At 55.9% G+C, this 115,343-nt stretch carries 97 protein-coding genes, 1 riboswitch and 1 other annotated feature (2 of these 99 only partly in view); of the genes, 37 read left to right on the top strand and 60 right to left on the bottom strand.

Annotation, left to right across the window (positions count from 1 at the left end; genetic code table 11):
- Both secA and secM read right to left on the bottom strand, forming a co-directional pair.
- Nucleotides 1-2,110 carry the 5' portion of a preprotein translocase subunit SecA gene (secA, locus tag M2406_RS12500; protein ID WP_259190226.1) on the bottom strand. The gene continues 602 nt to the left of window position 1, outside the view, so the window shows 2,110 of its 2,712 coding nt (coding positions 1-2,110); its start codon is at nt 2,108-2,110; the stop codon falls past the left edge of the window.
- Between the two features lie 87 nt (nt 2,111-2,197).
- Nucleotides 2,198-2,731, bottom strand: coding sequence for a secA translation cis-regulator SecM (gene secM, locus M2406_RS12495; protein WP_259190225.1), 534 nt, complete (start codon nt 2,729-2,731; stop codon nt 2,198-2,200).
- Nucleotides 2,732-2,757: 26 nt separating this feature from the next.
- Between secM and M2406_RS12490 the strand changes: the two genes are divergently transcribed.
- Entirely contained in the window at nt 2,758-3,282 is a 525-nt protein-coding gene (locus tag M2406_RS12490; RefSeq protein ID WP_012005216.1) for a DUF721 domain-containing protein, read from the top strand.
- Between the two features lie 14 nt (nt 3,283-3,296).
- Here the strand turns inward: M2406_RS12490 and lpxC are convergent, their stop codons facing one another.
- The 16 genes from lpxC to mraZ form a co-directional block, all read right to left on the bottom strand.
- Nucleotides 3,297-4,214, bottom strand: a complete 918-nt coding sequence (lpxC, locus tag M2406_RS12485) for a UDP-3-O-acyl-N-acetylglucosamine deacetylase (protein WP_017891607.1) — start codon at nt 4,212-4,214, stop codon at nt 3,297-3,299.
- A gap of 103 nt (nt 4,215-4,317) precedes the next feature.
- Nucleotides 4,318-5,472, bottom strand: coding sequence for a cell division protein FtsZ (ftsZ, locus tag M2406_RS12480; RefSeq protein WP_004950150.1), 1,155 nt, complete (start codon nt 5,470-5,472; stop codon nt 4,318-4,320).
- 74 nt (nt 5,473-5,546) lie between these two features.
- The gene (gene ftsA, locus M2406_RS12475; protein ID WP_004950148.1) at nt 5,547-6,803 is read right to left on the bottom strand and encodes a cell division protein FtsA; all 1,257 of its coding nucleotides are present in this window, start codon (nt 6,801-6,803) and stop codon (nt 5,547-5,549) included.
- A complete protein-coding gene (gene ftsQ, locus M2406_RS12470) occupies nt 6,800-7,651 on the bottom strand; it encodes a cell division protein FtsQ (protein ID WP_259190223.1) in 852 nt (283 codons plus the stop codon). Before ftsQ ends, ftsA begins: the two co-directional genes overlap by 4 nt.
- A 1-nt stretch (nt 7,652) precedes the next feature.
- Nucleotides 7,653-8,573: a D-alanine--D-alanine ligase gene (locus M2406_RS12465; protein ID WP_012005213.1), complete on the bottom strand. Its 921-nt coding sequence runs from the start codon at nt 8,571-8,573 to the stop codon at nt 7,653-7,655.
- Entirely contained in the window at nt 8,563-10,041 is a 1,479-nt protein-coding gene (gene murC / locus M2406_RS12460; RefSeq protein WP_012005212.1) for a UDP-N-acetylmuramate--L-alanine ligase, read from the bottom strand. Before murC ends, M2406_RS12465 begins: the two co-directional genes overlap by 11 nt.
- 83 nt (nt 10,042-10,124) lie before the next feature.
- Nucleotides 10,125-11,189, bottom strand: coding sequence for an undecaprenyldiphospho-muramoylpentapeptide beta-N-acetylglucosaminyltransferase (gene murG, locus M2406_RS12455; protein ID WP_012005211.1), 1,065 nt, complete (start codon nt 11,187-11,189; stop codon nt 10,125-10,127).
- A gap of 3 nt (nt 11,190-11,192) precedes the next feature.
- Entirely contained in the window at nt 11,193-12,395 is a 1,203-nt protein-coding gene (ftsW, locus tag M2406_RS12450; protein ID WP_012005210.1) for a cell division protein FtsW, read from the bottom strand.
- Nucleotides 12,392-13,711 carry a UDP-N-acetylmuramoyl-L-alanine--D-glutamate ligase gene (gene murD / locus M2406_RS12445; RefSeq protein ID WP_259190222.1) on the bottom strand — a complete coding sequence of 440 codons (1,320 nt, stop codon included), beginning with the start codon at nt 13,709-13,711 and terminating at the stop codon, nt 12,392-12,394. Before murD ends, ftsW begins: the two co-directional genes overlap by 4 nt.
- A gap of 2 nt (nt 13,712-13,713) precedes the next feature.
- Nucleotides 13,714-14,796, bottom strand: coding sequence for a phospho-N-acetylmuramoyl-pentapeptide-transferase (gene mraY / locus M2406_RS12440; protein ID WP_012005208.1), 1,083 nt, complete (start codon nt 14,794-14,796; stop codon nt 13,714-13,716).
- Nucleotides 14,790-16,151 (bottom strand): UDP-N-acetylmuramoyl-tripeptide--D-alanyl-D-alanine ligase, encoded by a 1,362-nt coding sequence (murF, locus tag M2406_RS12435; protein ID WP_259190220.1) that lies wholly within the window; start codon nt 16,149-16,151, stop codon nt 14,790-14,792. The genes mraY and murF overlap by 7 nt, the downstream gene beginning before the upstream one ends.
- Nucleotides 16,148-17,635: a UDP-N-acetylmuramoyl-L-alanyl-D-glutamate--2,6-diaminopimelate ligase gene (gene murE / locus M2406_RS12430; protein ID WP_012005206.1), complete on the bottom strand. Its 1,488-nt coding sequence runs from the start codon at nt 17,633-17,635 to the stop codon at nt 16,148-16,150. The genes murF and murE overlap by 4 nt, the downstream gene beginning before the upstream one ends.
- Nucleotides 17,622-19,385: a peptidoglycan glycosyltransferase FtsI gene (locus M2406_RS12425; RefSeq protein WP_012005205.1), complete on the bottom strand. Its 1,764-nt coding sequence runs from the start codon at nt 19,383-19,385 to the stop codon at nt 17,622-17,624. The genes murE and M2406_RS12425 overlap by 14 nt, the downstream gene beginning before the upstream one ends.
- Nucleotides 19,386-19,427: 42 nt before the next feature.
- Nucleotides 19,428-19,748 carry a cell division protein FtsL gene (ftsL, locus tag M2406_RS12420; RefSeq protein WP_012005204.1) on the bottom strand — a complete coding sequence of 107 codons (321 nt, stop codon included), beginning with the start codon at nt 19,746-19,748 and terminating at the stop codon, nt 19,428-19,430.
- The gene (gene rsmH, locus M2406_RS12415; protein ID WP_218217820.1) at nt 19,745-20,686 is read right to left on the bottom strand and encodes a 16S rRNA (cytosine(1402)-N(4))-methyltransferase RsmH; all 942 of its coding nucleotides are present in this window, start codon (nt 20,684-20,686) and stop codon (nt 19,745-19,747) included. Before rsmH ends, ftsL begins: the two co-directional genes overlap by 4 nt.
- Nucleotides 20,687-20,688: 2 nt before the next feature.
- Nucleotides 20,689-21,147: a division/cell wall cluster transcriptional repressor MraZ gene (mraZ, locus tag M2406_RS12410; RefSeq protein ID WP_012005202.1), complete on the bottom strand. Its 459-nt coding sequence runs from the start codon at nt 21,145-21,147 to the stop codon at nt 20,689-20,691.
- Nucleotides 21,148-22,018: 871 nt separating this feature from the next.
- On the opposite strand from mraZ, the gene M2406_RS12405 reads away from it, so the two are divergent.
- Complete coding sequence (locus tag M2406_RS12405) at nt 22,019-22,459, top strand: L-alanine exporter AlaE (protein WP_012005201.1); 441 nt, start codon at nt 22,019-22,021, stop codon at nt 22,457-22,459.
- A gap of 33 nt (nt 22,460-22,492) precedes the next feature.
- On the opposite strand, the gene cra is transcribed toward M2406_RS12405, so the two are convergent.
- The 5 genes from cra to leuO all read right to left on the bottom strand — a co-directional run bounded on the left by cra (nt 22,493) and on the right by leuO (nt 29,463).
- A complete protein-coding gene (gene cra / locus M2406_RS12400; RefSeq protein WP_012005200.1) occupies nt 22,493-23,497 on the bottom strand; it encodes a catabolite repressor/activator in 1,005 nt (334 codons plus the stop codon).
- Between the two features lie 216 nt (nt 23,498-23,713).
- Complete coding sequence (gene ilvN, locus M2406_RS12395) at nt 23,714-24,205, bottom strand: acetolactate synthase small subunit (protein WP_004932806.1); 492 nt, start codon at nt 24,203-24,205, stop codon at nt 23,714-23,716.
- A gap of 2 nt (nt 24,206-24,207) precedes the next feature.
- The gene (gene ilvI / locus M2406_RS12390; protein ID WP_012005199.1) at nt 24,208-25,926 is read right to left on the bottom strand and encodes an acetolactate synthase 3 large subunit; all 1,719 of its coding nucleotides are present in this window, start codon (nt 25,924-25,926) and stop codon (nt 24,208-24,210) included.
- Between the two features lie 317 nt (nt 25,927-26,243).
- The gene (locus M2406_RS12385; protein ID WP_012005198.1) at nt 26,244-28,052 is read right to left on the bottom strand and encodes a long-chain fatty acid--CoA ligase; all 1,809 of its coding nucleotides are present in this window, start codon (nt 28,050-28,052) and stop codon (nt 26,244-26,246) included.
- Nucleotides 28,053-28,515: 463 nt separating this feature from the next.
- Complete coding sequence (leuO, locus tag M2406_RS12380; RefSeq protein WP_259190213.1) at nt 28,516-29,463, bottom strand: transcriptional regulator LeuO; 948 nt, start codon at nt 29,461-29,463, stop codon at nt 28,516-28,518.
- An 878-nt stretch (nt 29,464-30,341) separates the two neighbouring features.
- Between leuO and leuA the strand changes: the two genes are divergently transcribed.
- Genes leuA through leuD form a run of 4 tightly spaced genes read left to right on the top strand, consistent with a single transcriptional unit; the run spans nt 30,342 to nt 35,026 of the window.
- Nucleotides 30,342-31,916 (top strand): 2-isopropylmalate synthase, encoded by a 1,575-nt coding sequence (leuA, locus tag M2406_RS12375; protein WP_012005196.1) that lies wholly within the window; start codon nt 30,342-30,344, stop codon nt 31,914-31,916.
- A gap of 2 nt (nt 31,917-31,918) precedes the next feature.
- Nucleotides 31,919-33,010: a 3-isopropylmalate dehydrogenase gene (gene leuB / locus M2406_RS12370; RefSeq protein ID WP_012005195.1), complete on the top strand. Its 1,092-nt coding sequence runs from the start codon at nt 31,919-31,921 to the stop codon at nt 33,008-33,010.
- Between the two features lies 1 nt (nt 33,011).
- Nucleotides 33,012-34,412 carry a 3-isopropylmalate dehydratase large subunit gene (gene leuC, locus M2406_RS12365; protein WP_259190211.1) on the top strand — a complete coding sequence of 467 codons (1,401 nt, stop codon included), beginning with the start codon at nt 33,012-33,014 and terminating at the stop codon, nt 34,410-34,412.
- 11 nt (nt 34,413-34,423) lie between these two features.
- Nucleotides 34,424-35,026 carry a 3-isopropylmalate dehydratase small subunit gene (leuD, locus tag M2406_RS12360; protein WP_259190209.1) on the top strand — a complete coding sequence of 201 codons (603 nt, stop codon included), beginning with the start codon at nt 34,424-34,426 and terminating at the stop codon, nt 35,024-35,026.
- A 49-nt stretch (nt 35,027-35,075) separates the two neighbouring features.
- Here the strand turns inward: leuD and M2406_RS12355 are convergent, their stop codons facing one another.
- From M2406_RS12355 to sgrT, 3 genes are all read right to left on the bottom strand, one after another.
- On the bottom strand, nt 35,076-36,548 hold the full coding sequence (locus M2406_RS12355; RefSeq protein WP_259190208.1) for an anion permease: 1,473 nt from the start codon (nt 36,546-36,548) through the stop codon (nt 35,076-35,078).
- A 141-nt stretch (nt 36,549-36,689) separates the two neighbouring features.
- Nucleotides 36,690-37,889, bottom strand: coding sequence for a sugar efflux transporter (locus tag M2406_RS12350; protein ID WP_135344678.1), 1,200 nt, complete (start codon nt 37,887-37,889; stop codon nt 36,690-36,692).
- Nucleotides 37,890-38,045: 156 nt separating this feature from the next.
- Nucleotides 38,046-38,219 (bottom strand): glucose uptake inhibitor SgrT, encoded by a 174-nt coding sequence (sgrT, locus tag M2406_RS12345; protein ID WP_012005190.1) that lies wholly within the window; start codon nt 38,217-38,219, stop codon nt 38,046-38,048.
- Nucleotides 38,220-38,309: 90 nt separating this feature from the next.
- Here sgrT and sgrR point away from each other — a divergent pair, with 90 nt between their 5' ends.
- From sgrR to ilvN (M2406_RS12310), 7 genes are all read left to right on the top strand, one after another.
- Nucleotides 38,310-39,971, top strand: coding sequence for an HTH-type transcriptional regulator SgrR (sgrR, locus tag M2406_RS12340; protein WP_115183299.1), 1,662 nt, complete (start codon nt 38,310-38,312; stop codon nt 39,969-39,971).
- Nucleotides 39,972-40,008: 37 nt separating this feature from the next.
- Nucleotides 40,009-40,114, top strand: a riboswitch (TPP riboswitch).
- Nucleotides 40,115-40,172: 58 nt separating this feature from the next.
- Entirely contained in the window at nt 40,173-41,159 is a 987-nt protein-coding gene (gene thiB, locus M2406_RS12335) for a thiamine ABC transporter substrate binding subunit (RefSeq protein ID WP_012005188.1), read from the top strand.
- The gene (gene thiP, locus M2406_RS12330) at nt 41,135-42,742 is read left to right on the top strand and encodes a thiamine/thiamine pyrophosphate ABC transporter permease ThiP (RefSeq protein ID WP_012005187.1); all 1,608 of its coding nucleotides are present in this window, start codon (nt 41,135-41,137) and stop codon (nt 42,740-42,742) included. The genes thiB and thiP overlap by 25 nt, the downstream gene beginning before the upstream one ends.
- A complete protein-coding gene (gene thiQ / locus M2406_RS12325) occupies nt 42,729-43,433 on the top strand; it encodes a thiamine ABC transporter ATP-binding protein ThiQ (RefSeq protein ID WP_017891586.1) in 705 nt (234 codons plus the stop codon). Before thiP ends, thiQ begins: the two co-directional genes overlap by 14 nt.
- Before the next feature lie 88 nt (nt 43,434-43,521).
- The gene (ivbL, locus tag M2406_RS12320) at nt 43,522-43,638 is read left to right on the top strand and encodes an ilvB operon leader peptide IvbL (protein WP_208295193.1); all 117 of its coding nucleotides are present in this window, start codon (nt 43,522-43,524) and stop codon (nt 43,636-43,638) included.
- A 111-nt stretch (nt 43,639-43,749) separates the two neighbouring features.
- On the top strand, nt 43,750-45,444 hold the full coding sequence (gene ilvB, locus M2406_RS12315) for an acetolactate synthase large subunit (RefSeq protein WP_259190205.1): 1,695 nt from the start codon (nt 43,750-43,752) through the stop codon (nt 45,442-45,444).
- A gap of 3 nt (nt 45,445-45,447) precedes the next feature.
- The gene (gene ilvN / locus M2406_RS12310; protein WP_012005184.1) at nt 45,448-45,741 is read left to right on the top strand and encodes an acetolactate synthase small subunit; all 294 of its coding nucleotides are present in this window, start codon (nt 45,448-45,450) and stop codon (nt 45,739-45,741) included.
- A gap of 27 nt (nt 45,742-45,768) precedes the next feature.
- Here the strand turns inward: ilvN (M2406_RS12310) and M2406_RS12305 are convergent, their stop codons facing one another.
- Entirely contained in the window at nt 45,769-46,539 is a 771-nt protein-coding gene (locus M2406_RS12305; RefSeq protein ID WP_259190200.1) for a DedA family protein, read from the bottom strand.
- 183 nt (nt 46,540-46,722) lie between these two features.
- On the opposite strand from M2406_RS12305, the gene M2406_RS12300 reads away from it, so the two are divergent.
- The 3 genes from M2406_RS12300 (at nt 46,723) to rluA (ending at nt 53,085) form a co-directional block, all read left to right on the top strand.
- A complete protein-coding gene (locus M2406_RS12300; protein ID WP_259190199.1) occupies nt 46,723-49,086 on the top strand; it encodes a DNA polymerase II in 2,364 nt (787 codons plus the stop codon).
- Nucleotides 49,087-49,471: 385 nt separating this feature from the next.
- On the top strand, nt 49,472-52,378 hold the full coding sequence (rapA, locus tag M2406_RS12295) for an RNA polymerase-associated protein RapA (protein ID WP_259190198.1): 2,907 nt from the start codon (nt 49,472-49,474) through the stop codon (nt 52,376-52,378).
- 56 nt (nt 52,379-52,434) lie between these two features.
- The gene (gene rluA / locus M2406_RS12290; protein ID WP_259190196.1) at nt 52,435-53,085 is read left to right on the top strand and encodes a bifunctional tRNA pseudouridine(32) synthase/23S rRNA pseudouridine(746) synthase RluA; all 651 of its coding nucleotides are present in this window, start codon (nt 52,435-52,437) and stop codon (nt 53,083-53,085) included.
- 48 nt (nt 53,086-53,133) lie between these two features.
- Here rluA and djlA read toward each other — a convergent pair whose 3' ends face one another.
- On the bottom strand, nt 53,134-53,955 hold the full coding sequence (gene djlA, locus M2406_RS12285; RefSeq protein WP_012005179.1) for a co-chaperone DjlA: 822 nt from the start codon (nt 53,953-53,955) through the stop codon (nt 53,134-53,136).
- A gap of 228 nt (nt 53,956-54,183) precedes the next feature.
- Between djlA and lptD the strand changes: the two genes are divergently transcribed.
- The 6 genes from lptD to apaH all read left to right on the top strand — a co-directional run bounded on the left by lptD (nt 54,184) and on the right by apaH (nt 60,945).
- Entirely contained in the window at nt 54,184-56,547 is a 2,364-nt protein-coding gene (gene lptD, locus M2406_RS12280; RefSeq protein ID WP_012005178.1) for an LPS assembly protein LptD, read from the top strand.
- A 65-nt stretch (nt 56,548-56,612) separates the two neighbouring features.
- Entirely contained in the window at nt 56,613-57,911 is a 1,299-nt protein-coding gene (surA, locus tag M2406_RS12275) for a peptidylprolyl isomerase SurA (protein ID WP_012005177.1), read from the top strand.
- Complete coding sequence (pdxA, locus tag M2406_RS12270; RefSeq protein WP_017891579.1) at nt 57,898-58,890, top strand: 4-hydroxythreonine-4-phosphate dehydrogenase PdxA; 993 nt, start codon at nt 57,898-57,900, stop codon at nt 58,888-58,890. Before surA ends, pdxA begins: the two co-directional genes overlap by 14 nt.
- Entirely contained in the window at nt 58,883-59,701 is an 819-nt protein-coding gene (rsmA, locus tag M2406_RS12265) for a 16S rRNA (adenine(1518)-N(6)/adenine(1519)-N(6))-dimethyltransferase RsmA (RefSeq protein WP_012005175.1), read from the top strand. The genes pdxA and rsmA overlap by 8 nt, the downstream gene beginning before the upstream one ends.
- A gap of 12 nt (nt 59,702-59,713) precedes the next feature.
- Nucleotides 59,714-60,091 (top strand): Co2+/Mg2+ efflux protein ApaG, encoded by a 378-nt coding sequence (gene apaG, locus M2406_RS12260; RefSeq protein WP_012005174.1) that lies wholly within the window; start codon nt 59,714-59,716, stop codon nt 60,089-60,091.
- A gap of 2 nt (nt 60,092-60,093) precedes the next feature.
- Nucleotides 60,094-60,945 (top strand): bis(5'-nucleosyl)-tetraphosphatase (symmetrical) ApaH, encoded by an 852-nt coding sequence (gene apaH, locus M2406_RS12255; protein WP_012005173.1) that lies wholly within the window; start codon nt 60,094-60,096, stop codon nt 60,943-60,945.
- 39 nt (nt 60,946-60,984) lie between these two features.
- Here apaH and M2406_RS12250 read toward each other — a convergent pair whose 3' ends face one another.
- The 4 genes from M2406_RS12250 to M2406_RS12235 all read right to left on the bottom strand — a co-directional run bounded on the left by M2406_RS12250 (nt 60,985) and on the right by M2406_RS12235 (nt 64,955).
- Entirely contained in the window at nt 60,985-62,874 is a 1,890-nt protein-coding gene (locus M2406_RS12250; protein ID WP_012005172.1) for a PhoX family phosphatase, read from the bottom strand.
- 193 nt (nt 62,875-63,067) lie between these two features.
- On the bottom strand, nt 63,068-63,550 hold the full coding sequence (gene folA / locus M2406_RS12245) for a type 3 dihydrofolate reductase (RefSeq protein ID WP_012005171.1): 483 nt from the start codon (nt 63,548-63,550) through the stop codon (nt 63,068-63,070).
- A gap of 143 nt (nt 63,551-63,693) precedes the next feature.
- Complete coding sequence (locus M2406_RS12240) at nt 63,694-64,158, bottom strand: threonine/serine exporter (protein ID WP_017891577.1); 465 nt, start codon at nt 64,156-64,158, stop codon at nt 63,694-63,696.
- The gene (locus M2406_RS12235; RefSeq protein ID WP_012005169.1) at nt 64,155-64,955 is read right to left on the bottom strand and encodes a threonine/serine exporter ThrE family protein; all 801 of its coding nucleotides are present in this window, start codon (nt 64,953-64,955) and stop codon (nt 64,155-64,157) included. Before M2406_RS12235 ends, M2406_RS12240 begins: the two co-directional genes overlap by 4 nt.
- 128 nt (nt 64,956-65,083) lie before the next feature.
- Between M2406_RS12235 and M2406_RS12230 the strand changes: the two genes are divergently transcribed.
- On the top strand, nt 65,084-65,698 hold the full coding sequence (locus M2406_RS12230; RefSeq protein ID WP_012005168.1) for a LysE family translocator: 615 nt from the start codon (nt 65,084-65,086) through the stop codon (nt 65,696-65,698).
- Between the two features lie 43 nt (nt 65,699-65,741).
- Here the strand turns inward: M2406_RS12230 and kefC are convergent, their stop codons facing one another.
- The 5 genes from kefC to dapB all read right to left on the bottom strand — a co-directional run bounded on the left by kefC (nt 65,742) and on the right by dapB (nt 74,006).
- Nucleotides 65,742-67,595: a glutathione-regulated potassium-efflux system protein KefC gene (gene kefC, locus M2406_RS12225; protein ID WP_012005167.1), complete on the bottom strand. Its 1,854-nt coding sequence runs from the start codon at nt 67,593-67,595 to the stop codon at nt 65,742-65,744.
- Nucleotides 67,588-68,145, bottom strand: coding sequence for a glutathione-regulated potassium-efflux system oxidoreductase KefF (gene kefF, locus M2406_RS12220; RefSeq protein ID WP_259190193.1), 558 nt, complete (start codon nt 68,143-68,145; stop codon nt 67,588-67,590). Before kefF ends, kefC begins: the two co-directional genes overlap by 8 nt.
- A gap of 180 nt (nt 68,146-68,325) precedes the next feature.
- Nucleotides 68,326-71,550 carry a carbamoyl-phosphate synthase large subunit gene (carB, locus tag M2406_RS12215; protein WP_012005165.1) on the bottom strand — a complete coding sequence of 1,075 codons (3,225 nt, stop codon included), beginning with the start codon at nt 71,548-71,550 and terminating at the stop codon, nt 68,326-68,328.
- Between the two features lie 15 nt (nt 71,551-71,565).
- Nucleotides 71,566-72,714: a glutamine-hydrolyzing carbamoyl-phosphate synthase small subunit gene (gene carA, locus M2406_RS12210; protein WP_026142192.1), complete on the bottom strand. Its 1,149-nt coding sequence runs from the start codon at nt 72,712-72,714 to the stop codon at nt 71,566-71,568.
- Between the two features lie 470 nt (nt 72,715-73,184).
- The gene (dapB, locus tag M2406_RS12205; RefSeq protein WP_115183307.1) at nt 73,185-74,006 is read right to left on the bottom strand and encodes a 4-hydroxy-tetrahydrodipicolinate reductase; all 822 of its coding nucleotides are present in this window, start codon (nt 74,004-74,006) and stop codon (nt 73,185-73,187) included.
- 320 nt (nt 74,007-74,326) lie between these two features.
- On the opposite strand from dapB, the gene M2406_RS12200 reads away from it, so the two are divergent.
- From M2406_RS12200 to M2406_RS12175, 6 genes are all read left to right on the top strand, one after another.
- Complete coding sequence (locus M2406_RS12200; RefSeq protein WP_012005162.1) at nt 74,327-75,058, top strand: FadR/GntR family transcriptional regulator; 732 nt, start codon at nt 74,327-74,329, stop codon at nt 75,056-75,058.
- A 205-nt stretch (nt 75,059-75,263) separates the two neighbouring features.
- Entirely contained in the window at nt 75,264-76,694 is a 1,431-nt protein-coding gene (locus tag M2406_RS12195) for a sugar porter family MFS transporter (RefSeq protein WP_017891571.1), read from the top strand.
- Nucleotides 76,695-76,722: 28 nt separating this feature from the next.
- Entirely contained in the window at nt 76,723-78,111 is a 1,389-nt protein-coding gene (locus M2406_RS12190) for an MFS transporter (RefSeq protein WP_259190191.1), read from the top strand.
- Between the two features lie 2 nt (nt 78,112-78,113).
- Entirely contained in the window at nt 78,114-79,826 is a 1,713-nt protein-coding gene (ilvD, locus tag M2406_RS12185) for a dihydroxy-acid dehydratase (RefSeq protein WP_259190190.1), read from the top strand.
- A complete protein-coding gene (locus M2406_RS12180) occupies nt 79,826-80,728 on the top strand; it encodes a dihydrodipicolinate synthase family protein (protein WP_259190188.1) in 903 nt (300 codons plus the stop codon). The genes ilvD and M2406_RS12180 overlap by 1 nt, the downstream gene beginning before the upstream one ends.
- A gap of 25 nt (nt 80,729-80,753) precedes the next feature.
- Nucleotides 80,754-81,536, top strand: coding sequence for an SDR family NAD(P)-dependent oxidoreductase (locus M2406_RS12175; RefSeq protein ID WP_012005157.1), 783 nt, complete (start codon nt 80,754-80,756; stop codon nt 81,534-81,536).
- A 53-nt stretch (nt 81,537-81,589) separates the two neighbouring features.
- On the opposite strand, the gene M2406_RS12170 is transcribed toward M2406_RS12175, so the two are convergent.
- The 3 genes from M2406_RS12170 to pvcA form a co-directional block, all read right to left on the bottom strand.
- Nucleotides 81,590-82,846, bottom strand: coding sequence for a glycosyltransferase (locus M2406_RS12170; protein WP_259190290.1), 1,257 nt, complete (start codon nt 82,844-82,846; stop codon nt 81,590-81,592).
- A gap of 20 nt (nt 82,847-82,866) precedes the next feature.
- A complete protein-coding gene (locus tag M2406_RS12165) occupies nt 82,867-83,730 on the bottom strand; it encodes a TauD/TfdA family dioxygenase (protein ID WP_012005155.1) in 864 nt (287 codons plus the stop codon).
- Between the two features lie 90 nt (nt 83,731-83,820).
- A complete protein-coding gene (gene pvcA / locus M2406_RS12160; RefSeq protein WP_259190186.1) occupies nt 83,821-84,786 on the bottom strand; it encodes an L-tyrosine isonitrile synthase in 966 nt (321 codons plus the stop codon).
- A gap of 191 nt (nt 84,787-84,977) precedes the next feature.
- On the opposite strand from pvcA, the gene M2406_RS12155 reads away from it, so the two are divergent.
- A complete protein-coding gene (locus M2406_RS12155; protein WP_259190185.1) occupies nt 84,978-85,901 on the top strand; it encodes a LysR family transcriptional regulator in 924 nt (307 codons plus the stop codon).
- Nucleotides 85,902-86,208: 307 nt separating this feature from the next.
- Here the strand turns inward: M2406_RS12155 and ispH are convergent, their stop codons facing one another.
- Genes ispH through ribF form a run of 5 tightly spaced genes read right to left on the bottom strand, consistent with a single transcriptional unit; the run spans nt 86,209 to nt 91,911 of the window.
- A complete protein-coding gene (ispH, locus tag M2406_RS12150; protein WP_259190184.1) occupies nt 86,209-87,162 on the bottom strand; it encodes a 4-hydroxy-3-methylbut-2-enyl diphosphate reductase in 954 nt (317 codons plus the stop codon).
- Nucleotides 87,143-87,613 (bottom strand): FKBP-type peptidyl-prolyl cis-trans isomerase, encoded by a 471-nt coding sequence (gene fkpB / locus M2406_RS12145; protein WP_012005151.1) that lies wholly within the window; start codon nt 87,611-87,613, stop codon nt 87,143-87,145. Before fkpB ends, ispH begins: the two co-directional genes overlap by 20 nt.
- Before the next feature lies 1 nt (nt 87,614).
- On the bottom strand, nt 87,615-88,124 hold the full coding sequence (gene lspA, locus M2406_RS12140; protein WP_012005150.1) for a signal peptidase II: 510 nt from the start codon (nt 88,122-88,124) through the stop codon (nt 87,615-87,617).
- Entirely contained in the window at nt 88,124-90,940 is a 2,817-nt protein-coding gene (gene ileS / locus M2406_RS12135; protein ID WP_259190182.1) for an isoleucine--tRNA ligase, read from the bottom strand. Before ileS ends, lspA begins: the two co-directional genes overlap by 1 nt.
- Before the next feature lie 32 nt (nt 90,941-90,972).
- A complete protein-coding gene (gene ribF / locus M2406_RS12130; RefSeq protein ID WP_012005148.1) occupies nt 90,973-91,911 on the bottom strand; it encodes a bifunctional riboflavin kinase/FAD synthetase in 939 nt (312 codons plus the stop codon).
- Between the two features lie 390 nt (nt 91,912-92,301).
- Here ribF and rpsT point away from each other — a divergent pair, with 390 nt between their 5' ends.
- Nucleotides 92,302-92,562 carry a 30S ribosomal protein S20 gene (rpsT, locus tag M2406_RS12125; RefSeq protein ID WP_012005147.1) on the top strand — a complete coding sequence of 87 codons (261 nt, stop codon included), beginning with the start codon at nt 92,302-92,304 and terminating at the stop codon, nt 92,560-92,562.
- Nucleotides 92,563-92,631: 69 nt separating this feature from the next.
- Here the strand turns inward: rpsT and nhaR are convergent, their stop codons facing one another.
- From nhaR to dnaK, 4 genes are all read right to left on the bottom strand, one after another.
- Nucleotides 92,632-93,531 carry a transcriptional activator NhaR gene (gene nhaR / locus M2406_RS12120; protein ID WP_004950031.1) on the bottom strand — a complete coding sequence of 300 codons (900 nt, stop codon included), beginning with the start codon at nt 93,529-93,531 and terminating at the stop codon, nt 92,632-92,634.
- Nucleotides 93,532-93,730: 199 nt separating this feature from the next.
- The gene (gene nhaA / locus M2406_RS12115; protein WP_041418458.1) at nt 93,731-94,897 is read right to left on the bottom strand and encodes a Na+/H+ antiporter NhaA; all 1,167 of its coding nucleotides are present in this window, start codon (nt 94,895-94,897) and stop codon (nt 93,731-93,733) included.
- 236 nt (nt 94,898-95,133) lie between these two features.
- A complete protein-coding gene (gene dnaJ, locus M2406_RS12110; protein ID WP_259190180.1) occupies nt 95,134-96,258 on the bottom strand; it encodes a molecular chaperone DnaJ in 1,125 nt (374 codons plus the stop codon).
- 106 nt (nt 96,259-96,364) lie between these two features.
- Entirely contained in the window at nt 96,365-98,278 is a 1,914-nt protein-coding gene (gene dnaK / locus M2406_RS12105; RefSeq protein ID WP_259190179.1) for a molecular chaperone DnaK, read from the bottom strand.
- Between the two features lie 324 nt (nt 98,279-98,602).
- Here dnaK and satP point away from each other — a divergent pair, with 324 nt between their 5' ends.
- Nucleotides 98,603-99,202, top strand: coding sequence for an acetate uptake transporter (gene satP, locus M2406_RS12100; protein WP_012005143.1), 600 nt, complete (start codon nt 98,603-98,605; stop codon nt 99,200-99,202).
- 52 nt (nt 99,203-99,254) lie between these two features.
- Here the strand turns inward: satP and M2406_RS12095 are convergent, their stop codons facing one another.
- From M2406_RS12095 to tal, 3 genes are all read right to left on the bottom strand, one after another.
- Entirely contained in the window at nt 99,255-100,562 is a 1,308-nt protein-coding gene (locus tag M2406_RS12095) for an MFS transporter (RefSeq protein WP_259190178.1), read from the bottom strand.
- A 124-nt stretch (nt 100,563-100,686) separates the two neighbouring features.
- Nucleotides 100,687-101,274 (bottom strand): molybdopterin adenylyltransferase, encoded by a 588-nt coding sequence (gene mog, locus M2406_RS12090; RefSeq protein ID WP_017891557.1) that lies wholly within the window; start codon nt 101,272-101,274, stop codon nt 100,687-100,689.
- A 150-nt stretch (nt 101,275-101,424) separates the two neighbouring features.
- A complete protein-coding gene (gene tal, locus M2406_RS12085; protein ID WP_012005140.1) occupies nt 101,425-102,378 on the bottom strand; it encodes a transaldolase in 954 nt (317 codons plus the stop codon).
- 381 nt (nt 102,379-102,759) lie between these two features.
- Between tal and M2406_RS12080 the strand changes: the two genes are divergently transcribed.
- Nucleotides 102,760-104,184 (top strand): sodium:alanine symporter family protein, encoded by a 1,425-nt coding sequence (locus tag M2406_RS12080; RefSeq protein ID WP_012005139.1) that lies wholly within the window; start codon nt 102,760-102,762, stop codon nt 104,182-104,184.
- Nucleotides 104,185-104,288: 104 nt separating this feature from the next.
- On the top strand, nt 104,289-105,062 hold the full coding sequence (gene yaaA / locus M2406_RS12075) for a peroxide stress protein YaaA (RefSeq protein WP_017891555.1): 774 nt from the start codon (nt 104,289-104,291) through the stop codon (nt 105,060-105,062).
- 63 nt (nt 105,063-105,125) lie between these two features.
- On the opposite strand, the gene thrC is transcribed toward yaaA, so the two are convergent.
- From thrC to M2406_RS12050, 5 genes are all read right to left on the bottom strand, one after another.
- Nucleotides 105,126-106,415, bottom strand: a complete 1,290-nt coding sequence (gene thrC / locus M2406_RS12070) for a threonine synthase (RefSeq protein WP_012005137.1) — start codon at nt 106,413-106,415, stop codon at nt 105,126-105,128.
- 3 nt (nt 106,416-106,418) lie between these two features.
- Nucleotides 106,419-107,348: a homoserine kinase gene (gene thrB, locus M2406_RS12065; protein WP_012005136.1), complete on the bottom strand. Its 930-nt coding sequence runs from the start codon at nt 107,346-107,348 to the stop codon at nt 106,419-106,421.
- A 1-nt stretch (nt 107,349) separates the two neighbouring features.
- Complete coding sequence (thrA, locus tag M2406_RS12060; protein WP_259190176.1) at nt 107,350-109,809, bottom strand: bifunctional aspartate kinase/homoserine dehydrogenase I; 2,460 nt, start codon at nt 109,807-109,809, stop codon at nt 107,350-107,352.
- A gap of 26 nt (nt 109,810-109,835) precedes the next feature.
- Nucleotides 109,836-109,954 (bottom strand) — a sequence feature (Thr leader region).
- Nucleotides 109,893-109,961 (bottom strand): thr operon leader peptide, encoded by a 69-nt coding sequence (gene thrL / locus M2406_RS12055; protein WP_071998276.1) that lies wholly within the window; start codon nt 109,959-109,961, stop codon nt 109,893-109,895. It overlaps the preceding feature by 62 nt.
- A 212-nt stretch (nt 109,962-110,173) precedes the next feature.
- Nucleotides 110,174-110,860 carry a tRNA/rRNA methyltransferase gene (locus tag M2406_RS12050; RefSeq protein ID WP_012005134.1) on the bottom strand — a complete coding sequence of 229 codons (687 nt, stop codon included), beginning with the start codon at nt 110,858-110,860 and terminating at the stop codon, nt 110,174-110,176.
- Nucleotides 110,861-111,493: 633 nt separating this feature from the next.
- Between M2406_RS12050 and arcA the strand changes: the two genes are divergently transcribed.
- On the top strand, nt 111,494-112,210 hold the full coding sequence (gene arcA, locus M2406_RS12045; RefSeq protein WP_004949989.1) for a two-component system response regulator ArcA: 717 nt from the start codon (nt 111,494-111,496) through the stop codon (nt 112,208-112,210).
- Between the two features lie 48 nt (nt 112,211-112,258).
- Here arcA and creA read toward each other — a convergent pair whose 3' ends face one another.
- Complete coding sequence (gene creA / locus M2406_RS12040; protein WP_012005133.1) at nt 112,259-112,738, bottom strand: protein CreA; 480 nt, start codon at nt 112,736-112,738, stop codon at nt 112,259-112,261.
- A 341-nt stretch (nt 112,739-113,079) separates the two neighbouring features.
- Here creA and robA point away from each other — a divergent pair, with 341 nt between their 5' ends.
- A complete protein-coding gene (robA, locus tag M2406_RS12035; RefSeq protein WP_012005132.1) occupies nt 113,080-113,949 on the top strand; it encodes an MDR efflux pump AcrAB transcriptional activator RobA in 870 nt (289 codons plus the stop codon).
- Here robA and gpmB read toward each other — a convergent pair.
- On the bottom strand, nt 113,946-114,593 hold the full coding sequence (gpmB, locus tag M2406_RS12030) for a 2,3-diphosphoglycerate-dependent phosphoglycerate mutase GpmB (protein ID WP_012005131.1): 648 nt from the start codon (nt 114,591-114,593) through the stop codon (nt 113,946-113,948). The genes robA and gpmB overlap by 4 nt on opposite strands.
- A gap of 111 nt (nt 114,594-114,704) precedes the next feature.
- Between gpmB and yjjX the strand changes: the two genes are divergently transcribed.
- A complete protein-coding gene (yjjX, locus tag M2406_RS12025) occupies nt 114,705-115,244 on the top strand; it encodes an inosine/xanthosine triphosphatase (RefSeq protein ID WP_012005130.1) in 540 nt (179 codons plus the stop codon).
- 18 nt (nt 115,245-115,262) lie between these two features.
- Here yjjX and trpR read toward each other — a convergent pair whose 3' ends face one another.
- Nucleotides 115,263-115,343 carry the end of a trp operon repressor gene (gene trpR, locus M2406_RS12020; protein ID WP_012005129.1) on the bottom strand. 249 nt of this gene lie beyond the right edge of the window, so 81 of the gene's 330 nt are visible here — the last part of the coding sequence; its start codon lies beyond the right edge, outside the window; its stop codon occupies nt 115,263-115,265.

Below are 115,343 nucleotides of genomic sequence, written 5' to 3'. Positions count from 1 at the left end.
CAATGTCCCACTCTTCTTCCAGCGATTCTGGCTGAATGTAGCCGTCGATAGTGGTCTTGAACACGTCTTCACGGATGCTGGTGATGGTTTCGCTAACGTCAGACACGTCCAACAGTTCGTTACGCTGGCTGTAGATAGCGCGACGCTGGTCGTTGGCCACGTCATCGTATTCCAGCAGTTGCTTACGAATGTCAAAGTTGCGGCTTTCCACTTTGCGCTGTGCATTGGCAATCGCCTTGGTGACCCATGGGTGCTCAATGGCCTCACCTTCTTTCATACCCAGTTTACGCATCATGCTGGAAACGCGATCCGAGGCGAAAATACGCATCAGAGCATCTTCCATCGACAGGTAGAAGCGGGATGAACCGGCATCACCCTGACGACCTGAACGGCCGCGCAACTGGTTATCGATACGGCGTGATTCATGACGCTCGGTACCAATGATGTGCAGGCCGCCTGCGGCCAGTACCGCATCATGGCGAATTTTCCAGGCTGCCTTAATTTCGGCAATTTGCTCTTCAGTTGGGTCTTCCAACTGTTCAATCTCGGCCTGCCAGCTGCCGCCCAGCACGATATCGGTACCACGACCCGCCATGTTGGTGGCGATAGTGACCGCACTGCTTTGGCCGGCCTGGGCCACGATGTCGGCTTCCATGGCGTGGAATTTGGCGTTCAGAACCTTGTGTTCGATACCGGCTTTGGTCAGTTCGCGGGAAACCACTTCGGATTTTTCAATCGAGATGGTCCCCACCAGCACAGGCTGTCCGTTGACGGTACGTTCACGGATATCTTCAATGATGGCGCCAATCTTCTCCAGCTCGGTCATGTAGACCAGATCCGGCATGTCCTTACGGATCATCGGACGGTTTGTCGGCACCACTATGGTATCGAGCTTGTAGATAGAGCTGAATTCAAAGGCTTCGGTGTCGGCGGTACCGGTCATCCCGGCCAGCTTCTCGTACAGACGGAAGTAGTTCTGGAAGGTGATGGATGCCAGCGTCTGGTTCTCGTTCTGGATTTCCACGCCTTCTTTTGCTTCCACCGCCTGATGCAGACCATCAGACCAGCGACGCCCCTGCATGGTACGGCCGGTGTGTTCGTCAACGATAATGACTTCACCGTCTTTTACGATGTAGTCAACGTCACGGGTAAACAACACGTGGGCACGCAGCGCAGCGGTCACGTGGTGCATCAGCATGATGTTGGTCGGTGAGTACAGTGACTCGCCTTCATCCATGATGCCGGCTTCCATCAGCATTTCTTCGATCAGGATCAGACCGCGTTCGGTCAGGTGCACCTGGCGCGCTTTCTCGTCAACCGAGAAGTGGCCTTCGCCCTGGAAGGAATCGGAATCTTCTTTTTCCTGACGGATCAACTGAGGGATCAGCTTGTTAACTCTGATGTACATCTCGGAGCTGTCTTCAGCCGGACCGGAGATGATCAACGGAGTACGCGCTTCATCGATCAGGATGGAGTCAACCTCATCCACCAACGCATAGTGCAGCTTGCGCTGAACTCGCTCTTCCGGACTGAACGCCATGTTGTCGCGCAGGTAGTCAAAGCCGTATTCGTTGTTGGTACCGTAGGTAATGTCGGCGGCATAAGCTTCACGCTTGGCCGGTGCCGGCATACCTGGCAGGTTGATACCGATGCTCAGGCCGAGGAACTCGAACAGTGGGCGGTTATTTTCGGCGTCACGCTGTGCCAAATAGTCGTTCACTGTAACCACGTGCACGCCACGGCCGCTCAGGGCGTTCAGATAGGCCGGCAGGGTTGCAGTCAGGGTTTTACCTTCACCGGTACGCATCTCTGCGATACAGCGATCGTTCAGTACCATACCGCCCAGCAGCTGCACGTCGAAGTGACGCATGCCGAACACGCGCTTGCTTGATTCGCGCACTACGGCGAAGGCTTCCGGCAGCAGGTTTTCCAGCACTTCACCATTTTCCAGGCGTGCGCGGAACTCGTTGGTCTTGGCTTTCAGTTCGTCATCGGACAGTTTTTCCATGTCCGGTTCCATCTGATTGATCAGTTCAACCGCTTTACGCATGCGACGCAGTGTACGATCGTTACGGCTACCAAAAACTTTGGTCAATAATTTCACTAACATGATGTTTGATATCTCTGTCATGACAGCCAACACAGGCCGTCAATTTGCTGTTATTTTTAGGTTTTTTGTCGCCCGACGGGCAAGAAATCAGCTTAAGGCTGCGGGTCCGGCGCGAATGCCCTGCACCTGTGCCAGCCATAACCCTGTCTGATGCTGCGCAAAGGCAGGTAGCACGGCATGGTGGGTATCACGAATGATGGTCGGCGGCTTTTGCTCATGCGTCAGCAGCGCGTTGAGAGTAGAAAGCAGCGCCAGTTGCGCTACCTGTAATGGGGGTTCGGTCGCTTCCGCTTCTCTTTCCTGCCCTCGCGCGAAAACCGCCTGCGGTGCAAGAGCAAAAGAAAGGTGACGAATGACGGTGCGAAGCGCATGCTGGTGCCAATAATCGACACTGAAGGTCGGGCGGCAATGCGCTTCCTGCAGTAATGCCAGGCTATTAAAGGCACCGCTGGCGGAATTTTGCCGGTTCAGGCTGGACGATGTGCTCGGCAGAGCGGCTTGATCGGGCGTGCCGGACAGATTTGTAGGTACGCCAAGCGTGGCCGCGACCATCCCTAACAGGAGATGGGGCCAGAAATAACGTCTGCCAAATTGTCGCCAACGATTTAGAATACCGATCACGAGTTTATTATCCGCCGGAGCCCATTATGCGCGATAGCCGTCCACAATTATTAGATTCCCTGTTTGACGACGCTAACACAGAAGACAAAGGCCCGCTGCATAACGTCCAGCAACGCGCAGTGGCGCTGCTGAAGCTTAACCGTGCAGTGAAAGGCGTATTGCCGGTTCAACTGCATCCCTGGTGCCGCGTCGCAAATTTCCGACAGGGTATTTTAGTGCTAGAAACGGCAAATGCCAGCTGGATGATGCGTCTACGCTACGAACAACCGGCTTTGTTATCTGCACTACGAGCGCAAATTCTACCATCATTGTCGTCGATCGACATCAGGATTAATCCGGCCTTGATGGCAAAAGGGAGCAACCTTGTGCAAAACGCCGCAAAAACGGCAGGAAATACGCAGGAGAAGGTGCCTATGCGTCATCTGAGCCAGGAAAGTGCTGAGGAATTAAGGGGATTGGCGAGCCGGAGCCCAGAAAAACTGCGCAAGATATTGGAACGACTGGCATCGCTGGCCGGAGAAGGTGCCAACGCTACCAGTCGTGATAAATAATCAGTGGTATCAGCTTATGCCAATACGGTGGACGGGGCTTTGAATGCCAAAGGCATTTCGGCTTCGTCCTGGAAGGTGACAAATTCCCACGCTTCCTGTTTCGCCAGAACCGCTTGCAGCAGTTTGTTATTCAGCGCATGACCAGACTTGTACGCGGTGAACGCGCCAATGATGTTATGGCCGCACATGAACAGGTCGCCGATGGCGTCCAGCATTTTGTGGCGTACGAATTCGTCTTCAAAGCGCAGGCCGTCTTCGTTCAGAACGCGGTAATCATCCACCACGATAGCGCAGTCAAAGCTGCCACCCAGGGCCAGGCCACGTGACTGTAAATACTCGATGTCACGCATAAAACCGAAGGTGCGCGCACGGCTGATTTGACGCACGAACGAGTCGGCAGAAAAATCAAGGCGGTAGCGTTGCGTACTGGCATCGATAGCCGGGTGGTTGAAGTCGATGGTGAAGTCCAGGCGGAACCCGTTATGCGGGGACAGCTCGGCCCACTTGTCGCCATCTTCAACACGCACGGTGTCTTTCAGACGCAGGAATTTCTTCGCAGAGTTCAGTTCTTCAATGCCGGCATCCAGCAACAGGAAGACGAACGGGCTGGCACTGCCGTCCATGATAGGAATTTCGGCGGCGTCAACTTCGATAACGATGTTGTCGATACCCAAACCAGCCAGCGCGGCATTAAGATGCTCAACGGTAGAAATACGCACGTCATGCTCGTTCACCAGGCAGGTGCACAGCATGGTATCACGCACGGATTTTGCATCAGCCGGAAAATCAACCGGGGGATTCAAGTCAGTGCGACGATAGATGACCCCGGTATTAGCCGCTGCGGGGCGCATTGTCAGCGTGACTTTCTTGCCGGTATGTAAACCGACACCAGTCGCCTGAACAATACGTTTTAATGTCCGTTGTTTGATCATCGTTTTATCTCGCAATGTTATCAATCCTACCGACCAAGCATACAGCATGGCCGGCGGGACAGTTTAGCACAAAGAGCGGAGATTCCAAATTCTCAGGATATTCTTAGTCTGCCTGCTTGCGCAGGAAGGCAGGAATATCGAGATAATCGGGCTCTTTATTAGGCTGCGCAGTCGGATCGTTTACTACCTTGGCGGCAGGTTTCACTTCCTGCGGCAACGGCGACATGCCGTGCTGCTGGTAGCGATGATCCATCACTGGCTGGCTGGCCTGTTTGTTGGTCACCAGAGTGATTTCCGGACGTTTGTCCATGCCGATACCGGTCGCAACCACGGTCACGCGCAGTTCGTCGTTCATTTCCGGGTCCAGCGAGGTACCGATAACTACGGTCGCATTGTCGGAAGCGAAAGCACGAATGGTGTTACCCACGGTTTCGAACTCATCCAAACGCAGGTCGAAACCGGCGGTGATGTTGACCAGAACGCCGCGAGCGCCGGACAGGTCGATGTCTTCCAGCAGTGGGCTGGAGATCGCCATTTCCGCTGCTTCTTCAGCACGGTCTTCACCACAGGCAACGCCGGAACCCATCATCGCGTAGCCCATTTCGGACATTACGGTGCGCACGTCGGCGAAGTCGACGTTCATCAGGCCCGGACGGGTGATCAGTTCGGCAATACCCTGCACCGCGCCTTTGAGCACGTCGTTAGCCGCGCCGAACGCGTCCAGCAGAGAAATACCGCGACCCAGAACTTTCAACAGCTTGTCGTTCGGGATAGTGATCAGTGAGTCCACATGTTTGGACAACTCTGCAATACCCTGCTCAGCGAACGCCATGCGTTTCTTGCCTTCGAAATTGAAAGGCTTGGTAACCACGGCCACTGTCAGAATACCCAGATCTTTAGCAACTTCTGCGACGACTGGCGCTGCACCGGTACCGGTACCGCCGCCCATGCCGGCTGCAATGAAGACCATGTCTGCACCATCGAGTGCGGCACGCAAGGCTTCACGGTCTTCTTCCGCTGAATTGCGACCCACTTCAGGGTTCGCGCCCGCACCCAGACCTTTGGTAATACCGCTACCGATCTGGATGGTTTGGCCAACTGCCGTTTTACGAAGCGCCTGAGCGTCTGTATTAACGGCGAAGAATTCAACACCTTCGATGCGCTCGCGCACCATGTGCTCAACGGCGTTGCCACCGCCACCGCCGACGCCGATGACTTTAATCACCGCGTCATTGGTTAGTTCCATTGGTTCAAACATAGTTTCTCTCCGTTTTGTGCCTGTCGCTGCGAGATCATAAAAAGATTACTCAGCATGATCTCTTTGTTGAAACATTAAAACTCTTTTCTCAGCCAGCTATTGATACGTTTAAACCAATTGCCCACCGAGGCGCGTTTTTCTACTTCTGCCTCACCACTCAGGTGAGACTCTTTTCCATAGTGCAGCAGACCTACCGCCGTAGAGTAGTAAGGCTCCTGCGCATAATCCGTCAGACCCGTGATGTTCAAGGGTTGGCCGATGCGTACCTGGGTATGGAACACCCGTTGCGCACAAGCTGCCAGGCCATCAATCTGGGCGGCGCCACCGGTCAGCACAATACCCGCTGCCAGATGATGCTTCACCCCTTGCTGACGCAGTTGCTCCTGCAATTGCAAAATCTCATCGTTAACCAGATTCAACAGTTCGGTGTAGCGTGGCTCGATAACTTCAGCCAGTGTCTGTCTTTGCAGACTACGAGGAGGACGCCCCCCAACGCTTGGCACCTCTACACTTTCATCCTTGCTAACAATCGACCCAAGCGCACAGCCGTGTCGAACTTTGATCGCTTCCGCATCTGTCGGCGGTGTGCCGAAGGCGTAGGCGATATCGCTGGTGACCACGTTCCCGGCGTAAGGGATTACTTTGGTGTGGCGCAGCGCACCGCCGGTGTACACCGCCATATCCATGGTGCCGCCGCCGATATCCACCACACAAACGCCGAGTTCGCGCTCATCTTCGGTCAGTACCGCATAGCTGGCGGCCAGACCGGCGAAAATAAGTTGGTCTACTTTCAGACCGCAACGTTCTACTGCCTTGACGATGTTTTTTGCCATATCGTTATGGCAGGTAATCAGGTGCACCTTGGCCTGCATACGCACGCCGGACAACCCAACCGGGTTTTTGATGCCTTCCTGATAATCGATGGCGTATTCCTGAGGGATGACGTGCAGGATGCGGTGTTCATCACGGACGCGTACCGATTTAGCGGTATGCACTACGTTCTCCACATCTTCCTGTGTCACTTCCTCTTCGGAAATAGGAACCATCCCTATTTCGTTCTGGCAGCTGATGTGTTTACCCGATAATGCGAGGTAAACCGAAGAAATCTGACAATCAGCCATCAGTTCGGCCTGATCGATAGCGCGCTGTACGCACTTCACTACCGACTCCAGGTCGTTAACGCCACCCTTATCCATGCCGCGAGACGGGCAGCTGCCCACCCCGATAATGTTGACCATGCCATCGGGCAGAACTTCCCCTACCAATGCGGAGACTTTTGCAGTACCGATCTCCAGTCCAACTACCAGTTTTCTGTCCGTCGACTTGATCATTGTTGTTTTGCCTGTGCCTGATTCTGTTGCTGATTACTGTTTTGCTGATCGCCTGCTGCCTGCGGGTCGATAAACACTGGGGCCCAACCTACCGATGCACCGGCCTCATAGCGTAAGTCGACGTAGCTGACTCGCTTGCTTTCTGCCTGCCCCTGCTGCTGCAATATCGGATAAAGCTCGATAAAGCGCTGCAGGCGTCCGGTGCGATCGTCGCGTCCCAGCTCCAGCCGAACATCATTATCCAAAGCCAGCTGCCAGGAATGGCGAGCACTCATGGCCGCCATTTTCAGCGTATATTTGCTGGCCGCTAACATGTTGCTCATGGTCCGATATCCGTCCAGAACATCCTGTTCGCTCCCTTCCGGGCCATAAAGCAACGGCAACTTCTGTTTGCCAATTCGTTCTGCCGGCACGCTGAAGGATTTGCCTTCGGCGTCCACCATGTGCAAATCATTCCAGCGCGCCACCGGGACATATTCCACCAGGTGGATTTTCAGTTCGTCCGGCCACTGCTTGCGTACGCTGGCCTGCTTGATCCACGGCAGGCGTTCAATCTGCTGCTGGATGATATCCACATCCTGCGTCATGAAAGTACCCGGCGATCCCAGTGCCAGGATCGCCTGGCGAATATCGTCGTTGGTGGTGTAGTGGCGCTCACCGGTTACCACCAGTCGTGACAGCGGCAGGCGGCTGGCATCTTTCATCCAGCCAATCACCGCCCAGCCACTCCACAGGACCGTTCCCAATACCATCAGCAGGAAAACCATTCCCGCCAACTGGGTTCCATTGCTGCGGCGCGGGTTGTTATCCACCTCGCGTTCACGCGCATTCAGGGCAGCTTGCGACATATCAGTCGGCCAATTCCAAAATTCTCGCTACCAGCTGCGAGAAGCTTAAACCAGACTGGCGCGCTGCCATCGGCACCAGGCTATGACTGGTCATGCCCGGCGAGGTATTCACCTCAAGCAGATAGAAGCTGCCATCGCTATCCTGCATCACATCCACGCGGCCCCAGCCGCTGCAGTCCAGCCCACGGTAGGCGCGTAACGCCAGGGCAGCCATTTCGGCTTCCTGCTGCGCACCCAGGCCACTCGGACAGAAATACTGGGTATCGTCCGAAATGTACTTGGCCTGATAGTCGTAAAACACGCCGGCCGGTTGAATGCGGATCGAAGGCAATACCTGGTCACCCAACATCGCTACCGTGTATTCCGGGCCGCTCAGCCACTTTTCGACCAGCACGTCGTCGTCATGGCGGAAACCTTCTTCCAACGCCGCTTCGAGCGCGTCACGCTCGGTGACTTTGCTCATGCCGACGCTGGAACCTTCACGGCTCGGCTTGACGATCAGCGGCAGGCCCAGGGCCTCCACGCGGGCAATCAGCGTCGCTTTCTCTGCACCGGCATACTGCTTGCGGTTCAGCGCGACATAAGGCGCCACCGGCAAGCCCATCGACTGCCACACCATTTTGGTGCGCCATTTGTCCATGGTCAGCGCCGAAGCCATCACACCGCTGCCGGTATAAGGCAGCTCGAGGAACTCCAGCATCCCTTGCAGGGTGCCGTCTTCGCCGCCGCGACCGTGCAGCGCGATAAAGACTTTGGTAAACCCGTGTTCTTTCAGTTGGGTTACCGGGAAATCACGGATATCAATGCCGTGGGCATCGATACCGGCTTCACGCAGCCCGGCCAGCACGGCAGCGCCGGATTGCAATGACACTTCACGTTCAGCAGAGGTGCCACCCAGCAGTACGGCAACTTTATCGGCCATGGTGTTCCTCCTCTTTTTTCTGTGGCTGCAGCTTCAGCTCAGCCAGTTTACGGGCAACTTTGCCCACGTTGCCGGCGCCCTGCACCAGCACTAAATCATCGGCCTGCAGCAACTGCGCCAGGGTTTCCGGCACGGTGTCCGCATCGGAAACCAGAATCGGATCCAGCTTGCCGCGGCTGCGGATAGTCCGGCACAGTGAGCGGCTGTCCGCCCCTGGGATCGCCGTTTCACCCGCCGAATACACGTCCAGCATCAGCAGCACGTCCACCTGCGACAGCACGTTGGCGAAGTCGTCATACAGATCGCGCGTACGGGTGTAACGGTGCGGCTGGAAAACCATCACCAGACGCTTGTCCGGCCAACCGGCACGCGCGGCTTTCAGCGTTGCGTCAACCTCGGTCGGATGGTGACCATAGTCGTCGACCAGCATCGCGCTGCCACTTTTGCCGTTGACCGGCTCCAGCGGGAATTCGCCGAGGAAATCAAAGCGGCGACCGGTACCCTGGAAGCCGGCCAGCGCACGCAGGATATCTGCGTCGTCAATGCCTTCTTCTGTTGCCACTGCCACTGCCGCCGCGGCGTTTAACGCGTTGTGACGGCCCGGTGCGTTCAGGGTGACCGTCATTAACGGTTTGTCCTGACGGCTCAGCGTAAAGTGGCCCTGCGGCCCAACCTGGCGATAGCTCTCGATGCGTACGTCGGCATCATCACTGAAACCGTAGGTGGTGATATGGCGGCCCACGCGTGGCAGCAGTTCGCGCACCACCGGGTCATCAACACACATCACCGCACGACCGTAGAACGGTAGGTTGTGCAAAAAGTTAATAAACGTCTGCTTCAGATTTTCGAAGTCGCCCTGGTAGGTCTCCATATGGTCGGCTTCGATATTGGTGACAATCGCCACCATCGGCTGCAAATGCAGGAACGACGCATCGCTCTCATCCGCTTCCGCAATCAGGTAACGGCTGGAACCCAAACGCGCATGGGTACCCGCCGCTTTCACCAGCCCGCCGTTGACAAAGGTCGGGTCCAGGCCGGCTTCGGCATAAATGCTCGACACCATCGCCGTGGTGGTGGTCTTGCCGTGCGTACCGGCAACGGCGATACCGTGGCGGAAGCGCATCAGTTCGGCCAGCATCTCTGCGCGACGGATCACCGGGATACGCGCCTCACGGGCGGCGACAAGCTCCGGGTTGTCGGCGGAAATGGCGGTAGAAACCACCACTACGCTGGCATCCAGTACGTTTTCCGGGCGGTGATGGAAGTAAATCGTCGCCCCGAGCGCGCTCAACTGTTGGGTTACCGGGTTCGGCGCCAGGTCAGAACCGCTGATTTGATAACCTTCGTTAGCCAACACTTCGGCGATACCACCCATGCCGGCGCCACCGATGCCGACAAAGTGAATGTGCCGGACGCGTCGCATCTCGGGCACGATAGTACGTAGTTTCGCCAGTTGTTGTGTATTCATCACTCTCTCTAATCCGGGTCCGGCATACCGGGCCCCTGTATGACATTCTTTAATTCAGGCCCGGCGTACCGAACCCCTGCAAATTATTTGGCGACCCGCACCAGCTCCGCCGCCACACGTTCGGTAGCATCCGGAATAGCGACAGCGCGCGCCTTTTCAGCCATTGCCAACAGCGTTGGACGATCCCAGCCGGCCAGCAGTTCCGCCACTACATCGGCGTTAAACTGCGGTTGCTCGATAATCTTCGCCGCGCCGGCTTCTTCCAGCGGACGAGCATTCCAATATTGCTGACGGTCTTTGTGCTGGAATGGCACGAATATCGCGGGCAGGCCTGCGGCAGCAATCTCGCTGACGGTCAACGCGCCGGAACGGCACACCACCACATCAGCCCAGGCGTAGGCGGCAGCCATGTCATCAATAAACTCGGCCACCTTGTGCTGCGTCTGCCCTACCCTCTCGTAGTCGCGCAACACGTTTTCCAGTGCACCTTTACCTACCTGATGCCAGAGCGTTATTTTATCGCCCAATCTCGCCGCGACTTCAGGAACTGTCTGATTCAGTACCCGTGCCCCCTGACTTCCGCCAATCACCAACACGCGGATCGGCCCTTCACGGCCAATCAAACGTTCTGCCGGTAGCGGTAACGCCAGTACGTCGGTACGAACCGGGTTGCCCACCACCTCGGCGTTCGGGAACGCCCCAGGAAATGCCTGCAGCACGGTTTTGGCAATACGCGCCAGCCAACGGTTGGTCAGCCCGGCAATACCGTTTTGCTCGTGCAATACCACCGGGATACCGCACAACCATGCCGCCAAACCGCCAGGGCCGGAAACATAACCGCCCATGCCCAGCACCACGTCCGGCTGGTAGTTGCGCATGATCGCCTTCGCCTGACGTACCGCGTGCCAGATACGCAGCGGTGCGCTCAACTGGGCCTTCAGCCCTTTGCCGCGCAGGCCGGAAATACGGATGAAGTCAATCTCGATCCCGTGCTTTGGCACCAGATCGGCTTCCATTCGGTCTGCGGTTCCGAGCCAGCGCACCTGCCAGCCCTGCGCCATCAGATGATGTGCGACCGCCAGTCCCGGGAACACGTGTCCGCCGGTACCGCCTGCCATCACCATTAAACGCTTAGGTTTCCCGCTCATCCCTTACCTCTTCACAAACGCCTGGGCTTTAGCCAGACGCGTTTCATAATCAATACGCAGTAACAGCACGATCGCCGTCGACATAATCAGCAGGCTCGAACCGCCGTAGCTTATCAATGGCAGCGTCAGACCTTTGGTCGGCAACATACCTGCCGCCGCACCGACGTTAACCAACGCCTGGAAGCTAAACCACACGCCAATTGAGCAGGCCAAAAAGCCGGAAAAACGTTGATCAAGCTCCAGCGCACGGCGGCCAATCGACATAGCACGAAAAGCGACGCAGAATACCATTAACAATGCAAAAACCACACCGATATAGCCCAGTTCTTCGCCTAAAATCGAGAAGATAAAGTCGGTGTGCGCTTCCGGTAAATACTCGAGTTTTTGTACCGAGTTCCCCAACCCCTGTCCCCAGAACTCACCGCGTCCAAAGGCCATCAGCGACTGGGTCAACTGGTAGCCGCTGCCGAACGGATCGGCCCATGGATTCCAGAACGACGTCACGCGGCGCATACGGTAAGGTTCGGCAATGATCAACAGCACCACCGCGAAAGCTCCGGAGCCGATAATCGCCAGGAACTGCCACATTTTGGCACCGGCCAGGAACAGCATCGCCAGCGTGGTAATGAACAGCACGACCACGGTACCCAGATCCGGCTGGGCCAGCAGCAATACCGCCAGCACCACCATCACGCCCATCGGCTTGCAGAAGCCCCAAAAGTTGGTACGCACTTCTTCTACCTTGCGCACCAGATAACTTGCCAGGTAACAGAACAGCGACAGCTTGGACAGCTCTGCCGGCTGAATACGCAGCGGCCCCAGCGAGATCCAGCGCGATGCCCCGTTTACCGAGCTGCCGACCACCAATACGATCAACAGCATCACAATCGACAACAGCAGCATGATGTTGCTGTAGCGCTGCCAGACTTCCATCGGAATGCGCAGCGTCACCATCGACAGGCCGAACGCCAAGGCGAGGTACAGCGCATCACGCTTGGCGAACAGGAAAGGATCGTCCGCCAGACGCTGACCGATCGGCATCGATGCCGAGGTCACCATCACAAAACCGATAATGGCCAACCCAAAGGTCAGCCACAGTAAGGTGCGATCGTACAACACCATATTGACCGAGTCGTTATCACGCGATCCCGCGACCCAGTTTTTAAACAGTTCGGTCAACCCGAAGTTCGGCAAGCGTAGTCTCATCCGCCGAGCTCCTGTGCCAGACGGGCGAACTCGTCGCCGCGCACTTCAAAATTACGGAACTGGTCCAGGCTGGCGCATGCCGGTGACAGCAACACCATATCGTCGGACTGCACCCGACCGGCTATCGCCTGCATCGCCTGTTCCATGGTCTCGGTCAGCGTAGCAACCTCCGGCCGCAGCTGCGCCAGCTGTTCGCCATCACGACCAAAACAGTAAAGACGGACGTTATCGCCCTGCAGATACTGCGCCAGCGGGGAAAAGTCGGCAGACTTGCCGTCGCCGCCCAGCAACAGATGCAGAGTGCCGTCCACCTGCAGACCATTCAACGCCGCTTCGGTACTGCCGACGTTGGTGGCTTTGGAGTCGTTAATCCAGCGTACGCCGTTATGTTCCCACGCCAGTTGGAAGCGATGTGCCAGGCCGGTAAAGGTGGTCAGCGCTTTCAGACTGGAGGCTCGCGGGATATTGACCGCATCGGCCAATGCCAACGCCGCCAGCGCATTGGTGTAGTTGTGACGGCCGGTCAGTTTCATCTCGCGGGTATTGAGGATTTTCTCGCCACGCACACGCAGCCAGGTTTCGCCCAGTTGACGGTTCAAATGGTAGTCGCCCACATCGGCACCGAAACTGATGCAGCGCTTATCGGCGCCGCGAACCGGCATGGTCAGGGCATCATCCGCATTGACCACGCAGACCTCGGCATTTTCATAAACGCGCAGTTTGGCTGCACGGTACTGCTGCAGGCCAAATGGGTAGCGGTCCATGTGATCTTCTGTGACGTTCAAAATGGTCGCCGCGGCCGCATTCAGGCTGAAGGTGGTCTCCAGTTGGAAGCTTGATAGCTCCAGCACGTACAGTTGGCACTCCTGACGTAACAAACTCAGCGCAGGCAGGCCGATATTGCCGCCAACGCCCACCGCCCAACCGGCCGCTTTCGCCATCTCACCCACCAGGGTAGTGACGGTGCTTTTGCCATTAGAGCCGGTGATGGCCACGATCGGTGCCTGCGCTTCGCGGCAGAACAGCTCGACGTCGCCGACGATCTCCACGCCGGCATCCGCAGCGGCGCTTAATGCCGGGGTAGCCAGCGCCATTCCCGGGCTGGTAACGATCAAATCCGCCGCCAGCAGCCAGTCCTGATTCAAATCGCCCAGATGACGCTCAACGCTTTCAGGCAGCTTGTCCAGCCCTGGCGGTGAGATGCGGGTATCCATAACGCGTGGCGTCACGCCGCGCGCCATAAAGAAATCAACACAGGACAGGCCGGTAAGGCCCAGCCCGATGATGACTACTTTTTTACCCTGATAATCCGCCATAATTACCGCACCTTCAGCGTCGCCAGGCCAATCAGCACCAGCATCAGCGAAATAATCCAGAAGCGCACGATCACGCGCGGCTCTGGCCAGCCCTTCAATTCATAGTGGTGGTGAATCGGAGCCATGCGGAAAATACGTTGTCCGCGCAGCTTGAACGACCCCACCTGCAAAATCACCGACAGCGTTTCAACCACGAACACGCCGCCCATAATCAACAGTAAAAACTCTTGGCGCAGCAGCACCGCAATGGTGCCCAACGCGCCGCCCAGTGCCAGTGAGCCAACATCGCCCATAAAGACCTGAGCCGGGTAGGTGTTGAACCACAGGAAACCCAGACCGGCGCCCACGATGGCAGTACAGACAATCACCAATTCACCGGCGTGACGCAGATACGGGATGTGCAGGTAGTTGGCGAAGTTCATGTTACCGGTCGCCCAGGCCACCAGTGCAAAGCCCGCAGCCACAAACACCGTTGGCATAATTGCCAGGCCATCCAGACCGTCGGTCAGGTTGACCGCGTTGCTGGTGCCGACAATCACAAAGTACGCCAACAGCACGTATAACAGGCCCAGCTGCGGCATGATGTCCTTAAAGAACGGCACAACCAGCTCGGTGGCTGGCGTGTCTTTTCCTACGGCATACATGGCGAAAGCAACCACCAGCGCAATCACCGACTGCCAGAAATATTTCCAGCGGGCAATCAGCCCTTTGGTGTCTTTGCGCACCACCTTGCGGTAGTCATCAACGAAGCCGACGATGCCGTAGCCCACCAGCACGAACAGTACGCACCACACGTAAGGGTTGGACGGATAGGCCCACATCAGCACCGAAACGGTGATGGAAGTCAGGATCATGATGCCGCCCATGGTCGGCGTGCCGCGCTTGCTGAAATGCGACTCTGGACCGTCGTTACGCACCACCTGGCCGAAGGACATCTCCTGCAGGCGTTTAATCACCCGCGGCCCCATCCACAAGGAGAGGAACAGCGCGGTCAGCAGGCTGACAATGGCTCGGAACGTCAGGTAGGAAAAGACGTTGAAGCCGGAATAATATTTGACCAAATGTTCGGCCAGCCAAACTAACATGGTGCTTTCTCCTGTAACGCGCGTACTACCTGCTCCATTGCGGCACTACGTGAACCCTTGATTAACACGGTAATTACCGCATGTTCTGACAGTAATTCCGCCACGCGCGCGATCACTGCTGCCTTATCCTGAAAATGTTCGCCATTACCCGAAGCTTCAATCAGCACCTGGCTTAACGGACCGACACCCAATACTTTGTCGACCCCTGCCAACCGGGCGGCTTCGCCCACCTGACGGTGACACTCTTCGGCTTCTGCCCCCAACTCTGCCATGTCACCCACCACCATCACGCGGTAGCCCGGCATTTCCGCCAGTACCTGTGCGGCGGCGGTCATTGAACCGACGTTGGCGTTATAGCTGTCATCCAGCAGCAGCTGATGGTCAGAAAGTGCAATCGGGAACAAACGCCCCGGCACCGCCTGTAATTGTTTGAGCCCCTGACGCACCGCCTCAAGCGATGCTCCGGCCGACATGGCCAGCGCCGCAGCGGCCAACGCATTGGCTACGTTATGGCGACCCGGCAACGGCAGTGCAATCTCTGCGGTGCCGAACGGACTGTGCAGCCTAAACTGCGTGCCCTTGCCGTTCACCTGCACATCGCTGGCAAAGAAATCAACGCCTTCTGCCGCCTGCGGCGAGAAGCGCCACACGGTTTTGCCGTCCAGCATGCTCTGCCAGTGCGGCCAGTCGTTGTTGTCGGCGTTGATGATCGCCACGCCGTCAGCCGGTAAACCGGCAAAGATTTCGCCTTTCGCCTGAGCGACGCCGGCCAAAGAGCCAAAGCCTTCCAGGTGGGCGGCCGCCAGGTTATTCACCAGGGCGGTTTGCGGACGGGTTAAAGCGGTGGTGTAAGCAATTTCGCCAATATGGTTGGCACCCAGTTCAATCACGGCAAAGTCATGCTGTGGCTGCAAACGCAACAGCGTCAGCGGCACGCCGATATCGTTGTTGAAGTTACCGGCGGTATACAGCACTTCACCGCATTCGCGCAGAATGGCCGCGGCCATTTCCTTCACCGAGGTCTTGCCCGATGAACCGGTTAACGCCACTACGCGGGTCGGCACCTGCTGGCGAACCCAGGCAGCGAGCTGTCCCAGTGCCAGGCGGGTGTCTTTTACCACCAGTTGCGGAACCTCCACCAATAAGCGCTTACTTACCAGCAGTGCCCCGGCGCCAGCGGCTACCGCATCAACAGCAAAGTCGTGAGCGTCGAAACGCTCGCCTTTCAGTGCCACAAACAGGCAACCTGCGGTTACCTGACGGGTATCTGTCGTCACCTCAACGATTTGGCAATCGGCGCCGATCAACTCAGCGCTCAATACATCGGCCAGTGTCCGAAGGGAGACAGGGATCATGCTACTACCCCCAGCAGACGCGCTACGGTGGTACGATCGGAATAATCCAAACGGCGATTCCCCACCAGTTGGTAGTCCTCGTGGCCTTTACCCGCCACCAGGACCACATCTTGTTCTTTGGCTTGCATGATGGCGCTGGTTACCGCTTCCGCACGACCGTGGATCACCAGAGCGCGTCCGGCGTCCAGCAGGCCGGTAAGGATATCGGCGATAATCGCCTGCGGCTCTTCGGTACGAGGGTTGTCATCGGTCACTACTACGCGATCGGCGAACTGTTCGGCGATGCCGCCCATCAGCGGGCGTTTGCCTTTGTCACGATCGCCGCCGCAGCCAAACACACACCACAACTGCCCCAGGCAGTGCAGACGTGCGGCTTCCAATGCTTTTTCCAGCGCGTCCGGGGTGTGGGCGTAATCAACCACTACCGTCGGTTTACCCGGCGCGTTGAACACTTCCATGCGGCCGCAGACCGGCTGCAGTTGATTGCCGGTGGCAACCAATTTGGCCAGCGGGTAACCCAACGACAGCAGCGTCGCCAGTGCCAGCAGCAGATTGCTGACGTTGAAGGCTCCCATCAGACGGCTTTCAATCTCGCCGTCGCCCCAGCTTGAGCTGAAGTGGATAGTCGCGCCGTTATCGTGATAGTTGACCGCGGTAGTCTTCAGCCAGCGCCCATGGCAGCCTGGCTGCAGGTTATCCTGCATGGTGACGGCCACCGCATCCGGCAATTGGCTCAACCAGCGCTGACCGACTTCATCATCGGCATTGATAATCGCCTGGCCCACTTCGTGACCGGCGAACAGCGACCACTTGGCCGCTTCGTAATTGGCCATGTCGCCGTGATAATCCAGATGGTCGCGGCTCAGGTTGGTAAACACCGCGGCGGCAAACGGCAACGCCGCCACACGGTGTTGCACCAGGCCGTGAGAAGAAACTTCCATCGCGGCAAGGGTCGCGCCCTGATCAACCAGTTCATTTAGCACGTGTTGAATATCCACCGCAGAACCGGTGGTATTCTCGGTTGGGCATACCTGGCCCAGCAGGCCGTTGCCCACGGTGCCCATCACTGCGCTGGTTTCACCCAGCAGTTGGCCCCACTGTGCCAGCAGTTGAGTGGTGGTGGTCTTGCCGTTGGTCCCGGTGACGCCGACCAAACGCAGACGCTCTGCCGGCTCATGGTAAAAACGACCGGCCAACGCGGAAAGGCGCTGATTAAGCTGGCTCAGATAAATCACCGGCACGCCGTGCATTTCAGTAATAGCACCGTCTTCAGCCTGGCCTTCAGCTTCGGCAATCACAGCGGCAACGCCCTGCGCGATAGCCTGCGGAATAAAGCGGCGTCCATCTGCCTGATGGCCAACAACGGCGACAAACAGATCCCCGGCAGCCGCAATACGGCTGTCTAATGTCATTTCCCGCAGCGCGCGCCCGGGCGCCGTTGGCACCCACGGAGCGAGTAAGTCGCGCAAATTACGATCGGCCACCTGAACCCTCTTTTCTGTTAATTACAAAATCGCTTTTCTCACCGGTAGGCAACGCGTCCGGCTCGACGTTCATGGTGCGCAACACGCCGCCCATGATGGCGCCAAATACCGGTGCGGAGATCGCACCACCGTAGTATTTCCCACCCTGCGGGTCATTGATGACCACCACCAGAGCAAAACGGGGATTACTCGCCGGCGCAACGCCGGCGGTATAAGCGATGTATCGGTTGACGTATTTGCCGTCCGGGCCCACCTTTTTGGCGGTACCGGTTTTAATGGCAATCCGGTAGCCCTTGATCGCGGCTTTCACCCCACCGCCGCCCGGCAGGGCAACGCTTTCCATCATGTGCACCACGGTGCGCACCAGAGGTTCAGGGAAGACGCGCTCACCGGCAACCGGTGGGTCAACTTTGGTAATCGACAGCGGACGATAAACGCCCAGGCTGCCGATCGTGGCGTAGACTCGCGCTAACTGTAACGGGGTTACCATTAGCCCATAGCCGAAAGAGAAGGTGGCCCTCTCTATGTCAGACCACCGTTGTTTTTTTGGGTATATGCCACTGCTTTCTCCGACCAGCCCCAAATTGGTCGCTTTTCCCAATCCAAAACGAGAGTAAGTATCTACTAACGCTGAGGACGGCATCGATAACGCCAGTCGTGAAACACCGACGTTACTCGACTTCTGCAAGATCCCGGTCAGGGAGAGTTCCGCGTAACGCGCAACGTCCCTGATTTCCTTGCCGTTGATACGGTAAGGGACGGTATTGAGCACGCTGTTTTCTTTCACAATGCCGTGCTGCAATGCCGTCATGACCACCATAGGTTTTACGGTGGAGCCGGGTTCAAAAATATCGGTGATAGCACGGTTACGCATGGTTTCTTTCGGCGTACCGGCCATATTGTTCGGGTTATAAGACGGGCTGTTGGCCATCGCCAACACTTCGCCGGTGTTCACGTCCACCAGTACCGCGGTACCGGATTCAGCCTTGTTGAACGCCACGGCGTTGTTCAGTTCGCGATAAACCAGCGCCTGCAGACGTTCGTCGACGCTCAGCACCAGGTTATGCGCCGCCTGACTGTCGACCGAAGAAATATCCTCGATCACCCTGCCAAAGCGGTCTTTACGTACGGTTCTTTCGCCCGGTTGCCCGGTCAGCCAGCGGTCGAAGCTCTTCTCTACGCCTTCAATCCCCTGACCGTCGATGTTGGTCACGCCGATAATATGCGAGGTCACCTGGCCGGACGGATAGTAGCGGCGAGACTCCTGACGCAGGTAAATTCCCGGCAGTTTCAGCTTGTGGATGTAGTCGCCAATCGCCGGATTCACCTGGCGCGCCAGGTAGACAAAGCGCCCTTTCGGGTTGGCGTTAATGCGGGTAGAAAGCTGATCCAGCGGGATATTCAGCGCATCAGACAGTGCCTTCCAACGGCTGTCCAGCGTTATGCCACCGCGCTCATTGAGCTCTTTCGGGTCGGCCCAAATGGCGTTCACCGGCACGCTCACCGCCAGCGGCCGCCCTGAGCGATCGCTGATCATGCCGCGCGAAGTGGGCACTTCCTGCACGCGCAGTGAACGCATGTCGCCTTCTTTCACCAGGCGGTCCGGATTAATCACCTGCAGATAAGCCACACGCAGCATCAACCCAACCAACGCCAGCAAAATACAGCCGCACAGCAACGCAAAACGCCAGCTTACAAAGCTGGCCTGATCTTCCTGGCGTTTCAACTTACCGGGCCGTGCTGCTTTCATGCGTTCCCTTTCTACTCCGTGTAGTGATTTCAGTTAAACCATTCATTGTTTAACGATGATATTTTCCTGCGATGGATCAACATGTTGCATCTGCAGTTTTTCAGTAGCGATGCGCTCTACCCGACTGTGGTCCCCAAGAGCATTCTCTTCCAGGATCAGGTTGCGCCACTCAATGTCCAGAGCATCTCGCTCTAAAACCAGCTGCTCGCGCTCGGCGGTCAGCAAACGGGTGCGGTGCGCGGTAGTCACCACAAAAACCGCTGACACCAGCGAGGCAATCAGCAAAATCAACGGGATCTTGGCGTTACGCAGCAGATCGCCGCCAATCACCCCAACCAGGCCGTGACGCTCATTACCAATCACGCGGGCATCCTCTCGGCAATACGCAGCACCGAGCTACGTGCGCGCGGGTTTTCCGCCACTTCGGCATCCCCAGGCATCATCTTGCCCAGCGCTTTCAGCGTGCGTCCGCCCATACTGCGCAATTGCGCTTCGGTCAGCGGAATACCGGCCGGCACCTGAGCGCCGCGGCTGTGGTGGCGCATAAAGCGTTTAACGATGCGGTCTTCCAGCGAGTGGAAACTGATCACCGACAGGCGCCCCTGTGGAGCCAGCACTTCCAGCGCGCCATCCAGCGCACGTTCGATCTCTTCCAACTCACTGTTGATGTAGATGCGGATCGCCTGGAAACTACGGGTTGCCGGGTGTTTGTGCTTGTCCCGGAACGGGCTGGCGTTGGCGATCAAATCGGCCAGCTGTTTGGTACGAGTCATCGGGTCGACCAGGTTTCTTTCCACAATGGCGCGAGCGATACGCTTGGCGAAACGCTCTTCGCCAAAGGTTTTCAACACCCAGGCAATGTCGTCGGCTTCCGCTTTCATTAGCCACTCGGAGGCTGACTGACCGCTTGAGGAGTCCATACGCATGTCCAGCGGCCCGTCACGCATGAAGGAGAAACCGCGCTCTGCGTCATCCAACTGCGGCGAAGAAACGCCCAGATCGAGTAAAATGCCGTCAATCTGCCCCACCAGTTCGCGTTCCCGCACATAGTGTGACAAATCTGAAAAGGGGCCGTGTACGATGCTAAAACGAGGATCTTCAATAGACTTGGCGGCTGCAATCGCCTGTGGGTCGCGGTCAATTGCCAGCAAACGCCCTTCCGGCCCCAACTGGGACAGAATCAGACGCGAATGGCCACCGCGGCCAAAAGTACCGTCGATATATGTGCCGTTACTGCGAATATTAAGGCCGTTAACCGCCTCATCCAACAGTACGGTGGTGTGTTTATAATTTTCCAACATGCTTATAGCGACAAGTCCTGTAGCCGCTCAGACAACGGTTCCTGAGTCGACTGTTCTGCGTCAATATCATCCTTGACTTGTTGATACCAGGTCTGTTCATCCCACAGTTCAAACTTGTTGAACTGCCCGACCAGCATCACTTCTTTGGTAAGCCCGGCGTGTTGGCGTAGCGTTGTCGCTAACAGCAACCGACCGGCGCTATCCATCTGACACTCACTGGCATGTCCCAACAGCAAACGCTGAACGCGGCGCTCGGCGGGATTCATACTCGACAGACGGGATAACTTTTGCTCAATAATTTCCCATTCGGGCAGTGGGTAAAGCAGTAGGCAGGGCTGGTGGAGGTCAATGGTACAAACCATTTGGCCTTCCGATTGCTCGTTCAGCAATTCCCGGTAACGGGTGGGTACGGCAAGCCGCCCTTTGCTGTCGAGATTAACCATCGTTGCTCCACGGAACATGCCTGAGCTACCCCTCCACGACCGTTTTCACCACTTTACCCCACAAATTCCCACATAATGGAGTTTACGGAGGGTATGAAAACCTTGTCAAGCCAGAGCGCCAGCGCTTTGGCAATATTTCTTCGGTCATTTTGGGAGCTGGCTCGCGAAAGGAACGCTATTTATTAGATGATTAAAAATTAACATCATGATAAACGGGGAGAAATTTCTAAGCGGAAAGAGCGTGATTAAAAACCTGACAAATTGGCGATTAATTAACTCAATACTTCCTTCTGCAATCGATGTCTCATTTTTTAGCTCGGCAATCACATCCCTGTAACCCGGTGCGACCCGCACCGGACAAGGCTCGGCGCAAACTCGCCCTAAAGCCGAAATAGGGCTTAAGCCATTGAGTTAATAACACTCAACGCTTATTAGGCTGCAGGCCGGCCGCTATTTTACTTCAATTAAAGCCTCAGTGATAAGTGCGCTGAAAAAATAAATGACTCGGATATTACGAGCAGAGCTAATTTCTATTTAAATCAATTTAGTAAGATTATTCTCAAAATACCTGTTTACAATTATGGTTTCATTTCCTTACATCATTTATTCCCACAATTTTTACTGTGAAAAATCGCCCGTTCGCAACAAATAATGCAACTCATTGTTTTTAATTGAATAGTTTGAATTCATCCATTTTTAATCCCTTCGCGCCATATTCCTCAGCCTGAGCTCAGCACAAAAACCACACAATGCCTTTAAATAAAAATATTCAGCTACTTAGCCAATTCAAGGCAGAAGTGTAAACTAAGAAAAGAATAAAAAACCAGATTTAACACCTTAAAAATAACAATTTAACAGAACATTAACCAATAATCATGGAGATTGCATCATGCTTTCGCCTGTTGCTCACTGGCGCAGCGCCGCTGCCGATACCTTTGCACTGGTGGTGTACTGTTTCATCGCCGGTATGGCGATAGAAATCCTGGTGTCCGGCATGAGCTTTCAACAATCACTCTCGTCCCGCTTGCTGTCGATCCCGGTAAATATCCTGATCGCCTGGCCCTATGGGCGCTATCGCGATCTGTTTATCCGTGTCGCCAGGCGCTTTCAACGCCAACCTTTTTTACTGCGTAACCTGGCCGATCTGTTGGCCTATGTCAGTTTCCAATCACCGGTCTATGCCGCCATCTTATGGAGCGTCGGCGCCGATGGGCAACAAATCATCACGGCGGTGACCAGCAACGCGGTGGTGTCGATGGCAATGGGCGTGGTGTATGGCTATTTTCTGGAATACTGCAGAAGGTTGTTCAGGGTAGCGGGCTACGTGTGAAGCAGGAGCGCAACGGGGCGCTCCTGTTTGGGTTTACTTCCGGCTAAGGCTGCCGCGGCGGAACAAATTACGGCGGATACGCGTCAGACCCGGCTTGGGTTTACGCGGCTCATCCAGGCTGGCCAGTACCAGTTCAAGCACCCGCTCGGCCACGTCACGATGGCGCTGAGCGACCGCCAGAACCGGACACTCAAGGAAGTCCAACAGCTCGTGATCGCCAAAGGTAGCGATGGCCAGATCGGTCGGCAAACGGCCACGTTGCTTCAGCGTCACATCCATCACCCCTTGCAACAAAGAGAATGAGGTAGTGAACAGCGCCTGGGGCATAGGATGGGTTTTCAGCCATTCGGCAAACAACACGCCGGCCGCCTCACGCTCATAGCTGTTGGCATACAGATAATCGACAGGTCGTTCGTCATCCTGCCAGGCTTCGCGGAAACCCTGCTCACGCAGGAAGCTGACGGAAAGCTCCGGCAACGCTCCCAGATACAGTACCGACTCTGCCGGGAAGGTACGAAGCTCCTGTGCCAGTGCGAAGGAATCCTCTTGGTCGGCCCCGACCACACTGATGAAATGCTCGCGATCCAGCGCCCGATCCAGTGCGATAATTGGCAGCGGATCATTGGCCCAGCGCTGATAGAACGGATGCTCCGGCGGCAAGGCGGTAGAAACGATTAACGCGTCGACCTGGCGTTGCAGCAGATGCTCAATACAGCGCATTTCGTTATCCGGCTGATCTTCCGAACAGGCAATCAACAGCTGGTAACCGCGTTGACGGGCCTGACGCTCCAGATAATTGGCGATGCGGGTATAGCTGGTGTTTTCCAGATCCGGTATCACCAGACCGATTGAACGAGTTCGCCCGGCGCGCAGCCCTGCCGCGACGGCATTCGGGTGATAGTTGTGCTCCCTGACCACGGCCATCACTTTTTCGACGGTTTTATCGCTGACACGATACTGCTTCGCCTTGCCGTTGATGACATAACTGGCCGTGGTGCGCGAAACGCCTGCGAGACGCGCGATTTCATCCAGTTTCACGTTAACCCCTTAATGACGCTGAAAATAGAAGTGAAAACCATGCTCGGATTAACCATCGCATCCTGTGCGGTTATTCAATCCAGCCTCTGCGATCTAACAGCAGAAAACACTGCCTAGCAACCGCTTTTGCCGAAAGGTGCCAGCAAACGGGCAAAAAACACCGAAAAACAAAGGGCGCAGCCTGGCCGCGCCCTCAGATTATGCCAATATCACGCCTCAGCGCATGATTTTATCGCCGCGCGACACGCCGACCACACCGGAACGCGCCACTTCAACAATTTCGGCCACTTCACGCACCGCACTCAGGAATGCATCCAGCTTGTCGCTGGTGCCCGCCAGCTGAACGGTGTAAAGCGTGGCTGTGACGTCAACGATTTGACCGCGGAAAATGTCGGCGCAACGTTTCACCTCTTCGCGGCCATAACCGCTGGCCTGCAGCTTCACCAGCATGATTTCACGCTCAACGTGAGCCCCCTGCACCAGTTCGCTAACGCGCAGCACGTCCACCAGCTTATGCAGCTGTTTTTCGATCTGCTCCAGCACTTTCTCATCGCCGACGGTTTGAATCGTCATACGTGACAAAGTGGGATCGTCGGTCGGGGCTACCGTCAGGCTTTCAATGTTGTAACCGCGCTGAGAGAACAAACCCACCACACGCGATAACGCACCGGATTCATTTTCCAGCAATACAGATAAAATACGGCGCATGATCAGGTCCTCTCCGTTTTGCTTAACCACATTTCGTCCATGCTTCCACCACGAATCTGCATTGGGTAAACATGTTCAGTTTCATCGACGGTCACGTCGACAAATACCAGGCGCTCTTTCTCGGCCAGCGCCTGAGCCAGTTTGCTTTCCAGTTCATCCGGCGTGCGAATGGCAATGCCCACGTGGCCGTAAGCCTCCGCCAGTTTGACGAAGTCCGGCAGGGAATCCATATAAGACTGGGAGTGACGGCCGGAATAAATCATGTCCTGCCACTGCTTCACCATACCCAGATAGCGGTTGTTAAGATTCACTACGATCACCGGCAGGTTGTATTGCAACGCGGTGGACAGTTCCTGAATGTTCATCTGGATGCTGCCGTCGCCGGTGACACACACCACGGTTTCATCAGGCAGCGCCAGCTTCACGCCCAGCGCCGCCGGCAGACCAAAGCCCATGGTGCCCAATCCGCCGGAGTTGATCCAACGGCGTGGTTTGTCGAACGGATAATAGAGTGCCGCGAACATCTGGTGCTGGCCGACATCGGAAGTGACATAAGCGTCCCCTCTGGTCAGCCGATGCAGGGTTTCGATCACTGCCTGCGGCTTAATGGTGCCGCTGTTTTTGTCGTAACCCAGGCAATCACGCGCACGCCACTGTTCGATAGCCTGCCACCAGTCGCGCAACGCGTCGTGATCCTGCGCTTTATCTTCCTGCGCCAGCAGCTCCAGCATTTGGGTCAACACCTGTTTGGCATCGCCGACAATAGGAATATCGGCGTCTACCGTCTTGGAAATTGAGGTAGGGTCAATATCGATATGCAGCACGGTAGCGTTCGGGCAATATTTGGCCAGGTTATTGGTGGTGCGATCGTCAAAACGCACGCCGACGGCAAAGATCACGTCAGAGTTGTGCATGGTTTTGTTGGCTTCATAAGTCCCATGCATGCCGAGCATACCCACGCTCTGGCGATGCGTGCCGGGGAAGGCCCCCAACCCCATCAGGGTACAGGTAACAGGCAGATTCAGCTTCTCCGCCAGTTCCAGCAGCTCTGCGTCACAGGCCGAGTTGATCGCCCCGCCACCGACGTACATAACGGGCTTTTTGGCCGTCAGAATGGTGTGCAGTGCCCGTTTGATCTGCCCGCGATGACCTTGCACCGTCGGGTTATAGGAACGCATGCTCACGTCCTGCGGATAGGCGTAAGGCATTCTCACTGCCGGGCCCACGATGTCTTTCGGCAAATCGATCACCACCGGCCCAGGGCGGCCGGTTGAGGCCAGGTAAAAAGCCTTTTTCAGTATGCCGGGAATGTCTTCGGTACGTTTGACCAGGAAACTGTGTTTCACCACCGGGCGCGAAATCCCGACCATGTCGCACTCCTGGAAGGCATCATAGCCAATCAGCGAGCTGGGAACCTGACCGGAAAGCACCACCATCGGAATGGAGTCCATATAGGCGGTTGCAATGCCGGTGATCGCATTGGTCGCTCCAGGGCCAGAGGTCACCAGCACCACCCCCACTTCACCGGTCGCACGCGCATAACCATCGGCCATATGCACCGCACCTTGCTCATGGCGCACCAATATGTGGTCGATCCCTCCAACCGTATGCAGGGCGTCGTAGATATCTAGTACCGCCCCGCCCGGATAACCGAATACATGCTTAACGCCTTGATCGATCAACGATCGGACGACCATCTCGGCTCCTGACAACATCTCCATGGGTTTGCCTCCAGGCTAACTTATTCTTATCTGGCACCGGAACGTGGCACCTGTTGTGGGGCAATACCCCAAAATTTTTATGGATTGACTATAACCCATTAACATAACGTCAGAAGATAAGGCAGGCAAACGGCAAAATGGCACAACAACAGAAAGGTTACTGACTACGGGCTGGGGATCGGGGATTTACAAAAACAATGCACTAGCCGCTGGCAAATCGGGCTAGGCATTGTTTCAGTCAGGCAGAGAATTACAGAACTATATTAGGCAAGAACGATGTTGATTTTTTAACCGGATAATCTGCCCCGGCAACAGGATTAAGTCTTATCCTGGTACATCGAGTCAATTTCACTCTGGTAGCGCTGCATAATCACCTTACGGCGCAGTTTTAGCGTTGGCGTCAGCTCACCCAACTCCATCGAAAAGGCCGCCGGCAACAGAGTAAATTTCTTCACCTGTTCGAACCGCGCCAACTCTTTTTGCATCTCACGCAGACGGCTTTCGAACATTTCCAGAATATGGCTATGGCGCAGCAGTTCAAGCCGATCCTGATATTTCAGGTTGATGGACTTGGCATATTCTTCCAACGACTCAAAACTGGGCACAATCAAGGCGGAGACAAATTTGCGGGCATCCGCGATGATTGCCACCTGTTCGATAAAGCGGTCTTGCGCCAGCGTGCCTTCAAGCATCTGCGGGGCAATGTACTTGCCGCCGGAGGTTTTCATCAGATCCTTAAGACGCTCGGTGATAAACAGATTTCCCCCTTCATCTATGGCACCGGCGTCGCCGGTCTTCAACCAGCCATCTGCAGTAAAGGAGGCGGCGGTTTCCAGCGGCTTATTGAAATAACCGCGCATCACCACCGGGCCACGCACCTGAATTTCACTTTCCTCGCCAATACGCACCTCTATCCCCGGCAGCGGCTTGCCAATCGAGCCAAAGCGGAAATTGCCCTCTTCCCAGCAGGAAACGGTGGCGCAGGTCTCGGTCATGCCATAGCCATATTTGATGTTAATGCCCATCGCCTGGAAAAACAGAATGACGTTGTCGTCCAGTTTGGCACCGGCGGCCGGCAAGAAGCGCACCCGCCCACCGAGGATGCCGCGTAATTTGCTCAGCACCAGCTTGTCGGCCCAGCGGTGGGAAAGATCAAACAGCTTGCCCAGTGGTTTGCCGGCACGTTCCTGTAAAAACTTGCGTTCACCACAGACAATCGCCCAATGAAACAGGGCACGACGCAACCAGGGTGCACGCGCAACTTTCTCGTGCACCGCACTGAAGATTTTTTCGTAGAAACGCGGTACCGCACACATCAGCGTCGGACGTACTGCCGTCATGGCTTCACGCACCCAGTCGGTATTCGGCAAGAACACGTTTTGCGCGCCGGAATGCATAATGAAGAAGCTCCAGGCACGTTCGAACACATGCGACATCGGCAGGAAACTGAGAGAGACATCTTCTTCATTTACCGTCAGCCGCCCATCGTGCAGATAAAGCTGTGCCGCCAGGTTACGGTAATCCAGCATTACCCCTTTGGGTTCGCCGGTGGTACCGGAGGTATAAATCAGCGTGAACAGATCCTCCAGGCAGCAATCGGCAATGCGTTGCTGTAACTGCGATTCAAACGCCGCCAGATCGGCTGCGCGCTCAAAGGTGCTCAGGTGCTGAGCAATCTCACAGCCACGCAGATCGGCGTCATCATCAAATACAATAATGTGGATCAGTTGAGGGCAGACACCGCGCAACGCAATGGCGGCGTCCAGTTGAGCCTGCTCGCCAACGAACAGAATGCGGATATCCGCGTCATTAATGATAAAAGCCGCCTGGGCCGGCGTATTGGTGGCATACAGCGGTACGCTGACCCCACGTAACCGCAGCACGGCCAAATCCGCCAGCGACCAGGCCATGCAGTTATTGGCAAAGATCGCGATACGTTCCTGCACGTCGGTGCCCAAAGCCAACAGCGCACTGGCGATGCGGTTGATATGCGTATCGACCTGTCGCCAGGTCAGTTGGCTCTCGCCACTGGGAGACCATTGGCGAAAAGCGGTGCAATCGGCACGCTGGGAAATTTGGTGCTGTATACGGTGAGTTAAATGGTATTGCAGCAGATTATTGATCATAGCGCCCTGAGCCTGAAATGAATCAAACAGTTAGCGTTGAGCAGGACATCTGGCTCTGCGTCTCAGCTTACACGTGTTTACTTTTTTTCGCGCAGTCTACCTACTCCATGGCGGCGGGAAAAGAGATTTCAGCGTAGAAGTGTGAGCTAAAACTCAGGTTAATTTCACCGCCTCCTCCAGTTGGACAGAAGGGTGATGAAAAGGTTTTATTTAGCTCACAAAATGGGTGTTCAACAGGCAGCGATGGAAACAGATAAAAACACCAGATGTAATAAATATCTCAGCACATAATTTTATAATGATAATTTTTAATGAAACTATCGAAATCTTTCGGAAGCGGTTAATTTAACACAGTTAAGCCAAGATATATCTTAGATAAACCCAAGATAATTCTTAACCAAAGCACGGGAAAATTATTCCCCCTATGGAAAACCACCACCTCGGGGGGTAATAATAGGCTGATTTATTCAGTCAACTCAGACTGGCCAAGCATCAGTTTCATCCATTGATGTCCCTTATCCCGTTCAGCCGACTCATGCCAGGACAGATAACAGGTCACCTTGTTTTCATTCCAGGGTAAAGGAATAAAACGCAGCTTTAAGGATTCAGCCTGCTGTCGAGCCAGCCAGGCCGGAACAATGGCAATCATGTCAGTACTGGATACTATATTCAGTACGCTGTATAAATCAGTACATTGTTGAGCCACGACTCGTTGCATAGCTTCTTCTATATAGTAGGGCTTACTGAAAGAATAAAAGCTCTCGAGTGAAACCACCGCGTGTTGCTCCGCCAGGATTTGTTCCGGCGTAATGGATTTTTCTATCCTCGGATGCTTCCTGGAAAATACCAGCACCAGCTCGTCATCAAAAAGCGCCATACTTTTAAACTCTGAAGACTCAAAACTGGCATAGCCAACAACGAACTCAACCTCCTGGTAGCGTAATTGGTTATCGATGTTATTGGTTATATATGACTTTATTTTCAAATGGGTATGAGGCGCTATTTCCCTCATGTGATTGATTATGGTAGCCCCCAAACGCAAATCAAGCGGACTGCAAATGGCGATAGAGAAAGATCGCTCACTGCTAAAGGGTTCAAACTCCGCTCCGGGCAGCTCATTTTGCACCAGCTGTAACGCCTGCCGAACCGGGCCAAACAGCTGCTTAGCCCGCACCGTAGGCTGGATCCCACGCCCACAGCGGACGAACAGCTCGTCATTAAACATCAGCTTTAAACGTGCAACGGCGTTGCTCACCGCCGGCTGCGACATCCCCAAAAAGCTCGCTGCCCGGGTAATATTCTGCATCTGCATAACGGCATCAAACACGGTGAGCAAATTCAGATCGACGCTGCGCAAATGCAGTTCGCTGGTTTCTTTATCGATAACAACTCCTGAATTACATTCCGACATATCCCACTCCACTAAGTCCTGTGTAGATAATTCCCCACGCGCAATAAAAATGACAAAACAGCGCCATCTTGATTTCACACGGTAGAATTAGTTATCTCTCGCTCCGTTCATTTAAAACCAAGCGCAAGAATCATCCTATATACAAACATGGTTAAGATTTTGTTCTAATACACACTGGGTTTATTTTCTAACAAAGAGTCATCTCGCACACCATCAAAATAGCCCCATTGTAGTAGCCCATCACCACACTATCATTTACCGTTTATATTTAATCAAACGATTAAATACAGCATGCATAACCGCCCTCTATTCATTAACGCCCATAGTTTTCCAACACCAGTCCGCCTTATGAATAATTCACAAAAAACATAGCTGACAGCAACATATTGATATCAAGAATACAAAATCCACACTTTTAATTTTTGGCTAGCACGCCTTCAGCAGTTTTGCATCTTTAATTTTAACCCAATCAACATCAGAAGCAATTGCGGCGATATATATTCATTTAATTTATGCTAACAGGCTCGCAAATCCCCCATTACTTTTTATCTGACAATAGCATTTTTTACCGAACTATCCTCTGCCAGCAAAAGCCCGTTAATCTGGAGGTAAAGGAGTACCCTCATTTTCAATCAGGTGTTGACATAACCAAGCCAATAACGTATCAAATTAGGCAACGAAACTATTTTAGAGAGCTGAACCGCCATGAACTCTACTTTCCGTCTACTAGGCCTACTACTTAACGCATCTTGTTTGCGCGGTATGCCGGTGGACGCAGTTCAGAGCTGATTCAGCCCACCTCATAACAAACCCGCGCTACTGCGCGGGTTTTTTTTTACCCGCTTAGCGTGAAATAAACACGATAAGGAACCACCCTGATGAGCCAACAAGTCATTATTTTCGATACAACGCTGCGTGATGGTGAACAAGCGCTGCAAGCCAGCCTGAGCGTGAAAGAGAAGATTCAGATCGCGATGGCGCTGGAAAGAATGGGTGTCGACGTCATGGAAGTCGGCTTCCCGGTCTCCTCGCCGGGCGATTTTGAATCTGTGCAAACCATCGCGCGCCAGATTAAAAACAGCCGCGTATGTGGCCTGGCCCGTTGCGTGGATAAAGATATCGACGTCGCAGCCGAAGCGTTGCGCGTAGCCGAAGCCTTCCGTATTCACGTGTTCCTGGCCACCTCAACCCTGCATATTGAATCAAAACTGAAGCGCTCGTTCGACGAAGTGCTGGAGATGGCGATCCGCTCGGTGAAACGCGCCCGTAATTACACCGACGACGTAGAATTCTCCTGTGAAGACGCAGGCCGTACGCCAATCGATAACCTGTGTCGCGTGGTAGAAGCCGCGATCAACGCCGGTGCCACCACCATTAACATTCCGGATACCGTGGGCTACACCACGCCGAACCAGTTTGGTGGCATTATCACTACCCTGTATGACCGCGTACCGAATATCGATAAGGCCATTATCTCCGTCCACTGCCACGACGACCTGGGTATGGCGGTCGGCAACTCCATCGCCGCGGTGCAGGCGGGTGCTCGCCAGGTCGAAGGCACCTTGAACGGCATTGGTGAACGCGCAGGCAATACCTCGCTGGAAGAAGTGATCATGGCGATCAAAGTGCGCCAGGACATCATGAACGTGCACACCAATATCAATCATCAGGAAATTTTCCGCACCAGCCAAATCGTCAGCCAGCTGTGCAACATGCCGATCCCGGCCAACAAGGCTATCGTCGGTTCCAATGCCTTCGCCCACTCTTCTGGCATTCATCAGGACGGCGTGCTGAAAAATCGTGAAAACTACGAAATCATGTCACCGCAGACCATAGGTCTGAAAGATGTGCAGTTGAACCTGACCTCTCGTTCCGGCCGCGCCGCAGTGAAACACCGTATGGAAGGGATGGGCTACAAAGAACAGGACTACAACCTGGACAACCTGTACGCCGCCTTCCTGAAGCTGGCCGATAAGAAAGGTCAGGTGTTCGATTACGATCTGGAAGCTCTGGCCTTCATTAATAAGCAGCAGGAAGAACCCGAGCATTTCAGCCTGGACTACTTCAGCGTGCAGTCAGGCAGCAGCATCATGGCCACCGCATCGGTGAAATTGATCTGCGGTGAAGAAGAAAAAGCCGAAGCGGCCACCGGCAACGGGCCGGTTGACGCGGTTTATCAGGCCATCAACCGCATTACCGGATACCCGATCGAACTGGTGAAATACCAGTTAACCGCCAAAGGCCAGGGCCGTGACGCACTGGGCCAGGTGGATATCGTGGTGTCCTACAACGGCCGCCGCTTCCACGGCGTGGGTCTGGCGACCGACATTGTAGAATCCTCCGCCAAGGCGATGGTTCACGTATTAAATAATATTTGGCGCTCCCAGCAGGTAGAAAAAGAAAAACAGCGTCTGCAGCAAAGCAAACATCAAAATAATCAGGAAACGGTGTGAACATGACGAAGACCTACCACATTGCCGTCTTGCCCGGAGACGGAATCGGCCCGGAAGTAATGGCCCAGGCGCGTAAAGTGTTGAACGCAGTGCGTCAGCGCTTTGATATCCGCATCACTGAAGCCGAGTATGACGTCGGTGGCATCGCCATCGATCGCCATGGCAGCCCGCTGCCTCCGGCTACCCTCGCCGGTTGCGAGCAGGCCGATGCCATCCTGTTCGGCTCGGTCGGTGGCCCGAAGTGGGAACACCTGCCACCGGCAGAGCAGCCTGAACGTGGCGCTTTGCTGCCGTTGCGTAAACACTTCAAACTGTTCAGCAACCTGCGCCCTGCCCGTTTGTATCAGGGGCTGGAAGAGTTCTGCCCACTGCGAGCCGATATCGCCGCACGTGGTTTCGATATTCTGTGCGTGCGTGAACTGACCGGCGGTATTTACTTTGGCCAGCCTAAAGGCCGCGAAGGCCAGGGTATGCAGGAACGCGCCTTCGATACCGAGGTGTATCACCGCTTCGAGATCGAGCGCATTGCACGCATCGCCTTTGAGTCTGCCCGCAAGCGTCGCAACAAAGTGACCTCGATTGATAAGGCCAACGTACTGCAAAGCTCCATTTTGTGGCGCGAAGTGGTTAATCAGGTCGCCCAGGATTACCCGGACGTGTCGCTGTCACATATGTACATCGACAACGCCACCATGCAGTTGATCAAAGACCCGTCCCAGTTCGACGTGCTGCTGTGCTCCAACCTGTTCGGCGACATTCTGTCCGACGAATGTGCGATGATCACCGGTTCGATGGGCATGCTGCCTTCCGCCAGCCTGAACGAACAGGGCTTTGGTCTGTATGAGCCGGCCGGTGGCTCAGCGCCGGATATCGCGGGTAAAGGCATTGCCAACCCAATCGCCCAGATCCTGTCTGCCACCCTGCTGCTGCGTTACAGCCTGGGCGCCACAGAGGCGGCCGACGCCGTTGAGCACGCCATCAATCAGGCACTGGAACAAGGTTACCGTACCGCCGATCTGGCCGGTGTCGGCCCAGCCATCAGCACCGATGAAATGGGTGACATCATCGCCCGCTTTGTCGCTCAGGGGGCATAACATGTCTAAAACTTTATATCAGAAATTATACGATGCCCACGTGGTGTACTCAGCGCCGGAAGAAACCCCGCTGTTATATATCGATCGCCACCTGGTACACGAAGTGACTTCGCCTCAGGCATTCGATGGCCTGCGCGCCATGGGCCGCAAAGTGCGCCAGCCGGGCAAGACTTTTGCCACCATGGACCACAACGTCTCTACCCAAACCAAAGACATCAACGCCAGCGGCGAGATGGCACGCATTCAGATGCAGGAACTGATCAAGAACTGCGAAGAGTTTGGCGTATTGCTGTATGACCTGAACCACCCATACCAGGGCATCGTACACGTGATCGGCCCAGAGCAGGGCATGACACTGCCGGGTATGACCATCGTCTGCGGCGACTCCCACACCGCGACTCACGGGGCTTTCGGTTCGCTGGCGTTTGGTATCGGCACCTCCGAAGTGGAGCACGTGTTGGCGACCCAAACCCTGAAGCAGGGCCGCGCCAAGACCATGAAAATTGAAGTGACCGGCAACGCCGCGGAAGGCATCACGGCGAAAGACATCGTACTGGCGGTGATCGGCAAAACCGGCAGCGCCGGCGGCACCGGCCACGTAGTGGAATTCTGTGGCAAGGCCATTCAGGCGTTGAGCATGGAAGGCCGCATGACGCTGTGCAACATGGCGATCGAAATGGGTGCCAAAGCCGGGCTGGTTGCGCCGGACGACACCACCTTTGATTACCTGAAGGGCCGTCAGTTTGCGCCAACCGGCAGCAACTGGGAACAGGCCGTTGCCTACTGGCGCACGCTGAAATCCGACGACGATGCCAAGTTCGATACCGTTGTCACCCTGCGTGCTGAAGACATCGCGCCGCAGGTGACCTGGGGAACCAACCCTGGGCAGGTTATCGCCGTCAACCAGACCATCCCGGCCCCTGAGTCCTTCAGCGATCCGGGTGAGCGTGCCTCGGCCGAAAAAGCCCTGGCCTATATGGACCTGAAACCGGGCATCAAACTGACAGAAGTGCCGATCGACAAAGTCTTTATCGGTTCCTGCACCAACTCACGCATTGAAGACTTGCGCGCAGCGGCTGCCATCGCCAAGGGCCGCAAGGTTGCCAGCGGTGTTCAGGCCATCGTGGTACCCGGCTCCGGCCCGGTAAAAGCGCAGGCAGAAGCCGAAGGCCTGGATAAAATCTTTATCGATGCCGGTTTTGAATGGCGCCTGCCGGGCTGCTCAATGTGTCTGGCGATGAACAACGACCGCCTGAACCCCGGCGAACGCTGTGCCTCCACCAGCAACCGTAACTTTGAAGGGCGTCAGGGCCGCGGTGGGCGTACTCACCTGGTCAGCCCGGCAATGGCCGCTGCGGCCGCTATTGCCGGTCATTTCGCCGATATCCGTGATATTCACTAAGGAAGGCTACCGTGGCTAAATTTACTCAACATACCGGTTTAGTGGTGCCTTTGGATGCGGCGAACGTCGATACCGATGCCATTATTCCAAAACAGTTTTTGCAGAAGGTGACCCGCACCGGTTTTGGTAAGCACCTGTTTAATGACTGGCGTTTTCTGGACGATGCCGGCCAGCAGCCAAACCCGGAGTTTGTCCTGAATAAACCGCGCTACAAAGGTGCCAGCATTTTGCTGGCCCGGGAAAACTTCGGCTGCGGCTCATCACGCGAGCATGCGCCCTGGGCGCTGACCGACTATGGTTTTAGAGTGGTGATTGCCCCCAGCTTTGCCGATATCTTCTACGGCAACTCGCTCAATAACCAGCTGCTGCCGGTTAAGCTGAGCGAACAGGACGTGGAAACGCTGTTCCAGCTGGTGACTGCCAATGAAGGCATTGAATTTGAAGTTGATTTGGAAAACCAGACGGTCAAAGCCGGTGGCAGAAGCTATCCGTTCGAGATTGATAGCTTCCGCCGTCACTGCATGATTAACGGGCTGGACAGTATCGGCCTGACGCTGCAGCACGAAGCGGATATTTCCCGCTACGAGGCGCAGCAGCCCGCCTTCCTGAACTGATATTCACATACCCGCCACCTGGCGGGTGTTTTTTATTATTAATAACCGTTTACCAGTAGCCCAGCCACTTCCACCAAGCCCCACCAATCAATATCCAAATCAGCAGGTTGACCACGCTCATCACAAAACCGGCTTTCCACCACTCACCCAAAGTCGCATAGCCGGAGCCAAAGACAATCGGTGCCGTGCCGGTACCGTAGTGGGTCAGCGACATCATCAGCGAGGAAGAGAACGCCAGGATCAAGCCCAGCAGCGCGGGCGGAGCACCCAGTGCAATGCCGGCGGCAAAGAACGCGGCAAACATGGCGGTAACGTGCGCGGTGGTGCTGGCAAAGAAGTAATGCGAATACAGATAGATAAGGGTCAACAGGATGGTGCCGCCAACCCAACTCATTCCCATATGATCAATACCGTTGCCCACGGTTTGCGACAGCCAACCAATCAGCCCCAACTTGCCGAGGAAGCTGGCCATCATCACCAACGCGGAAAACCACACCACCGTGTCCCAGGCACCCTTGTGCCTGAGCACATCTTCCCAGCTCAATACCCCGGTCGCCAGCAACACCGCCAGACCAATCAGCGCCGCCGTGGTTGGGTTAACCGCCAGTGCCGGGCCGAAGAACATCGCCGGAATACCGGCCCACAGCACCAGCAGCAAGGCAAACACCGCCAGAGTGATTTTCTCCGGCAGCGTTACCGGCCCCAGGGCCTGCAACTTTTCACGAGCGAAACGCGGCGCGTCCGGAGTGCTTTTCACCTCCGGCGGGTAGAGCAGGTAAATCACCAAGGGCATGACAATCAGCGAGCACAGCCCAGGCACCAGTGCCGCCACCGCCCACATGGACCAGGACAGCTCGAAGTTGCCATGAGTGCCCTTGGCAATCAGGCTGACAATCAACGGGTTCGGCGCGGTAGCGGTGATAAACATCGCCGAAGTGATCGGGTTGATATTGTAATTGACCAGCGACAGATAGCGGCCAATCTTGCCGGAGGTATTGAGCTCGGGTTTGGAGCCGAAGCTGTCGGCAATCGACTTCATGATCGGGTGGATAATCCCGCCGCCACGCGCGGTATTACTTGGGGTCACCGGCGCCAGGGTAGTTTCCGCCAGCGTCAATGCATAGGCGATCCCCAGCGTCTTTTTACCAAACAGCGAGATGAAGTAATAACCGATACGCGCCCCCAGCCCGGTTTTGTTCAGGCTGAGTGAGATCATGATCGAAAAACCAATCAGCCAGATCAACTGGTTGGAAAATCCGCTCAGCGCGTCATTGAGCGCAGCACCGGGTTTGCCGGGATTGGTGACGCCGGTTACCGCCACCAACGCGATCGCCACCACCGAAACGGCACCAATCGGCATCGCTTTGCCGATGATGGCGATGATGGTACCGATAAACAGCGCCAGCAAATGCCAGGCATTGGGTGCCACGCCTTCAGGCACCGGGATCACAAACCAGATGAGTAAAGCAGCGGCGACGGCACACAAAGAAGGAACGGGCTTGAGCGGCGTTAGTTTATCCATAACATACCCACTTTTCTAAACGGATCGGCATCTTGGCAGCAAGATGGGCGGGAACGCACTTATCGCGTTCCGGGTCCGTTCAGCTTGGGGGGCGGGCGTAATGTTCTCAATGATATGCGTCAAGGTTGGTGACGTTTAAGCTCACACTTCCCGCACGCGGGCACTCATCCACAGCGCCACTACTGCCAGGACAGTCGCCAACCAGTAAACCGCATAGTGCCCCAGGTTTTCCACCAGCGCCCCCTGCAGCACCCCGGCCAGGATCACCCCGGTGGAAATACTGTTGGTAAACAGCGTGGTCGCCGCACCTGGTCGTCCCGGCATCAGGTCCTGGAAATAGAGCATGCCAATACCGGCGATGATGCCGATAAATATGGCGTTGAACAGCTGTAATACCATCAGCGCCAGCTTAAATTTAAACACCACCAATCCGGCATAAAACAGGATGCCGGCCGCCACGGCGAACAGCATCATATTGCGCTTGCCGAATCGTTTGACGTAGTAACCCGCCAGCAACATCGCCGGGATCTCCAGCCCGGCGGCCGTGCCCATCAGCAGCCCCGCCAGGTTTTCCGGCAGGCCCAAATCGGCGGTGATATACAGCGGCATATCGATGATATACATGGTGTTGCAAGTCCACATCAGCATCGACGCAATAAACAAACGACGTACATCGCGGTTACGCCAGGCGCTGACGGGGGCCATCGGAACCGAAGCAGTAGCGTTCAGCTCCGTACTACTGTGCTCCGCACGTGGCACAGAAGGCAGGGTAAACCACACCAGCAAGGCGCAAATCGCGAAGGTCGCAGCGGCAATCATGAACATCCAGGTAAACCCGTAGTTCAGCGCCAGCGTAAATGACAGCGGCGGGCCAATCACCCAGGCCAGCGACAGTTGTGCACGCATCACCGAGCTGAACATCACCACTTCGCGCGCCGAGCTGTCTGCATATTCTCGTGCCAGCGCAAAAATCTGCGGCATCGCGGTATTGGCAATCGCCGACAGCAATACCCCGGCGGTGATCAGCGTCAGGTAGTCACGGTTAAAGGCAAACAGCAGGCAGTTACCGACCGCCATCAGGCAGCACAGCAAAATCAACTTTCGACGATCGCCGCGCGTATCCGAACGCTTGGCCAACAGGAAACTGACCGCGATGCCGACAATGGCGTTGACGGTATAGAACAGGCCAACCCACAGCGGCCGCACCTTGACCTCGGTGGTCAGGAACAGGCTCAGCGTCGGCGCCAAAAGCGCGCCGGCAATGCCGGAAAGAAAGGCAATCAGCAGGAATGCGGCAAAGACGGGATTAAAGCGGCGTGGCAGCCAGCGCTGACGTTTCATCTCTTCGTTCCTGACCCTAAAGCGGAAGACAGAACCTTAGGCTACGGTGGCAAAATTGCAAGAATATCCCCGCGACCGAGAATAAAAAAACCAGTGGGTATGATCCCACTGGCTGGTGAACAACACCATTACTCAGAAACTTTTTCTACCCGAGCCTCACAGATGCTCACGGTATTGCTTATCCGTCATGGAGTGGATGTCCCACTGGGTCAGATGGGCCAGCATCTCCAGCCGCGCCTGTTCAGGCACCAGCCCCAACCAATCGGCCCGCTGGCGACGCACCGCGCTGAAATAGCGCTGATAGAACTGTTTTGACAAGAAAACCTTCATCCGTCGCCCTCCCCCTTTCATTGAGGAAAATTATCGGCGTAATATAGGGAAAGATAAATTGATGGGTTGATGCCGGAGCGTTCCTCTTTTATGTCCACCTCCAGATTGCAACAGCAGTTCATTCGCCTGTGGCAGCGCTGCCACGGCGAGCCGACCGAAACTACCCTGCAGGAGCTGGCCGAAGTGCTCAGCTGTTCGCGCCGCCACGTGCGTTCGCTACTGGGCGCCATGCAGCACCAGGGCTGGTTAACCTGGCAGGCCGAGTCCGGGCGCGGCAAGCGTTCACGGCTCACCTTTCACTACACCGGTCTGGCACTGCAGCAACAGCGGGCAGAGGAATTGCTGGAGCAAGACCGTATCGATCAACTGGTGCAACTGGTCGGCGATAAAAACGTGGTGCGCCAAATGTTGCTGTCCCAACTGGGACGCAGCTTTCGCCAGGGGAAACACATCCTGCGGGTGCTCTACTATCGCCAGTTGTACAACCTGCTGCCCGGCTCGGCGCTGCGGCGTTCGGAAACCCATCTGGCACGGCAGATTTTCAGCGGCCTGACGCGCATAAACGAGGAAAACGGGGAACTGGAGTCTGATCTTTCGCATCACTGGCAAGCTTTGACCCCGCTGCATTGGCGTTTTTATCTCCGCCCGGCGATTCATTTTCACCATGGCCGCGAGCTGGAAATGGAGGATGTCATCAGCTCGCTTACCCGTTTGATGCCACAGCCACTGTTTTCACATCTCGAACGCGTGACCTCACCGACGCCTTATGTGATCGACGTGCATTTGCACAGTCCCGATTACTGGCTGCCGTGGCTGCTGGGCAGCGTGCCCGCGATGATCCTGCCGCGCGAATGGCAAAGCCTGCCGGACTTCTCGCGCCACCCGGTGGGCACCGGGCCATATAGCGTGGTACGCAACCACCGCAGCCAGATGAAAATCCACGCCTTTGACGATTACTTTGGCTACCGCGCGCTGATCGATGAGGTGAATATCTGGGTACTGCCGGAAGTGACCGAAGAACTGGTGCATTCCGGCGTCCAGTTGCAGGCGGACGACACCGGCAAAAACGAACTGGAAAGCCGGCTGGAAGAAGGCTGTTATTTCCTGCTGTTCGATCAGCGTTCGCCACTGGCGGCCGATCCGGCCATTCGCAGTTGGCTGTGCGAGTTGATCAACCCCATTGCGCTGCTGAGCAATGCCGGCCCGGTCTATCAACGCTATTGGTCGCCGGCCTACGGCCTTCTGCCGCGCTGGCATCACAACCGCGCACTGGCACAATTGCCCAAACCGGACGGGCTGACCGAGCTGACGTTGACTTACTACAGCGAGCACTCGGAGTTCCACGCCATTCAGTTGGCGATCGAACCCCTGCTGGCGCAGCAGGGTATCAAGCTGAAGATCCAGGCCGTGGATTACGACACCTGGCATAAAGGCGAAGCCATCAGCGATTTGTGGCTCGGCAGCGCCAACTTCTATCTGCCGCTGGAGTTCTCGCTGTTCGCCACCCTGTATGAACTGCCGCTGATGCAGCACTGCATGAACGAAGATCTCGCTGAGGATGCCGCGTTGTGGCGCGCCAATAGCCTGCCGCTGGCCGATTTTTGCCAGCGCCTGGTCAGCAATCATCAGTTACACCCGCTGTTCCACCACTGGTTGCAATTGCACGGCCAGCGCAGCATGCGCGGCGTACGGATGAATACCCTGGGCTGGTTTGATTTTAAATCCGCCTGGTTTGCGCCGCCGGAAGCATAAGCGCCTTTCACCGACGCCCGTTAGTCTTTACAATGACGCCGTCTCAACGGGGTGCAAAATGCGGCGTGCCGATTTTGCTGAGAACAAACCCGTCGAACCTGATCCGGTCAATACCGGCGGAGGGATTTGAGCCCAGCGAACCGGCAGCCGCCGCTCGCCCCCTCAGATACCCTTGCCCCCCTAAATTTTCAGGAGTGCAAAGTGGTCAAAAAAAGCCTGCCCTTGTTACTGTTGTTGTGCGCCGCACCGGTGTTCGCCAAACCGGTACTGACGGTCTACACCTATGACTCTTTCGCTGCCGACTGGGGCCCTGGCCCGGCGGTCAAAAAAGCCTTTGAAGCCCAGTGTGACTGTGAGCTGAAGTTTGTCGCGCTGGAAGACGGCGTTTCGCTGCTTAACCGCCTGCGCATGGAAGGAAAAAACAGCGCCGCCGACGTGGTGTTGGGGCTGGACAACAATTTGCTGCAGGCCGCGCAACAAACCGGTTTATTTGCGCCAAGCAACGTCGACAGCACCAAACTGAGCGTGCCCGGCGGCTGGCAGGATAAAACCTTCGTGCCTTATGACTACGGCTACTTTGCCTTCGTTTACAACAAAGAAAAACTGAAGAACCCGCCCAAAAGCCTGCAGGAACTGGTCGACAGTGACCAGAACTGGAAGGTGATTTACGAAGATCCGCGTACCAGCACGCCGGGCCTCGGCCTGCTGTTGTGGATGCAGAAAGTCTATGGCGACAAGGCCCCCGAAGCCTGGCAAAAGCTGGCAAAGAAAACCGTCACCGTGACCAAGGGCTGGAGTGAGGCTTACGGCCTGTTCCTGAAAGGCGAAGGCGACCTGGTACTCAGCTACACCACCTCTCCGGCCTACCATCTGATTGAAGAAAAGAAAGACAGCTACGCCGCCGCTAACTTCAGCGAAGGCCACTACCTGCAGGTCGAAGTGGCAGGCAAACTCAAGGCCGGCAAACAGCCGGAGTTGGCAGAGCGGTTTATGCAATTTATGGTGACCCCGGCGTTCCAGAACAGCATTCCCACCGGCAACTGGATGTATCCGGTGATCAAAACCCAGCTGCCGGCCGGGTTTGAGCAAATGACCGTACCGCAGACCGCGTTGCAATACAGCGCTGAAGAAGTGGCCAAACAACGCGGCAACTGGATCCGGGCATGGCAAACCGCCGTCAGCCACTGATCCCACGCTGGCTATGGCCGGGGCTGCTGGCTTCCGGCCTGATCCTGACCATCGCCGTACTGGCGATGGGTTCGCTGTGGCGACACGCGCCCGAAAGCGACTGGCAGGGTCTGTGGCAGGACAGCTACCTGTGGCACGTGGTGCGTTTCACCTTCTGGCAGGCGTTGCTGTCGGCACTGATCTCGGTGCTGCCCGCTATCCTGCTGGCGCGAGCGCTGTTCCGTCGCCGTTTCCCTGGCCGCCAATTGCTGCTACGACTGTGCGCCATGACGCTGGTGCTGCCGGTACTGGTGGCGGTGTTCGGCCTGCTCAGTGTTTATGGCCGACAAGGCTGGCTGGCCGCGATATGCGGTTGGCTCGGCATTAACTACAGTTTCTCCCCCTATGGCCTGCAGGGCATTCTGTTGGCCCATATGTTCTTCAACCTGCCGCTGGCGACCCGCCTGCTGTTACAGGCGCTGGAAAACATTCCGGTCGAACAGCGTCAACTGGCTGCGCAGCTTGGCATGAGCGGTCGGCAGCAGTTCCGCTTTGTCGAGTGGCCGGCACTACGCCGCCAGATCCTGCCGAGCGGTGCGCTAATCTTTATGCTGTGCTTTGCCAGTTTCGCCACCGTATTGTCACTGGGCGGCGGGCCGCAGGCCACCACCATCGAATTGGCTATCTACCAGGCGCTCAGCTACGACTACGATCTCAGCCGTGCCGCGCTGCTGGCGCTGATCCAACTGGCCTGCTGCCTGGGGCTGGTGGTGCTCAGCCAGCGGTTAAGCCAGGCACTCCCCGTTGGTAACACGCACGCCCACATCTGGCGTAATCCGGAAGACAGCCTGTGGCGCCGCGTTAGCGATTTTCTGCTGATCGCTGCCGCCCTGCTACTGCTGTTACCCCCACTGCTGGCGGTGATTGCCGACGGTGCCAACCAAAGCCTGGTCAGCGTGCTGCAACAGCCTGTGCTGTGGCAGGCGTTATTCACCTCATTACGCATTGCTCTCGGTGCCGGCGTACTGTGCGTGCTACTGACCATGATGCTGCTGTGGAGCAGTCGTGAGCTGAAGCTGCAACAGCGGCTGCGCTGGGGCCAGCGACTTGAGCTAAGTGGCATGGTGATCCTGGCAATGCCAGGCATCGTGCTGGCGACCGGTTTCTTCCTGCTGTTGAGTGACACCGTCGGGCTGCCGCAGTCGCCGTATGCGCTGGTGATCCTTACCAATGCACTGATGGCGGTGCCCTACGCGCTGAAAGTGCTGGAAAACCCGATGCGCGACCTGGCCGAACGCTACAACCCACTGTGCCTGTCGCTGGATATCCACGGCTGGCAGCGACTGCGGCTTATCGAACTGAAAGCATTGCGCCGCCCACTGGCCCAGGCGCTGGCCTTCGCCTGCGTACTGTCGATTGGCGATTTCGGCGTCGTCGCCCTGTTCGGCAACGAGCACTTCCGCACTCTGCCTTACTACCTGTATCAACAGATCGGTGCCTATCGCAGCAATGATGGCGCGGTCACCGCCCTGTTGTTGCTGCTGTTGTGCTTCCTGCTGTTTACCCTGATTGAACGCTTACCGGGCCGCCATGATAGAGCTTGAAAAACTGACCTACCTGTATGAACACCTGCCGATGCGCTTTGACCTGCACATTGCGCCTGGCGAACGTGTTGCGGTGCTTGGCCCCAGCGGCGCGGGCAAAAGCACGCTGCTCAGCCTGATTGCCGGGTTCCTGCCGGCTGCCAGCGGCAGGTTGCGGCTCGACGGCAGCGATCACACCGCCACGCCACCGGCCAAACGCCCGGTCTCGATGCTGTTTCAGGAAAACAACCTGTTTGCTCACCTGAGGGTAGAGCAGAATATCGGGCTGGGTCTGGATCCGGGGTTGCGGCTGAATAACGATCAAAAGCAGCAATTAGCGCAAATTGCCCGCCAGGTGGGACTGGAAGAACATCTGTCGCGTCTGCCGTCCCAGCTTTCTGGTGGCCAGCGCCAGCGTGCCGCTTTGGCGCGCTGTCTGATCCGCCAGCGGCCGATCCTGCTGCTCGACGAACCTTTTTCGGCGCTCGATCCGGCATTACGCAATGAGATGCTGCAACTGCTGCAAGAGGTGTGCGACCAACGTAACCTGACGCTGCTGATGGTATCGCACAATCTGGATGACGCCGCGCGTATCGCCCCACGTACCCTGCTGGTGGTCGATGGCCGCATTTTTTACGACGGCCCAACGCAGGCGTTGCTGGACGGCAGCGCACCGGAAGCCAGGGTGCTGGGCATTTCACACAAACCGTGATCTGCAGCGCGTTTTTTATGCTACGCAAATAAACCTGTTGTGTGAATTTTGCGCCTGTGGTTTTATAAAAACCTGACTTTTTTTACTGATGATAAGGTTCCCTGTGATCGCATCCTCGCTGACTTCGACCCTACTAGTTACCGCGCTACCAGCCGCGGTGATGGTCGTCGTGCGTGTGGTGGTGGTCGTCGGCAATGCGCCGTAGGGTCCGAATCAACGCATCGATTCCCAAACCCCGCCGGCGCAAACCGGGCGGGGTTTTTAGTTTCAGTCCCCTGCCCAGAAAAGCGAACCGGCCTTGAGAAAGGATAGGAACATGGCAATTTCGGGCACGCCACAGCAAGGCAACAGCTTCACCGGCGCACAGTTGATCGTCCACCTGTTGGAACGTCAGGGCATCACCACCATTGCCGGCATTCCCGGCGGCGCTGCACTGCCGCTGTATGACGCACTGAGCCAAAGCACCCGCATTCATCACGTACTGGCCCGCCACGAACAGGGCGCTGGCTTTATGGCACAGGGCATGGCACGCGCCAATGGCAAGGCGGCGGTGTGCATCGCCTCCAGCGGGCCGGGGGCCACCAATCTGGTCACCGCTATCGCCGACGCCAAGCTCGATTCCATCCCTCTGGTGTGTATCACCGGCCAGGTGCCGTCTTCGATGATCGGTACCGACGCCTTCCAGGAAGTGGATACCTACGGCATCTCGATTCCTATCACCAAGCACAACCATTTGGTTCGCGATATCCGTGAACTGCCGCAGGTGATTTGCGACGCGTTCCGTATTGCCGAATCCGGCCGCCCTGGCCCGGTGTGGATCGACGTACCGAAGGACGTGCAAACCGCGGTGATCACTCTGGATGAACTGCCGCCGATAGCTATTCCCGACGCGGCACCGGCCTTCGAGACCGCAGCCGTAGCGCAGGCCGCCGCAATGATCAATCAGGCCAAACGCCCGGTACTGTATCTGGGTGGCGGCATCATCTGCGCCAATGCTTACCAACAGGCGATTGAGCTGGCGGAACGCGCCAACCTGCCGACTACCATGACGCTGATGGCGTTGGGTGCCATGCCGGTGCAGCACCCGCTGTCGCTGGGTATGCTGGGGATGCATGCCGCACGCAGCACCAACTTTATTCTGCAAGAGGCCGACCTGCTGATCGTACTGGGCGCCCGCTTTGACGATCGGGCGATTGGCAAAACCGAACAGTTCTGCCCGAACGCCGCCATCATTCACGTGGATATCGACCGTGCCGAACTGGGCAAGGTGAAGCAGGCCAACATTGCCATTCACGCCGACGTTGGCCAGGTATTGCAACAGCTGTTACCACAGATTGAGGCTCAGCCACGCAGCGAATGGCTGGACACCGTCAACGACCTGAAGCGCGAGTTCCCGTTCAGCATGCCGAATGCCGAAGATCCTCTGAGCCACTATGGGCTGGTGCTGGCTGCTGCGCGCTGCGTGGATGAAAGCGCCATTATCACCACCGACGTGGGCCAGCATCAGATGTGGGTGGCGCAGGCCTACCCGCTGAGCCGTCCGCGCCAGTGGCTGACCTCCGGCGGATTGGGCACCATGGGCTTCGGTCTGCCGGCAGCGATAGGTGCAGCCCTGGCCGAACCGCAGCGCAAGGTGCTGTGCTTCTCCGGTGACGGCAGCCTGATGATGAACATTCAGGAAATGGCCACCGCCGTCGAGCATGATCTTGACGTGAAAATTATCCTGATGAACAACCAGGCGTTGGGGCTGGTGCATCAGCAGCAAACGCTGTTCTACCAGCAGCGCATTTTTGCCGCCGCCTATCCCAAGCGTACCGACTTTATCAAGATTGCCGCCGGTTTCGGGCTGGACACCTGTGATTTGAACGCCGCAGAAGATCCGCAAGCCGCGCTGGCCGAGGCGATCCAACGGCCTGGCCCTTGTTTGATCCACGCGCTGATTGATATCAATGAAAAAGTGTTCCCGATGGTGCCGCCGGGTGCCGCCAACATCGACATGATTGGAGAATAAGCCATGTCAGAACAATTGAATAATCCACAGGTGATCCTGGAACTGACGGTACGTAACCATCCCGGCGTGATGTCGCACGTGTGCGGCCTGTTTGCCCGCCGTGCCTTCAACGTAGAGGGTATTTTGTGTCTGCCGCTGAAAGACGGCAAACAGAGCCGTATCTGGCTATTGGTGGCGGACGATCAGCGGCTGATGCAGATGATAAGTCAGGTAGAAAAACTCGAAGATGTGCTGCAGGTAAAACGCCATAGCGAGGACGTGCGGGTGTTCGAACAGTTGGAAGCCTTCTTCCAGTAATGTACAGAGGGGCGTTACGCCCCCTTGTCACTGACCGGCCAGCACCTTCCACAGCAAATGCCGGTAAACCGGCATCAGCGGCTGTTGATGCAGGTAATAAAAGGTGCCGATCGCCAGGATCCAGCTCAGCACGCAGGCTATCCGCAGCCGCAGTGGCGACAGCCAGCGGCTCAAGCGGTCATTGCAGCGTTTACCTTCACGCCACCAGCGCCAGCTCAGCCAGGCGGCCAGCCAAATCAGCATCGCCACCGCAAACAGCAGCCATTTGAATAAGGCACTGTTGGCGCTGGCGGGAATGTCGATGGCCACGCCGGCCAGAATGCCCGGGAAGAAATAGACCGGCGGCCAGGTGATACAGCCGATAATGTTCGGCAATGCGAATTTGTACGGCGGCAAGTCCAGCATTCCGGCCACCATCGGCACCAGCGGGCGCGTCGGGCCGATAAAACGACCAATCAGAATGGTTGCCATACTATGTTGATGCAGCGCGTGCTCGGTCTTGTCGAGCATCGCCTTGTTCTTTTTCAGGAACGACCAGCGGTGCAGCGGCCCTTTGAACGCGCGGCCGATAAAGTAGGAGATCCAGTCCCCCAACAGGCAACCGACGATCCCCGCCGCCCAGGCATAATAGAAGTCCACCTGGCCACTGCCGATCAGCGCGCCGATGCTGGCCATCATCACCGTTCCGGGCAGCAACAACCCTACCAGCGCCAGAGATTCCAGAAACGCGACGAACATGACCACCATCAGAGTGAAAGCCAAAGACTGGGTAATCAAATGCTGTAAATAGGCTTCCATTAAACCTCTGTTGGTTATCCAAAGCGCGTGGGCGTGGGATTGTCAGGTGCGGCCGGGAACGAGTCAACCGGTGAATTGTATGCGTTTTTGGCAGAACTGTGCGGCAATGGACAATCACTGTATAAAAACCCATACTATATTTATATTTTCTCCCTTATAGCTTAGCTTGTCAGGAACAGCGCGATGTCACTCCAACAGGGTTTCTTGCTCACCCGCCACTGGCGTGATACGCCCGCCGGCACCGAGGTAGAGTTTTGGCTGGCGACCGACAGCGGCCCGCAGCAACTTCGCCTGGCACCGCAGACCTCGGTCGCCTTTATCCCGGCCGAACAGCGCCAACACGCCGAGCTGTTGCTGCGGGAAGAGCGGCAATGGGAGCTAAAACCGTTGCCGCTGACCGATTTCCATCATCGTCCGGTGTTGGGGCTGTATTGCCGTCAGCACCGCCAGTTGATCAAACTGGAAAGGCTGCTGAAAGACGGCGGCGTTAACCTCTATGAGGCCGATATTCGCCCGCCGGAACGCTACCTGATGGAGCGTTTTATCACCGCACCGGTCTGGTTCAGCGGCCAGGCGAACGGCAATGGCCCGTTGATCAACGGCCAAATGAAACCGGCACCGGAATACCGTCCGACCTTGAAACTGGTCTCGCTGGACATTGAAACCACCGCCCACGGCGAGCTGTACTCGATCGCGCTGGAAGGTTGCGGTCAGCGCCAGGTGTACATGCTCGGGCCGGCCAACGGTGGCAATGAAGCGCTGGATTTTGACCTGGAGTACTGCGTCAGCCGCCCGCAGATGCTGGAACGGCTGAATCAGTGGCTGGAGCGGCACGATCCCGATGCCATCATTGGCTGGAACCTGGTGCAGTTCGATTTACGGGTGCTGCAAAAACACGCTGAGCGTTACCAAATTCCGCTAAAACTGGGCCGCGGTGGCAACCTGCTCGAATGGCGTGAACACGGCTTCAAACAGAACCACTTTTTCGCCTCCGCTGCCGGTCGGTTGATTATCGACGGTATCGAGGCGCTGAAATCCGCCACCTGGAACTTCCCTTCTTTCAGCCTGGAACATGTGTCGCAGACGCTGTTGGGCGAAGGCAAGTCGATCGACAATCCCTACCAGCGAATGGCAGAAATCGACCGGCGCTTCGCCGAAGACAAACCGGCGCTGGCACGCTACAACCTCAAAGACTGCGAACTGGTAACGCAAATCTTCGCCAAGACCGATTTGCTGACCTTCCTGCTGGAGCGCGCCACGGTGACCGGATTGGCGGCCGACCGCAGCGGCGGTTCCGTCGCCGCATTCAGCAATCTGTATATGCCACGCATGCACCGGCTGGGTTTTGTTGCCCCCAACCTTGGCGAGCAGCCGGAAGAGCACAGCCCCGGCGGTTTTGTGATGGATTCACAGCCTGGCCTGTATGACTCGGTGCTGGTGCTCGATTACAAGAGCCTGTACCCGTCGATCATCCGTACCTTCCTCATCGACCCTGTCGGACTGGTGGAAGGCATGCAACACCCCGGCAATGCCGATTCGGTGCCCGGTTTCCGCCATGCCCGTTTCTCGCGCAGCAAACACTGCCTGCCGGCGATCGTCGAGCAGATCTGGCAGGGCCGCGAAGCGGCCAAACGTCAGCAGAACAAAGCCTTGTCCCAGGCATTGAAGATCATCATGAACGCGCTGTACGGCGTATTGGGATCGAGCGGTTGCCGTTTCTTCGATCCCCGTCTGGCCTCGTCGATCACTCTGCGTGGCCATGAGATCATGCGCCAGACGCGCGAACTGATCGAGGCTCAGGGTTATCAGGTGATCTACGGCGATACCGACTCCACCTTCGTCTGGCTCAAACAACCGCATGACGAGCAGCAGGCAGCGCAAATAGGCCGTACATTGGTCGAACAGGTGAACCAATGGTGGCAACAGCATTTGCAGCAACAGTATGGGCTGGAGAATGCGCTGGAACTGGAGTTCGAAACCCATTACTCACGTTTTCTGATGCCCACCATTCGCGGTGCCGAACAGGGCAGTAAAAAACGTTACGCCGGGCTGATCGCCAAACCGGACGGCAGTGAAGAGATGGTGTACAAAGGGCTGGAAACGGTGCGCACCGACTGGACACCGCTGGCGCAGCAGTTCCAGCAGCAGCTTTACCAACGTATTTTCAAACGGCAGCCGTATCAGGATTTTGTGCGTGAATACGTTAGCCAAACGCTTAACGGCGATTTCGACGATCGGCTGGTCTACCGCAAGCGCCTGCGCAGAAAGCTGGACGAATATCAACGCAACGTCCCGCCACATGTCCGCGCAGCCCGCATCGCCGACGACTATAATCGTCAGCAGGGGCGACCGCTGCAATACCAGAACGGCGGCTGGATCAGCTATGTGATGACCGTGGCCGGGCCGGAGCCGCTGGAAACCCAGCAGTCGGCGATTGATTACCCCCATTATCTGGAGCGCCAGTTGGAACCGGTGGCAGACGCTATACTGCCATTTTTGCATGACGATTTTACTACGCTGGTGACCGGGCAGATGGGCCTGTTTTAGCATTCGGCCCACTCTGCGGGCTTTGGTGAAGGGTTAAAAAAATTCATCGGGTTTTGCAGGTGACGAACGCGCCGCCTTCCATTACCATAGCGCCCTTCCCAAATTCTGAATCATCTCCCTCACCGCCTGATGACATAGGCATGGGAGCGATACCCTATGGATTTCAAGCTGCAGTTAGGCGCCCAACTCGCTCATCCCCAAGCGCTTACTTGAGTAAGTAACTGGGGTGAGCGAGTGCAGGTAACAACACTGCAGCTTGAAAGACGACGGGTATTAGCTATTGCCCGCCATATTAAAATAAATCGGGATTAGCAACGTTTGATACGGGTGCCGCGGCCCTTTCGCCCGGTAACAAGACTTACTTAAAGAATCGAGCCGACAATATATGCCTTTTACACTTGGTCAACGCTGGATCAGCGACACGGAAAGCGAATTAGGACTGGGAACCGTCGTGGCGCTGGATACGCGCATGATTACCCTGCTTTTCCCCGCCACCGGCGAAAACCGCCTCTATGCCAGAAATGACTCGCCAATCACCCGCGTGATGTTCAACCCGGGCGACACCATCAGCAACCACGAAGGTTGGGAGCTGCAGGTGGAAGAGGTCAAAGAGGAAAACGGCCTGCTGACTTATATTGGCACCCGCCTGGATACCCAGGAAAGCGGTGTGGCAATGCGTGAAGTGCTGCTGGACAGCAAACTGACCTTCAGCAAGCCACAGGACCGTCTGTTTGCCGGCCAGATCGACCGTATGGACCGTTTCGCCCTGCGTTTCCGTGCGCGCAAATACCAGAGCGAGCAGTATCGTCTGCCATTTGCCGGCCTGCGCGGCATGCGCGCCAGCCTGATCCCGCACCAGTTACACATCGCCTATGAAGTCGGCCAGCGCCATGCGCCGCGCGTACTGTTGGCAGATGAGGTGGGTTTGGGTAAAACCATCGAAGCCGGGATGATCATTCACCAGCAATTGCTGGCAGGCCGCGCCGAGCGCGTACTGATCGTGGTGCCGGAAACCCTGCAGCACCAGTGGCTGGTCGAAATGATGCGCCGCTTCAACCTGTATTTCTCGCTGTTCGACGACAGCCGTTACTCCGAGGCCAAGCTCGACAGCAGCAACCCGTTTGAAACCGAACAGTTGGTGATCTGCTCGCTGGACTTCGTCCGTCGCAACAAACTGCGCCTGGAAGAGCTGGCCGACGCCCAGTGGGATCTGTTGGTGGTCGATGAAGCCCACCACCTGGCCTGGAGCGAAGAGGCACCAAGCCGCGAGTATCAGGTCATCGAACAACTGGCTGAGCACATTCCCGGCGTGCTGCTGCTGACCGCCACCCCGGAACAGCTCGGCCAGCAAAGCCACTTCGCCCGCTTGCGCCTGCTGGATCCGAACCGTTTCCACGATTACCAGGATTTTGTCGCCGAACAGCAAAAATATCGCCCGGTGGCCGATGCCGTCACCCTGCTGCTGAGCGGTGAACGCCTGGCCGATGACAAACTGAACCTGCTGGGCGAACTGATCGACGAGCAGGATATCGAACCGCTGCTGAAAGCGGCCAACAGCAACAGCGACAACAGTGAGCAGGCGCGTCAGGAACTGGTCACCATGCTGATGGACCGCCACGGCACCAGCCGCGTGCTGTTCCGTAACACCCGTAACGGCGTCAAGGGCTTCCCGCACCGTTTCCTGCACCAGATCAAACTGCCGCTGCCGACCCAGTATCAGACCGCGATTAAAGTGTCCGGTATCATGGGCGCGAAGAAAACCGTTGAGGCGCGCGCGCGCGATATGCTGTATCCGGAGCAAATCTATCAGGAATTCGAAGGCGAGAACGCCACCTGGTGGAACTTCGATCCGCGCGTTGAATGGTTGCTGAACTACCTGGTGGCCAACCGCCACGAGAAAGTACTGGTGATCTGCGCCCACGCCGCCACCGCGCTGCAGCTTGAACAAGTGCTGCGTGAACGTGAAGCGATCCGCGCCGCGGTCTTCCACGAAGGCCTGTCGATTATCGAACGCGACCGTGCCGCCGCTTACTTCGCCTCAGAAGAAGATGGCGCCCAGGTGCTGCTGTGCTCGGAGATTGGCTCAGAAGGCCGTAACTTCCAGTTCGCCAGCCACCTGGTGATGTTCGATCTGCCGTTCAACCCGGACCTGCTGGAACAACGTATCGGCCGTCTGGACCGTATCGGCCAGATGCATGACATTCAGATCATGGTGCCTTATCTGGAAAACACCGCTCAGGCGGTGCTGGGCCGTTGGTTCCACGAAGGGCTGGATGCCTTCGAGCACACCTGCCCGACCGGCCGTACCATTTATGACAGCGGCTACGAGCAGCTGATTGGTTTCCTGGCGGCACCGACCGAGCAGGAAGGGCTGGATGAGTTCATTCACCACTGCCGTCAGCAGCACGACCACCTGAAAGTGCAACTGGAGCAGGGCCGTGACCGCCTGCTGGAAATGCACTCCAACGGCGGCGAGAAAGCGCAAGCGCTGGCAGAGGCCATCGCCAATCAGGACAACGATGTCAACCTGGTGGGCTTTGCGCTTAACCTGTTCGATATCGTCGGTATCAACCAGGACGATCGCAGCGATAACCTGATTGTCCTGACGCCATCCGACCACATGCTGGTGCCAGACTTCCCGGGCCTGCCGCAGGACGGCTGCACCGTGACCTTCGATCGCGAACAGGCACTGTCGCGTGAAGATGCGCAGTTCGTCAGTTGGGAACACCCGATTATTCGTAACGGCCTGGATCTGATCCTGTCCGGCGATACCGGCAGCTGTGCGGTTTCCCTGTTGAAAAACAAAGCGTTGCCGGTCGGCACCCTGCTGGTCGAACTGGTCTACGTGGTAGAAGCTCAGGCGCCGAAGCACCTGCAACTGACCCGCTTCCTGCCACCGACGCCAATCCGTATGCTGATGGACCGCAAAGGGACCAATCTGGCGGCGCAGGTTGAATTCGAAAGCTTCAACCGTCAGTTGAACGCGGTTAACCGCCATACCTCCAGCAAACTGGTCAATGCGGTGCAACAGGATGTGCATGCCATGCTGCAACAGGCGGAAAGCCTGGTTGAAGAGCAGGCACGCGCATTGATAGAGCAGGCGAAACAGGAAGCGGATGACAAGTTGAGCACCGAGCTGGCGCGTCTGGAAGCCCTGAAGGCGGTCAACCCGAACATCCGTGATGACGAAGTCGAAGCGCTGGAGTTCAATCGCAAGCAGGTGCTGGTAAACCTGAATGAAGCAGGATGGCGTCTGGATGCTATCCGTCTGGTGGTAGTAACTCACCAGTAACCTGCGCACAGGGGAACTTCGGTTCCCCTGTTGTCACTTTCAGCGGAGCCAATTAGATGGAACCCTACAATCCCCCGCAAGGCCCGATGCATATTCTGTATCAGGATGAGCACATTATGGTGGTCAACAAACCGAGTGGCCTGTTGTCGGTACCCGGCCGCGCCCCGGAAAATAAAGACAGCCTGATGACGCGCGTCCTGGCGGATCACCCGGCGGCAGAATCGGTGCATCGCCTGGATATGGCGACCAGCGGTGTGATTGTGGTGGCGCTGAACAAGGCGGCAGAGCGTGAGCTAAAGCGCCAGTTCCGCGATCGCGAACCGAAGAAGTCTTATATCGCCCGCGTATCGGGCCATCTGGAGCACGATGAAGGCCTGGTGGATTTACCGCTGATTTGTGACTGGCCGAACCGGCCGTTGCAGAAGGTGTGTTTCGAGACGGGCAAAGCGGCGCAAACCGAGTATCTGGTGCTGTCACGCGACGCCGATGGCAGCACGCGGGTAAAACTCATGCCGATTACCGGCCGCTCGCATCAGTTACGCGTGCATATGCTGGCGCTGGGCCACCCAATCCTCGGTGACGGTTTCTACGCACCGCCAGAAGTCAAAGCCATGGCGCCCAGGTTACAGCTGCATGCCCAGGAACTGCGTATTACCCACCCGGCGTTCCAGACCCCCATGCACTTTCGCGCCGAGCCGGATTTCTGAAAACGGGCCCAGCATGCTGGGCCCTTATCAGGCATTCAGGATCCAGACTTACTTGAAGCCTTTCTCACGCTTGATCAGGTCGTATGCTGCCTGAATCTCCTGCGCTTTCTGCTTGGCCATTTCCATCATTTGCGGCGGTAAACCTTTCGCCACCAGCTTGTCCGGATGGTGCTCGCTCATCAGCTTGCGGTAAGCGCGCTTGATGGTGGTGGCATCGTCGCTACTGCTGACACCCAGCACTTTGCAAGCATCGTCCAGCGTTGGCCCACGTTGCGCCTGCTGGAAACCGCCGTGCGAATAACCGCCCTGCTGACCGCCGCCAAACTGGCGCCCGCCTTCCATCATGCTGAGGAATTGATCGAACTGCGCACGCGAAATACCCAGTTCTTCAGCAATCACATACAGCACCTGACGTTCGTTCGGGTGCAGCGAACCGTCGGCGAATGCCGCCTGGATTTGAATTTCCAGAAACATCCGAATCAGGTCAAAACGGCCGAAACAAATGCTGCGGAACTGCTGCAGCGTTTCTCTCAGCGGAAACTGGCTCTGTTTGCCTTCACGAAATGCCTGCTGCGCCGCGGTACGAGCTTCTCCGTGCAGTTGCAGACGATCCATAAACAGGCTGGCGATCTGAATATCCGCCTCGGTAACGCGTCCTTTTGATTTGGTCAGGTGACCCATCACCTGAAAAGTGGTGCGGAAAAACAGCGTTTGCCGCGTTTGCTGGCCGGCGAAAAAGCCCCGGCTACGCTTATTGCTGCGCGCAGTATCGATCATATGACCGACAATCAGCCCCAAAACTACACCCCAGAATCCCGCGCCAGCCCAAACGGCCACGATGACCCCGAGCAGTTTTCCCCAATACTGCATATACTCCTCAATTATCATGCCGAAAGCCGACTGCTCCCTTCCGTCTTAGGTAAGGGTTAAGGCGATTTTTCTCAGGATTTGGATTATCATACCTGTCATTTATCTTTGCGCCTATCGACGACGCAAGTAAACGGCCGGATTTAACACTAGCGCAACGCAGATGAGTAATATAGTCTCTGACCGTTTGCCGGACATGACGCCTCTGATGACGGAACACCAAAACCGCGTATGAAAAAAAGTTTCCCAACACTGCTGGCCACACTGATTTGGACGGCACTCTACAGCCAGCACGCTCTGGCTGACCTTGCTGAGCAATGCATGCTTGGCGTTCCTGTTTATGATAAACCGCTGGTCAGCGGCGATCCCAACAGCCTGCCCGTCACCATTCACGCCGATGACTCCCGCGCGGATTATCCGAAAAGTGCGCTGTTCACCGGTAACGTGAATATTGAACAAGGCAACAGCACCCTGACCGCCAAACAGGTGGAACTGAACCAGACGCAAAATCCGGGGCAGACCGATCCGGTGCGCACCGTGACCGCTACCGGTGACGTGCACTACAGCGACAATCAGATCAAGCTGAAAGGCCCGAAAGCCTGGTCGAACCTGAACAACAAAGATACCGACGTCTATGAGGGTGACTACCAGATGGTAGGCCGTCAGGGGCGTGGCGATGCCGACAAGATGAAGATGCGCGGTGCCAACCGTTATACCATTTTGGAAAACGGCACCTTTACCTCCTGTCTGCCCGGCGACGACAGCTGGAGCGTGGTCGGTACCGAAGTGATCCACGACCGCGAAGAGCAGGTGGCGGAAATCTGGAACGCCCGCTTTAAAATTGGCGGCGTGCCGGTGTTCTACAGCCCGTACCTGCAATTGCCGGTCGGTGATAAACGTCGCTCCGGTTTCCTGATCCCGAACGCAAAATATGGCAGCAGCAATGGCTTTGAATTTATGCTGCCGTATTACTGGAACATTGCGCCGAACTTCGACGCCACCATCACACCGCACTACATGTCCCGACGCGGCCTGCAGTTGCAGAACGAATTCCGCTATCTGGTGCAGCCGGGCCTGGGCCTGATGGAGTTCGACTGGTTGCCGAACGATAAGGAATACAGCAAGGACAACCCTGACGACAGTAAACGTTGGTTGTTCTACTGGAACCACAATGGGGTGATGGACCAGGTGTGGCGCTTCAACGTCGACTACACCAAGGTCAGCGATTCCAAATACTTTACCGATCTGGACTCCAAATACGGTTCCACCACCGACGGCTATGCGACGCAGAAATTCAGCCTCGGCTACGCCATCGATAACTGGGACGCGACGTTAAGCTCCAAACAGTTCCAGATCTACGACGATACTGACCGCAGCCAATCCGACTCTTATAAAGTTCAGCCACAGCTGGACCTGAACTACTATAAAGACGATCTCGGCCCGTTCGATTTCCGCATTTACGGCCAGGCGGCCAAGTTCATCAGCGTCAACCCATACAGCCCGGACGCAACACGTCTGCATATGGAACCGACGCTGAGCCTGCCGCTGACCAACGGCTGGGGCAGTCTGAACACCGAAGCCAAACTGCTGGCAACCCACTATCAGCAGGATATTCCAGACGGTTTTGCCGCCAACTACAAGAGCCGTACCGGTAACAACGCGCCAGGTCTTGAAGACTCGGTCAACCGCGTGTTGCCGCAGTTCAAGGTCGACGGCAAGATGGTATTTGACCGCCCAATGGATTGGTCCGAAGGCTATACCCAGACCCTGGAACCGCGCATGCAGTACCTGTATGTGCCGTATCGCGACCAGAGCAACATCTACACCTACGACACCACGCTGCTGCAAACCGACTACTCCGGCCTGTTCCGCGACCGTACTTACAGCGGCCTGGATCGCATCGCTTCACAGAACCGTGTTTCAACCGGTTTGACCACGCGAATTTATGATGACGCGCTGATTGAACGTTTTAACGCTTCCGTGGGTCAAATTTACTACTTCAGCCGTTCCCGTACCGGTGACCAAACCACGGGCTACGATAACAATGATGATACCGGCAGCCTGGCCTGGGCCGGTGACACCTATTGGAAGATTGACGATCGTTGGGGCCTGCGTGGCGGCCTGCAGTATGACACGCGCCTCAATAGCGTTTCATTGGGCAACGGCGTACTGGAATACCGTCAGGATTCTGAACGCGTCCTGCAGTTGAACTACCGTTACGCCACGCCGGAGTATATTGAAACGGCACTGAACACCAAGCAGGTTCCAGCCTATCAGGACGGTATTTCGCAGGTGGGCGTCACCGGCAGTTGGCCAATCGCCGATCGTTGGGCCGTCGTTGGGGCTTATTACTACGACACCCGTGCCAAACAGTCCGCCGATCAGTTGCTCGGTGTGAAGTACAACACCTGCTGCTGGGCAGTGACCTTGGGCTATGAGCGTAAGATCACCGACTGGAATGGCAGCAACAATACCAGCGTTTATGACAACAAAGTTTCGTTCAACGTCGAACTGCGTGGCCTGAGCAGCGATCACAGTCTGGGCTCCGCGGAAATGTTGCGTTCCGGCATTCTGCCTTACCAGCGTGCATTTTGATGCTTTGTAACACTTTGAAAACGAGAACTTTAACCCGCATTTGCGGATTACATAATGGGAAATGTATGAAGAACTGGAGAACGCTTATTCTCGGATTGGTGGTTTGTGCCAATACCGCGTTCGCAGCACCCCAAGAAGTGGATAAAGTCGCCGCCGTCGTGGATAACGGCGTGGTCCTTGAGAGCGACGTAAGCACCCTGTTGCAGTCGGTAAAACTCAATGCACAGCAGGCCGGCCAGCAATTGCCGGATGACAAAACGCTTCGTCACCAGATCCTTGAGCGCCTGATTATGGATAACATCCAGCTGCAGATGGCCAAGAAAATGGGGATCAACGTTTCTGACGCCGATCTGGACAAAGCCATCGGCAACATCGCCGCACAGAACAAAATGAGCATCGATCAGATGCGCAGCCGTCTGGCGTATGAAGGCCTGAACTACAACACCTACCGTTCGCAGATCCGCAAGGAAATGCTGATTTCTGAGGTGCGTAACAATGAAGTGCGCCGCCGCGTCACTATCCTGCCGCAGGAAGTGGACTCACTGGCCGCTCAGGTTGGCGCTCAAAACGGTAGCGATACCGAAATGAACATCAGCCACATCCTGATCCCGCTGCCGGAAAACCCGTCGCAGGCGCAGGTAGACGACGCGGAAGCGCTGGCTAAAAAACTGATGGGTGAAATCAACGGCGGCGCCGACTTCGGCAAGCTGGCAATCTCCTACTCTGCCGACTCCCAGGCGCTGAAAGGCGGCAACATGGGCTGGGGCAAACTGCAGGAGATCCCGACCCTGTTCGCCGAAAGACTGGTTAACGCCAAAAAAGGCGATGTGGTTGGGCCAATCCGCTCCGGCGTCGGCTTCCATATCCTGAAAGTGAATGATATCCGTGGTGCCAACCAGTCGGTGTCTGTTACCGAGGTTCACGCTCGTCACATTCTGCTGAAACCTTCTGTGGTACTGACTGACGATCAGGCACGTGCCAAGTTGCAAGAGGTGGCCGAAGCCATCAAGAGCGGCCGCGCCAAGTTTGCTGACGAAGCCAAACAGCTTTCTCAGGATCCAGGTTCTGCATTGCAGGGCGGCGATCTGGGCTGGGCTTCCCCAGACATCTACGATCCGGCCTTCCGTGACGCGTTGATGAAGCTGAGTAAAGGCGAAGTCAGCCAACCGGTGCATTCTTCCTTCGGCTGGCACCTGATTCAGTTGCTGGATACGCGTCAGGTAGACAAAACCGATGCGGCGCAGAAAGATCGCGCTTACCGCATGCTGTTCAACCGCAAGTTTGCTGAAGAAGCGCAGACCTGGATGCAGGAACAACGTGCTCAGGCTTACGTGAAGATCCTTGACGGTAATGCACAACAATAATCGCATCGTAATCACCCCCGGCGAGCCTGCCGGGGTTGGGCCGGATTTGGTGGCAGCGCTGGCGCAACAGGATTGGCCTGTTGAACTGGTGGTGTGCGCGGATCCGGCCTTGTTGCTTGAACGCGCCCGGCAGTTAGACCTGCCGCTGCAACTGCGCACCTATCAGCCACAGCAACCTGCTCAGCCGCAGCGCGCGGGTACCTTGACGGTGTTGCCGGTCGCTACCGCTCATCCGGTAGTAGCGGGTGAGTTGAACGTAGGTAACAGTGCCTACGTGGTAGAAACTTTGGCGCGTGCCTGCGACGGTTGTCTGAACGGTGAATTCGCCGCGCTGATCACCGGCCCGGTGAACAAGGGCGTCATCAACGACGCCGGCGTGCCGTTCATTGGCCATACCGAATTCTTTGCCGATCGCAGCGGTTGCGATCGCGTGGTGATGATGTTGGCGACCGAAGAGCTGCGCGTGGCGCTGGCGACCACCCACCTGCCCTTACTGGCGGTGCCTGGCGCTATCACCCGGCAAAGCCTGCATGAAGTCATCCGCATTCTCGACCACGACCTGAAAACCAAATTTGGCCTCGCCCAACCGCAGATCTACGTCTGTGGCTTGAACCCGCATGCCGGGGAAGGCGGCCATATGGGACGTGAAGAGATAGATACCATCATCCCGGCGCTCGACGCGCTGCGTGCTGAAGGTATCACTCTGATCGGCCCACTGCCGGCAGACACCCTGTTCCAGCCCAAGTATCTGCAACATGCCGATGCGGTGCTGGCGATGTATCACGATCAGGGTCTACCGGTGCTAAAATACCAAGGGTTCGGCCGGGCGGTAAATATTACCCTCGGTTTGCCTTTTATCCGTACCTCGGTCGACCACGGTACCGCTTTGGAACTGGCCGGCACCGGCACCGCCGATGCAGGCAGTTTTAAAACGGCCTTGAATCTCGCCATTAAAATGATAATTAATTGTAATGAATAATAAAGTCCACCAAGGGCACTTTGCCCGCAAACGCTTTGGACAGAACTTTTTAACCGATCAGTTTGTCATCGACAGCATTGTCTCCGCCATTCACCCGATGCCGGGTGAAGCGGTAGTTGAAATCGGTCCCGGCCTGGGCGCACTGACCGAGCCGGTCGGCGCACGCATGGATCGCATGACGGTGATTGAGCTGGACCGCGATTTGGCGGCCCGCCTGGCAAATCACCCACAGCTGAAAGACAAACTGACCATTCACCAGCAAGATGCCATGACGGTGAACTTTGCCGAAATGGCCGAACAGGCTGGCCAGCCGCTGCGCGTGTTTGGTAACCTGCCGTATAACATTTCGACGCCGCTGATGTTCCACCTTTTCAGCTATACTCAGGCCATTCGCGACATGCACTTTATGTTGCAGAAAGAAGTGGTTAACCGCCTGGTTGCCGGCCCGAACAGCAAGGCCTACGGGCGTTTGACCGTAATGGCGCAGTACTACTGCAACGTTATTCCGGTGCTGGAAGTGCCACCGACCTCCTTCACCCCGGCACCGAAAGTGGATTCCGCCGTGGTACGTCTGGTGCCACACCTGGTGAACCCGAACCCGGTCGGCGACGTGCGGATGCTGAGCCGTATTACCACTCAGGCGTTCAACCAACGCCGGAAAACCGTCCGTAACAGCCTGGGCGACCTGTTCACCCCAGAGCAACTGACGGAGTTGGGTATCGATCCGATACTGAGAGCAGAGAATATTTCTGTGGCGCAATACTGTAAGCTGGCCAACTGGCTTTCAGCCAATCCCGCGCCGCAGCAATAAGGAGTTGTGGTCATGATTGATTCGCCCCGCGTATGTATTCAGGTACAAAGTGTCTATGTGGAATCACAGTCGATACCTGAGGAAGAACGTTACGTCTTCGCTTATACCATCACCATCCGCAACCTGGGGCGTTTCAATGTGCAACTGCTGGGCCGCTACTGGCTGATCACCAACAGCAATGGCCGTCAGACCGAAGTTCAGGGCGAAGGCGTCGTCGGCGAACAGCCGCTTATCCCGCCCGGTGGAGAATTCCAATACACCAGCGGTGCGATCCTTGAAACGCCATTGGGTACCATGGAAGGCCATTACGAAATGGTTGATCATCAGGGTCAGCCGTTCCAGACCGCTATTCCGGTGTTCCGCTTAGCTATCCCAACGCTGATTCACTAATTATGTCGACATATCTTATCGGCGACGTTCATGGCTGTTTTGATGAACTGAAATCGCTATTGGCCCAGGTGGCTTTCGATCCTCAGCAAGACCAGCTGTGGCTGACCGGCGATCTGGTCGCCCGCGGCCCTGGTTCACTGGATGTATTGCGCTACGTGCGTTCACTCGGCCCTGCGGTACGCATGGTGTTGGGCAACCACGACCTGCACCTGCTGGCGGTCTACGCCGGTATCAGCCGCAACAAGCCCAAAGACCGCATCACCCCGCTGTTGGAAGCCCCGGACGCCGACGAATTGATCAACTGGCTGCGCCGCCAACCGGTATTGCAGGTAGATGAACAACTCAAACTGGTGATGGCGCATGCCGGTATCACACCGCAGTGGGACATTGAAACCGCGCAACTGTGCGCCCGTGAAGTGGAAGCGGTGCTGAGCAGCGACAGCTACCCACTGTTCCTCGATGCCATGTACGGCGATATGCCGAACAACTGGAGCCCGGAGCTGAGTGGGCTGGCGCGCTTGCGTTTCAGCACCAATGCCCTGACGCGCATGCGTTACTGCTTCCCGAATGGCCAGCTCGACATGATCTGCAAAGATGCGCCAGGCACCGCGCCTGCGCCGCTCAAACCTTGGTTTGAGTTGCCACGATTGGTCGATGCCGATTACACCATTATCTTTGGTCACTGGGCATCACTGGAAGGCAGAGGTACACCGGCAGGCGTTATTGGCCTCGATACCGGCTGCTGCTGGGGAGGCGATTTGACCATGCTGCGCTGGGAAGACCAACAGTACTTTACCCAACCTGCCAATCGCCGGGATCTGCTGGACGGCGTGCACCAACAGGCCGCGTCATAATCAAGCCGGGGCGGTCAATGCCGCCCCGCTGTTTTCTTCTTAAGCCCCAATCACCCCACCGTCTTCCCGCGTAATCATCAATACTGACGAGCGCGGACGCGGACTATTGTTCGGGAAATGAGAGTCTCCTTCTTCCCCCGGATGCTGAACGTTGACGAACATCGTCTTGTAATCCGGCGTGAAGGTAATCCCGGTCAGCTCGCACGACTTTGGCCCAACCATAAAGCGGCGGATCTCGCCACTGAGTGGATCGCCCACCAGCATCTGGTTGTTCCCCTGCCCGGCATAATCACCCTTGTTACTGTATTTACCGTCGGTGAGGATCCACAGGCGACCGGACTTATCAAAGCCCAACCCGTCCGGGCTGTTAAAGGTATTGTCTGCCGTGATATTTGGCGTACCGCGGTTCACCCCTTCCGGATGCGCAATCGGGTTGCCGCACAGCGCATAAATATCCCAGGTGAATGACGCCGCCGTAGCATCGCCGCCCTCATCCCAACGGATAATCTGGCCATAGACATTGTTCGGGCGCGGGTTAGCCGCGTTCAATGGCATGCCTTCTTCGCCGCGCTTGCTGTTGTTGGTCAGTGTGCAGTAGGCACGACCATCATGCGGGTTGACCGCGATCCATTCCGGACGGTCCATTTTGGTGGCGCCCACCTGTGCCGCGGCCTTGCGGGCGAAGATCAGCACTTCGGCCTCATCACGGAAACCGTTTTCCGGCGTCAGGCCATTTTTGCCGAACTCCAGGGCAATCCAGCGGCCGGTGCCTTTCAACGGCGTACCGCCGGCATCACCGTCAAACTGCGCCACATACAGCGTGCCTTCGTCCAGCAAACTACGGTTATTGGCCGGGTTAGCCACGTCCACCACGCCTTTGGAAACATACTTGTAAATGTGCTCACCGCGCTCATCGTCACCCATGTAAACCACCAGGCGACCATCCTTGGCAACGGTTACCGCAGCATTTTCATGTTTGAATCGGCCCAGCGCCGTGTGTTTGATTGGCGTCGAAGTTGGATTCATCGGGTCGATTTCGACGATCCAGCCATGGCGGTTAAATTCATTCGGATTCTTCGCCACGTCAAAACGCTCGTCGTAATCCGGCCAATTGCGCTCCGGTTCGCTGACTTTTAGCGTATAGCGCTTTTGATCCGCCGTGGTCTTATAGTCGGCCTGATGGGTGCCGAAATAGGTATCGAAGTTCTCTTCGCAGGTCAGATAAGTCCCCCAGGGCGTTTTACCGTTGGCACAGTTGCCGAAGGTGCCCAGGACCTTGCGCCCGGTCGGATCGGCTGCCGTTTGCAGCAATGCATGACCGGCGGCCGGGCCGCTGAACTGCATTTCGGTGTTGGCCGTAATACGACGGTTATAGCGCGACGGACGCTCTACTTCCCAACGCTGGCTGTCACCGGCGCGCTTCACTGCCACGATAGAAACACCGTGCGCGGCCTGCGATTTACGCACATCTTCCAGACTGGTGGCTTTGCTGCCGCCATGGGCAAACAGATACTGCTCGTTAACATATTCATTGTTGATGGCCATCACGCCGTGATTATCATCAATCGGGAAGAAGCTCATACCATCGTTGTTGTCGCCAAACTGCTTTTCCTGGTCGGCGGCACTGTTGTTACCCTGCGGGTCAAAAGCGGCAGCGCCCTCTACCAACGGCTCGCCCCAGGAGATCAGCACCTCGGCACGATACCCCGGTGCAATCACCACCTCATCGGCGGTGGAGGCCGCAATGCCTTTGAAACCCAGCAGCTTGTTCGGCGGTAAATCCTCGGCCAGTGCTTCGGCGGAAACCGTCCAGATGCCGCCGCCGAGGAAACCGGCCAGGCCTACGGCTCCGGCGCTGCCCAGCAGCAGTTTACGACGGGTGGGATCGGTCAGGCGGTCGGCATCTAATGGCTCAATTTTGCTCGTCATTGCATTGCTTCCTTTTTTAAATGGCGCCGCAGTCAAGATTCACCAGAGTTGCCGGGCGCTCAGAGTTGGGCTTCATACTAATCAGGAAGTGTGACGAAAATGTTACAATCAGAAGCTGACGGAGGTTTGCCGCAGAAACGACAAAGGGCGCAATCTCTTGCGCCCTCAGGAAGATACAACTAACGCCCGGGAATTAACGGTGTTCTAAAATCTCGAAGCAATAGCTGTGAGAATTCACTTCGTCAGCATCGTGGAATTCGCTGAACGACGTTTCCCATTCATCCGGCTCATAGTCAGGGAAATGGGCGTCGCCACCGACTTCGGCATCGATATGCGTCAGATACATGCGATTGGCGCGTGCCAGGAATTGGCTGTAAATACGCCCACCGCCGATCACCATCACTTCTTCCACATCCCCGGCAGCGGCCAGAGCTTCGTCGATAGACGTGGCCCAGGTCACCCCGGCATCGGTGCCGGCGCGGCTGCTTAACACGATGTTATGGCGGCCCGGTAATGGACGACCAATCGACTCGAAAGTTTTACGGCCCATAATCACCGGTTTATTCAGCGTGTTACGTTTAAACCACGCTAAGTCCGCCGGCAGGTGCCACGGCATGGCGTTTTCCATGCCAATAACGCGATCCGCCGCCAAGGCAGCGATCAGGCTGATAATCATTGTTAAACCCTGTGTAGGCAGCAAAATTGCTCACACTATACGTAAAGCCCCAACTGCCGTCGATAGGCTAATCAAGCAATATGAATATATAAGATAGCTCTTATCAGTATATCTAATAATCAATTTTACCGGCTTGGTCACGCTTAAACGCCAGGGCGTTTCCGGTACAGCCACAACCCGGGTAACGACAGCCCGATCGATAACGCGCCGACGATAAAACAGGCCTTGAGGAGGTTGCTCATCAGGGTGGCCATCAGCGCCTCGCTGTAACCCAAATGCGAAATTTCCACCACCGAGATCATCGCGGTATAGGCCGAAATGCCCGGGAACATCGGGATCACTGCCGCCACGGTAAACACCTTCGGGTGTGCCAGCAGCCAGCGCGACCAGTAAATACCGATCATGCCGATCAAAATCGCCGCCAAAAACGTGGCCCATTCGATGTTCATTCCTGCGTGCATCATCAGCATGCGTGAACCGTGGCCTACTGCGCCAAGCAGCGCACAATAACGCAGCGCGCGCACCGGGACGTTGAATACCATGGCAAAACCCAGCGCCGGTACCGCCGCCAGCAGCATGTCCTGCAGCAAAGCCCAAAGCAGATTCATGACCACCCCCGCAGATCCCACAGCGACATTGCCATCACCACGCCAATGCAGGTCGCCAGCGTCAGCAGGCTGGCCATCGCCCAACGCGCCAGCCCGGTATTGATGTGGCCTTTGAACATGTCCGCAACCGCGTTAATCAGCGGAAAGCCCGGCACCAGCAACAGCACGCTGGCAGCCATCGCTACGGTGGAGGTTTCACTGAACATCGGCAGCCGCAGCAACAGGCCGGAAACCGAGGTGGCGACAAACGCCGTCAGGCAAAAGTTGATCAGTGGATTCATGTGGCGCGCGGTCAGCATTTGGCGCACGCTCATCGCCAGACCACTGGCGATAAAGGTCACGGCGAACGCCTTCTGATCGCCGCCGTTCAACACGCTAAAGCAGCCACAGGACAGTGCCACCATCAGCACCACCAGCCAGCGCGGATAGCGCAGCGGGCGAATTTTCTCGAAGCGTCGGGCCACGTCGTGCGCGTCCGCCAGCCGGTGTTCCGCCAAAATAACGATATGCTGTACCTCTGTCACCATCTGCATATTGATGCCGCGATCGACGTTCTTGCGCGTCGTCGTCAGGCATTCGCCGTGACTGATTGTCGTCAGCACCACCGCATTGGCCGAGATAGAGCTTTCCACGCTGTCCATCCCCAGCGCCAACCCCAAACGGGTCGATAACTGCTCCACCACCGTGCTTTCGGCGCCGTGCTGTAACAACAGCAAGGCACATTGAATACACAGACGAGTGATTTCACGCTGTTGCCGGTTCAGCTCCGGCGTTTCTGTCGGGGTTGCCTGATGCATTATGCTCCGTCACGTCCGTGAGTGAATATTCATCATAGTGCTACACATTACCTCATTGGGTTGATGCGTATCAGGGGAAGTGGCGTTATTATCAGCGCAATTAGGCCTTTTGTGCAGAGAGTCAAATCATGCTTGAAACTTCGCTGTTCGTTGCCGGTATTGCTACCCTGGGTATGCTGTCGCCCGGCCCGGATTTTTTCATGGTGATCAAGAATGCCACCCGCTACCCGCGCCTGGCCGCCATGATGACCGCTTTCGGCGTGATCTGCGGCGTCGCGACCCATATGTCTTACTGCGTTGCCGGACTGGCGGTAGTGATCACCACCACCCCATGGCTGTTTAACGTACTGAAATACGCCGGTGCGGTCTATCTGGTCTGGATTGGCATTCAGGCGCTGTTGTCACGCGGCGGCAGTAAAATGAACGTCAGTAATGTGCCACAGCAGCAGGTGAGTCTGAAAAGTGCCTTTGTGCAGGGCTATCTGTGTAATCTGCTCAATCCGAAGGCCACGTTGTTCTTCCTGGCGGTATTCACTCAGGTATTGCAGATCGACTCCGGGTTGGGTGAAAAACTGTGGTATGCGGGGATTATCCTTGGCCTGTCCGTCCTGTGGTGGCCGGTGCTGGTGCTCCTGATCCAAAGTGGTCCGGTGCGTCGCGGGCTGGAAAAGACCCAGAAGATAGTTGATAAATTGCTGGGCGGCATGTTGATTGCCCTGGGCATCAAAGTCGCACTGAGCTAACTCTTCCAGAATGGGGCGCAGCACCGTGCTGCGCCCATCGGGTTTACCCCTTGGCTTCCACTACCTCATCCTCTGGTGCCTTGCCGTCAATACTGCCACGCCAGCCACTCTGCTGTACCCGTGCCAACCGATTCTGATCCTGCTCGATAGCCGCACTGAGCATCTCTTTGGCCCGTTGCAGACCCGCGAGACGGAATTCGGTATCCTGATAATTCTCCAGCGTTTCCTCGAGCATTTTCAGGTTGTAGCGCCGGAAGGTATCCGCTTTTTCACGTGCCTCGTAAGCATCCAACCCCAAAAGTTCCAGCGTTTCGCGACCAATGCGCAACGAGCTTTCAAAGGTTTCACGCTCCGGACTTTCCACCCCTAACTGGCGCAACTGATACCAATGGTCAACATCGCGTGCGCGCGCCACCACCTTCAGGTGTGGGAAATGCCGCTTGGCCAGTTCGGTCAATTGCAGATTGGCCTCCACATCATCGATAGCATTGATCAGTACCTTGGCATGCTCGGCGCCTGCGGCCTCCAGCAGATCGGCGCGGGTGGCATCACCATAAAACACCTTGGTATCGAATTTGCGCAGCGTTTCAATATGGTCCGGATCGTGATCCAGTACCACGGTATGCACACCATTGGCCAACAGCAAACGGCCGGCGATCTGGCCAAAACGGCCAAATCCGGCAATGATCACACTGGCATTCTCATCATCGATTTCATCCGCCGGACGCTCATCTTTCGGCGCGTTTTTCTCAATCCTTGCAGCCACCACCAGCAACAGCGGCGTCACCGCCATCGACAAGGCCACCGCCAGCGTCAGCGATTTGGCCCACTCCGGCGGCAACACCCCGGCCAGCTGTGCGGCCCCGAAGATCACGAAGGCAAACTCACTGCCCTGACCTAACAAAATGGCGAACATGCCGCGCTGACGTTTCGGTACGCCAAGCCAGGGAGCAATCAACCACAACAGCGCCGCTTTGATCAGCATAAAGCCCAACAGCAGCGAGGCAATCAACAGCGGGTGATGGAACAGGGTGCCGAAGTCGATCGACATGCCAACACCGATAAAAAACAGCCCGAGCAGCAGGCCTTTGAACGGTTGAATATCACTTTCCAATGCATGACGGTATTCGGAGCTCGCCAGCATCACCCCGGCAAGGAAGGCGCCCATCGCCATCGACAGCCCGGCCATTTCCAACAGGATGCCAAAGCCAAACACCAGGAACAGCGCCACGGCGCTAAAGACTTCGCGCATGCCGGAGCGGGCGACAAAGTGCAGCAGTGGCCGGGTCACATAGCGGCCGAGCAGCACCACAATCACCAGCGCGCCGACGACCTTGGCCGCCGACAGGGCGAAGGTCGCTAACGTGGTGACGGCGCCGCTGCTGGCCAGCAATGGGATCATCGCCACTAGCGGGATCGCCGCAATATCCTGGAATAACAGGGCCGCAAACGCGCTGCGACCAATCGGTGACGGCGTCAGGTTACGTTCACTCATTGCCTGCATGGCTATCGCCGTAGAGGACAACGCCAGCGTCAGGCCAATCAGCAGTGCCACCTTCCAGTCCAGCCCGAGGAAATAGCAAAAGGCACTCAGCGCCAACCCGCAGGCCGCCATCTGGATAATACCGCCGCCAAACACCGAAGCACGCAGTGTCCACAGCCGTTTCGGATCCAGCTCCAGCCCGATGATAAACAGCATCAGCACCACGCCAATCTCGGCAAAGGTGAGGATCGACTCGGCATCAGAGACCAGTTTCAGCCCCCAGGGGCCAATAATGCAGCCGGCGATCAGATAACCCAGTACCGAGCCCAACCCCAGCCGCACCGCTATCGGCACGAACAGCGCGGCCGATCCCAGATAGATCAGCCCCTCAATCATCATATGGTGATTATCCATGTTCTACTCCCTGCTCCGCCGGTTCACTGTGTTCCATCAGGTAATCCACCAGCCGCCGCCGGTAGGCTTCTCCGGCGGCAATCAGCGCCGGTTCATTGCAGGTAAAGGTGTTATGAACGGCAAAATAGGGCTGCCAGTTCATCCCGCAATACAGCGCCGTAGCCTGCAGCGGCTGCCCCAGAGCGGCAAAATTTGGGTAATCGCCCAGTTCGAAATGGTGCTCATCGCCACCGCTGGTTACCGCCCACAGCAGATCTTTGCCTACCAGGGCATCGCCTTCATGGCCGTAGGCCCAGCCGTGCTCCAGCACTTTGTCGATCCACAGTTTCAGCAACGGCGGTTGGCTGTACCACTGCATCGGATGCTGCAGCACCACCAGGTCGGCACGCTCCAGCGCTTGCTGTTCGGCGTTGATATCGATATTGAAATCGGGATACAGCTCATACAGCGAACGGACTTCCACCTCGGGAAGATCCTTGACCGCCTGTAACAGGCGGTGGTTGGCATGAGAATGCCGGGGATAAGGATGGGCGTAAATTATCAGGATCATGGTTGTCGTCGTTCCTTCGTTCCTTGCCAATATATCAAGCATATACCAATCACACAGAGTGACAGTTTGCTGAATGATTGATAGCGGAAATTTTTAACGCGAGACAACAAATTGGCTGAAGGAGATAAAAAAAGGGCGCTGCATTGAACTGCAGCGCCCCGATGTTACGGCCTGGAGAGATTACTTACCGATGCGTGCGTGCATCTCCTGCACCGAAGTGACCTGTTCGGTCGGGTCAGCCTTCAGCGCCATCGCGGTGGCGAAGCCGCCGTTCAGGGTAGTGTCGTAATGCACCTTGTACTGCAGCGCACTGCGGCGAATCAGCTTGGAGTCCTCAATCGCCTGACGACCGGCCGTGGTGTTTACGATGTAGGTGTACTCGCCATTCTTGATACGGTCCTGAATGTGCGGACGGCCTTCATGCACCTTGTTGACCAGGCGCGGGTTAATCCCCGCTTCGCCCAGCACCACGGCGGTCCCGTGGGTCGCATCCAGTTCAAAGCCCTGTTTCAGCAGGCTTGCCGCCAGATCCACCACCCGGGCTTTATCGCCTTCACGTACCGACAGCAGTGCACGGCCCTGTTTTTTCATGCCTGACTGGCTGCCGAGCATCGCCTTGGAGAAGGCTTCCGCGAAGGTGCGGCCAACGCCCATCACTTCCCCGGTAGAGCGCATTTCCGGCCCTAAAATCGGGTCGACGCCCGGGAACTTGTTGAACGGCAACACCACTTCTTTCACCGAGTAGTAAGGCGGGATAACTTCTTCCGTTACGCCCTGCTCGGCCAGCGTTTTGCCTGCCATCACGCGTGCCGCCACCTTGGCCAACTGGACGCCGGTTGCCTTGGAGACGAATGGCACGGTACGCGCGGCACGTGGGTTGACTTCAATCAGGTAGACTTCGTTGTTCTTCACCGCAAACTGCACGTTCATCAGACCACGAACCTGCAGCTCGAACGCCAGTTTCTCAACCTGCTGACGCATCACGTCCTGGATCTCTTTGCTCAGGGTGTAGGCCGGCAGTGAGCAAGCGGAGTCACCGGAATGCACGCCCGCCTGTTCGATGTGTTCCATGATGCCGCCAATCAGCACCCGCTCGCCGTCGCAAATCGCATCGACGTCGACTTCTACCGCGTCATCCAGGAAGCGGTCCAGCAGCACTGGCGCGTCGTTAGAGACGCTGACCGCGTTCTGGAAGTAACGGCGCAGGTCGATGTCGTCGTAGACGATTTCCATCGCGCGGCCGCCCAGTACGTAGGAAGGACGCACCACCAGCGGGTAACCGATACCGGCCGCTTTCTCTACCGCCTGTTCTATGGTGGCGACGGTGGCGTTGGCCGGCTGTTTCAGGCCAAGACGCTGTACCGCCTGTTGGAAACGCTCGCGGTCTTCCGCACGGTCAATCGCATCCGGGCTGGTACCGATAATCGGCACGCCTGCGGCTTCCAGCTCACGCGCCAGCTTCAGCGGGGTCTGGCCACCGTACTGTACGATCACGCCTTTCGGCTTCTCGATACGCACGATTTCCAGCACGTCTTCCAGCGTGACCGGCTCGAAGTACAGACGGTCGGAAGTGTCGTAGTCGGTTGACACGGTTTCCGGGTTACAGTTGACCATAATGGTCTCGTAACCGTCTTCGCGCAGCGCCAGCGAGGCGTGTACGCAGCAGTAGTCGAACTCGATGCCCTGGCCGATACGGTTCGGACCGCCGCCCAGTACCATGATTTTCGGACGGTCATTGGTCGGATTAGACTCGCACTCTTCTTCATAGGTGGAGTACATGTAAGCGGTGTCGGTGGCGAATTCTGCCGCGCAGGTATCCACACGCTTGTAAACCGGGTGCAGCCCATAACCGTGGCGCAGCTTGCGGATTTCGCTTTCGGCAACGCCGGCCAGGGTAGCCAGACGCGCATCGGCGAAGCCTTTACGCTTCAGGGTGCGCAGGAACTCCTGCGTTAAACCGTTGATGCCGGTTTCGGCCACCTGCTCTTCCAGGCGCACCAGCTCTTCAATCTGCACCAGGAACCAGCGGTCGACGTTGGTCAGGTTGAATACGCCGTCCACCGACAGGCCGGCGCGGAAGGCATCTGCGATGTACCAAATGCGGTCAGAGCCGGCATCTTTCAGTTCACGGCGAATTTTGGTCAGCGCTTCCGGGTCGTCCAGGCTTACTTTAGGGTCAAAACCGGTGGCGCCCACTTCCAGGCCGCGCAGCGCTTTTTGCAGCGACTCTTGCTGGGTGCGGCCAATCGCCATCACTTCGCCGACGGATTTCATTTGGGTGGTCAGACGGTCGTTGGCACCGGCAAATTTCTCGAAGTTGAAACGAGGAATTTTGGTTACCACGTAGTCGATGGACGGTTCAAACGAGGCCGGCGTACGGCCACCGGTGATATCGTTCATCAGTTCGTCGAGGGTGTAACCCACCGCCAGCTTGGCGGCGATTTTGGCAATCGGGAAGCCGGTGGCTTTCGATGCCAGCGCCGAAGAGCGGGACACGCGCGGGTTCATTTCAATAACGATCAGGCGGCCGGTTTTCGGGTTAACCGAGAACTGCACGTTGGAGCCGCCGGTTTCCACGCCGATTTCACGCAGCACCGCCATCGAGGCGTTACGCATGATTTGGTATTCTTTGTCGGTCAGCGTCTGCGCCGGGGCCACGGTGATAGAGTCACCGGTATGGATGCCCATGGCGTCGAAGTTTTCAATCGAGCAGACGATGATGCAGTTATCATTTTTATCGCGCACCACCTCCATCTCGTACTCTTTCCAGCCAATCAGCGACTCGTCAATCAGCAGCTCTTTGGTCGGTGACAAGTCCAGGCCGCGTTCGCAGATCTCTTCGAACTCTTCGCGGTTATAAGCGATGCCGCCGCCGCTGCCGCCCATGGTAAAGGAAGGACGGATGATGCACGGGAAGCCAACGTCAGCGGCAACCGCCAGCGCTTCTTCCATATTGTGCGCGATACCGGAGCGCGCGGTGTCCAGGCCGATTTTTTTCATCGCCACGTCGAAACGGCGACGGTCTTCGGCTTTATCGATCGCGTCAGCGGTGGCGCCAATCATGGTCACGCCAAATTCGGCCAGCACGCCCTGACGTTCCAGCTCCAGCGCACAGTTCAGTGCGGTCTGGCCGCCCATGGTCGGCAGCACGGCATCCGGGCGCTCTTTTTCGATGATTTTGCGCACCACTTTCCAGTGAATCGGCTCGATGTAGGTCGCATCGGCCATTTCCGGGTCGGTCATGATAGTGGCCGGGTTGGAGTTCACCAAAATAACGCGGTAACCCTCTTCGCGCAGCGCTTTACACGCCTGAGCACCCGAGTAGTCGAACTCACACGCCTGGCCGATAACAATCGGGCCAGCGCCGAGGATCAGGATGCTTTTTATGTCTGTACGTTTTGGCATTTTTACTGCTCCTGATTATTTGGCGTTAGAACGGTAAGTCTCGATCAGTTCGATAAAGTGATCGAACAGCGGCGCGGCATCGTGTGGGCCCGGGCTGGCTTCCGGGTGGCCCTGGAAGCTGAACGCCGCCTTGTCGGTGCGGTGAATGCCCTGCACCGTATGGTCAAACAAGGATTTGTGCGTTACGCGCAGTTCCGCCGGCAGGTTATTTTCGTCCACGGCAAAACCATGGTTCTGCGCGGTGATCATGACGCAGTCTTTATCCAGGTCTTTTACCGGGTGGTTGCCGCCGTGGTGGCCGAGCTTCATCTTCACGGTTTTCGCGCCGCTGGCCAGTGCCAGCAACTGGTGGCCGAGGCAGATGCCAAACACCGGAATGTCGGTTTCCAGGAACTGCTTGATGGCGGTGATGGCGTAATCACAAGGCTCCGGGTCACCCGGGCCGTTGGACAGGAAAATGCCGTCCGGATCCATCTTCAACACTTCATCTGCCGGGGTCTGTGCCGGCACTACCGTCAGGCGGCAGCCGCGATCCACCAGCATACGCAGGATGTTGCGCTTGGCGCCGAAGTCGTAAGCCACTACGTGGAACGGCAGCTCGGAGGCCGCTTTGGCTTCCGGCAGTTCGCCTTCCAGCGTCCAGCTGCCTTGCTGCCAGCTGTAAGCTTCCTGGGTGGTCACTTCTTTCGCCAGATCCATGCCTTTCAGGCCCGGGAAACCTTTGGCCTTGGCCAAGGCCAGGGCTGCATCCGGGGTATCGGCAGCAATGATGCAGCCGTTCTGTGCACCCTTCTCACGCAGCAGACGGGTCAGCTTGCGGGTATCAATATCGGCGATCGCCACGATGTTATGACGCTTCAGGTAGTCAGACAGGCCTTCTTCGTTGCGGTAGTTGCTGGCAATCAGTGGGAGGTCGCGAATGACGAGGCCTTGGGCGTGTACTGCGGAGGATTCTTCGTCAGCAGCATTGGTGCCGACATTGCCGATATGAGGATAAGTAAGAGTAACGATCTGGCGGGAGTAGGAAGGATCAGTGAGGATTTCTTGATAACCGGTCATCGACGTATTGAAGACCACTTCTCCTACTGCCGTACCCTCTGCCCCGATGGCCCGACCGTGGAATTGGGTTCCGTCTTCGAGAACCAATAGCGCTGACTTAATCAAAACACCCTCCAAGGAATAATCAATCACAATATTTGCATATTAATTCAGATATCGCGATCTAAATCAATGCAAAAACCGCCCTCAAGGTCAATTTTTGGCAAATTGGGCGCATTCTAATGATGAGAGCTCCGCTTGTCTACCCAAAGCGCCATTTTTTCTCTTATTTTTGCACTTCTCGACGTTTAATAGGGTTAGCAGCCATAAAAACACCGCTAAACTCGGGTTGGTAAACGGTTGCGGGGACGAATGACAAAAAAGCGCGATGATGAAGGCAAAATTCAGGGAAAAAAACATCACCATCAGGAGATCCTGGTTAAAAAACACAAGTAAACATATAAAAATAGCCATTATGAAAACAAATAAACACATAACCCATGTTTTATGTGTTAAAAAAAAGGACAATAAAATTATTGTCCATTAATCATAGTATTATGATCAATACAACCACATCACGATGGTATATAAATCAATTATAATTGGTCTAAATTGAGCACATCTCGCATATCAAACAGCCCTTTATCACGGTTATGCAACCATGATGCCGCCCGTACCGCCCCGCTGGCAAAAGTCATCCGGCTGGAGGCTTTATGGGTGATCTCAACCCGCTCGCCAATGTCGGCAAACATGGCGGTATGCTCACCCACGATATCGCCTGCACGAACAGTGGCAAAGCCAATGCTCTTCGGATCGCGTTCACCGGTATAACCTTCACGCGCATACACCGCGCACTCTTTAAGATCGCGCCCCAGTGCGCCAGCGATAGCCTCACCCATTGCCAACGCCGTGCCCGAAGGGGCATCCACTTTATGGCGATGGTGCGCTTCAATAATCTCGATATCGGTATAGTCGCCCATCACCTGTGCGGCTTTTTCCAACAGTTTCAGCACCAGATTGACGCCGACGCTGAAGTTGGCGGCAAAGACGATCCCAATCTGCTGCCCGGCGGCACGGATGGCGTCTTTACCGGAGTCATCAAAGCCGGTAGTGCCAATCACCATGGCTTTTTTATGCTCGACGCAGAAAGCCAGATAGGCCAGGGTGCTTTCCGGGCGGGTGAAGTCGATCAGAATATCGAAATCATCGACCACCTTTTCCAGACTGTCGCTAACGGTCACGCCCAGTGCGCCAACGCCCGCCAGTTCACCGGCGTCGGTACCGATCAGGCTTGAACCTGGCCGCGATATCGCTGCCCCCAGCACCACGCCCGGTGCCTGCTGTACCGCCTGGATCAATTGACGGCCCATACGGCCGCCGGAACCCGCAACCGCGATGCGGATTAATGAATCAGTCATACTTGCTCTCTTGTTGATTTGACGCCTATCCCATTAGGCTATCGGTTCAGGGTAACTGCCTCGCCCTATCACCGCCAGAGGATTCATTTCATAATTAGAAAATTATGATATCTCTCGTATTTCATCAGCAATGCTGTCAATGGGTTAACAATTGACCTAAAAGTGTCTGTTGCCGATTGTACATAATCATGCAATTTCAATGGCTAAACATCGCAGGAAAAAACCCTCATTTCATTCACTAAAACCGGCATGGGTACCACCAATCAGCCGCTTAGCTTAGTATATGGCGTAACTGCCGCTTTATTGCCTGAGAGCCACGGATGAAAACCGCACCCACGACCCTATCGGAAACCCTGACGCAAGATTTGGCACGCCGCATCATCAGAGGCGATTTGCCGCCCGGGCTGTCGTTGCCGGGGGAAAATGAGCTGGCACAGCAGTACGAGGTTTCACGCACCTCGGTACGTAATGCCTTGCAGGTGCTGGCCGCAAAAGGGCTGATTTCCATCCAGGCCAAGAAGCGCAGTACGGTTAACTCACGCCAGCAGTGGAGCTTTTTGGATACCGATGTTCTGGCCTGGCTGGCAGAAGACAGCCTCGATCCGTTGTTGATTGAACAGCTAATGGTCACTCGTTTGATCTTTGAACCCAATATCGCCGCGCTGGCGGCGGTTAATGCCACCGGTCATGATTTAGCGGCGCTCGAAGATGCCTGCAAGTTGATGGCGCAAGGGCAGCAACAAGCCAGCCGCGAACTGTTCGAACAGGGCGATATGGCATTTCATCTCGCTTTACTGGGGGCCAGCCATAACCCCTTTTTACATTCATTAGGCAGTGCGCTGTCCGCCGCAATGGCCCTCTCTTTTCAGCAAACGCTGGAAGAGGACGTACGCCTGGCCCAAAAAGCCGTCGAAGAACACCAACAGCTGCTGGAGGCTATTCGCTTCAAGCAGGTGGAGAATGCGCGCCAATGCATGCGTGTCATTCTGCTCAACGCGGCCAGAAAGAATAATTGGCATAAACAGCCGGAAATGTTCGCTCATATCCTCTAAAAACCCTCCTTTGCTGTAATTTCGATCAATCTCACAGTTCCCGAGTGCTTTTGGCTCTAGCATTCTTGTATTACAAGATTGATGGTTTTGTATTACCTGAATGAATAATAACTGAACGGCTTACTTCTGGGGCGGGCTTCACCGACAGTTCGGTGCCAGCGCTTTCCGCATAAAAATATAACGCATTGAATAAAAAGGTGTTGTTATGAAAAAAATCGCTGTTCCCGCCAAAACTAACCGGCAAACCCTGCAGGTTTGCTTTCTCGCCGCCTTAGCAGGGCTGCTGTTTGGCCTGGATATGGGGGTAATCGCCGGTGCGTTGCCGTTCCTGGCCCACGAATTCAGCCTGTCCAGCCAACAGCAGGAAATCGTGGTCAGCATTATGATGCTCGGGGCCGCACTCGGGGCACTGGGCAGCGGGCCGATGTCTTCCCGCCTTGGCCGTAAAAAAAGCCTGTTGTTAAGCGCAGTGTTGTTTGTCGTCGGCTCTGTCGGTTGCGCCATTGCCCTTAATCTCGAAGTGTTGGTTATTTCGCGCTTTATTCTGGGTTTAGCCGTCGGCGTAGCGTCGTTCACTGCACCACTGTACCTGTCGGAAATCGCCCCGGAACGAATTCGCGGCAGCATGATCTCGCTTTATCAATTGATGATTACTATCGGCATTTTGGCGGCCTTCCTGTCTGACACCGCCTTCAGCGCCGGAGGTCACTGGCGCTGGATGCTGGGTATTATCACATTCCCCGCCATCATCCTGTTTATTGGCGTGGTGACGCTGCCGGAAAGTCCGCGCTGGTTAGCCATGAAAGGCCGCAGCGAGCTGGCCTCAAAGGTGCTCATGCTGCTACGTAACTCGGATGATGAAGCCCGCGTGGAACTGGACCAAATCCGTGAAAGTCTGCAAATGAAGCAACGCGGCTGGCAACTGTTTCGCCACAATGCCAACTTCCGCCGTTCCACCTGTCTTGGCATCTTGCTGCAATTTATGCAGCAGTTCACCGGCATGACGATAATCATGTACTACGCACCGAAGATCTTTGAAATCGCCGGCTTCTCCACCACCAGCGAACAAATGTGGTGCACCGTGATCGCCGGGTTGACCAACGTGCTGGCTACCTTTATCGCTATCGCGCTGGTCGATCGTTGGGGACGCAAGCCAATGCTCAAGCTGGGTTTCGGTGTGATGGCCATTTGCATGGGCACCCTGGGTTATATGTTCCACACCGGCATCAGCAATCCAGCAGAACAATACGCAGCGGTTATGGTGCTGCTGATTTTCATCACCGGCTTTGCCATGAGTGCAGGCCCCTTGATTTGGGTATTGTGCTCCGAGATCCAGCCGCTGGCCGGACGCGATTTTGGCGTTACCTGCTCCACCATGGCCAACTGGATGGCCAATATGATCATCGGCGCTACCTTCCTGACGCTGATCGACACCGTCGGCAGTGCCGGCACTTTCTGGCTTTACGCTGGGCTCAACCTGTTCTGTATCTTGCTGACGTTATGGCTGGTGCCAGAAACCAAGAATATCTCGCTCGAACACATCGAAAAAAACCTGATGAACGGTGTTGCCCTGCGCCACATCGGCAAATCACCGCAGCCGAAGGCTGATGTTCGCTCCTTGAATACGCCGGTATAACCCGACTAATAAATCTGAGGAACCGCTCATGAAGTTGACGACGGAAAAGCAGACGGTGAAGCAAGCCGTTGAAACACAGGTCTACGGTAAGATCACACGCCGCCTGATCCCTTTTTTGATCCTGTGTTATTTCTTCGCTTACCTGGACCGCGTTAACGTCGGGTTCGCCAAGCTGCACATGCAGGATGCCCTGAATTTCAGCGATACCGTCTATGGGCTGGGCGCCGGTATCTTCTTTATTGGTTATTTTATTTTTGAGCTGCCCAGCAATCTGCTGATGCAACGCTTTGGGCCACGATTCTGGATAGCCCGCATCATGGCGACCTGGGCAGTACTGTCAGCGGCCATGATGTTTGTCACCACCCCCACCAGCTTTTACGTATTGCGCTTTCTGCTCGGCGTGGCCGAAGCCGGTTTCTTCCCAGGCATCGTGTTCTATTTAACCCTGTGGTTTCCTTCATGGCGTTCCGCCCGCACGCTGGGGCTGTTTATTCTGGTCACGCCGCTGTCGGTGATCATCGGCAGCCCGCTTTCAGGTTTGATCCTCAAGCTGTTTGAAAACGTCGGCGGCTTGCATAACTGGCAGTGGCTGTTCTTGATTGAAGCGGTCCCATCTTTGGTTCTGGCCTTTGTGGTGTTGCGTTACCTGGATAACAATGTGGCCGAAGCCAAATGGTTAACTGCCGCAGAGAAAAACCTGGTGCAGGCCGATCTGGCTAAAGATCAGGCCAACCGCGACCGGGCGGCCAACGGCAAAGCGGCTCACAGTCTCAAAGAGATGCTGGCTAACCGCTACGTCTGGCTATTGGCATTGATTTTCTTCAGTTTTAATGTCGGCTACTACGGCATCAGTTTCTGGCTACCTTCCATCATCAAAACCTCAGGTATCAGCGACGATTTGCAAATCGGCCTGCTGGCGGCCCTGCCCTACGTGTTTGGCGCACTGTTTATGATATGGAACAGCCGACACTCCGATTTGAAACAGGAGCGGCGCTGGCATATCGCCATCCCGGCGGTGATTGGCTGTATCGGGCTGACACTCAGCGCTTACTGCAGCGGCTCGACCTTCTGGATGATGACGTGGATCTGCGTTGCCATGTCCGGCACCCTGGCGCTAATCCCCACCTATATCAGCCTGCCGGGCGCATTGCTTTCCGGCACTGCCGCGGCGGCCGGTATCGCACTGGTGAATTCGGTCGGCAATCTCGCGGGGTTCTTCGGCCCCACGGTGCTCGGCTGGCTGAAAGACCAAACCGGCCAGACTGACAGTGGACTGTATATTTTGGCGGGCTTCCTGCTGCTGTGCGCCCCGTTGATCTTCATGCTTCCGGCCAGATTAATAAACCCAAAGATCAAACCGCATCAGGCGACTCAGCCTGATACCGAAGGCCCTTTAAATATCACTGAGAGATTTTAATTATGAGCGGATGTGGAACCTGTGGCGGCGGCAGTTGCGGCGCGCATTTTAACCCAATCCTCGAGGGTGATGACGGTGCGCTGAAACGTGCGCTGTATAAATCGATGGGCCACAGCGACGAACAACTGCGACGCCCGGTGATCGCCGTGGTTAACAGCTATACCAACGCCACCGCCGGCCACGTCAACCTCAATGAACTGACGGCCAGGGTATTGCAGGGTATTGAAGAAGCCGGTGGTGTCGGCATGGTGTTCGGTACTATCGCCCCCTGCGATGGCATTGCCGAAGGGCATCTTGGCATGCGCTACATCCTAGCCGCCCGCGAGGTGATCACCGCCTCAATTGAAGTGATGATGCGCGCCCATCGCTTCGACGGCATGGTACTGCTGGGATCCTGCGACAAAATTGTGCCTGCCATGCTGATGGCGGCTGCACGGCTGGATGTTCCGGCGATCATGGTCAACGGTGGCCCGATGTATCCGGCGGAATATAAAGGCAAGCACTGGGACGGCAACATCGTCACCGAAGCCATCGGCTGGAAAAAACGCGGCGAAATCGATGAGGCGGAATTCGCTCATATCGAAAATATCGCCGAACCCGGCCCCGGCTCCTGCACCATGTACGGCACCGCCAACACCATGTGCTGTATCGGCGAAGTTTTGGGTATGAGCCTGCCGGGTAGCAGCACACTGCCGGCGGTATCCGCCGAGCGGCGCGAATGTGCTGTCGAAACCGGCCGCCAGGCGGTGACGCTGGTGCTCAACGGCATTAACGCACGCCAAATAATCACCGCCGCATCGATCCGCAATGCGATGGTTTATCTGTTGGCCACGGGGGGTTCCACCAACGCCATTTTGCATCTGCAAGCCATTCACTACGAAGCGGAATTGGGGCATCTGCCGCTGTCCGCCTTTGATGAACTGAGCCATCAGGTGCCACTGGTCGCCTCACTCTACCCGGCCTCCGAGCATGACATGATTGACTTCTGGGAGGCTGGCGGCGTACCGGCGGTCGAAGTTGAGATTGCCAAACTGCTCGACCTTAACGCCTTGACCGTCACCGGCAAAACCAAGGCTGAGCTAGTGGCGAAGACCCCGCCGAGCCGACGTCCTGAGGTCATCCACACCCTGGCCATTCCGGTGCGCAATGAAGCCGGTGTTGCCGTGCTGCACGGAAACCTGTCGCCGCTCGGCTGCGTGGTGAAACCGGCCGCAGTGCCCGATCACCTGATGCGTTTTAGTGGCCCCGCCGTGGTGTTCAACAGCGAGCAGGAATCGGTCGACGCCATTATGTCCGGCCAGATTAAACCCGGCAGTGCTCTGGTGTTGCGTTACGAAGGGCCTAAAGGCGGCCCCGGCATGCCGGAAATGTATAAACCGATGAAATCACTGGAAGGTATGGGCCTGTCCGACAGTTGCGCCTTGATCACCGATGGCCGTTTTTCCGGTTCCAACCGCGGGCTGTTTGTCGGCCACATTTCACCTGAGGCGGTAGAGGGCGGCGAACTGGCACTTGTGCAGAACGGAGACCCGATCTCCATCGATATTCCTGCTCGTACCCTAACGCTGCATGTCAGCGAGAGCGAACTGATCCTGCGACGTAAAACCTGGCAACCGGTGGATAAAGAAGTGCCACGCGGTTTCCTGCGACTTTATCGCCGCTGGGCAATGCCGGCCGCGCAGGGTGCCGTACTGGCTGACCGGGAGGAAGAATAATGAGCCGTTATCAAGCCGCAGATATTTGCGGCGTCAATCCTATTGTCGCTATGCCGTTTAGGGCTGACGGCGAGATAGATGAAGCAAGCTTTGTGCGATTGCTGGAGCATTTAGCCGCCACCGGCGTTCAGGGAACGACGCTGTTTGGCATCGCCAGTGAATTTCCCAAACTGGACGACCGCGAACGCGCTCGGCGGGCGGAAATATTTATCGCCACGCTGGCGGGTGCCCCACTGTACCGCGCTATCTCAGTCACCGATCACAGCAGCGAAGTCGCCGTTAAACGCGCTCGTCATTATCAACAACTGGGCGCGGATGCGTTGATGCTGCTGCCGCCATTTTTCCTGCAGCCCAGTCCACAGGAGATCCAACAGCACATCTTTGCCGTACTGGATGCGGTAGATATTCCGGTGATGGTGCAATACGCGCCGGGCGAAACCGGGTCGCCGATCACGCCTCAACAATTGGCTGACGTGGCGGCACGCTATCCCCATGCGGTGTTCAAGATAGAGTGCAATCCGCCGGTGGATTACACCAAAGAATTTCTGCAACTGGCCCCGCAGGCCAGTGTGTTAAATGGCTATGCCGGGCTTTATATGTTGCCAATGCTGGCGGCGGGCGGCAAAGGCGTGATGCCCGGCTGTTCGTTCAGTGAGGTTTATCTGCGGATTTATCGCCACTGGCAAGCCGGAGAGACTGAACTGGCGCAAAGGCTGCATCAGGCACTCTTGCCTTACATTCAGCGCTGGATGAGCCACTGCGAATACATTATTCAGGTTGAGAAGACGATTCTGCAGCGGCGCAATATCATTGCCACCGATTACTGCCGTCACCCCGGCTGGCAACTCACCGCAGACGATCACCTGATGATCGACCGGTTTTTAGGCCAGTTTTCTCTTTAGCAAAACAGTCCTTGCCGAGGTTTATATGCTTATCGACAAATCCGGACGAGTGGTGATCGTCACCGGTGCCAGCCAGGGCATAGGTCTGGCTATTACCAAGGCCTTTCTCGCTAACGGCGATAGCGTTATGGGTTGCGCCGAACCAGCCCTGGAGAAAGCCCCCCATGCCCAGCAATTGCGGCGCGAGTACCCGCAACATTTTTTCTACGACTCGGTGGATGTCACGCAGACCACCGAGATAAAACGTTTTGTCGCCAATGCTGAGCAACGGTTCCATCGTATCGATATTGTGGTTTCCAACGCCGGTAAAAACGTTTTCAAAGGCATTGATTGCGAAGAAGAAGACTGGACACATAACTTCAATCTCAATCTGCGCTCACATTGGTATCTGGCCAAATGTGCCCGTGCGGCCCTGACCCAAAGCCGTGGCGTGATCCTGGTGATCACCTCCAACCACGCATTTTCCACCCTGCCGGGCTGTGCGCCGTATAACATCAGCAAGCGGGCACTACTCTCCCTGGTACAAAGCCTGACTATCGAGTGGGGTCCGGCGATCCGCACGCTGGGGATTGCTCCTGGTTTTATCGATACCGAAGGCAACCAAACCTGGTTCGATAGCCACCCAGATGCCAAACTGGCGCGGGAAAGAACCGTAAACAAGCACCCGGTCGGCCGCCTGGGAGCACCTGAAGAAGTCGGTGATTTGTGTTTGTTTCTCGCCAGTGAACACGCGGGATTTATCGCAGGCACCACGATTGTGATGGACGGAGGACGCAGTGCCATCATGCAGGATGAAGACCCCGACTAACTGAAAGAAAAACGGGGAGCCAAAGCCCCCCGTTCGACAGACCATTCAACCGGCTAGGTTAACACTGCCACCTCGTCGGCGATTGCCGTCAGTGCATCATGACGGGCGTAATCGGCCTGCACTACCGCAGCACGCTGCCGATAAGCCGGCTGCGCCAGAATTTGCTGCACCGCCTGACGCAACTGCTCCTCATCCGGGGTGCTGGTATGCAAGCTAATGCCGCAGCCCGCGGCCACCACTCTGGCGGCGGTTTCGAGTTTATCCTCGCCGGTTCCAGCAACAATCAATGGTACTCCCTGATCCAGGGCGTAGTTGATTGAGCCATAGCCACCGTTGGTGATCAGCAGCGCCGCCTGCGGCAGCCAGTGTTCGAAAGAGATAAACTCCTGCACTCTGGCGTTAGCGGGCAACAGCGCCAACAGTGTGTCGACGGCACGCCCGCCAGTGGTCGCCAATACCCGTACCGGCAATTCAGCCAGTGCTTTCAGCGTCGGGACAATCAACTGATGCAGATCGACATTCGCCAGCGTCCCCTGCGAAACAATCACCAACGGCCGCCGGTCGGCCTCCTCCCATTCATCGGTGGCTTCAACCGCCGCCACCGCGCTGCGCAGCGGCCCGATAAAGCGCAGGCTGTCCGGCAGATCTTCGCGCTGATACTCCAGCGCCGGAGTGGCCAGTTGCAAAAAGCGATCGCAGCCGCCAATCAACGCATCGGTAAAAGGCTGTTGCAGCGGCCGGCCACCAGATTGTGCCATCGCAATATCAAAACTCCGTTGCACCTCATCAATTAACGCGCGAGTGTCTTCGTCCACCAACTGCTCTCGCTGCAGCTCTCGTGGCAACAGCGCAGGAGGAATACGCGGCCCATAGAAGATTGAATCCCTTGAGGAATACGACAACGGCGTTACCCCAATGCCAATCACCGGTGGACGATCCGTCCTCTGTAACAACGGCAGCACCCCATAAAAGCAGTTTTCCACGATCAACAGATCAGGAGTCTCGGCAGCCATCACGCTGCGTAACTGCTGATCCAACAACGGGATCGGGGCGGCAAAGAAGTCTTTCAGCGCCAGTGCCATCTGTGCATTGCCCGGGGGTAGCGCAGCCCGTTCGGGAAAGTGCTGCTCAAGATAGCGATAGTCGAAATCTACCCGCTCATCAAAGGCGATAAACTGCGCGCCTGCTGCCTCAGCACGTTGACGAAACAGCGCACCGGTCATCACCCGCACCTGGTGCCCTTGCCCAATCAAGTGCCGGGCAATGCTCAGCATCGGATAAACGTGGCCGGGCGTGGCCACTGCGGTCATCAGAATACTTGCCATAGGGATTAAACCTCTGCGTTGGCCGGCTTCAGTGCCTGATTGGCGCACACCGGGTTGCTCTGAATATGCACCCGCTGCAAATGGCGAGCAGAACGCGCGGTAAAGCCTTCGCGCCCGTGTAACAACGAGAAGTTATCCGCTATCACCACGTCTCCCTGCTGCCATTGATGGGCGTAATAATGACGCGGATCGTAGAGATGCTGTTGCAGGGTCTGATGAAATGCCTCCTGCTGCTCCTGTGGCACCCCGTGATATTCCAGCGCGTGCTGGTTAAGGAACTTTTTGCCTTCGGTCGGCGGCTCGTTGTAGCGCATGATCTGCCCATTGCCGTTCGGATGATCCACTACCAGCGGCGAACGCACTTCACCGCCGTAATGCACCACCTGCTTAATGCGATAAGAGATCGACACTTCCCGCCACTGCGCCAACAAAGACTCATCGGCATTAGCCAGCAGGCACGTGGTGTCGACAAAGGTAGTGCGCCCGCCTTCATCCTGTGAAGGTGCTGCCACACAATGGAACAGCTGGAATTCCGGAATGGTCGGCTTGTACATGCCATCCCAATGCAACGGCACATAGCTGCTGTCGAAAATATGATCTTTGGCATCCGGATGCTCTTTCACGTCCAGCACCGCTCCGAACGGCCACATCATGATTTCGCCCCAGCCTTCGGCGTAGCGGGTTAGTAACTGCGGATCGGTAAAACCAGAGTCGAAGCCGCGCAGCACCAGCAGGTGATGCTGCTGGGCCAGTGAACGAAGCGCTGCCACCGGCAGTTCGCGAATAGATTGGCCAGGATACTGCGGGGTCAGCACTGCGCCAAAAGGGGTATTAAGTTCAATGCGGCAGTTCAGCGTTTGATTTTCCATAGGTCACTCTCCTTGAATCGAATTTGCTGCTCACACGGCCACCGTGCCGTTAAAAGACGCCCGTTAAAGTGGCGGGCGCAAGATGCTGCATTACGCCATCTGTGGCTGTTCAACCAGGTAATGGCTGGGTGTTCCGCGGATCGCCACCAGTTCGCCCGCCAGCTGCTGCGCGTCTTTGCGCTTCATCAGCACAAACTGTCCGTTAACGTTGGCTGCCACGCCATGCCAGGGAGTCAGCCAGTCGTCTTTGGTCGGCATCATGTGGATACCCATTTTCAGGCTGTCGGCGGGCTGTGGGTGAATCGACAAACGTATTGCCAGCGGGAAATGCTGGGCCAGCAAATTGCCCCAGGCCCAACTGCGCTGGATCACGCCACAGGCGCGCTGTTTGGCGTCTTTCTGCAGCGCTGCATTGGAGCCGCTGTAGCCCGGTAGTTGGCTGTCTTCATACAGGAATCGGGTGATTGCGCGATACAACTGCAACCCCTGCTCGTCCTGCATCAACCGGTGTTTGATCGTTTCCTCCGGCTCGGCATAGCCGTCAACCAGCAACTGCCGCAGCAGGTCATAGTCGCCGGTATACTCGGCCAGCCCTTCCACGTCACCCAGATTGAAAACGCTCAGATGAGTCGCCCCCACCTCGTGCAGCAGGTTTTCAATTTCATGTTGATAACGGTTGATCGCGTCGTCGCTGACACGGATTAAATCACCGAAAACGTGGCCATCGGAGCAGATGATGATATGAGCACCCGGCGGGTAATAAAGCTGAACACGCTGACAGAGGGAATTAAGAAATATCAATGACAGTCGTTCGGCCATATCGGGCAGTGAACCGATCACCTTATTAGTATTGGGTGATTTGGTCGGGAAGGCAGGCAGGACAAACTCAATGCGCTGCTCATTTTCAATAAATGCCCGAATACGCGGTAATTGCACCAGAGCAACTGCCTGTTCCTCTTCAGCGTTTGAACTTTCCATCCCCGGAAATCGACGCCGATATTGCAATAGCTCATGAAGGATTTTTAACGATATTTGTTCAATGCGAGCACTATCCACAATTAACTCCTGTTCAGATGTGGCGCAGGCGACTTATTTGCAAACGCAATAAGACTTATCAAAAAGAGAGAGGCCGAACGGGAAGTCGGACTTACCTCGCGATTTATCTGCTTCAGGCAATATAGAAGAGATAATGCTATATTATTAGCCCTTATAATTAACAATCTTGGTTAAGTTGAACTTAACAAACTATGAGTAATATTCTAAAACGCATGGCTATTTTTTCTAAAGTTGTCGATTGCGGCGCATTCAGCACGGCAGCCAAAGAATTAGGCATTACAACCTCCGCCGTCAGCCAACATATCCGCCTGCTGGAAAACGAGTTGGGCATTCAATTACTTCTGCGTTCTACCCGTTCACTGAGCCTGACCGAGGCCGGGCTGTGTTTTTATGAGGATTGCGTGTTGATGATCCATGCCGCCGAACGCGGGCAACAACGTATTGCCGCGCTACGCGGTGAACTGGCCGGGGAACTGCGCGTCGCCACCTCTACGGAGTTTGCCACTCATTATCTGGTTCCGGCGCTGCAAAGCTTCCTGGACGAACACCCGCGCATCACGCTGAGGCTGGAAATTCATGATGAAAAGATCGACCTGATAAACCAGCGTATTGATCTGGCGATCCGCGGTGGCGTGATGGCTGACTCCAGCTATGTCTCCACCCGTCTGGCGCGCTTTCGGGAAGTGCTGTGTGCCTCGCCGGCCTACCTTGCCAACCACGGCATGCCAGAAACTCCACAGGCGTTGACGCACCATCAATGGGTCACTTTTACCCCGCTGGGAAACCCACAATTTGTTCGTCTGCTCCACCCTGATGGCGACGAGCATCGGCTGCGTATGACCGGACGTTTATTTACCAATAATGGCATGGTGATGAAAGAATTGGCGCTGGCCGGTAAAGGGATCATCCGTAATTTCTTCGTCAATGTTGAAAAGGAATTGAACCGGGGTGAGCTGGTCGAGGTACTGCCAGAGTGGCGCCTACCAGATATTAGTTGCTATGCCATTATGCCGCGCAGGGACAGCCAACCATTAAAGGTCCGTCGTTTACTTGAACATATGAAAATCCATTTACAGCAAAAAGAGCAAAATTCCGTAGGACAATTACGCATTTAAAATAAGAATAATCTGTAACGCTAATTAATTTAGTTATTTAACCTTTCAGCCCGTTGCTGACCAGCACCAGAGTTTATTTAGATTGCAGCCTAATGATATTAACCTTAATAACTATTATCACTGTCCATATAATCATTCCCTCTGCCATTAATTCAAATTGTCAGAACAAATTTGACTTTAAGTAACAGAAAATTTGAATCAGTCATTCCTCAATTTCATTTTTAATAATTTTATTGCCGGGTACCGCTCCCTAAAAACAAAACGGAGAGCCGAAGCTCCCCGTTATCTTATTTATGCCCGATGCTGATTAATCGACCTGTTTGATATCAACCCGCAGCTCTTTCGGTACTTCGAACACGATGTTCTCTTCACGGCCGCTGACTTCCTGCACGTTGACACCGCCCAGCGCTTTCAGGCGGCTGATAACATCCTGTACCAAGACATCAGGTGCCGAAGCCCCAGCGGTAACGCCGATATTATGAGCGTCCTTCAGCCAGGCTTCCTGAATGTCAGCGGCGGAATCGATCAGGTATGCCGGTTTGCCAACACGCTGCGCCAGTTCGGCCAGACGGTTGGAGTTGGACGAGTTTTTCGACCCCACCACCAGCACCACGTCCGCATCCCCGGCCAGGTTGCGTACCGCTTCCTGACGGTTGGTGGTTGCGTAGCAGATGTCGTCCTTACGCGGCCCGATAATGCTCGGGAAACGCTTGCGCAGAGCATCAATCACGTCAGAAGTGTCGTCCACCGACAGCGTGGTTTGCGTCATAAAGCACAGGTTGCCTTCATCCTTCACCTGCAGCTTCCAGACGTCGTCCGGTGACTCCACCAGGTACATACCGCCCTTCGGGTTGCTGTACTGACCCATGGTGCCTTCCACTTCCGGGTGACCGGCGTGGCCGATCAGGATCGCCTCGGTGCCACGGCGGCTGGCTCGCGCCACCTCCATATGCACCTTGGTCACCAACGGGCAGGTGGCGTCAAACAGCATGGTTAAATCACGCGCCTTGGCCTCTGCTCTTACCGCCTGGGAAACCCCGTGCGCCGAGAAGATCAGAATCGACCCGTCCGGCACTTCGGTGATTTCCTCAATAAATACCGCCCCACGCTCACGCAGGCTATCGACCACGTAGCGGTTATGCACCACTTCGTGACGCACGTAGATAGGCGCGCCGTAAATTTCCAGCGCGCGTTCAACGATACTGATCGCACGATCAACCCCGGCGCAAAAGCCGCGTGGGTTAGCCAGCAATATTTGCATGCGTCTCCTCCTGCTGCGGATCGATCTCCAGCACTTCAATATCGAAGGTGACCGGATGGCCCGCCAGCGGATGGTTGAAATCAACGGTAATCGAATCTTCCGCCACCTCTCGCACCACACCCGGCATTTCGCTGCCGTCGACCGCGGTAAACAGCATGATGGTGCCCGCGTCCGGTACGCCGGTTTCCGTGAAGTCACGACGTGAGAAGAACTGGACCAGGTCCGGGTTCTCTTCACCGAACGCCGCTTCCGGTTGCAGGGTAAAGGCGCACTTGTCGCCCGCCTTCAGACCGAGTAACTGCGCTTCCAGCGGCTCGGACAGGCTGCCGTCGCCCAGACGAAACAGCGCCGGTTTACCGTTGCCACGAGTGGATTCTGCCGTCGTTCCGTCTTCCAGTTTCAGCGTGAAGTGAACCAATACTTCGCTGTCGCCCTTAACCTGAGCCGTCATATTACTCACCTTTGCTCTTTGCACTTTTGTTCGCCGGCGACAAGAAGCCTTCCAGCACGATCATCGCCGCCCCCACGCAGATAAAGCTATCCGCCAGGTTGAAGGTCGGGTAGTGCCAGTTGCCCACATAGAAGTCGATAAAATCGACGACGAAGCCGTGCCACAAGCGATCGAACAGGTTGCCGAGCGCTCCACCGATGATAAATGCATAGGCAATGTTGTTCAGTTTTTGCTGCGCCGAACTGCGGTACATCATCACCAGCAGCACCGCCACGATGGCGACGGCAATACCGGCGAAGAACCAGCGCTGCCAACCGCCGTGATCGGCCAGGAAGCTGAATGCGGCACCGTAGTTACGCGCATAAAACAGATTGAACGACGGGATCAGCGGCTGGGACTGGCCCAGCACGAAGTTACCGAGGATCCACTGCTTGCTGGCAAAATCCAGCACCAGCACTACCACTACCAGCCATAGCCAGCGCAAGCCGGTCGAACAAATAGGTTTACTCATCAGGCAAACTTACGCTTTTCGCCGTCGCCGGCTACGTTGACAACACAGCGGCCGCAGAGATCTGCGTGCTCCGCCACCAGGCCGATATCGGTGGTGTAATGCCAGCAGCGCGGGCACTTCTCACCTTCTGCGGTGCTGAAGGCAATTTTCAGGCCTTTCACCAGCTCTGCAGCTTGTGCATCTGCCGGCGCATCGGCCAGAGGTGCAACGCGCGCGCCGGAGGTCAGCAGCACAAAGCGCAGTTCATCCTGCAGGCTATTGAGGCGTTCAGCCAGTTCGCTATCGGCATACAGAGTCACCGCGGCTTCCAGAGAACCGCCGAGACGTTTGTCGGCACGAGCCTGTTCCAGCACCTTGTTCACTTCGCCGCGGACTTTAAGCAGCTCGGCCCAGAAGCTATCGTTCATGCCTTCGCCTTCGGCCAGACCGAACAGGCCGTCGTACCACTCTTCAGTGAATACGTACTGCGCGCGTTTGCCCGGCAGGAAGGCCCAGATTTCATCGGCAGTGAATGACATGATCGGTGCCATCCAGCGAACCAGCGCTTCTGCGATATGGAACAAGGCTGTCTGGCAGCTACGGCGGGCGACGCTGTCGCTCTTCGCGGTGTACTGACGGTCCTTGATGATATCCAGATAGAAGGAGCCCATCTCAACAGAACAGAACTGCATCAGACGCTGTACCACTTCATGGAAATCGTAATTGGCGTAAGCCTTTTCGATATCCTGCTGCGCCGCCAGTGCACGACCCACCGCCCAGCGATCCAGGACTACCATATCTTCCGGTGCCACGCAGTCGGTGCTCGGCTCAAACCCGTTCAGGTTGGCCAGCAGGAAGCGCGCGGTGTTACGGATGCGGCGGTAAGAATCGGCGGAGCGTTTCAGGATCTCGTCCGACACGGCAATTTCACCGGTGTAGTCGGTAGAAGCAACCCACAGGCGCAGGATGTCGCCACCCAGCTTGTTCATCACGTCTTGTGGACTGATGGTATTGCCGATCGACTTGGACATCTTGCGGCCCTGACCGTCCACGGTGAAGCCGTGGGTCAGAACTTCTTTATACGGTGCCTTGCCTTTCATCGCAGTGGAGATCATCAGTGATGACATAAACCAGCCGCGGTGTTGGTCGGAGCCTTCCAGATACATGTCGGCGCCATGGCCATTGAACTCGGGACGAACGTCGACCACGGAAGAGTGGGTCGAACCGGAGTCGAACCAGACGTCCAGGGTGTCAGGTACTTTCACGTAATCGGCAGCATCCGCACCGAGAATGTCGGCCGCGTCCAGATCCCACCACGCCTGAATACCGTCCTGCTCAACGCGCTTGGCCACTTCTTCCATCAGCTCAACGCTGCGTGGGTGCAGTTGCTCGGTGTCTTTGTGCACAAACAGTGACATTGGCACGCCCCAGGTACGCTGACGCGAAATACACCAGTCCGGGCGGTTGGCAACCATGGTTTCGATGCGCGCCTGGCCCCATTCTGGGATCCACTGCACGCCTTTGATCTCTTCCAGCGACTGCTTGCGCAGGCCTTTCTGATCCATGCTGATGAACCATTGAGGGGTCGCGCGGAAGATGATCGGCGTTTTGTGGCGCCAGCAGCACGGGTAGCTGTGAACCAGTTTTTCCACGTGCAGCAATGCGCCTTTCTCGCGCAGCAAGTCAACGATCAAATCGTTGGCCTTGAACACAAATTTGCCATCCAGCAGTGGATGGGTGCCGGTCAGATAGCAGCCGTTCGGCCCTACCGGATTGGCGATTTCCAGACCGTATTTCTGGCTGATGACAAAGTCATCCGGGCCATGGCCACCGGCGGTGTGTACCGCACCGGTACCGGCATCCAGCGTGACGTGCTCACCCATGATCGCCGGTACGTCGAAGCCCATGAACGGGTGTTCGAAACGCATCAGCTCCAGATCGGCACCTTTGCAACTGCCCAGGACTTCCCAATGGGTAATACCCGCGCGTTTCATTACGCTTTCAACCAGCTCAGCCGCCAGGATCAGGCACTGGCCTTCTACCTGTACCAGCTGGTAGGCAAATTCCGGGTGCAGCGAGATGGCGCGGTTAGCCGGCAGCGTCCACGGGGTGGTGGTCCAGATAACCAGAGAAACCGGGCCGTTGAAGCGGGTCACGCCAAATTTAGTCGCTACGGCAGCTGCGTCAACCGCGTGGAAAGCCACATCGATCGACGGCGAAGTTTTGTCGTAATACTCCACTTCCGCTTCCGCCAGGGAAGAACGGCAATCGGTACACCAGTGCACCGGCTTGGCGCCTTTCAGCAGGTGGCCATTGCTGATGATTTTACCCAGCGCGCGGATGATGTTGGCTTCGGTTTTGAAGTCCATGGTCAGGTACGGACGATCCCAGTCACCCAGCACGCCCAGGCGGATGAAGTCTTTCTTCTGGCCTTCAACCTGCTCGGCGGCGTACTCACGGCACTTGATACGGAATTCTGCCGCGGTGAGTTTTTCACCCGGCTTACCGTACAGTTGCTCGACCTTCAGTTCGATCGGCAGGCCGTGGCAGTCCCAACCCGGAATGTAAGGCGAGTCGAAACCGGACATCCCTTTCGACTTGATAATAATGTCTTTGAGAATCTTGTTAACCGAGTGACCAATGTGAATGCTGCCGTTCGCATACGGAGGGCCGTCATGCAGAATGAAGGATTTCTTGCCCTTTTTGGCAGTACGAATCATCCCGTACAGATCCTGTTCATACCAACGTTGCAGCATGCCAGGTTCACGCTTGGCCAGATCGCCGCGCATCGGGAACCCTGTTTCCGGCAAGTTCAGGGTATTCTTGTAGTCACTCATTAGATTCTCGGTTCCGTTTTCGGCTATAGAGATTAAACCGGTGTCTGTAGCCCGAAGAACTTCCGGGCCGTCACCACATCATTGGCGATTTGCTGCTTCAGCGCATCGAGCGAAGCAAAACGCTGTTCATTGCGCAATTTCGCGCGGAGCACCACGTCTATATGGCGCCCGTAAAGATCCATTGTGACATCCAGCAGGTGGACTTCCAGCTGCTGTCGCACGCCGGCAACGGTTGGGCGTGTACCAATATTGGCCACGCCGGGGAGCGGCTGGGGCCCCAGGCCATAAACCTCCACCGCATAGACTCCCTTCACCGGGGCAACCAGGCGTTTCAGCGGCAGGTTGGCGGTGGGAAAGCCGATGGTACGGCCCAGTTCATCGCCGTGTACCACCCGACCAGAAATACTGTACGGATGGCCCAGCAGCGTTTCAGCCAATGCCAGGTCGTCATCGCGCAGCGCATTGCGGATCGCGGTGCTGCTGATGCGTTGATCGCCCTCGCGGAAGGTCGGCGTGCTAATCACTTCAAAACCGTATTCTTTCCCGGCTTTTTGCAATAGCGGAAAATCGCCCTGGCGGGTCGCGCCAAAGCGAAAATCATCCCCGACCATCAGGAATTTCACGCCCAGTTTCTCCACCAGCAGTTCGGCAACAAATGCCTGCGCCGTATTGGCAGCGAAACGCGGGTCGAACTTGACGCACAACAGGTAGTCAACGCCCGCCTGCGCCAGGTATTTGGCCTTGTCACGCAAACGCGTGAGGCGGGCCGGTGCCTTGTCCGCTGCAAACATTTCCAGCGGCTGCGGCTCAAAGATCATGACCATCACTGGCAGCCCGAGGCGTTGCCCCTCTTGTTTCAGCTGCTCCAGCAACGCCTGGTGACCGCGGTGTACGCCGTCAAAGTTGCCGATGGTGAGCACGCAACCATGGTGGCGTGCCCGGATATTGTGAATGCCGCGAATTAGCTCCATAGCTGGCTCAAAACAGTGGAAATCGCCGGATTATACCTTGTACAGCGGTTAAGGTTAACCCGCGATTGGTGCCTTTATGTAATAGACATACCATACCGGAGATAATCTGCAGGTGAAACGCCCTGACCGCAGTTTATCCGGCGCCATCCGTATGATTACCGACTGCGGCCAAGGGGTTGCGGTGACCCTGGCAAATCATTGGTGAATTTTCTCGCGAAACACTGTATTCCCACGACCGAAGCTGGTAAAATCCTGCGCCATCACAACGTAGCAAGTGCCGCCCGTACAAACGGCGCTTATTTGCACAAATTCATTGACAAACGCAGGCCAAAAGGGCATATTCCTCGGCCTTCGAATTGTCCTCAATAGAATATATTTGGGAGTTGTACCTTGGCTAATATCAAGTCAGCTAAGAAACGCGCCGTACAGTCTGAGAAGCGTCGTAAGCATAACGCTAGCGGCCGCTCAATGATGCGTACCTACATCAAGAAAGTAGAAGCTGCTATCGCCACTGGCGACAAAGAAGCTGCGCAAGCTGCTTACGCTGTAATGAAACCAATCGTGGACCGCAAGGCTGCTAAAGGCCTGATCCACAAAAACAAAGCTGCACGCCATAAGTCAAACCTGTCGGCGCGCATCAACGCTTTGTAATAAGCATCGTGTTGTCTGCTTGAAAAAAAACCGGCTCAGGCCGGTTTTTTTACGTCTGCATTACCCGGTCTAGTAAGCAAACAACGCAGAGAAGTCCTTGTTGCACACCCGCTGTACCGCCGGATGCTGGATCATGCGCTCGGCAAAGATGATGTAGTACTCTTCCTGCACGCTATCAATACGTCCAATCTCCACCACGTCATCATCGTTATAGGTATCCTGCGCATACAGCGTCGGCGCAACGAAGATCGCGTTGTGGTACATGCCAAAAGTTTTCATCAGGGCCGCATCATCAAACTCGCCCAGGATCTCCACCTGAATGCCCTGGGTGTTAAACCAGTTCAGCAGTTTACGGCCCAACATTGAACGCCGACCCGGGATCAGCAGTTTTCGCTGTTCCAGACAGGCGGGGAACGGCAGATCCGGTGCCGGTTGGCGGCAGAAGAAGCTGATACCGCATTCACCCAGCTTGAGCGAAAACAACCCTTCCTGCTGGCTGGAATCCACCGGGCAGTCTGAAAGGATCATATCGAGCTTATGCTGACTGAGCTGCTCCAGCAGCATCTCATGCGTCGACTCAAAGCACCGCAGGTGAATTTGCTCATTATCCACCACTACCGCCGTCTCCAGCACCTGGCTCACCAAACGTTTGGACAACGCATCCGCTACCCCGACGTCAAACAGCAGGTTGGATTCCTTGCGGTAATTAACGATATCCAGCATTTCCTGGCTGAGCATAAACATCTTGTCGGCATAGCGAAAAACCAGTTGCCCCAATTCGGATGGCACCAGCCCACGCCCCTGACGCTTGAACAGCTTGCCGTCCAAACGCTCCTCCAACGCTTTGATCTGGCCGGTGATGGTCTGCGGTGTCAGAAACAAGGCTTCGGCGGCGCCGACCACCGAACCTTCCTTGCAGACCTGCCAGAAGTAGTAAAGGTGATTAAAGTTGATATGCGACATCCTCACGAGGTGCTCTCCTTAACATTCCGTCATGGCAAAACTGCGGCCGTAACGAGCGACTAATGTCCTTTCCCTGTTTCAGACAACCTGTTGCTGCATTCGTCCCAAACAGAATGGCCGAAGCTGCGCATATTTTATCCTGCGCAGCTCCGACCAGCTATTGTATTGTAGTGAGTCCCCACGAACAGGGGATCCCCTAAAAGAGTTATCTGACTCGTGGTAACGACATGCGTAACAGACCATACCCGACCACCGCCGCCGTGGTTGACCCAATCAGGATCCCCAGTCGCGAATAGGTGCTCAGTACAACATCCGCATCGCCAAAGGCCAGCGAAGCGATAAATATCGACATGGTGAAACCAATACCACAGAGCACGGAAACGGCAAACACCTGTTTGAAACCAATTCCTTCAGGTAGCCTCGCAATGCCCAGCTTCACTGCCAACAGGCTAAAGGTGAAGATGCCCAACGGCTTACCGATAAACAGGCCTGCCGCAATGCCCACCGGCAACAGTGAGGTCAGCCCGCTCAGTGACACGCCTTGTAATGAAACCCCGGCGTTGGCAAAGGCAAACAGCGGCAGTATCAGGAATGCCACCCACGGATGCAGTTCATGCTCCAGCGTCTCTGACGGCGACGGCCCTTTCTTCACGTTCAGCGGGATCATAAAGCCGATAATAACCCCGGCCAGCGTCGCATGTACCCCGGACTTGAGGATAGCCACCCACAGTACCAGGCCGACAATCATATAAAGCGAGGTTTTGCCCACCCCGCGCCAGTTCATAAACGCCAGCACTGCAATAGAGGCTGCTGCCACGCCCAATGCCGCCATCGAGACTTCGTGGGTATAGAACAGCGCGATAATCACGATGACACCCAGGTCATCGATGATCGCCAGCGCCAACAGGAACACCTTCAGGCTGGTCGGCACGCGGTTACCCAATAGCGCCATCACTCCGAGGGCAAAGGCAATATCGGTTGCCGCCGGGATCGCCCATCCCTGACGAGTAACCTCGTCCGCCCCGTTGAACATCAGGTAAATCAATGCCGGTGCCAGCATGCCGCCCAGTGCGGCGATCGCCGGGAACACGGCCTTGTCACGCCCGGCCAATGAACCTTGCATCAGCTCGCGCTTGACCTCCAGCCCGACCACCAGGAAAAAGATCGCCATCAGGCCGTCGTTAATCCACAACAGCAGTGGCTTGGCAATCTCCAGTGAGGACACTTTCACCATCACAGGCAAATTGAGGAAGGCGTGATAAATCCCCTGGGCTGGGGTATTGGCCATGATCAACGCGATAATCGCGGCTACGATCAGGATAATGCCGCCCGCGGCTTCCTGACGTAAAAATTGACGAATGATGTTGGTCACAATACGTCTCTCCAGAGCAGCGCAAGGCACAGACGGCCCTGCAGACAAAGTAATGGAATGAGTATAGACGCCGAATCACTTCGATAAAATACGTTTATAAATGCTTAAAACATCGTAAAAACCGATCTATAAGCGATTTATATCACACTTTAACCAGGGCTATTGGCGGAGGTTAAGCAATAAAAAACCCCGGTTTTGACGCCGGGGTTATGCAGTACGCTAACGGAAACAGTAGCTTAGCGCGTCAGGTCGTCAAAAAACTTTTTCACCCCGTCGAAGAAGCTCTTCGAACGTGGGCTGTTTTTATCACCGGAAGGGCCACCCAGGCTTTCTTCCAGTTCCTTCAGCAATTGCTTCTGCTTGTCGTTCAGGTTAACCGGAGTTTCTACCACCACACGGCACAGCAGGTCGCCCTGGCTGCCACCACGTACCGATTTGACACCCTTGCCGCGCATGCGGAACAGTTTGCCTGTCTGAGTCTCTGCCGGCACCTTCAGCTTCACACGGCCATCCAGCGTCGGGACTTCAATCTCGCCGCCCAATGCCGCCATCGCGAAGTTAATCGGCACTTCACAGTACAGGTTATTGCCTTCGCGCTCGAAGATAGGGTGCGCTTTCACCTGAACCTGAACGTACAGGTCGCCTGCCGGCGCGCCGTGCTCACCCGCTTCACCCTCACCGGCCAGGCGGATGCGGTCACCGGTATCAACGCCGGCCGGGATTTTCACCGACAGCGTTTTGGCTTTCTCTACCCGGCCATGGCCGTGGCAGCTATTGCATGGGTCTTTGATGATCTGACCACGGCCATGACAGTGCGGACAGGCCTGCTGCACGGTAAAGAAGCCCTGGCGCATCTGCACCTGGCCCTGCCCGTGACAGGTTGGACAGGTCACCGGCGAGCTGCCCGGCTTCGCGCCGCTGCCGTGGCAAACGCCACACTCTTCCAGCGTTGGGATGCGGATCTCTTTGGTCACGCCACGAACCGCTTCCTCGAGGGACAGCTCCATGTTGTAGCGCAGATCGGAACCGCGGCTGGCGCGCTGACGGCGGCCACCACCGAAGATGTCGCCAAATACGTCGCCAAAGATATCGCTGAATTCAGCACCGCCGCCAAACCCGCCGCCGCCCATACCGCCTTGTTCAAAGGCCGCATGGCCGTATTGATCGTAGGCCGCACGTTTTTGAGCGTCAGTCAGGATTTCGTAGGCTTCCTTGATCTCTTTAAACCTGGCTTCGGCGTCTTGCTCCTGGTTGCGGTCAGGATGGAATTTCATCGCCAGACGTTTATACGCCTTTTTGATCTCACGCTCTTCCGCCGTCTTGGAGACGCCGAGAATCTCGTAATAGTCTTTCTTCGCCATTATTTCTGTAACCCTTAACATGCGTGCACGGGCGTAGAGTTGCCTCGACGCCCGTGCTGGTTTGCGGTAACGGCCTCTCGGCCGTTCCGTGCCCGCTTAAGGGCGATTATTTTTTGTCTTTAACTTCTTCGAACTCAGCGTCAACCACGTCGTCGTCTTTCTGAGCCGCGTTGTCAGCACCGGCATCAGCACCTTGCTGAGCCTGCTGCGCCTGAGCCATTTCCAGCAGCTTGCCGGAAACCTGCACCAGAGCCTGGGTCTTCGCTTCGATCTCGGCTTTATCTTCGCCTTTAACCGCTGCTTCCAGATCTTTCAGCGCCACTTCGATAGCCGTTTTGTCTTCCGCCGGCAGTTTATCGCCCGCTTCTTCCAACTGCTTACGAGTGCCGTGGATCAGGTGGTCGGCCTGGTTACGGGTCTGCACCAGCTCTTCGAACTTACGGTCCGCTTCGGCGTTCACTTCGGCATCACGCACCATTTTCTGGATTTCTTCTTCGTTCAGACCGGAAGAAGCCTTGATGGTGATTTTCTGCTCGCGGCCAGTATTCTTGTCTTTGGCAGACACGTGCAGAATACCGTCGGCGTCGATGTCGAAGGTCACTTCGATCTGCGCCATACCGCGTGCAGCAGCCTGGATGCCGTCCAGGTTGAACTGGCCCAGTGACTTGTTATCGTTAGCGCGTTTACGCTCACCCTGCAGCACATGGATGGTTACCGCAGACTGGTTGTCTTCAGCGGTAGAGAACACCTGGCTGTGCTTGGTCGGGATAGTGGTGTTTTTGGTGATCAGCGGAGTCATCACGCTGCCCATGGTTTCGATACCCAGCGACAGCGGGGTAACGTCCAGCAGCAGAACGTCCTTCACATCACCGGCCAACACGCCGCCCTGTACCGCAGCACCCACCGCAACGGCTTCGTCCGGGTTAACGTCTTTACGCGGTTCTTTACCGAAGAAGTCAGCAACTTTCTTCTGAACCATTGGCATACGGGTCTGGCCACCGACCAGGATCACGTCCTGAATGTCGGAAACTGACAGGCCTGCGTCTTTCAGAGCTACTTTCAGCGGCTCGATAGAACGCGCAACCAGATCTTCAACCAGCGACTCGAGTTTTGCACGGGTCACTTTGATGTTCATGTGTTTAGGACCGCTCGCATCTGCAGTGATGTACGGCAGGTTAACGTCGGTCTGCTGAGCAGAAGACAGTTCAATCTTCGCTTTCTCAGCGGCTTCTTTCAGACGCTGCATCGCCAACGGATCGTTGCGCAGATCGAAACCTTGTTCTTTCTTGAACTCTTCCACCAGGTAGTTGATCAGGCGGCTGTCGAAGTCTTCACCACCCAGGTGGGTATCACCGTTGGTTGCCAGAACTTCGAAGGTTTTTTCGCCGTCAACTTCGTCGATTTCGATAATAGAGATATCGAAAGTACCGCCACCCAGGTCATAAACCGCGATGGTACGGTTGCCGACTTCTTTGTCCAGGCCGTAAGCCAGGGCCGCAGCGGTCGGTTCGTTGATGATACGTTTTACTTCCAGACCTGCGATACGGCCGGCGTCTTTGGTCGCCTGACGCTGTGCATCGTTGAAGTATGCAGGTACGGTGATAACCGCTTCAGTTACTGGTTCACCCAGGTAATCTTCAGCCGTTTTCTTCATTTTCTTCAACACTTCAGCAGAGATCTGCGGAGGTGCTACACGCTGGCCTTTCACTTCAACCCATGCGTCGCCGTTATCAGCAGCCACAATTTTGTACGGCATGATGTCTTTATCACGCTGCGCTTCTTCATCCTGGAAGCGACGGCCAATCAGGCGCTTAATCGCAAACAGGGTATTTTGTGGGTTGGTAACAGCCTGACGCTTAGCAGGTTGGCCAACCAGAATTTCACCATCCTGGGTATATGCGATGATCGAAGGTGTAGTACGGTCGCCTTCGCTGTTTTCCAGCACGCGCGCTTTACCACCATCCATAATTGCTACACAAGAGTTGGTAGTACCCAGGTCGATACCAATAATTTTGCCCATCTAAACGTCTCCACTAATAAATTCATATTCGGTCAGGTTGCTAACCTATATGTGGGCAATTTTTTGTTTTTCAACTGCCCAACATTTCAGTCTTAGCCGCGGTCAGCAACTGCGGTTGCAAATAAGATGGGGTCATACAACCGAGCATCAAGGGGCAGGACAAAAAAAAATTCTTTTTTATCGTCACTCAGATCATTGTTTCCTGTTCTGGGGATCATTATGATGCCGCGCGCTCTGATGGAAGTTATCAACTTTTCGGCCATTCAGACCATATATGAATTTACTTCACTGTTTCCGTTAATTTTCTGTTATTGCAGAGGACTTATGCACACCAACAAGTTGGCGAATCCCGGCCCTCTCGGCCTGATGGGCTTCGGGATGACCACCGTCTTGCTGAACCTGCACAACGCGGGCTTTTTCCCATTGAACTCCGCCATTATCAGCATGGGGATTTTCTTCGGTGGACTGGCCCAGATTATGGCCGGCCTGCTGGAATACAAGAAAGGCAACACCTTCGGGATGACGGCCTTTATCTCTTACGGCAGCTTCTGGCTGAGCCTGGTCGGGTTGCTGTTGCTGCCGCGTCTGGGTCTGGCGGAACCGACCGATGCCGGCGTGCTGGGGATTTACCTGGCACTGTGGGGCGTCTTCACGCTGTTCATGTTTTTCGGCACTCTACGCGCCAACCGCGTGCTGCAGTTCGTGTTCGGCAGCCTGACGCTGCTGTTCGCTCTGCTGGCCATCGGTAACATCACCGGCAACCCTGCGCTGCTGAACTTTGCCGGCTACGAAGGCATTATCTGCGGTGCCAGCGCCATTTACCTGGCCATGGCGGAAGTGCTCAACGAGCAGTTTGGCCGCACGGTGCTGCCGATTGGCGAGCCAACAGTCGACAATGTAGAACCAATTCGGGCAGTGGCATAAACGCCACTGGCCTGAAACCAGAAGCCCTGCGGTTGATTGCAGGGCTTTTTTTTCAGCTGTAGGAACCGGCGCGCTGTGCCTTGGTTTCGCTGTTTAGATCGCGATACAGGTAGATCCCCAGCAACAGTCCGATGCCCGACAGCGCCAGTACATAGTAAGCGGGCGCTAACGGGGTTAACTTCATGATCAACGTCACAAATATTGGGGTTAAACCGCCAAAAATGGCGTATGCGACATTATATGAGAACGAAATCCCGGTAAATCGCACTTCCGCCGGAAAAGCCCGCACCATCACGTAGGGGACCGCGCCCACTACGCCTACGCTGAAACCCACCAGCGCGTAGCAGGCAAACAACATTTCCGGGTGTTCGCCCACCGTCCGATAAAATAGCCAACTGCAACCGGCCAGCAGCAGGCTGCCGACGATAAAGGTTTTGCTGGCGCCAAAGCGATCCGCCGACAAGCCGGCGATGATGCAACCGGCGATCAGCATGATGGTGGCGATGCTATTGGCCTGCAGCGATAACGCCGGGGCGATACCAAACTGTTTTTGCAGGTAGGTCGGGGTCATCAGGATCACCACCACAATACCGGCGGACAATAGCCAGGTCAGCAGCATCGACACCACCACTTCCTTGCGATGATTGAGCACCACCGATTTCAACGGCAGCTCTTCTGCCAGGGCCTTACGCGCCTGCATCTCGATGAAGATCGGCGTTTCCTGCAGCCAGCGGCGCAGGTACATCGCCACCAGGCCGAAAATGCCGCCCAGCAGGAACGGGATACGCCAGCCACCGTCAATAATGGTCTGTTGACTGAGCGTGGTGTTGATTACCGTCGCCACCAGCGAGCCCAGCAGGATGCCGACGGTCAGGCCGGCAGTCAGCGTGCCGCAGGCAAAACCGATGCGCCGACGCGGCACGTGTTCAGCCACAAACACCCAGGCCCCCGGCACCTCGCCGCCGATCGCCGCCCCTTGCAGCACACGCATCAGCAGCAGCAATAGCGGTGCGGCAATGCCGATGCTGGCATAGGTCGGTAACAGACCCATCGCCAATGTCGGCAGCGCCATCAGCAAAATACTCAGGCTGAACATTTTTTTGCGGCCGACCAGATCGCCGAAGTGCGCCATCACGATGCCGCCCAGCGGGCGGGCCAGATAACCGGCGGCAAAAATGCCGAAGGTTTGCACCTGACGTAGCCATTCCGGCATATCCGCCGGGAAAAACAGCTCGCCCATCACCGCCGCAAAGAAGACAAAAATGATGAAATCATAGAACTCCAGCGCACCGCCCAGGGCAGCTAACGTCAGAGTTTTGTAGTCTTGCCGGTTTAACCGGCGATTATTATCGTGAGGCATAGGGTACCGTCGGAGGAAACTGTGAAAATAAAAGCCAGCGGCTTTCTGTAAACGAATCCTTACTATAACGGCAAATTATTTTCACACCAGATCGGCTAGCGCTAATCTCACAAAAGGCTGAAATTTAGAGGTTTATCTCGCGACGCGCATTCTTCGGACGAAATGCTGCTACCACTGCCGCCTCGGTTTCCACATAGGGCCCCTCAAGCAACTGTATGCAGTACGGCACGCTGGCGAAGATGCCATGCACCACCACCTTGCCCTGCTCGTCCTTAACCCCTTCCAGCGTTTCCTTGATCGACTTGGGTTGCCCCGGCAGGTTGATGATCAATGCCTGCTTGCGGATTGCCCCCACCTGACGTGAAAGAATGGCCGTTGGCACATAGTGTAGGCTGATTTGACGCATTTGCTCGCCGAAGCCGGGCATCACGCGATCGGCAATGGCCAAGGTAGCGTCAGGCGTCACGTCGCGGCGCGCGGGGCCGGTACCACCGGTGGTCAGCACCAGATGGCAGCCCATTTCATCCACCAGCTCACACAGGGTTTGTTCGATCAACGTCTGCTCATCGGGGATCAGGCGGGTCTCCAGCTTAAACGGAGTGCTCAGCGCGCCAGTCAGCCATTCCTCCAGCGCCGGTATCCCTTTGTCCTGGTAAACGCCGCCGGAAGCGCGGTCAGAAACGGAAACCAAACCAATACGTAATATGTCCATGCGTAACCTCTACAGCCTGATGGGGTTCGGACGGGTTCGCTTCCCGCCCTATTTTCAATCTTGAGAGTATAAAGTGTCTGCCTGCCTGCGGGATCTGCAGGCATAAAAAAAGGCGGCCTAAGCCACCTTTTTCTGCGCTGATTGCCGGAATTACAGCAGATCGGCGATCATTTTTTCCAGCTTGCCCTGGTCTACGGCAAACTTGCGGATACCGTCGGTCAGTTTCTCAACTGCCATTGGATCCTGGTTGTGCTGCCAGTAGAACTCAGGCTCGGTCAAAGCGGCAGGACGCGCTTGCACTTCGCCGGTGTAGGCCAGTTTACGCTCCAGTGTACCTTCGCTCTCTGCCAGCTCTTTCAGCAGTGCAGGGGCGATGGTCAGGCGGTCACAACCGGCCAGTTCGATGATTTCGCCAACGTTACGGAAGCTGGCGCCCATCACCACGGTTTTGAAACCGTGCTGTTTGTAATACTGGTAGATCTCGGTAACGGAAACCACACCTGGATCTTCGTTTGGCGCGAACTCTTTCTTGTCGCCATTGGCTTTGTACCAGTCGAGGATACGGCCAACAAACGGAGAGATCAGGTAAACGCCGGCTTCGGCGCAGGCACGGGCCTGAGCAAAGGAGAACAGCAGCGTCAGGTTACAGTTGATGCCTTCTTTTTCCAGCTGTTCCGCAGCGCGGATACCCTGCCAGGTAGAGGCCAGTTTGATCAGGATGCGATCGTTGCTGATGCCGGCATCGTTGTACAGTTTGATCAGGCGCTTGGCCTTGGCAACGCTGGCTACGGTGTCGTAAGACAGACGTGCGTCCACTTCGGTGGAGATGCGGCCTGGAACCAGCTTCAGGATTTCCAGACCAATGTTAACGGCCAGCTTGTCAGCGGCATCGGCGATCTGCTGTTCGCGATCGCTGCTCTGCTCACGTGCCCAGGCAATGGCTTCGTCAATCAGTTTGCGGTATTCAGGAATTTGGGCTGCATTGAGGATCAGCGAAGGGTTGGTCGTAGCATCTTGCGGTTGATACAGCTTCATAGCCGCGATATCGCCCGTATCTGCAACCACGGTAGTCAGTTGGCGCAGGGAAGTTAATTTATCGGTCATGTTGGCATTATCTCATCGTGTGTGCATGAACTTTTGGCATCGTTCAACCATGCCCTGCCCTGATAATAACATGCGCAAGGCCCGGTGCAAGGCTGGAAAATCACGCCCCGGCGGTGCTGGTTTTATCCTTGAGCGAGCAACCGTTTACGCTGCTATCTTTCGTCATTCCCGAGCTGATGAAAAGGCAATAACGTGCTATCGCTTGAATAAATTATGTTAAATTCGCGAAAATTAATGCAATAGGTTTCGAAATCTGAGAAAAGTCTCAATTGCTCGGAACCGGGCTGATTTCAGCTAAGCTCTTGTAAAAACTCAGTCAATATATTTTCACCCGCGGTGGATACGGCGCGGTGCGCAACAAATTTCAACAAGGAGGGATCCGTGACGGACCTGATAAATTTTATAAATAATATTTTGTGGGGTTCGGTACTGATTTATTTGCTGCTCGGTACCGGTATTTATTTCACCCTGCGCACGCGTTTTATCCAGGTTCGCCATTTTGGCCACATGTTCTCGCTGCTGAAAAACAGCAACAAGAGCGACAGCGCAGGTATCTCCTCCTTTCAGGCCTTGTGTACTACCCTCGCCGCTCGCGTCGGTACCGGTAACCTGACCGGCGTGGCCATTGCCCTCACCGCCGGTGGCCCCGGTGCCATCTTCTGGATGTGGGTAGTGGCCTTTATCGGCATGGCCACCTCCTTTGTGGAAAGCAGTCTGGCACAGCTCTACAAAACCAAAGACGACCAAGGTAACTACCGCGGCGGCCCGGCCTATTATATGGAGAAAGGGCTGGGCATGCGCTGGATGGGCGTGCTGTTCTCAATCTTCCTGATCATCGCCTTCGGCCTGGTGTTCAACGCCGTACAGGCCAACTCCATCGCCCAGGCTTCCGCCGTCGCTTTCCACGTTAAACCGCTGTATGTCGGTATCGGCCTGGTGGTCCTGAGCGGTATCGTGATTTTCGGCGGCATTCGTTCCGTGGCCCGCGTGGCCGAACTGGTGGTGCCGCTGATGGCCGCAGCCTATTTACTGCTGGCCCTGTGGGTGATTGGCCATAACATTGAACATATGCCGGCGATCCTCTCGCTGGTGGTGAAAAGCGCCTTCGGGCTGCAGGAAGCGGCGGCCGGTGCCGTCGGCTACGGTATTTCGCAGGCGATGACTCAGGGTGTACAGCGCGGCCTGTTCTCCAACGAAGCCGGTATGGGTTCTGCGCCCAATGCGGCGGCATCAGCCTCACCTTACCCACCGCATCCGGCCTCGCAGGGCTATGTGCAGATGCTTGGGGTGTTTGTCGACACTATCGTGATTTGTAGTGCAACTGCCGCCATCATTCTGTCCTCCGGCGTATTGGATCAACCGGTGGACAACATCAGCGGTATCGACATGACCCAGCGCGCGCTGTCCGCTGCCGTCGGCAGTTGGGGCTCGCCCTTTGTCGCCATCGCCATTTTCTTCTTCGCCTTTACCTCGATTATCGCCAACTACGCCTATGCCGAAAGCAATCTGGTGTTCCTGGAGCGCAACCACCCGGCCGGCCTGTTGATTTTCCGTTGCGCCGCACTGGGTATGGTGATGTTTGGTGCGTTGGCCGAATTGCCGGTGGTATGGAAAATGGCCGATACCTCTATGGCGTTGATGGCTATCACCAACCTGACGGCGATCCTGCTGCTGTCACGCGTTGCGTTGAAATTGGCTAACGATTACCACCGTCAGCGAACGCTGGGAAGATTGCCCACTTTTGACGCCAACCGCTTCCCCGAGCTGAAATCTCAGCTTGAACCGGGCGTGTGGGACAAAAATTAATTTTTGCGGGCGCGTCAAACGCGCGCCCTGCCTATCAGACCCATTGACCCTTTTTCCCGCGCTTTTTGCTACAGTAGCGGTTCTTGGAAAAACAGGATCTGGCCATGCTCGTTATTATTTCACCTGCAAAAACTCTTGATTACGAAAGCCCACTGGCAACCGAACGCTTCACCCAGCCGGAACTGCTGGATAAATCGAAGCAGTTGATCAAAATCTGCCGCGATCTGACGCCGGTACAAATCTCCAAGCTGATGGGCATCAGCGATAAACTGGCCGGCCTGAACGCCGCTCGGTTTGGCGACTGGCAACCGAAATTCACCCCGGACAATGCCCGCCAGGCCCTGCTGGCGTTTAAAGGCGACGTTTATACCGGCCTGCACGCGCAGGACTTCAGCGAAGATGACTTTGATTTCGCCCAACAGCATCTGCGTATGCTGTCCGGGCTGTACGGCGTGCTGCGCCCGCTTGATCTGATGATGCCTTACCGTCTGGAGATGGGCATCAAACTGGACAATGCCAAGGGCAAGGATTTGTACAGTTTCTGGGGCGAGCAAATCACCAAAAAACTTAATGAAGCGCTGGAGCAACAAGGTGACGATGTGGTGGTCAACCTGGCTTCCGACGAATACTTCAAATCGGTGAAACCGGCTAAACTGCACGGCGAGCTGATTAAACCGGTGTTCCTCGACGAGAAAAACGGCAAATACAAAGTGATCAGCTTCTACGCCAAGAAGGCGCGCGGACTGATGAGCCGCTTTATCATCAAAAATCGTCTGACGCAGCGCGAACAACTGCTTGATTTCAATCTGGAAGGCTACGCATTTGACGAAGCCAATTCCCAAGGCAACGAGCTGGTGTTCAAACGCCCAGAGCAGTGAAACTCCCGCCCATAAAAAAGCCGTCACAATGACGGCTTTTCGCTTTTATCGGGCCGATAAAATTCAGGCTGGCAAGGCCATCAGGAACTTGCGTAGTTCGCCAAAGCCGGCGGGCAGGTTGTGAGACAGCAGCGGCAAATCAGCACGCAGTGCCAGCGCCTTCGGCAGTGGCAATTCCTGGCCGAGAATGTCCTCGACGCTCTCTTTGAATTTGGCCGGATGCGCGGTGCCGAGGAACAGACCAAACTCCCCTTCCTGCAACTGGTCACGCAACGCGCGGTAAGCAATCGCCGCGTGCGGCTCGGAGAGATAACCCAACTTCGCCAGTTCACGCATAGTATCTTTGGTGGTTTCGTCACTGACCGTGGCATGGCCCAGCTCTTTCAACTGCCAAATCTTACGGCGGAACAGCTCTTCAACCCGTGGCCAGTTGTTCGGCTGGCTGACATCCATCGCATTAGACAGCGTAGCCACCGTGGCATGAGGCTGCCACTGACCGTTAGTCAGGAAGCGCGGCACGGTGTCGTTGGCATTGGTCGCGGCGATAAAACGCTTCACCGGCAGGCCCAGTGACTTGGCCAGCAGCCCGGCGGTCAGATCGCCGAAGTTGCCGCTGGGTACTGAAATCACCAACTGGTTGCGTGCTTCCTGTGGCAATTGCGCAACCGCTTCGAAGTAATAACAAATCTGCGCCAGCAGGCGGCTGATGTTAATCGAGTTGGCCGAGTTCAGGTGCAGGGCTTCTTTCAATTCCTGATCGTCAAATGCCTGCTTCACCAATGCCTGGCAGGCGTCAAAATCGCCGTCAATCGCCACGGTATGGATGTTGCCACCCAGGGTGCAGAACAGTTTTTCCTGCAGCGGGCTGATTTTGCCCTGTGGATACAGGATCACCACACGCACATTCTTCAGGCCGTAGAAAGCATGGGCCACCGCCGCGCCGGTATCACCGGAGGTCGCGGTCAGGATAGTGACCGGCTGATCGCCCGCCACTTCCGCCAGCATTTGCGCCATAAAGCGGCCGCCGAAGTCTTTAAACGCCAGCGTTGGGCCGTGGAACAACTCCAGGCAGGCGATATCATCTTCAACTTGCGCTACCGGTGCCGGAAACTCAAAGGCCGCCGCCACACGCTTATGCAATGCTTCTTCAGAAACTTCATCGCCAATAAATGCCGACAGGATACGGCTGCTGCGCGTGACAAAATCCTGTTCCAGCAGATGGTCGATTTCGGTCAGTTCAAACTCCGGCAGATCCAGCGGGAAAAACAGCCCTTGCTGTTTGCCCAGGCCCTGTTTGATCGCCTGTGTGAAGCTGACCTGCTCGTTATGATCCTTAAGGTTGTACAGTTTCATGCGTTATCCCAGTAGTCGTGCGCCTGCGGTATCCAGGCGGCAAATATGAACAAAACCTTCGTCGTTTTGCAGATAGTGATTAGTCAGCCAGTCGGCCATGCGTTGCGCCGTTGCGCCGTCATCACAAACGGCGAACAGCGTCGGGCCGGAACCGGAAATACCGCAAGCCAAGGCACCGATATCCTGAGCGGCTTTGCGTGCGTCGGCAAAACCCGGCAACAGGCGGGTGCGGTACGGCTCGGCAATCACGTCCTGCATCAGTTTGGCGGCCAGGCGCGGTTGTTGGGTATGGCAGGCATGGATAAAGCCCGCCAGATAGCGACCGTGGCTGATACAGTCCTGACGACGATACTGCGCGGGCAGGATCGCACGCGCTTCGGCGGTGGATACCTTGATGCCCGGATAGGCCATCACCCACAGCCAGTCTTTAAAGCATGGCACTTCCTGGCTGATGAAGCCTTCTTCTTCCAACATCAACTGCAGGCCGCCGAGGTAGCAAGGCGCTACGTTATCGTAATGCACGCTACCGGAGATGCGGCCTTCCAACTCGCCCATCAGGCCCAGCAGCGTCATTTTATCCAGCGGGCGGTTGCAGAACTCGTTCATCGCCATCAACCCGGCGACCACCGAGCAGGCACTGGATCCCAGACCTGAACCGATCGGCATATTTTTCTCGAGTCGCATCGCCACCGGGATCTGCTGACCGATTTCCTGGCAGAAGCGCTCCCAACATTGGTAAACGATGTTCTCTTTCGGATCGTCCGGCAGCTTGCTGACGAAGCGACCGGCATTTTGCAAACTGAACGTTTCGGCGGCCTCTACACTGACGCAGTCGCCCAGCAAGGTACCGTCAATCGGCGACACCGCTGCACCCAGAACGTCGAAACCGACGCTGACGTTACCAATTGAGGCCGGCGCATACACCTTAACCATATTAAACTCCCAACTTCCATGACAGTGTGCGCAACAGGTCGGCAAATACCCCTGCGGCGGTCACATCGTTACCGGCACCGTAGCCGCGCAGCACCAGTGGCAATGGCTGATAGTAGCGGCTGTAGAAAGCCAGGGCGTTCTCGCCGTTCTTCACTTTATACAACGGATCGTTACCGTCTACCGCATCTATACGCACCTGACAGCGGCCATTTTCGATCGCCCCGACATAGCGCAGCACCTTACCCTGCTCGGTGGCATTGGCCACGTTGCGGGCGTACTCTTTATCCAGCTCCGGCAGGCGCGCCATAAAGGTTTCCACGTCGCCGGAAGCGTCAAAGGAAGGTGGCAGCACCGACTCAACTTCGATATCGGCCAACTCCAGTTTGTAACCCGCCTCACGCGCCAGGATCAGCAGCTTGCGCGCCACATCCATACCGGAAAGATCGTCACGCGGATCCGGCTCGGTATAGCCCTTGGCTTTGGCCTCCAGGGTCGCGGCCGACAGCGACATGCCCTCATCGAGCTTACCGAAAATAAACGACAGCGAACCGGACAGAATGCCAGAGAAGCGTGTCAGCTCATCACCGGCGTTCAGCAGGTTTTGCAGGTTTTCGATCACCGGCAACCCCGCACCGACGTTGGTATCGTACAGGAACTTGCGACGTGAACCGGCAGCGGCGGTGCGCAGTTGTTGGTAATAGTTCATCGACGAAGTGTTGGCCTTTTTGTTCGGCGTCACCACGTGGAAACCATCGGCCAGGAAATCGGCGTATTGATCGGCCACCGCCTGGCTGGAGGTGCAATCGACAATCACCGGATTCAGCAGGTGGTACTCCTTCACCAGGCGGATCAGACGGCCAAGGTTGAATGGCTCCTGCGCACCGGCCAGTTCATCACGCCAGCTATCCAGCGCGATGCCGTGTATGTTGGTCAACATGGCGCGTGAATTGGCAATGCCGCACACCCGCAGGTCGATATGCTTTTGCTTCAGCCACGGCTGTTGACGGTAGATCTGTTCGATCAACGCACCGCCGACGCCGCCAACGCCGATAACAAACACTTCAATCACCTGATCGGTGTTAAACAGCATCTGGTGACAGACGCGAACCCCGGTAGTCGCCGAGTCGTTGCTGACCACCACCGAGATGGAACGTTCGGAGGACCCCTGGGCAATAGCGACAATATTGATGTTGGCGCGCGCCAGGGCGGAGAAGAAGCTGGCCGAAATACCGCGCAGGGTGCGCATGCCATCGCCGACGACCGAGATAATCGCCAACTGCTCCATCACGTCCAGCGGCTCCAGCAGGCCATCTTTCAATTCAAGATAGAATTCGTCTTCCAGTGCGCGACGGGCACGCTGCAGCTCACTCTGCGGTACGCAGAAGCTGATGCTGTATTCGGAAGAGGACTGGGTGATCAACACCACTGAGATTCCGGCACGGGACATCACGGCAAACACGCGTGCCGCCATGCCGACCATGCCCTTCATCCCTGGCCCGGAGACGTTGATCATCGCCATGTTATTGAGATTGGTGATGCCCTTCACCGGGGTATCGGTATCCAGATTTTCGCCGCCAATCAGCGTGCCTGGGGCCTGCGGGTTGGCGGTATTTTTGATCAGGCAAGGGATTTGGAACTGGGCAATGGGAGCGATAGTACGGGGGTGAAGCACGCTGGCGCCGAAGTAGGAAAGCTCCATAGCTTCCTGATACGACATCGATTTCAGCAACCTGGCGTCTGGCACGGTACGAGGATCGCAGGTATAAACGCCGTCGACGTCGGTCCAGATCTCACAGCAGTCGGCGCGCAGGCAGGCAGCCAGTACCGCAGCAGAGTAGTCGGAGCCGTTACGGCCCAGCACCACCAGTTCCCCTTTATCGTTACCGGCGGTGAAACCGGCCATCAGCACGATGTGATCCGCCGGGATTGCTGCGGCGGCGATGCGCAGTGTGGATTCGGCAATGTCTACCGTGGACTCCAGGTAATGCCCCTGCGCCAGCAGTTTCTCCACCGGGTTTATCACCGTAACCGGGAAGCCTTTGGCGCGAAACACCCCTTCCATGATGGCGATAGAGAGCTTCTCACCGCGGCAGATGATAGCCGCATTCACGCTATCCGGGCATTGCCCCAGCAGCGCAACGCCATGCAGTACCTGTTTAAGTTGGGAAAGCTCCTGGTCGACCAGCGTCTTGAGACGATCGTATTCAAAGCCGGGCAACGCCTGTGCCAGACCGCTCAGCAGGTCGGCAAAGATGCGTTCTGCATCGCTCATATTTGGCAGAATGTCCTGCCCCGCTACCGTTTTATCAATCATCGCAACCAGGTGGTTGGTGATTTTAGCCGGAGCGGACAAGACCGTGGCCACCTGTCCCTGACGTGCGTTACTTTCCATGATGTCGGCGACGCGCAGAAAACGTTCTGCATTCGCTACCGAGGTTCCGCCAAATTTCAGCACTCGCATTTCTTGTCTCTCCCGAATTTAAGCCGAAAAAAAAAGCCCGCACTGGTTAGGTGCGGGCTTTTTTCTTTTGTTTCCTGTACGCGTCAGCCCGCCCCGTTACCTGTGGTATCGGTGGTGGTAATAATTGTTGTGTTCAGGCTGATATTTCGCATTTTGTCTGTCTGTCTCATTAAATACTCTGTCCCCTCTATTGGTTAAAGCAATCGCTATCCCAAGTCAAATTATTTCTTGTTTTTGCTTATTTATTGCCCAACCCAGCAACTGGGCAATGCGACAGTCGAAAAGCCAAATAGCAGGATAAAAAGACAGACAGACGGCAGTTTTGCAGTGGATCACACTGCCTAATTAGCCATGTTTACGGGTATCACTTTGTCAGTTTTTTTTCGATGTCATGCAGCAAAGTATGCAACATTGCCGTATCGCGCTGCTGCAAAGTACCGAGCCGCTGGTGCAGCCAATCGCGCAATTTTTGATCGTCACCCACCCCCAATGCCCCCAGCAAACCATCGGCACGCTGACGCAGTGCTTTAAGCTGGCCCTCATTAGCCACTGGTTCCTGCGGTGCGCTAACCTTCATCAGTTCCGACAATTGATAGCAATACACCATCACCGCCTGGCCGAGATTCAACGAAGGGTAATCTGCCTGCATCGGCACACCGGTCAGCAAATCGGCCAACTCCAGCTCTTCATTGGTCAGGCCGGAATCTTCACGGCCAAACACCAACGCTGCCTGCCCCACCCACTGACTGCGCTCACTCAACTGACCCAACAGTTGCTGCGGCGTACAGTAATAATGGAAACGCGCGCGGCTGCGGGCAGTGGTAGCAACGGTGAAATCCACGTCCGCCAGCGCCTGCTCGAGAGTGGCGAAAGTCTGCACGCCGTCGAGGATATCTCCCGCCCCATGAGCCACCCAACGAGCCGCCGGTTGCAGGTGCGCTTCGCTGTCGACAATGCGCAACGAAGTGAAACCCATGGTTTTCATTGCCCGCGCCGCAGCGCCGACGTTTTCCGGCCGCGCCGGAGCCACTAAAACAATATGAAGCTGCATCAATACTCCACTAAACGACAGATCGCGTATTTTTGACTGTTTGGGATAGTCTGATTATATTTACATCTACGCAACAATAATCCCGAAATTGAGGGTAGACAGGGCTAAATAGGTTATTGCCCCGATAAATTGCTCGTAATACATATTATTGCTACTTATGTTTTACTGTGCTTATTAATCAAAGTGTTAAAAGAAGCTTTTTATCAATAAGTCAATAATTCTACCTCATTAGGCACCGCAATGCTGAATCGTACACAGAATTTAGGCTTCTGTGACTTAAGCTGGCATTTCTGTAAGTGTTTTTCACAAAACTGTTAACGTGCTACAATTGAATTTGATATATGTCAACAAACCTTAGTTTTGTTGGGTGATGAATTCGGTGCGCACTGTTATATTGCTGTTAATACGGTTAGGATATGCACCGTTTTGGCACCTTTGGGGATGTAAGGAATAGCGCCCCAACCAAGCTAGCGATCTTGTTGACATGGGATGGAAAGTGCATCAAGAACGAGTTTACGTACTTTAGTCGTTTGGTAGAAGGGAACGTGAGCGCTAATCTCTGCCCTCCGCTATGAAAACAAAGACTTCTGTACTTCCTATTTTCTATTTTGTTGGCAATTTTAGGTAGCATATATGCAGACCCCGCACATTCTGATTGTCGAAGACGAGTTAGTCACTCGTAACACCCTGAAGAGCATTTTCGAGGCGGAAGGCTACGTTGTTCATGAAGCCAATGATGGTGCAGAGATGCACAACATCCTGTCTGAAAATGATATCAATCTGGTTATCATGGACATCAATCTGCCAGGCAAAAATGGCCTGCTGCTGGCGCGTGAATTGCGCGAACAGGCCAGCGTTGCGCTGATGTTCCTGACCGGCCGTGATAACGAAGTTGACAAGATCCTCGGCCTGGAAATCGGCGCCGATGATTACATCACCAAGCCATTTAATCCGCGTGAATTGACCATTCGCGCGCGTAACCTGCTGTCACGCACCATGAACTTGGGCAGCGTCGGCGAAGAACGTCGCCTGGTTGAAAGCTATAAGTTCAACGGTTGGGAGCTGGACATCAACAGCCGCTCACTGATCAGCCCCGCTGGCGAGCAATACAAACTGCCACGCAGTGAATTCCGCGCCATGCTGCACTTCTGCGAAAACCCGGGCAAGATCCAATCCCGTGGCGAACTGCTCAAGAAGATGACCGGCCGTGAGCTGAAGCCGCATGACCGCACCGTGGACGTGACCATCCGTCGCATCCGCAAGCACTTCGAATCAACGCCGGACACGCCGGAAATCATCGCTACTATTCACGGTGAAGGTTACCGTTTCTGCGGCGATCTGGAAGAGTAAGCCCTCCTCCCGCGTTAAAATATTTGGGGTTCCGCAGAACCCCAAATCTTATTTTGCCTCACCCCAGGGGATGATCGGCACTGCACTCAGCGCATTCTTCGGTGAACCATCCACCACGCGGTCTGAATAGCTAAGATAAATCAATGCATTACGTTTAGCATCGTAGAAACGCACCACCTGCAGTTTCTTGAACACCAGCGACGTTCGCTTCTGGAACACGACCGTCCCTTCCGCCTTACCATTTTTGATTTTATCAGTCAGCTCAATCGGCCCAACCTGCTGGCAAGAAATGGCAGCATCCGCAGTATCTTCCGCTAATCCCAACCCACCTTTGATGCCACCGGTTTTTGCCCGGCTGATATAACAAGTTACATTTTTAACATCAGGATCGTCGAACGCTTCCACCACAATTTTATGGTCCGGACCAAAGAGTTTAAATACCGTATCAACCGACCCAACCTGTTCTGCCTGCGCACTATTTACCGTTGCGCAAACTAAACAAAACAAAAATAACCATCCTTTTTTCATTCACTTAACTCCAATAGGCTAAATCCTAAAAATGGGTTCCGGCAATCAATATTGTTTATGTTTTAGGTCACAGAAAAAGGATCTTTCTGGTCCGCACCGGTCTTTTTAGCACAGAGCGTGAAAAAAATCTTTGAGAGTCTCGGAGGAAAAAAATTGCTATTATGCGGCGTCGTTATATCTTTGCGCCCGTTTAAGGTGTGCCCCTATCCAACCCTTGCTCAACAGTGGCAAGCGGAAAGAGTGCTACGCAAAATGGCTCATGGATTGGTCTGATAGCGCAAGCACCAGCGTAATGAATAAACAGTTCGGGTTCCTACCCTAAAGCTCTACGAGGAAGATCTATGGATCAAGCCGGTATTATTCGTGATCTGCTTAGCTGGCTGGAAAGCCATTTGGACCAACCTTTGTCACTGGACAATGTGGCGGCCAAAGCAGGTTACTCTAAATGGCATTTACAACGGATGTTTAAAGATATTACCGGTAACGCCATCGGGGCTTATATCCGGGCAAGGAGATTATCCAAGGCTGCGGTAGCGCTGCGTTTAACCAGCCGACCTATTCTGGATATAGCCTTACAGTATCGCTTCGACTCGCAGCAGACATTTACCCGCGCATTTAAAAAACAGTTTGCGCAAACACCGGCACTGTATCGCCGTGCAGAAGACTGGAACTCATTCGGCATTTGTCCGCCAATCCGCCTGGGCGCCTTTACTCTGCCGCAACCCGAGTTTGTCACGATGCCGGAACAGCACTTGATTGGCCTGACGCAGAGCTATTCCTGTACGCTGGAGCAAATTTCCAACTATCGTACCGAGCTGCGTTCACAGTTCTGGCGCCAGTATCTGGGCGAAGCAGAGTCGCTGCCGCCGGTGTTATACGGGCTGCACCATTCACGTCCGAGTCAGGAAAAGGATGACGAGCAGGAAGTGCTGTACACCACGGCGCTGGAACCGCATCACGTACCGGCGAAAATTCAGGCCGGACAGCCGCTGGTGTTGCAAGGTGGCGAGTATGCGATGTTCAGCTATGAAGGCCCGGCTTCTGGCCTGCAGGACTTTATTCTGACCGTTTATGGCACCTGCCTGCCGGCACTCAAACTCACGCGCCGTAAAGGGCACGATATTGAGCGCTTTTATCCCAAGGGTGACCGTCGGCCACCCCAACCGCCAACCGAGATCAACTGCGACTATTTGATCCCGATCCGCCGTTAACGCTGCAGTTCATCCAGCGCGGGCGTGTCCAGATGCGTGACATCGCCCGCCGTTTCGACGATCCAGCCAGAAGCCAACCAGGGACTCTGCTGATGATCGACTCGCGACAGTGAACAGTTGCGTAAACGCAGGCGGCGCTCGGCATAGGCCGGTAGCCCGAGCACGGTACTGATCAGACAGCCTAAAGCGATACCATGGCTGACAATCAGCGGTTTGCTGCCCTCAGGCAACATCAGGCAACTTTCCAATGCCTCGCGCATCCGGTCGCCCAACTCGCTCATTGACTCACCTTGAGGGATACGGCCATCGGCAGTACCATCGACCATCTGCTTGCGCCACTGTTCTTCCTGCGGCGTCAGACTGTCGATTAAGCGCTCTTCCAGCACCCCCATATGCAACTCACGCAAACGCGGGTCGTTTATCACCTCGCAACCGCAAGCCTCCGCGATGATTTGCGCAGTGCGACGGGTACGCCCCAGATCGCTGGTAATCACGTGTGTGATGCCTTGTTTGCTGACGCGCTGGGCAACCAGGCGAGCCTGATGTTCACCGTTGGCGGTTAACGGGCTGTCCGACTGACCCTGGATGCGGCGAGCCGCATTCCACTCCGTTTCGCCGTGGCGAACGAGGTATACCTGTAACATTTTGCTTTTCCGTTATACTGCGTGAAACCTGAGTTTATCGTCGTCAGATGCCGCTTGCGCAAACGCCTGACGTAGTGAATAGGCTCTTAGCTTAAGGATGCCAAACCCGTTATGTATCATGTTGTCGCTGCAACTACCAACCCGGCAAAGATCAAGGCTATTCAACTGGCCTTTGAGGACACTTTTGGCCAGGACCAATGCCGCATTGAATCGGTCGACGTCGCCAGTGGCGTTTCACTGCAACCCATAGGTAATCACGAAACCCGCACCGGTGCACGCCAGCGTGTTATGGAAGCGCGGCAGGTACGCCCTGAGGCCGACTTTTGGGTCGGCGTGGAGGCTGGAATCGAAGAGAATATGACTTTCGCCTGGATGACGGTGGAAAACCCGCAGACCCGTGGCGAATCGCGCTCAGCCAGCCTGATGCTGCCGGAGACGATTTTACAGGGAATTCGCGCCGGCCGCGAATTGGGCAGTGAAATGGCAACCATCACCGGCAATGCCGAAGTGAAACGCCAGGGTGGCGCTATTGGCATCTTTACCGATGGGCGATTGAGCCGCACCAGCGTTTACCATCAGGCTCTGCTGCTGGCGCTGGTGCCTTTCCACAACCCTATCTACCAGAACCATAACAACGCGGCACAGAAATAACCTTCGGTGGGCGCGGCGCTACTGCGCATCGCCCAGCAACTGCTGTTCCAGCCACTGTTTCAGCGCAGGCGTCGCTGCCTTCAAGCTGTTTGAACCGCG

The organism is Serratia sp. BIGb0163 (assembly GCF_024809935.1).
Taxonomy (GTDB): Bacteria; Pseudomonadota; Gammaproteobacteria; order Enterobacterales; family Enterobacteriaceae; genus Serratia; species Serratia quinivorans.
This window is presented reverse-complemented; position numbering and strand designations above follow the sequence as displayed.

Bases quoted from the DNA above. Each gene is read 5' to 3' on its own strand.
- M2406_RS12490 (WP_012005216.1), top strand. From the start codon at position 2,758: ATGCGCGATAGCCGTCCACAATTATTAGATTCCCTGTTTGACGACGCT.
- lpxC (WP_017891607.1), bottom strand. From the start codon at position 4,214: ATGATCAAACAACGGACATTAAAACGTATTGTTCAGGCGACTGGTGTC.
- ftsZ (WP_004950150.1), bottom strand. From the start codon at position 5,472: ATGTTTGAACCAATGGAACTAACCAATGACGCGGTGATTAAAGTCATC.
- ftsA (WP_004950148.1), bottom strand. From the start codon at position 6,803: ATGATCAAGTCGACGGACAGAAAACTGGTAGTTGGACTGGAGATCGGT.
- ftsQ (WP_259190223.1), bottom strand. From the start codon at position 7,651: ATGTCGCAAGCTGCCCTGAATGCGCGTGAACGCGAGGTGGATAACAAC.
- M2406_RS12465 (WP_012005213.1), bottom strand. From the start codon at position 8,573: ATGGCCGATAAAGTTGCCGTACTGCTGGGTGGCACCTCTGCTGAACGT.
- murC (WP_012005212.1), bottom strand. From the start codon at position 10,041: ATGAATACACAACAACTGGCGAAACTACGTACTATCGTGCCCGAGATG.
- murG (WP_012005211.1), bottom strand. From the start codon at position 11,189: ATGAGCGGGAAACCTAAGCGTTTAATGGTGATGGCAGGCGGTACCGGC.
- ftsW (WP_012005210.1), bottom strand. From the start codon at position 12,395: ATGAGACTACGCTTGCCGAACTTCGGGTTGACCGAACTGTTTAAAAAC.
- murD (WP_259190222.1), bottom strand. From the start codon at position 13,711: ATGGCGGATTATCAGGGTAAAAAAGTAGTCATCATCGGGCTGGGCCTT.
- mraY (WP_012005208.1), bottom strand. From the start codon at position 14,796: ATGTTAGTTTGGCTGGCCGAACATTTGGTCAAATATTATTCCGGCTTC.
- murF (WP_259190220.1), bottom strand. From the start codon at position 16,151: ATGATCCCTGTCTCCCTTCGGACACTGGCCGATGTATTGAGCGCTGAG.
- M2406_RS12425 (WP_012005205.1), bottom strand. From the start codon at position 19,385: ATGAAAGCAGCACGGCCCGGTAAGTTGAAACGCCAGGAAGATCAGGCC.
- rsmH (WP_218217820.1), bottom strand. From the start codon at position 20,686: ATGTTGGAAAATTATAAACACACCACCGTACTGTTGGATGAGGCGGTT.
- mraZ (WP_012005202.1), bottom strand. From the start codon at position 21,147: ATGTTCCGTGGAGCAACGATGGTTAATCTCGACAGCAAAGGGCGGCTT.
- M2406_RS12405 (WP_012005201.1), top strand. From the start codon at position 22,019: ATGCTTTCGCCTGTTGCTCACTGGCGCAGCGCCGCTGCCGATACCTTT.
- ilvN (WP_004932806.1), bottom strand. From the start codon at position 24,205: ATGCGCCGTATTTTATCTGTATTGCTGGAAAATGAATCCGGTGCGTTA.
- ilvI (WP_012005199.1), bottom strand. From the start codon at position 25,926: ATGGAGATGTTGTCAGGAGCCGAGATGGTCGTCCGATCGTTGATCGAT.
- M2406_RS12385 (WP_012005198.1), bottom strand. From the start codon at position 28,052: ATGATCAATAATCTGCTGCAATACCATTTAACTCACCGTATACAGCAC.
- leuO (WP_259190213.1), bottom strand. From the start codon at position 29,463: ATGTCGGAATGTAATTCAGGAGTTGTTATCGATAAAGAAACCAGCGAA.
- leuA (WP_012005196.1), top strand. From the start codon at position 30,342: ATGAGCCAACAAGTCATTATTTTCGATACAACGCTGCGTGATGGTGAA.
- leuB (WP_012005195.1), top strand. From the start codon at position 31,919: ATGACGAAGACCTACCACATTGCCGTCTTGCCCGGAGACGGAATCGGC.
- leuC (WP_259190211.1), top strand. From the start codon at position 33,012: ATGTCTAAAACTTTATATCAGAAATTATACGATGCCCACGTGGTGTAC.
- M2406_RS12355 (WP_259190208.1), bottom strand. From the start codon at position 36,548: ATGGATAAACTAACGCCGCTCAAGCCCGTTCCTTCTTTGTGTGCCGTC.
- M2406_RS12350 (WP_135344678.1), bottom strand. From the start codon at position 37,889: ATGAAACGTCAGCGCTGGCTGCCACGCCGCTTTAATCCCGTCTTTGCC.
- sgrT (WP_012005190.1), bottom strand. From the start codon at position 38,219: ATGAAGGTTTTCTTGTCAAAACAGTTCTATCAGCGCTATTTCAGCGCG.
- sgrR (WP_115183299.1), top strand. From the start codon at position 38,310: ATGTCCACCTCCAGATTGCAACAGCAGTTCATTCGCCTGTGGCAGCGC.
- thiP (WP_012005187.1), top strand. From the start codon at position 41,135: ATGGCAAACCGCCGTCAGCCACTGATCCCACGCTGGCTATGGCCGGGG.
- thiQ (WP_017891586.1), top strand. From the start codon at position 42,729: ATGATAGAGCTTGAAAAACTGACCTACCTGTATGAACACCTGCCGATG.
- ivbL (WP_208295193.1), top strand. From the start codon at position 43,522: ATGATAAGGTTCCCTGTGATCGCATCCTCGCTGACTTCGACCCTACTA.
- ilvB (WP_259190205.1), top strand. From the start codon at position 43,750: ATGGCAATTTCGGGCACGCCACAGCAAGGCAACAGCTTCACCGGCGCA.
- ilvN (WP_012005184.1), top strand. From the start codon at position 45,448: ATGTCAGAACAATTGAATAATCCACAGGTGATCCTGGAACTGACGGTA.
- M2406_RS12305 (WP_259190200.1), bottom strand. From the start codon at position 46,539: ATGGAAGCCTATTTACAGCATTTGATTACCCAGTCTTTGGCTTTCACT.
- M2406_RS12300 (WP_259190199.1), top strand. From the start codon at position 46,723: ATGTCACTCCAACAGGGTTTCTTGCTCACCCGCCACTGGCGTGATACG.
- rapA (WP_259190198.1), top strand. From the start codon at position 49,472: ATGCCTTTTACACTTGGTCAACGCTGGATCAGCGACACGGAAAGCGAA.
- rluA (WP_259190196.1), top strand. From the start codon at position 52,435: ATGGAACCCTACAATCCCCCGCAAGGCCCGATGCATATTCTGTATCAG.
- djlA (WP_012005179.1), bottom strand. From the start codon at position 53,955: ATGCAGTATTGGGGAAAACTGCTCGGGGTCATCGTGGCCGTTTGGGCT.
- lptD (WP_012005178.1), top strand. From the start codon at position 54,184: ATGAAAAAAAGTTTCCCAACACTGCTGGCCACACTGATTTGGACGGCA.
- surA (WP_012005177.1), top strand. From the start codon at position 56,613: ATGAAGAACTGGAGAACGCTTATTCTCGGATTGGTGGTTTGTGCCAAT.
- pdxA (WP_017891579.1), top strand. From the start codon at position 57,898: ATGCACAACAATAATCGCATCGTAATCACCCCCGGCGAGCCTGCCGGG.
- rsmA (WP_012005175.1), top strand. From the start codon at position 58,883: ATGAATAATAAAGTCCACCAAGGGCACTTTGCCCGCAAACGCTTTGGA.
- apaG (WP_012005174.1), top strand. From the start codon at position 59,714: ATGATTGATTCGCCCCGCGTATGTATTCAGGTACAAAGTGTCTATGTG.
- apaH (WP_012005173.1), top strand. From the start codon at position 60,094: ATGTCGACATATCTTATCGGCGACGTTCATGGCTGTTTTGATGAACTG.
- M2406_RS12250 (WP_012005172.1), bottom strand. From the start codon at position 62,874: ATGACGAGCAAAATTGAGCCATTAGATGCCGACCGCCTGACCGATCCC.
- folA (WP_012005171.1), bottom strand. From the start codon at position 63,550: ATGATTATCAGCCTGATCGCTGCCTTGGCGGCGGATCGCGTTATTGGC.
- M2406_RS12240 (WP_017891577.1), bottom strand. From the start codon at position 64,158: ATGAATCTGCTTTGGGCTTTGCTGCAGGACATGCTGCTGGCGGCGGTA.
- M2406_RS12235 (WP_012005169.1), bottom strand. From the start codon at position 64,955: ATGCATCAGGCAACCCCGACAGAAACGCCGGAGCTGAACCGGCAACAG.
- M2406_RS12230 (WP_012005168.1), top strand. From the start codon at position 65,084: ATGCTTGAAACTTCGCTGTTCGTTGCCGGTATTGCTACCCTGGGTATG.
- kefC (WP_012005167.1), bottom strand. From the start codon at position 67,595: ATGGATAATCACCATATGATGATTGAGGGGCTGATCTATCTGGGATCG.
- kefF (WP_259190193.1), bottom strand. From the start codon at position 68,145: ATGATCCTGATAATTTACGCCCATCCTTATCCCCGGCATTCTCATGCC.
- carB (WP_012005165.1), bottom strand. From the start codon at position 71,550: ATGCCAAAACGTACAGACATAAAAAGCATCCTGATCCTCGGCGCTGGC.
- dapB (WP_115183307.1), bottom strand. From the start codon at position 74,006: ATGACTGATTCATTAATCCGCATCGCGGTTGCGGGTTCCGGCGGCCGT.
- M2406_RS12200 (WP_012005162.1), top strand. From the start codon at position 74,327: ATGAAAACCGCACCCACGACCCTATCGGAAACCCTGACGCAAGATTTG.
- M2406_RS12195 (WP_017891571.1), top strand. From the start codon at position 75,264: ATGAAAAAAATCGCTGTTCCCGCCAAAACTAACCGGCAAACCCTGCAG.
- M2406_RS12190 (WP_259190191.1), top strand. From the start codon at position 76,723: ATGAAGTTGACGACGGAAAAGCAGACGGTGAAGCAAGCCGTTGAAACA.
- ilvD (WP_259190190.1), top strand. From the start codon at position 78,114: ATGAGCGGATGTGGAACCTGTGGCGGCGGCAGTTGCGGCGCGCATTTT.
- M2406_RS12180 (WP_259190188.1), top strand. From the start codon at position 79,826: ATGAGCCGTTATCAAGCCGCAGATATTTGCGGCGTCAATCCTATTGTC.
- M2406_RS12175 (WP_012005157.1), top strand. From the start codon at position 80,754: ATGCTTATCGACAAATCCGGACGAGTGGTGATCGTCACCGGTGCCAGC.
- M2406_RS12170 (WP_259190290.1), bottom strand. From the start codon at position 82,846: ATGACCGCAGTGGCCACGCCCGGCCACGTTTATCCGATGCTGAGCATT.
- M2406_RS12165 (WP_012005155.1), bottom strand. From the start codon at position 83,730: ATGGAAAATCAAACGCTGAACTGCCGCATTGAACTTAATACCCCTTTT.
- M2406_RS12155 (WP_259190185.1), top strand. From the start codon at position 84,978: ATGAGTAATATTCTAAAACGCATGGCTATTTTTTCTAAAGTTGTCGAT.
- ispH (WP_259190184.1), bottom strand. From the start codon at position 87,162: ATGCAAATATTGCTGGCTAACCCACGCGGCTTTTGCGCCGGGGTTGAT.
- fkpB (WP_012005151.1), bottom strand. From the start codon at position 87,613: ATGACGGCTCAGGTTAAGGGCGACAGCGAAGTATTGGTTCACTTCACG.
- lspA (WP_012005150.1), bottom strand. From the start codon at position 88,124: ATGAGTAAACCTATTTGTTCGACCGGCTTGCGCTGGCTATGGCTGGTA.
- ileS (WP_259190182.1), bottom strand. From the start codon at position 90,940: ATGAGTGACTACAAGAATACCCTGAACTTGCCGGAAACAGGGTTCCCG.
- ribF (WP_012005148.1), bottom strand. From the start codon at position 91,911: ATGGAGCTAATTCGCGGCATTCACAATATCCGGGCACGCCACCATGGT.
- dnaJ (WP_259190180.1), bottom strand. From the start codon at position 96,258: ATGGCGAAGAAAGACTATTACGAGATTCTCGGCGTCTCCAAGACGGCG.
- dnaK (WP_259190179.1), bottom strand. From the start codon at position 98,278: ATGGGCAAAATTATTGGTATCGACCTGGGTACTACCAACTCTTGTGTA.
- satP (WP_012005143.1), top strand. From the start codon at position 98,603: ATGCACACCAACAAGTTGGCGAATCCCGGCCCTCTCGGCCTGATGGGC.
- M2406_RS12095 (WP_259190178.1), bottom strand. From the start codon at position 100,562: ATGCCTCACGATAATAATCGCCGGTTAAACCGGCAAGACTACAAAACT.
- mog (WP_017891557.1), bottom strand. From the start codon at position 101,274: ATGGACATATTACGTATTGGTTTGGTTTCCGTTTCTGACCGCGCTTCC.
- tal (WP_012005140.1), bottom strand. From the start codon at position 102,378: ATGACCGATAAATTAACTTCCCTGCGCCAACTGACTACCGTGGTTGCA.
- yaaA (WP_017891555.1), top strand. From the start codon at position 104,289: ATGCTCGTTATTATTTCACCTGCAAAAACTCTTGATTACGAAAGCCCA.
- thrC (WP_012005137.1), bottom strand. From the start codon at position 106,415: ATGAAACTGTACAACCTTAAGGATCATAACGAGCAGGTCAGCTTCACA.
- thrB (WP_012005136.1), bottom strand. From the start codon at position 107,348: ATGGTTAAGGTGTATGCGCCGGCCTCAATTGGTAACGTCAGCGTCGGT.
- thrA (WP_259190176.1), bottom strand. From the start codon at position 109,809: ATGCGAGTGCTGAAATTTGGCGGAACCTCGGTAGCGAATGCAGAACGT.
- M2406_RS12050 (WP_012005134.1), bottom strand. From the start codon at position 110,860: ATGCAGCTTCATATTGTTTTAGTGGCTCCGGCGCGGCCGGAAAACGTC.
- arcA (WP_004949989.1), top strand. From the start codon at position 111,494: ATGCAGACCCCGCACATTCTGATTGTCGAAGACGAGTTAGTCACTCGT.
- creA (WP_012005133.1), bottom strand. From the start codon at position 112,738: ATGAAAAAAGGATGGTTATTTTTGTTTTGTTTAGTTTGCGCAACGGTA.
- robA (WP_012005132.1), top strand. From the start codon at position 113,080: ATGGATCAAGCCGGTATTATTCGTGATCTGCTTAGCTGGCTGGAAAGC.
- gpmB (WP_012005131.1), bottom strand. From the start codon at position 114,593: ATGTTACAGGTATACCTCGTTCGCCACGGCGAAACGGAGTGGAATGCG.
- yjjX (WP_012005130.1), top strand. From the start codon at position 114,705: ATGTATCATGTTGTCGCTGCAACTACCAACCCGGCAAAGATCAAGGCT.